Origin of the sequence: Rhodococcus sp. p52, assembly GCF_000763325.2 — a bacterium.
GTDB classification, from domain to species: domain Bacteria; phylum Actinomycetota; class Actinomycetes; order Mycobacteriales; family Mycobacteriaceae; genus Rhodococcus; species Rhodococcus pyridinivorans.
The window spans coordinates 629,805-744,316 of the sequence record NZ_CP016819.1 but is presented as its reverse complement, the minus strand read 5'-3'; the positions used below and the strand labels follow the sequence as shown (position 1 = coordinate 744,316).

The 114,512-nt window shown below is 67.5% G+C and carries 106 protein-coding genes, 1 tRNA gene and 6 pseudogenes (2 of these 113 cut by a window edge); 61 read left to right on the top strand and 52 right to left on the bottom strand.

Going from position 1 to position 114,512, the window contains the following annotated elements; genetic code table 11:
* Positions 1-67, top strand: partial view of a lipopolysaccharide biosynthesis protein gene (locus IM25_RS03235; RefSeq protein ID WP_084294953.1) — the final stretch only. Its footprint begins 1,235 nt before the window's first position; only the last 67 of its 1,302 coding nucleotides appear in the window; the start codon falls outside the window, past its left edge; the stop codon is at positions 65-67.
* A 28-nt stretch (positions 68-95) separates the two neighbouring features.
* Here IM25_RS03235 and IM25_RS03230 read toward each other — a convergent pair whose 3' ends face one another.
* Positions 96-1,331: a DUF3068 domain-containing protein gene (locus IM25_RS03230; protein WP_072740554.1), complete on the bottom strand. Its 1,236-nt coding sequence runs from the start codon at positions 1,329-1,331 to the stop codon at positions 96-98.
* A gap of 246 nt (positions 1,332-1,577) precedes the next feature.
* Here IM25_RS03230 and IM25_RS03225 point away from each other — a divergent pair, with 246 nt between their 5' ends.
* Positions 1,578-2,750 carry an acyltransferase family protein gene (locus tag IM25_RS03225; RefSeq protein WP_033096313.1) on the top strand — a complete coding sequence of 391 codons (1,173 nt, stop codon included), beginning with the start codon at positions 1,578-1,580 and terminating at the stop codon, positions 2,748-2,750.
* Here the strand turns inward: IM25_RS03225 and IM25_RS03220 are convergent.
* The 4 genes from IM25_RS03220 to IM25_RS03210 form a co-directional block, all read right to left on the bottom strand.
* Positions 2,639-6,925, bottom strand: coding sequence for an alpha-(1->3)-arabinofuranosyltransferase (locus IM25_RS03220; protein ID WP_065995741.1), 4,287 nt, complete (start codon positions 6,923-6,925; stop codon positions 2,639-2,641). The genes IM25_RS03225 and IM25_RS03220 overlap by 112 nt on opposite strands.
* Positions 6,906-7,079 (bottom strand): DUF2613 domain-containing protein, encoded by a 174-nt coding sequence (locus tag IM25_RS25245; protein ID WP_006552672.1) that lies wholly within the window; start codon positions 7,077-7,079, stop codon positions 6,906-6,908. The genes IM25_RS03220 and IM25_RS25245 overlap by 20 nt, the downstream gene beginning before the upstream one ends.
* 140 nt (positions 7,080-7,219) lie before the next feature.
* Positions 7,220-8,302, bottom strand: a complete 1,083-nt coding sequence (locus IM25_RS03215; protein ID WP_065995740.1) for an isochorismate synthase — start codon at positions 8,300-8,302, stop codon at positions 7,220-7,222.
* Positions 8,303-8,356: 54 nt separating this feature from the next.
* A complete protein-coding gene (locus tag IM25_RS03210; RefSeq protein WP_019290888.1) occupies positions 8,357-8,824 on the bottom strand; it encodes a universal stress protein in 468 nt (155 codons plus the stop codon).
* Positions 8,825-8,937: 113 nt separating this feature from the next.
* On the opposite strand from IM25_RS03210, the gene IM25_RS03205 reads away from it, so the two are divergent.
* Entirely contained in the window at positions 8,938-10,116 is a 1,179-nt protein-coding gene (locus IM25_RS03205; RefSeq protein WP_033096402.1) for a glycoside hydrolase family 3 N-terminal domain-containing protein, read from the top strand.
* Positions 10,117-10,191: 75 nt separating this feature from the next.
* Complete coding sequence (locus tag IM25_RS03200) at positions 10,192-10,800, top strand: TetR/AcrR family transcriptional regulator (RefSeq protein WP_033096311.1); 609 nt, start codon at positions 10,192-10,194, stop codon at positions 10,798-10,800.
* 114 nt (positions 10,801-10,914) lie between these two features.
* On the opposite strand, the gene IM25_RS03195 is transcribed toward IM25_RS03200, so the two are convergent.
* Both IM25_RS03195 and IM25_RS03190 read right to left on the bottom strand, forming a co-directional pair.
* Positions 10,915-11,772, bottom strand: a complete 858-nt coding sequence (locus tag IM25_RS03195; RefSeq protein WP_033096310.1) for a MaoC/PaaZ C-terminal domain-containing protein — start codon at positions 11,770-11,772, stop codon at positions 10,915-10,917.
* Positions 11,773-13,119 (bottom strand): 3-oxoacyl-ACP reductase, encoded by a 1,347-nt coding sequence (locus IM25_RS03190; protein ID WP_033096401.1) that lies wholly within the window; start codon positions 13,117-13,119, stop codon positions 11,773-11,775. It abuts the gene before it with no gap.
* Positions 13,120-13,243: 124 nt separating this feature from the next.
* On the opposite strand from IM25_RS03190, the gene IM25_RS03185 reads away from it, so the two are divergent.
* Positions 13,244-14,557, top strand: coding sequence for an acetyl-CoA C-acetyltransferase (locus IM25_RS03185; RefSeq protein ID WP_006552665.1), 1,314 nt, complete (start codon positions 13,244-13,246; stop codon positions 14,555-14,557).
* 231 nt (positions 14,558-14,788) lie between these two features.
* Positions 14,789-17,368: a VanW family protein gene (locus IM25_RS03180; RefSeq protein WP_065995739.1), complete on the top strand. Its 2,580-nt coding sequence runs from the start codon at positions 14,789-14,791 to the stop codon at positions 17,366-17,368.
* A gap of 231 nt (positions 17,369-17,599) precedes the next feature.
* On the opposite strand, the gene IM25_RS03175 is transcribed toward IM25_RS03180, so the two are convergent.
* Both IM25_RS03175 and IM25_RS03170 read right to left on the bottom strand, forming a co-directional pair.
* Positions 17,600-19,435, bottom strand: a complete 1,836-nt coding sequence (locus IM25_RS03175; RefSeq protein WP_065995738.1) for an acyl-CoA dehydrogenase — start codon at positions 19,433-19,435, stop codon at positions 17,600-17,602.
* 97 nt (positions 19,436-19,532) lie between these two features.
* Positions 19,533-20,141: a class I SAM-dependent methyltransferase gene (locus IM25_RS03170; protein WP_006552662.1), complete on the bottom strand. Its 609-nt coding sequence runs from the start codon at positions 20,139-20,141 to the stop codon at positions 19,533-19,535.
* Positions 20,142-20,304: 163 nt separating this feature from the next.
* Here IM25_RS03170 and IM25_RS03165 point away from each other — a divergent pair, with 163 nt between their 5' ends.
* Positions 20,305-21,327 (top strand): beta-ketoacyl-ACP synthase III, encoded by a 1,023-nt coding sequence (locus IM25_RS03165; RefSeq protein ID WP_033096309.1) that lies wholly within the window; start codon positions 20,305-20,307, stop codon positions 21,325-21,327.
* 41 nt (positions 21,328-21,368) lie between these two features.
* The gene (locus IM25_RS03160) at positions 21,369-22,076 is read left to right on the top strand and encodes an HNH endonuclease family protein (protein WP_033096308.1); all 708 of its coding nucleotides are present in this window, start codon (positions 21,369-21,371) and stop codon (positions 22,074-22,076) included.
* A gap of 16 nt (positions 22,077-22,092) precedes the next feature.
* Here the strand turns inward: IM25_RS03160 and IM25_RS03155 are convergent, their stop codons facing one another.
* Positions 22,093-24,213, bottom strand: coding sequence for a thiamine pyrophosphate-dependent enzyme (locus IM25_RS03155; RefSeq protein ID WP_157126918.1), 2,121 nt, complete (start codon positions 24,211-24,213; stop codon positions 22,093-22,095).
* A 19-nt stretch (positions 24,214-24,232) separates the two neighbouring features.
* A pseudogene (locus IM25_RS03150) lies at positions 24,233-24,475 on the bottom strand (cytochrome P450); the annotation flags it as partial.
* A gap of 85 nt (positions 24,476-24,560) precedes the next feature.
* Between IM25_RS03150 and IM25_RS03145 the strand changes: the two are divergent.
* Genes IM25_RS03145 through IM25_RS03135 form a run of 3 tightly spaced genes read left to right on the top strand, consistent with a single transcriptional unit; the run spans position 24,561 to position 26,271 of the window.
* A complete protein-coding gene (locus IM25_RS03145; RefSeq protein ID WP_033096305.1) occupies positions 24,561-25,460 on the top strand; it encodes an alpha/beta fold hydrolase in 900 nt (299 codons plus the stop codon).
* Entirely contained in the window at positions 25,445-25,906 is a 462-nt protein-coding gene (locus IM25_RS03140) for a fluoride efflux transporter FluC (RefSeq protein ID WP_033096304.1), read from the top strand. The genes IM25_RS03145 and IM25_RS03140 overlap by 16 nt, the downstream gene beginning before the upstream one ends.
* The gene (locus IM25_RS03135) at positions 25,903-26,271 is read left to right on the top strand and encodes a CrcB family protein (protein WP_065996458.1); all 369 of its coding nucleotides are present in this window, start codon (positions 25,903-25,905) and stop codon (positions 26,269-26,271) included. The genes IM25_RS03140 and IM25_RS03135 overlap by 4 nt, the downstream gene beginning before the upstream one ends.
* On the opposite strand, the gene aroD is transcribed toward IM25_RS03135, so the two are convergent.
* The 3 genes from aroD to IM25_RS03120 all read right to left on the bottom strand — a co-directional run bounded on the left by aroD (position 26,272) and on the right by IM25_RS03120 (position 29,169).
* Positions 26,272-27,042 (bottom strand): type I 3-dehydroquinate dehydratase, encoded by a 771-nt coding sequence (aroD, locus tag IM25_RS03130; protein ID WP_065995737.1) that lies wholly within the window; start codon positions 27,040-27,042, stop codon positions 26,272-26,274.
* A 42-nt stretch (positions 27,043-27,084) separates the two neighbouring features.
* Entirely contained in the window at positions 27,085-28,728 is a 1,644-nt protein-coding gene (locus tag IM25_RS03125; RefSeq protein WP_019290902.1) for an MDR family MFS transporter, read from the bottom strand.
* A gap of 117 nt (positions 28,729-28,845) precedes the next feature.
* On the bottom strand, positions 28,846-29,169 hold the full coding sequence (locus tag IM25_RS03120) for a hypothetical protein (protein WP_024102029.1): 324 nt from the start codon (positions 29,167-29,169) through the stop codon (positions 28,846-28,848).
* A 110-nt stretch (positions 29,170-29,279) separates the two neighbouring features.
* Between IM25_RS03120 and IM25_RS03115 the strand changes: the two genes are divergently transcribed.
* Positions 29,280-30,854 carry a hypothetical protein gene (locus IM25_RS03115; protein WP_033096303.1) on the top strand — a complete coding sequence of 525 codons (1,575 nt, stop codon included), beginning with the start codon at positions 29,280-29,282 and terminating at the stop codon, positions 30,852-30,854.
* 4 nt (positions 30,855-30,858) lie between these two features.
* Here the strand turns inward: IM25_RS03115 and IM25_RS03110 are convergent, their stop codons facing one another.
* The gene (locus IM25_RS03110; RefSeq protein ID WP_016696235.1) at positions 30,859-31,239 is read right to left on the bottom strand and encodes a hypothetical protein; all 381 of its coding nucleotides are present in this window, start codon (positions 31,237-31,239) and stop codon (positions 30,859-30,861) included.
* A 66-nt stretch (positions 31,240-31,305) separates the two neighbouring features.
* Positions 31,306-34,617, bottom strand: coding sequence for a bifunctional proline dehydrogenase/L-glutamate gamma-semialdehyde dehydrogenase (locus IM25_RS03105; RefSeq protein ID WP_065995736.1), 3,312 nt, complete (start codon positions 34,615-34,617; stop codon positions 31,306-31,308).
* 180 nt (positions 34,618-34,797) lie between these two features.
* Between IM25_RS03105 and IM25_RS03100 the strand changes: the two genes are divergently transcribed.
* Positions 34,798-35,583 carry a DUF1206 domain-containing protein gene (locus IM25_RS03100; protein ID WP_006552648.1) on the top strand — a complete coding sequence of 262 codons (786 nt, stop codon included), beginning with the start codon at positions 34,798-34,800 and terminating at the stop codon, positions 35,581-35,583.
* A gap of 3 nt (positions 35,584-35,586) precedes the next feature.
* On the opposite strand, the gene IM25_RS03095 is transcribed toward IM25_RS03100, so the two are convergent.
* On the bottom strand, positions 35,587-36,015 hold the full coding sequence (locus IM25_RS03095; RefSeq protein WP_006552647.1) for a hypothetical protein: 429 nt from the start codon (positions 36,013-36,015) through the stop codon (positions 35,587-35,589).
* A 236-nt stretch (positions 36,016-36,251) separates the two neighbouring features.
* Between IM25_RS03095 and IM25_RS03090 the strand changes: the two genes are divergently transcribed.
* On the top strand, positions 36,252-36,758 hold the full coding sequence (locus IM25_RS03090) for a VOC family protein (protein WP_033096300.1): 507 nt from the start codon (positions 36,252-36,254) through the stop codon (positions 36,756-36,758).
* Between the two features lie 92 nt (positions 36,759-36,850).
* Here the strand turns inward: IM25_RS03090 and IM25_RS03085 are convergent, their stop codons facing one another.
* Positions 36,851-37,273, bottom strand: coding sequence for a hypothetical protein (locus tag IM25_RS03085; protein ID WP_033096299.1), 423 nt, complete (start codon positions 37,271-37,273; stop codon positions 36,851-36,853).
* A 100-nt stretch (positions 37,274-37,373) separates the two neighbouring features.
* Between IM25_RS03085 and IM25_RS25240 the strand changes: the two genes are divergently transcribed.
* On the top strand, positions 37,374-37,616 hold the full coding sequence (locus IM25_RS25240) for a DUF2630 family protein (protein ID WP_006552644.1): 243 nt from the start codon (positions 37,374-37,376) through the stop codon (positions 37,614-37,616).
* A 30-nt stretch (positions 37,617-37,646) separates the two neighbouring features.
* On the opposite strand, the pseudogene IM25_RS27560 reads toward IM25_RS25240, so the two are convergent.
* Positions 37,647-37,808, bottom strand: a pseudogene (locus tag IM25_RS27560) (alpha/beta fold hydrolase); the annotation flags it as partial.
* Between the two features lie 214 nt (positions 37,809-38,022).
* Between IM25_RS27560 and ahpC the strand changes: the two are divergent.
* The 3 genes from ahpC to IM25_RS03065 all read left to right on the top strand — a co-directional run bounded on the left by ahpC (position 38,023) and on the right by IM25_RS03065 (position 41,422).
* Complete coding sequence (gene ahpC, locus IM25_RS03075; protein ID WP_006552642.1) at positions 38,023-38,586, top strand: alkyl hydroperoxide reductase subunit C; 564 nt, start codon at positions 38,023-38,025, stop codon at positions 38,584-38,586.
* Between the two features lie 146 nt (positions 38,587-38,732).
* Positions 38,733-40,328, top strand: a complete 1,596-nt coding sequence (gene ahpF, locus IM25_RS03070) for an alkyl hydroperoxide reductase subunit F (RefSeq protein WP_065995735.1) — start codon at positions 38,733-38,735, stop codon at positions 40,326-40,328.
* A gap of 206 nt (positions 40,329-40,534) precedes the next feature.
* Complete coding sequence (locus IM25_RS03065) at positions 40,535-41,422, top strand: hypothetical protein (protein ID WP_033096296.1); 888 nt, start codon at positions 40,535-40,537, stop codon at positions 41,420-41,422.
* Between the two features lie 161 nt (positions 41,423-41,583).
* On the opposite strand, the gene IM25_RS03060 is transcribed toward IM25_RS03065, so the two are convergent.
* Both IM25_RS03060 and IM25_RS03055 read right to left on the bottom strand, forming a co-directional pair.
* A tRNA-Gly gene (locus IM25_RS03060) sits at positions 41,584-41,654 on the bottom strand.
* Positions 41,645-41,842, bottom strand: a complete 198-nt coding sequence (locus IM25_RS03055; RefSeq protein WP_024102017.1) for a hypothetical protein — start codon at positions 41,840-41,842, stop codon at positions 41,645-41,647. Before IM25_RS03055 ends, IM25_RS03060 begins: the two co-directional genes overlap by 10 nt.
* Positions 41,843-42,065: 223 nt before the next feature.
* On the opposite strand from IM25_RS03055, the gene IM25_RS03050 reads away from it, so the two are divergent.
* The 3 genes from IM25_RS03050 to IM25_RS03040 all read left to right on the top strand — a co-directional run bounded on the left by IM25_RS03050 (position 42,066) and on the right by IM25_RS03040 (position 44,478).
* Positions 42,066-42,701: a TetR/AcrR family transcriptional regulator gene (locus tag IM25_RS03050; RefSeq protein ID WP_033096295.1), complete on the top strand. Its 636-nt coding sequence runs from the start codon at positions 42,066-42,068 to the stop codon at positions 42,699-42,701.
* A 34-nt stretch (positions 42,702-42,735) separates the two neighbouring features.
* Positions 42,736-43,326, top strand: a complete 591-nt coding sequence (gene dcd, locus IM25_RS03045; RefSeq protein WP_006552638.1) for a dCTP deaminase — start codon at positions 42,736-42,738, stop codon at positions 43,324-43,326.
* An 87-nt stretch (positions 43,327-43,413) separates the two neighbouring features.
* Positions 43,414-44,478 carry a mannan endo-1,4-beta-mannosidase gene (locus IM25_RS03040; RefSeq protein WP_006552637.1) on the top strand — a complete coding sequence of 355 codons (1,065 nt, stop codon included), beginning with the start codon at positions 43,414-43,416 and terminating at the stop codon, positions 44,476-44,478.
* Here IM25_RS03040 and IM25_RS03035 read toward each other — a convergent pair.
* From IM25_RS03035 to IM25_RS03020, 4 genes are read right to left on the bottom strand one after another with little or no spacing between them, the layout of a single operon-like run.
* Positions 44,470-46,116: a glycosyltransferase family 39 protein gene (locus IM25_RS03035; RefSeq protein WP_198162533.1), complete on the bottom strand. Its 1,647-nt coding sequence runs from the start codon at positions 46,114-46,116 to the stop codon at positions 44,470-44,472. The two genes, IM25_RS03040 and IM25_RS03035, sit on opposite strands and share 9 nt — an antisense overlap.
* Positions 46,113-47,588: a glycosyltransferase gene (locus tag IM25_RS03030; RefSeq protein ID WP_033096294.1), complete on the bottom strand. Its 1,476-nt coding sequence runs from the start codon at positions 47,586-47,588 to the stop codon at positions 46,113-46,115. The genes IM25_RS03035 and IM25_RS03030 overlap by 4 nt, the downstream gene beginning before the upstream one ends.
* Positions 47,573-49,057: an archaeosortase/exosortase family protein gene (locus tag IM25_RS03025; protein ID WP_232333387.1), complete on the bottom strand. Its 1,485-nt coding sequence runs from the start codon at positions 49,055-49,057 to the stop codon at positions 47,573-47,575. Before IM25_RS03025 ends, IM25_RS03030 begins: the two co-directional genes overlap by 16 nt.
* 5 nt (positions 49,058-49,062) lie before the next feature.
* Positions 49,063-51,054 carry a hypothetical protein gene (locus IM25_RS03020; protein WP_065995733.1) on the bottom strand — a complete coding sequence of 664 codons (1,992 nt, stop codon included), beginning with the start codon at positions 51,052-51,054 and terminating at the stop codon, positions 49,063-49,065.
* A gap of 176 nt (positions 51,055-51,230) precedes the next feature.
* On the opposite strand from IM25_RS03020, the gene IM25_RS03015 reads away from it, so the two are divergent.
* The 9 genes from IM25_RS03015 (at position 51,231) to IM25_RS02985 (ending at position 58,688) form a co-directional block, all read left to right on the top strand.
* Positions 51,231-52,358, top strand: a complete 1,128-nt coding sequence (locus tag IM25_RS03015) for a glycosyltransferase family 4 protein (protein ID WP_033096292.1) — start codon at positions 51,231-51,233, stop codon at positions 52,356-52,358.
* Between the two features lie 83 nt (positions 52,359-52,441).
* Entirely contained in the window at positions 52,442-52,603 is a 162-nt protein-coding gene (locus IM25_RS26360; protein WP_019290926.1) for a hypothetical protein, read from the top strand.
* A gap of 217 nt (positions 52,604-52,820) precedes the next feature.
* A complete protein-coding gene (locus IM25_RS03010; RefSeq protein ID WP_033096291.1) occupies positions 52,821-53,147 on the top strand; it encodes a SelT/SelW/SelH family protein in 327 nt (108 codons plus the stop codon).
* 108 nt (positions 53,148-53,255) lie between these two features.
* Complete coding sequence (locus IM25_RS03005; RefSeq protein ID WP_033096290.1) at positions 53,256-53,912, top strand: hypothetical protein; 657 nt, start codon at positions 53,256-53,258, stop codon at positions 53,910-53,912.
* Between the two features lie 129 nt (positions 53,913-54,041).
* Positions 54,042-54,836, top strand: coding sequence for a hypothetical protein (locus IM25_RS03000; RefSeq protein WP_006552627.1), 795 nt, complete (start codon positions 54,042-54,044; stop codon positions 54,834-54,836).
* A 91-nt stretch (positions 54,837-54,927) separates the two neighbouring features.
* Positions 54,928-56,448, top strand: coding sequence for a hypothetical protein (locus IM25_RS02995; protein WP_052039940.1), 1,521 nt, complete (start codon positions 54,928-54,930; stop codon positions 56,446-56,448).
* Positions 56,449-56,566: 118 nt separating this feature from the next.
* Positions 56,567-56,725 (top strand): hypothetical protein, encoded by a 159-nt coding sequence (locus IM25_RS25945; protein ID WP_153811627.1) that lies wholly within the window; start codon positions 56,567-56,569, stop codon positions 56,723-56,725.
* Positions 56,726-56,798: 73 nt separating this feature from the next.
* Positions 56,799-57,446, top strand: a complete 648-nt coding sequence (locus tag IM25_RS02990; RefSeq protein WP_006552625.1) for a phosphate signaling complex PhoU family protein — start codon at positions 56,799-56,801, stop codon at positions 57,444-57,446.
* A gap of 42 nt (positions 57,447-57,488) precedes the next feature.
* Entirely contained in the window at positions 57,489-58,688 is a 1,200-nt protein-coding gene (locus IM25_RS02985) for a MalY/PatB family protein (protein WP_065995731.1), read from the top strand.
* A gap of 16 nt (positions 58,689-58,704) precedes the next feature.
* On the opposite strand, the gene IM25_RS02980 is transcribed toward IM25_RS02985, so the two are convergent.
* Positions 58,705-59,826 (bottom strand): GH39 family glycosyl hydrolase, encoded by a 1,122-nt coding sequence (locus tag IM25_RS02980; RefSeq protein ID WP_065995730.1) that lies wholly within the window; start codon positions 59,824-59,826, stop codon positions 58,705-58,707.
* A gap of 165 nt (positions 59,827-59,991) precedes the next feature.
* On the opposite strand from IM25_RS02980, the gene IM25_RS02975 reads away from it, so the two are divergent.
* Positions 59,992-61,074 carry a GNAT family N-acetyltransferase gene (locus tag IM25_RS02975; protein WP_033096287.1) on the top strand — a complete coding sequence of 361 codons (1,083 nt, stop codon included), beginning with the start codon at positions 59,992-59,994 and terminating at the stop codon, positions 61,072-61,074.
* Here IM25_RS02975 and IM25_RS02970 read toward each other — a convergent pair whose 3' ends face one another.
* The 5 genes from IM25_RS02970 to IM25_RS02955 form a co-directional block, all read right to left on the bottom strand.
* The gene (locus IM25_RS02970; protein WP_232333386.1) at positions 61,075-62,109 is read right to left on the bottom strand and encodes a GH39 family glycosyl hydrolase; all 1,035 of its coding nucleotides are present in this window, start codon (positions 62,107-62,109) and stop codon (positions 61,075-61,077) included.
* An 82-nt stretch (positions 62,110-62,191) separates the two neighbouring features.
* Positions 62,192-63,739, bottom strand: a complete 1,548-nt coding sequence (locus tag IM25_RS02965) for a flippase (RefSeq protein ID WP_230826372.1) — start codon at positions 63,737-63,739, stop codon at positions 62,192-62,194.
* 12 nt (positions 63,740-63,751) lie between these two features.
* Positions 63,752-64,834 (bottom strand): glycosyltransferase family 4 protein, encoded by a 1,083-nt coding sequence (locus IM25_RS02960; RefSeq protein WP_033096285.1) that lies wholly within the window; start codon positions 64,832-64,834, stop codon positions 63,752-63,754.
* Entirely contained in the window at positions 64,717-66,114 is a 1,398-nt protein-coding gene (locus tag IM25_RS25235; RefSeq protein WP_157126917.1) for an O-antigen ligase family protein, read from the bottom strand. Before IM25_RS25235 ends, IM25_RS02960 begins: the two co-directional genes overlap by 118 nt.
* Positions 66,111-67,892, bottom strand: a complete 1,782-nt coding sequence (locus IM25_RS02955; protein WP_065995729.1) for an alpha/beta fold hydrolase — start codon at positions 67,890-67,892, stop codon at positions 66,111-66,113. The genes IM25_RS25235 and IM25_RS02955 overlap by 4 nt, the downstream gene beginning before the upstream one ends.
* A 177-nt stretch (positions 67,893-68,069) precedes the next feature.
* Between IM25_RS02955 and IM25_RS02950 the strand changes: the two genes are divergently transcribed.
* From IM25_RS02950 to IM25_RS02940, 3 genes are all read left to right on the top strand, one after another.
* Positions 68,070-69,185 carry a glycosyltransferase gene (locus IM25_RS02950; RefSeq protein WP_052039939.1) on the top strand — a complete coding sequence of 372 codons (1,116 nt, stop codon included), beginning with the start codon at positions 68,070-68,072 and terminating at the stop codon, positions 69,183-69,185.
* Between the two features lie 357 nt (positions 69,186-69,542).
* Positions 69,543-71,063, top strand: coding sequence for a sugar transferase (locus IM25_RS02945; protein WP_065995728.1), 1,521 nt, complete (start codon positions 69,543-69,545; stop codon positions 71,061-71,063).
* A gap of 81 nt (positions 71,064-71,144) precedes the next feature.
* On the top strand, positions 71,145-71,603 hold the full coding sequence (locus IM25_RS02940; protein WP_052039938.1) for a DUF6098 family protein: 459 nt from the start codon (positions 71,145-71,147) through the stop codon (positions 71,601-71,603).
* 112 nt (positions 71,604-71,715) lie between these two features.
* On the opposite strand, the gene IM25_RS26645 is transcribed toward IM25_RS02940, so the two are convergent.
* The gene (locus IM25_RS26645; protein WP_232333385.1) at positions 71,716-71,898 is read right to left on the bottom strand and encodes a hypothetical protein; all 183 of its coding nucleotides are present in this window, start codon (positions 71,896-71,898) and stop codon (positions 71,716-71,718) included.
* A 111-nt stretch (positions 71,899-72,009) separates the two neighbouring features.
* On the opposite strand from IM25_RS26645, the pseudogene IM25_RS02935 reads away from it, so the two are divergent.
* A pseudogene (locus IM25_RS02935) lies at positions 72,010-72,300 on the top strand (DUF421 domain-containing protein); the annotation flags it as partial.
* Between the two features lie 41 nt (positions 72,301-72,341).
* On the opposite strand, the gene IM25_RS02930 reads toward IM25_RS02935, so the two are convergent.
* Positions 72,342-72,716 (bottom strand): hemerythrin domain-containing protein, encoded by a 375-nt coding sequence (locus IM25_RS02930; protein WP_232333383.1) that lies wholly within the window; start codon positions 72,714-72,716, stop codon positions 72,342-72,344.
* Between the two features lie 19 nt (positions 72,717-72,735).
* Positions 72,736-72,888 carry a hypothetical protein gene (locus IM25_RS26355; protein WP_019290944.1) on the bottom strand — a complete coding sequence of 51 codons (153 nt, stop codon included), beginning with the start codon at positions 72,886-72,888 and terminating at the stop codon, positions 72,736-72,738.
* Positions 72,889-73,036: 148 nt separating this feature from the next.
* Between IM25_RS26355 and IM25_RS02925 the strand changes: the two genes are divergently transcribed.
* The 7 genes and pseudogenes from IM25_RS02925 (at position 73,037) to IM25_RS02895 (ending at position 80,381) form a co-directional block, all read left to right on the top strand.
* The gene (locus IM25_RS02925) at positions 73,037-73,234 is read left to right on the top strand and encodes a hypothetical protein (protein WP_033096282.1); all 198 of its coding nucleotides are present in this window, start codon (positions 73,037-73,039) and stop codon (positions 73,232-73,234) included.
* Positions 73,235-73,284: 50 nt separating this feature from the next.
* Positions 73,285-73,512 (top strand): hypothetical protein, encoded by a 228-nt coding sequence (locus IM25_RS02920; RefSeq protein WP_019290945.1) that lies wholly within the window; start codon positions 73,285-73,287, stop codon positions 73,510-73,512.
* A gap of 4 nt (positions 73,513-73,516) precedes the next feature.
* Positions 73,517-74,515: a zinc-binding alcohol dehydrogenase family protein gene (locus tag IM25_RS02915; protein ID WP_033096281.1), complete on the top strand. Its 999-nt coding sequence runs from the start codon at positions 73,517-73,519 to the stop codon at positions 74,513-74,515.
* Between the two features lie 172 nt (positions 74,516-74,687).
* Positions 74,688-75,101, top strand: a complete 414-nt coding sequence (locus IM25_RS02910) for an SPW repeat protein (RefSeq protein WP_024101985.1) — start codon at positions 74,688-74,690, stop codon at positions 75,099-75,101.
* 312 nt (positions 75,102-75,413) lie between these two features.
* A pseudogene (locus tag IM25_RS26640) lies at positions 75,414-75,584 on the top strand (ANTAR domain-containing protein); the annotation flags it as partial.
* A 217-nt stretch (positions 75,585-75,801) separates the two neighbouring features.
* Positions 75,802-79,260, top strand: coding sequence for an indolepyruvate ferredoxin oxidoreductase family protein (locus IM25_RS02900; RefSeq protein ID WP_033096393.1), 3,459 nt, complete (start codon positions 75,802-75,804; stop codon positions 79,258-79,260).
* A gap of 35 nt (positions 79,261-79,295) precedes the next feature.
* On the top strand, positions 79,296-80,381 hold the full coding sequence (locus IM25_RS02895; RefSeq protein ID WP_033096279.1) for a Glu/Leu/Phe/Val family dehydrogenase: 1,086 nt from the start codon (positions 79,296-79,298) through the stop codon (positions 80,379-80,381).
* A 90-nt stretch (positions 80,382-80,471) separates the two neighbouring features.
* Here IM25_RS02895 and IM25_RS02890 read toward each other — a convergent pair whose 3' ends face one another.
* Positions 80,472-80,978, bottom strand: a complete 507-nt coding sequence (locus IM25_RS02890) for an Lrp/AsnC family transcriptional regulator (RefSeq protein ID WP_006553105.1) — start codon at positions 80,976-80,978, stop codon at positions 80,472-80,474.
* 219 nt (positions 80,979-81,197) lie between these two features.
* Between IM25_RS02890 and IM25_RS02885 the strand changes: the two genes are divergently transcribed.
* Together IM25_RS02885 and IM25_RS02880 are read left to right on the top strand one after the other, a co-directional pair.
* On the top strand, positions 81,198-82,733 hold the full coding sequence (locus IM25_RS02885; protein WP_006553104.1) for an amino acid permease: 1,536 nt from the start codon (positions 81,198-81,200) through the stop codon (positions 82,731-82,733).
* Positions 82,734-82,837: 104 nt separating this feature from the next.
* Positions 82,838-82,987 carry a hypothetical protein gene (locus IM25_RS02880; RefSeq protein WP_006553103.1) on the top strand — a complete coding sequence of 50 codons (150 nt, stop codon included), beginning with the start codon at positions 82,838-82,840 and terminating at the stop codon, positions 82,985-82,987.
* A 427-nt stretch (positions 82,988-83,414) separates the two neighbouring features.
* On the opposite strand, the gene IM25_RS02875 is transcribed toward IM25_RS02880, so the two are convergent.
* Positions 83,415-83,804, bottom strand: coding sequence for a hypothetical protein (locus IM25_RS02875; RefSeq protein ID WP_033096392.1), 390 nt, complete (start codon positions 83,802-83,804; stop codon positions 83,415-83,417).
* A gap of 223 nt (positions 83,805-84,027) precedes the next feature.
* Positions 84,028-84,702 (bottom strand): PaaI family thioesterase, encoded by a 675-nt coding sequence (locus IM25_RS02870; RefSeq protein WP_019290955.1) that lies wholly within the window; start codon positions 84,700-84,702, stop codon positions 84,028-84,030.
* A 414-nt stretch (positions 84,703-85,116) separates the two neighbouring features.
* Between IM25_RS02870 and IM25_RS02865 the strand changes: the two genes are divergently transcribed.
* The gene (locus IM25_RS02865) at positions 85,117-87,069 is read left to right on the top strand and encodes an APC family permease (protein ID WP_052039937.1); all 1,953 of its coding nucleotides are present in this window, start codon (positions 85,117-85,119) and stop codon (positions 87,067-87,069) included.
* On the opposite strand, the gene IM25_RS02860 is transcribed toward IM25_RS02865, so the two are convergent.
* Complete coding sequence (locus IM25_RS02860) at positions 86,990-87,775, bottom strand: MerR family transcriptional regulator (protein WP_033096390.1); 786 nt, start codon at positions 87,773-87,775, stop codon at positions 86,990-86,992. The two genes, IM25_RS02865 and IM25_RS02860, sit on opposite strands and share 80 nt — an antisense overlap.
* Before the next feature lie 54 nt (positions 87,776-87,829).
* Here IM25_RS02860 and IM25_RS02855 point away from each other — a divergent pair, with 54 nt between their 5' ends.
* Entirely contained in the window at positions 87,830-88,309 is a 480-nt protein-coding gene (locus tag IM25_RS02855; RefSeq protein WP_033096277.1) for a DUF6194 family protein, read from the top strand.
* 22 nt (positions 88,310-88,331) lie between these two features.
* On the opposite strand, the gene IM25_RS02850 is transcribed toward IM25_RS02855, so the two are convergent.
* The 3 genes from IM25_RS02850 to IM25_RS02840 all read right to left on the bottom strand — a co-directional run bounded on the left by IM25_RS02850 (position 88,332) and on the right by IM25_RS02840 (position 90,629).
* A complete protein-coding gene (locus tag IM25_RS02850; protein ID WP_230811339.1) occupies positions 88,332-88,859 on the bottom strand; it encodes a hypothetical protein in 528 nt (175 codons plus the stop codon).
* Between the two features lie 82 nt (positions 88,860-88,941).
* A complete protein-coding gene (locus tag IM25_RS02845) occupies positions 88,942-89,703 on the bottom strand; it encodes a DUF899 family protein (protein ID WP_033096275.1) in 762 nt (253 codons plus the stop codon).
* Positions 89,704-89,756: 53 nt separating this feature from the next.
* Positions 89,757-90,629, bottom strand: a complete 873-nt coding sequence (locus IM25_RS02840) for an alpha/beta fold hydrolase (RefSeq protein WP_033096274.1) — start codon at positions 90,627-90,629, stop codon at positions 89,757-89,759.
* 583 nt (positions 90,630-91,212) lie between these two features.
* On the opposite strand from IM25_RS02840, the pseudogene IM25_RS26350 reads away from it, so the two are divergent.
* Together IM25_RS26350 and IM25_RS02830 are read left to right on the top strand one after the other, a co-directional pair.
* A pseudogene (locus tag IM25_RS26350) lies at positions 91,213-91,374 on the top strand (PaaI family thioesterase); the annotation flags it as partial.
* Between the two features lie 44 nt (positions 91,375-91,418).
* Entirely contained in the window at positions 91,419-91,706 is a 288-nt protein-coding gene (locus IM25_RS02830; RefSeq protein ID WP_033096273.1) for a hypothetical protein, read from the top strand.
* Between the two features lie 249 nt (positions 91,707-91,955).
* Here the strand turns inward: IM25_RS02830 and IM25_RS02825 are convergent, their stop codons facing one another.
* From IM25_RS02825 to IM25_RS02810, 4 genes are read right to left on the bottom strand one after another with little or no spacing between them, the layout of a single operon-like run.
* Positions 91,956-92,753, bottom strand: a complete 798-nt coding sequence (locus tag IM25_RS02825; RefSeq protein ID WP_033096272.1) for an enoyl-CoA hydratase — start codon at positions 92,751-92,753, stop codon at positions 91,956-91,958.
* 41 nt (positions 92,754-92,794) lie between these two features.
* Positions 92,795-94,264: a CotH kinase family protein gene (locus IM25_RS02820; RefSeq protein ID WP_084294951.1), complete on the bottom strand. Its 1,470-nt coding sequence runs from the start codon at positions 94,262-94,264 to the stop codon at positions 92,795-92,797.
* A complete protein-coding gene (locus tag IM25_RS02815; protein ID WP_006553093.1) occupies positions 94,264-94,941 on the bottom strand; it encodes a DUF4956 domain-containing protein in 678 nt (225 codons plus the stop codon). Before IM25_RS02815 ends, IM25_RS02820 begins: the two co-directional genes overlap by 1 nt.
* Positions 94,942-94,969: 28 nt before the next feature.
* Positions 94,970-95,812 carry a polyphosphate polymerase domain-containing protein gene (locus IM25_RS02810; protein ID WP_019290963.1) on the bottom strand — a complete coding sequence of 281 codons (843 nt, stop codon included), beginning with the start codon at positions 95,810-95,812 and terminating at the stop codon, positions 94,970-94,972.
* Between the two features lie 133 nt (positions 95,813-95,945).
* Between IM25_RS02810 and IM25_RS02805 the strand changes: the two genes are divergently transcribed.
* The 4 genes from IM25_RS02805 (at position 95,946) to IM25_RS02790 (ending at position 99,697) form a co-directional block, all read left to right on the top strand.
* The gene (locus IM25_RS02805; protein WP_024101966.1) at positions 95,946-96,653 is read left to right on the top strand and encodes a response regulator transcription factor; all 708 of its coding nucleotides are present in this window, start codon (positions 95,946-95,948) and stop codon (positions 96,651-96,653) included.
* The gene (locus IM25_RS02800; RefSeq protein WP_065995727.1) at positions 96,650-98,056 is read left to right on the top strand and encodes a sensor histidine kinase; all 1,407 of its coding nucleotides are present in this window, start codon (positions 96,650-96,652) and stop codon (positions 98,054-98,056) included. Before IM25_RS02805 ends, IM25_RS02800 begins: the two co-directional genes overlap by 4 nt.
* Positions 98,057-98,232: 176 nt before the next feature.
* On the top strand, positions 98,233-98,502 hold the full coding sequence (locus IM25_RS02795) for a hypothetical protein (protein ID WP_033096270.1): 270 nt from the start codon (positions 98,233-98,235) through the stop codon (positions 98,500-98,502).
* A 58-nt stretch (positions 98,503-98,560) separates the two neighbouring features.
* Entirely contained in the window at positions 98,561-99,697 is a 1,137-nt protein-coding gene (locus tag IM25_RS02790; RefSeq protein ID WP_033096269.1) for a Rieske 2Fe-2S domain-containing protein, read from the top strand.
* Positions 99,698-99,733: 36 nt separating this feature from the next.
* Here the strand turns inward: IM25_RS02790 and IM25_RS02785 are convergent, their stop codons facing one another.
* Positions 99,734-100,321, bottom strand: a complete 588-nt coding sequence (locus tag IM25_RS02785; protein WP_019290968.1) for a TetR/AcrR family transcriptional regulator — start codon at positions 100,319-100,321, stop codon at positions 99,734-99,736.
* 108 nt (positions 100,322-100,429) lie between these two features.
* On the opposite strand from IM25_RS02785, the gene IM25_RS02780 reads away from it, so the two are divergent.
* Positions 100,430-101,218: an SDR family NAD(P)-dependent oxidoreductase gene (locus IM25_RS02780; RefSeq protein ID WP_006553087.1), complete on the top strand. Its 789-nt coding sequence runs from the start codon at positions 100,430-100,432 to the stop codon at positions 101,216-101,218.
* On the opposite strand, the gene IM25_RS02775 is transcribed toward IM25_RS02780, so the two are convergent.
* From IM25_RS02775 to IM25_RS02760, 4 genes are all read right to left on the bottom strand, one after another.
* Entirely contained in the window at positions 101,200-101,982 is a 783-nt protein-coding gene (locus IM25_RS02775) for an IclR family transcriptional regulator (protein WP_033096387.1), read from the bottom strand. The genes IM25_RS02780 and IM25_RS02775 overlap by 19 nt on opposite strands.
* 70 nt (positions 101,983-102,052) lie before the next feature.
* Positions 102,053-102,718: an IclR family transcriptional regulator gene (locus tag IM25_RS02770; RefSeq protein ID WP_033096268.1), complete on the bottom strand. Its 666-nt coding sequence runs from the start codon at positions 102,716-102,718 to the stop codon at positions 102,053-102,055.
* Between the two features lie 159 nt (positions 102,719-102,877).
* Entirely contained in the window at positions 102,878-103,789 is a 912-nt protein-coding gene (gene bphC / locus IM25_RS02765; RefSeq protein WP_033096267.1) for a biphenyl-2,3-diol 1,2-dioxygenase, read from the bottom strand.
* A 27-nt stretch (positions 103,790-103,816) separates the two neighbouring features.
* On the bottom strand, positions 103,817-104,989 hold the full coding sequence (locus IM25_RS02760; protein ID WP_033096266.1) for an acyl-CoA dehydrogenase family protein: 1,173 nt from the start codon (positions 104,987-104,989) through the stop codon (positions 103,817-103,819).
* A 345-nt stretch (positions 104,990-105,334) separates the two neighbouring features.
* On the opposite strand from IM25_RS02760, the gene IM25_RS02755 reads away from it, so the two are divergent.
* From IM25_RS02755 to IM25_RS02735, 6 genes and pseudogenes are all read left to right on the top strand, one after another.
* Positions 105,335-105,865: a nuclear transport factor 2 family protein gene (locus IM25_RS02755; protein WP_033096265.1), complete on the top strand. Its 531-nt coding sequence runs from the start codon at positions 105,335-105,337 to the stop codon at positions 105,863-105,865.
* A gap of 27 nt (positions 105,866-105,892) precedes the next feature.
* Positions 105,893-106,044 (top strand): annotated as a pseudogene (locus tag IM25_RS26635) (hydroxyquinol 1,2-dioxygenase); the annotation flags it as partial.
* A 540-nt stretch (positions 106,045-106,584) separates the two neighbouring features.
* Positions 106,585-108,114: a sugar transferase gene (locus tag IM25_RS02750; RefSeq protein ID WP_065995726.1), complete on the top strand. Its 1,530-nt coding sequence runs from the start codon at positions 106,585-106,587 to the stop codon at positions 108,112-108,114.
* Between the two features lie 123 nt (positions 108,115-108,237).
* On the top strand, positions 108,238-109,209 hold the full coding sequence (bsh, locus tag IM25_RS02745; RefSeq protein ID WP_033096263.1) for a choloylglycine hydrolase: 972 nt from the start codon (positions 108,238-108,240) through the stop codon (positions 109,207-109,209).
* A gap of 169 nt (positions 109,210-109,378) precedes the next feature.
* On the top strand, positions 109,379-110,437 hold the full coding sequence (locus tag IM25_RS02740; RefSeq protein WP_232333382.1) for an MBL fold metallo-hydrolase: 1,059 nt from the start codon (positions 109,379-109,381) through the stop codon (positions 110,435-110,437).
* Between the two features lie 107 nt (positions 110,438-110,544).
* The gene (locus tag IM25_RS02735; protein WP_033096261.1) at positions 110,545-110,982 is read left to right on the top strand and encodes an SRPBCC family protein; all 438 of its coding nucleotides are present in this window, start codon (positions 110,545-110,547) and stop codon (positions 110,980-110,982) included.
* Here IM25_RS02735 and IM25_RS02730 read toward each other — a convergent pair.
* Both IM25_RS02730 and IM25_RS02725 read right to left on the bottom strand, forming a co-directional pair.
* A complete protein-coding gene (locus tag IM25_RS02730; RefSeq protein WP_065995725.1) occupies positions 110,973-112,091 on the bottom strand; it encodes a sensor histidine kinase in 1,119 nt (372 codons plus the stop codon). The genes IM25_RS02735 and IM25_RS02730 overlap by 10 nt on opposite strands.
* Positions 112,088-112,774 (bottom strand): response regulator transcription factor, encoded by a 687-nt coding sequence (locus IM25_RS02725; protein WP_033096259.1) that lies wholly within the window; start codon positions 112,772-112,774, stop codon positions 112,088-112,090. Before IM25_RS02725 ends, IM25_RS02730 begins: the two co-directional genes overlap by 4 nt.
* A gap of 190 nt (positions 112,775-112,964) precedes the next feature.
* Here IM25_RS02725 and IM25_RS02720 point away from each other — a divergent pair, with 190 nt between their 5' ends.
* Complete coding sequence (locus tag IM25_RS02720; protein WP_084295065.1) at positions 112,965-113,612, top strand: DUF305 domain-containing protein; 648 nt, start codon at positions 112,965-112,967, stop codon at positions 113,610-113,612.
* A 48-nt stretch (positions 113,613-113,660) separates the two neighbouring features.
* Positions 113,661-114,512, top strand: the start of a protein-coding gene (locus IM25_RS02715; protein ID WP_052039936.1) for a heavy metal translocating P-type ATPase. 1,215 nt of this gene lie beyond the right edge of the window; the window shows 852 of its 2,067 coding nt (coding positions 1-852); the start codon lies at positions 113,661-113,663; its stop codon lies off the right edge, out of view.

Here is a 114,512-nt window from a genome sequence, read left to right as displayed (position 1 = left end):
CGACGCGGCGACCCCGTCCACCGACGAGTCACCCGCGAACGACACCGCCCCCCACCGGGATCGGTGAGGGGCGGCTCGGTTCGTCTACCGGACGATCACTCCTGCGTCGGAGGCTTCCGCAGATCGGTGCGCGGGATCTCCTGCGTTCGATCCGTCGTCCAATCACGCTGCTGCGCGTTCGGATCGGTCTGGCGCGGGATGACCTCGGTGCGGTCCTCGGTGTGATCGCGCTGCGCCCCGCCCGAATGCGCCGGGCCGACCGTGGTCGTGGCCGGACCTGCCGGGGCGGGACCGCCGGTCGCGGTGGCCGGACGACGGTTGCCGCCACCGCGGATGCCGAGTACGAAGCCGACGATCAGCAGGATGACGCCGAGGATGCCGAGGATGATCGGCAGGGTGCGGCCGAACAGCGAGATGGTGTCCTGGCCGTCCTTGGCCTGGCCGATCTGGTACTCGATCGTCTCCTCGTCGAACGGCAGCGTCACGTTGAGGACCGTCACCTCGGGCTTGTCGGCCTCGCGGGCGTAGTACTGGTCCTGCTGCTCCTGGCCCTTGACGACGACACCGGTGACCGGGTCGACCCACAGGTCGCGGATGTTGTTGTACCAGCGGGTCATCGTGATCGGCTCGTCGCCCTCACCGACACCCCAGGTGGAGGCGGGCAGGCTGAGCTTGTAGGTCGGGACCTCGGGGTCGGCCTTCGAGAGGTCGACCGGCCCGATCTCCTGGCTGAAGTGGTAGACCTTCATGCCGTTGATCTCCTCCTCACCGACGAAGTCGATGGGGAAGTTCTCGCGAGCGTTGATGTCGTAGTACGGGTACGACTCCTGCTGGACGTCGAACGGGAACTTGTACTGCAGTCCGGCGCGGTTGTCGATCTCCACCGGCGGCTTGTCGGCGCTCACCTGGATCGTGCTCACGCGCTCCGGGAACTCCTCCTCCGAGACGGGCATGGAGGTCTTCCGGTCGATCGTGAGACGGTCGACGACGGCCGAGACCAGGCCCGTGTCCCCTTGCATGTCGAGTCGTCGCACGGTCTGGCCTGCCTGCAGCGTCATGACCTCGGCGTTCGAGGGATCCTCGACGGTGACGAAGCGCTGCGCGACGATCGGCACGTCGCGATCGACCTGCGCGTTGCCGGCGAGCAGCTGACGGGAATTGAGGATGTCGCCCGTGCCTTCGGCGACCGTGGTCACCTCGAGATCGAGCGGTGTCGTTCTCAGCTTCCCGAGCGTGTACGTCGGCACGAGAATCGCGATCACCAGGAGGAAGGCCCCCAGGCCCACCAGAATCATTGCCAGTATCCGGCCGGAGCTCGAACGCTCAGCCATGCTTTCTCCTCACTCAACGGTCGTCATCGAGTACCCCCACCGGCAGCAGCAGGGCTGCACGGATCGCCTGGCATCCGGCCCGCGAACACCACGTGAGCTCAGACACTAACAGCCCGGTATGGCAATATGCGCGCCCGCTCGCCGCTGGGATGGATCGGTAGTCGATCTTCGTCGCTGCCGGGATCGTCCCGTTCCGGGTGATCCTGCTCTGTCCACCGCTCCCGCGACACGGCACACTGGTGCCCGATGACCACTACCACCGACCGGAACCGCAGCATGAGCGGATTCCTTCCGGCACTCGAAGGAATGCGCGGTTTCGCCGCAGTGGGCGTGTTGATCACCCACGTCGCGTTCCAGACCGGCGCGGTGCACGACTCGGTGATCGGCCTGGTGTGGGCGCGGTTCGACCTCGCCGTCGCCCTGTTCTTCGCCCTGTCCGGTTTCCTGCTGTGGCGACCGCACGCCGCCGCGGCCCGCGCGCTCGGTCCGTCCCCCTCGACGACCCGCTACTTCCTCTCCCGCGCGACCCGCATCCTCCCCGCCTACTGGACCGTCGTGATCCTGGTGCTGTGGTTGCTGCCCGGCGCGGGCGGCGGCGCGACGGTGTGGTGGTCGAATCTCGCGCTCGTGCAAGTGTTCGTCCCACTGACCCTCACCGAGGGCCTCACCCAGATGTGGAGTCTGTCGGTGGAGGTGGCCTTCTATCTCGTGCTGCCGCTGCTGGCGCTGGCGGTGAGCGGGCTGCGCGGGGACGCCGCCCGCTACCGCGTCCCGCTGCTGCTCGCCGTGAGCGCACTGTCGCTGCTGTGGGCGTGGCTACCGGTCGGCACCCCCGACCACATCAACCACACCAACTGGCTGCCCGGCTACCTGCCCTGGTTCGCGGCGGGAATGATCCTCGCCGAACTCGTCACCGGCCCCGAGACATGGATGCACCGCTTCGCGGCGCGGCGCACGGTGATGGGAGCGATCGCCGTCGCCGCCTTCGCTGCCGCCACCACCCCGCTGGCCGGACCGGAGACGCTCACCGATCTCGCACCCACCGAATATCTCGCCAAGATCGCCCTGGGCGCGATCATGAGCTTCGCCCTGCTCGCCCCGCTGACCCTCGCACCGCGCAGGCAGCACCGCGTCCTGGCGAGCCCGGCCGCACTGGCCGTCGGACGCTGGTCGTACGGCGTGTTCATCTGGCATCTCGCGGTGCTGTCGATCGTCTTCCCCGTCTTCGGGATCCCGGCTTTTGCGGGGCACTTCTGGTTCGTCCTGACGGTGACGGTCGTGCTGAGTCTGGCCGTCGCGTCCGTCAGCTACGCCCTCGTCGAGGAGCCGGCGCGGGCCGCCTTCCACCGCTGGGACAAGGCCCGGCGCGGTACCGCCGCCAGGCCCACCGCGACCACGCCGACGAGCGCCGCGAACTGAATCAGGAACGAGTGCCCGACATATCCGTCGGGTGATCGCCACGGCCCGGTGGACAGCAGCGCCATCGCCAGCATCGTCGCGCCACCCGCGGTGCCTACGAGCACACGCGACGCCAGGACGGGGCCGTGGCGCACCGCGAGCGCACCGATCCCCACCGCGCCGGCGACCGCGACGGCGGCACCGGCCCATCCCGCGAGGAGCGTCGCGGCGACCAGCACACCGGTCAGCGCGAGAACCGACGAACCCCAGGTGCGCGGCATCGGACCCGGATCCTCGACCCGCCGCCGCGGCCACACGGCCGCCGCGAACAACGGGACGAGCAACAGCACCCCGCCGAAGACCCCGAGCCGGTACCAGCGGTCGGTCGCGAACTCGAGTGTCAGCGTCTGCTCCGGCCCGGCCGGCACGATCCAGCCCTGCTGCCAGCCGTCCACGACGACCGGCGTCGCCACGGCACCGTCCGGGGTGCGCGCCACCCAGCCGACGTTGGTGCTCTCGGGCCCCACCACGAGCCGGTCCTCGTCGCCCGCCGGAACCATCACTTCGCGCAGGTTCTCCGTCCAGCGGCCCTTGTCGAGTTCCGTCGGCTCCGCGACGGGCGCGTCGGGACCGGGGACGTCGAGCCGAAGGCCCGAGACGACGAAGGCCGCACCGGGATCGACGTCGATGTCGACCCGGCCCGGGTTCATGCCGACGACGTCGGTGCCGCACAGTGTCGCGGGGACCTCCACGCCCGCCGCGAGATCGGCGACCCGCGCGGTGAGCGACGTGCGGTAGCTGCGTCCGTCGATCTCCACGACGGGTCCGCGCTCGCAGTCGACGGTCACCGTCTCGTCGTAGACGGATCCCTGTGCCCCGATCGGCCCGTCGTCGCCGAGCACCGACACCTCGGCGAGCCCGGGCGGGGTGAGTTTCGAGAAACCCAGCACTGTGCGATCGAGGGTGTCGCGCCAGTGCACCACGGTGAGTTCGATCCGGTCCGTGACGTGCGGGGTCAGATCGACGATCGTGTCGTCACCGTCGAGTTCGCGCACCTGCGGTCCGTTGCCGAGATTCACCGCGACCCGCGACGGCGCGACCGGCAGCGCTCCCAGCGCCGTCCTGATCTCCAATCCCGTGACGCGTTGTTCCTCAGGAAGCTCCAGCGTGAGCGACGGCCGCGGCGCACCCGCTTCGAGCGAGCTCTCCTCCGCGGTCCACGACGTCCGCGGGTCGCCGTCGGTGAGGGCGAACGCGGAGCCATGCAGGTCGACGACGTCGGCGTCACCGCGCGCGACGACCCGATCCGAACGGTCCGCGAGGTCCTCGAGCGCCGGCCCGGGGCGCGCGCGCAGGAGCAGTTCCGGGCGGACCCAGGTCTCCTGCGGCACGTCCAGGGTGCGGGTGAACATGCCGGGTTCCTCGGCGGAGGTGGCGAGTCCCCGCGCGCAACGGACACGGTCGTCGGTGTCGACGCAGCTGCCGCGGCCGGGGAATTCCTGGCCGAGCTGCCATCCGCGTACCGCGGCGTCCTCGACCGGGCCCGGCACCACGATGCGGCGACGGATGTCGATCGGGCGTGGTTCGTTCCGGTCGGTGAAGTCCTCGACGACCACCTCGGTGAGACCGAACTGGTTGCCGACCGTGCCGCGTTCGGTGTGCACGGACGTGATGCGGATCCACGAGGTGGTGCCCAGCGGCAGCGCGACCGTCTGTTCGCGTCCCGGTTCGTCGACGCGCACCGCCGTGCTGCCCCGGTCGGTGGACCCCTCGAGCCACTTGACGGGATCGCCGAGAGCACCGGAGCTGGTCGTCAGGTGCAGCAGACCCGCTTCGATCGGCCGGTCGAGGTCGAGCTGCAGCCACTGGCCGATCGCCGATTCGAGTCCGTTGCTGTGCCAGCCGGTCGTCGGATCGCCGTCGACCACCGCGGCCGGGCTGCTTGCGACCGACGTGCCACCGAGCTGGGTGGCATCCGACGCCGCGCTGGACACGCTGATGCGGGCGCCTTCCCATTCGGCCCGGACGAGTTCGGTGTCGGGCACCGGATAGTCGGGGACGGCGTTGTGGGTGCGACGCGGGTCGTCGGCGGTCCGGATCGTCGACGAATGATGGTCGACCTGCCCGTAGTCCGTCTCGCGGTCCGTCGGGGTGTCGGTGACCGTCACCTCGTCGACGGGCAGACCCGCGCGGGCCGCGTCGGCGGCGAGGAGCGTGGGACCGACGAACTCGGGCTGCGCGGTGTTGCGGCGCAGCAGCGCTTCGGGGCCGCCCTGCACGACCGGCACGTCGGCGATGTCCACGACGTAGGGACCGACGGGTGCCGCGGCGGGTTCGGCGACGCGGTAGATCTCCACGGCCGGATAGGCAGGTCGCAGGTCGGCGTCGGTGACGAAGTCGTCGGGGTTGTCGAAGACGATGTCGTCACCGAACTCGGCGACCCGCTCGATGCCCGGCGAACCGTCGAGCGCGCGATGCACGAGTGCCGGTCGCGCGGCGGGAGAGGTGTCGGGATCGAGGTCGTTGCGCACCACCAGGAAGCCGATGCCCTGACCGCGCAGGGTCGCGGCGAGACCGTCGGACGGGCGGCCGTCGGCGATGTCGCGTTGCACGGCGTCGAGGGCACGGATGGCGCCGGGTGGCACGAGCGGGACGGCGTCGCGCACCGCCCACGGCGTCGATGCGAGTGCCTGCAGCGGTTCGTCGCGGGTGAGCCCCCACATCTGGCTGCCGAACGGCGCGCCGGGAACGATGAGGGCGCGTTCGCCGCGCTCGCTCGTGTTGTCCTCGAGCCAGGCCGCCGTGGCGTGCCAGTGCTCGGGGACCTCGTCGAAAGCGCCGCGCGGAGCGAGCCGCCCGGTCCACGCGAGTGAGGTCGCGAGCGTCATCGCGACGAGGATCAGCGTCGTCACCGCGACCATCGGATTGCGTTCGGGATGCGCGAAGGCGTTCCGGGCACGCGTCCACGGCACCGATCCGGGCAGAGGAACGGCGCGCAGTAGGTGCGCGATCCCGAGCACGATCGGCAGTCGCACGAGCGGCTCGAGCTTGTGGACGTTGCGCAGCGGCGCACCGGCGGTGTCGAGGAACAACCGGACCTGCTCGGCGAACGGCGAGTCGAGCTGGCCGACGTAACCGACGCCCATGCCGACGAGACCCACCACGAGGATCAGGGTGAAACGACCGCGCGCGGGCATCGACCGCATCGCGAGACCGGCGAGACCGGCCGCGGCCAGGGCGCCGGTGACGAGGACCGCGGCCGGTTGCGTGACGAGCACGGCGCCCGCGATGCGTTCGGGGGAGACGAAGGGCGTCCAGCTGCTGGTGCCGCGCAGCACCTCGGCGAGCGACGTCCATTCGGTGGTGACACCGGACGATTCGATGAAGTCGAGGAAGGGCGGACTGACGCGACCGAGCAGCAGCAGCGGCACCATCCACCAGGTCACCGCGACGACGCACAGCGGCAGCCACCACAGGGTGAAGCGCCACCAGCGCCGGTTCGGACGGTGCGCGGCCCACCACAGCGCCGCGACGAGACAGGCTGCGGCGGTCGCGACCGCGTTGATCGCGCCCATGAGCGCCACCGCCACGGCGGACTGCGCGGCGAGCCGGCGGGCCGAGCCCGGATTCTGCGTGTTCAGATACCGCACCAGCGGCAGCAGCACCCACGGCGCCAACATCATCGGATGTGCTTCCGACGAGATGGAACCGAGCGTCGTGAGGACGCGCGGGGACAGCACGAACACCGTCGCCGCGATCAGACGGGAGCTACGGCTCCCGATACCGAGGGCTTCGGCGAGGCGGACGAGACCCCAGAATCCGGCGACGAGCAGCAGCACCCACCACACCCGCTGGGTGATCCACGGGGGGATGTGCAGCAGTTGACCCGCGGCGAAGAACGAGCCGTGCGGGAAGAAGTAGCCGTACGCCTGGTTCTGCACCTGCCCGAGCGGCGCCACACTGCTCCACTGGTGAGCGGCGCGCGTGAGGAATCCGATCGGGTTCTGCGTCAGGTCGTACTTGGTGTCGGCGACGACCAGGCCCGGAACCTGGGCGAAGGACAGGACCACCGCCACCGCGGTGACTGCGTACAGCCACCGGCGGGACAGCGGTTCGGCGGACGGGAGCTCCGTCTCGCCTCGGTACGTGCGTGAACTCGAAGCGTTGCCGGCGCCGTCAGCGGCTGCCGTACTCAACCTGGTTCAGGAGGGACGAATCGGCGTTGCCACTGCGATCGATCTGAGGGCGCGAATTCTCCTGCACAGCGGCCGTTACGCCGAAGACCGCCACGGCGCCGAGTACGGCACCGACGACCACGCTACCCAGGCCCGGTCCCAGGAACTTCCCCATTCCGTCTCCCCATCTCCAGTGACGCAGGCAGTCATCGCCGGCCGCCACGCTGTCTATCGGTCCGCGCCAAACTATCACCCCGGAAGGCGGTGGTGGACGGTGCGAGCCTCCGAGTCGATCTTTACCGTCGCCGCGGTGCGCTAGACGCCCAGTGCGCCGAGCAGTGTGCGCAGTTTCGCGGTGGTCTCGTCGAGTTCGGCGAGGGGGTCGGAGTCGGCCACGATGCCGCCTCCTGCCCAGGCCACGGCGCGTCGGCCGTCGGAACTGAGCTCCGCGCACCGGATGGCGACGAACCAGTCGCCGTCGCCTTGTTCGTCGCACCAGCCCACCGCGCCGCCGTAGAAGCGCCGGTCGCCCTCGACCCGGGAGATGACGTCCAGCGCGGCCTCGGTGGGGGTGCCCGCCACGGCCGGGGTGGGGTGCAGAACGTGGGCGAGGGTGAGCGCGTCGGTGTCGGGGTCGCGGAGGGTGCCGGTGATCGGCGTGGCGAGATGCCAGACATCGGGTGTCGCGGTGAGCTCGGGCTTGTCGGGGATGTCGAGGTCGCTGCACAGCGGGGCCAGTCGCGTGCGGATCCAGTCGACGACGTAACCGTGCTCGGTGAGGTTCTTGTCCGAGGTCAGCAGATCCTCACCGGCGCGGCGGTCCTCGTCCGGATCGGCCCGGCGCGCGGCGGTCCCGGCGAGGGGACGGCACGTGACGGTCTCGCCACGGCGGCTCACGAGCAGTTCGGGCGTCGCCCCGACCAGCGTGTGACCCCAATAGCGTTCGCCCGCCGCGCTCAGATCCAGCGCGTACGTCGCCGCGTCGGGATGGCGTTCGATCATGCGGGCCGCGAGAGCGAGCGGGTCGAGCGGTGCGTCGGCCTCGAGGGCGACCCGCCGGGCGGCGACGACCTTCTCCATCTCCCCGAGGGACATCTGCTCCACGAGCCGGCGCACCCGCTCGACGTGCACGCGGGGCAGTGGCAGTTCGGCGGAGATCCGCACCGGCGGCAGGTCCGACAGGTCGGGCGGGGCCTGCCACGGGCCGTCGAGGATCTCGACGTCGTCGGGCTGCGCGAGGGCCACCGGACGGTGCCGCGAGAACGGCAGTGCACCGACGACGATCGTCGCCTTACCGCTGCGGAGTGCCTGCGTGGCGGAGTGGACGTCGTCGAAGAACCGGCGGGGGCCGGGGGCGTGCACCGAGCGTTCGGTGCGCGAGAGCAGGAATCCGTCCATGGTGGATCGACAATATCCCTGCCCGCACCCGGCGCCGGTGACCCGGTGCGGGCGTCAGCGACCCGGCGGCACGATCAGGACCGGCCGGTGACTGTGCCGGAGCACGTGATCGGCCACCGACGACTGCAACAGGGACCGCAGACCGGTGGTGCCGCGGGTGCCGGTGACGATGATGTCGACGTCCAGCTCGTCGGCGGCCTCGATGATCGCCGACCACACCGCGTTGACGACCTCGACGGTGCGGCCCTCGGCGTGCAGACCCACCGAGCGGGCCATCTCGAGCCCCTCGTCGTTGGTGATGCGCGCGTCGGACAGGGCGACGTCCTCGCTGTCCTCGTCGGGCACCCAGTCGGGTTGCATGACACCGGACAGGCCGGACATGCGGGCGGCCTGCCGGACCATCGGCTCCCAGGCGGTGACGACGACGGCACGGCACGACTCGAGGAAACGACCCGCATACTGCACGGCACGCTTCGAGTTCTCGGAACCGTCGTAGGCGATGAGGATCAGATCTGCGCCCACCGCGTACCCCCTGGGTCGGATTCGGATGCTCGGGTGCACCTTAACCCGCCGGAGCGTCCCCGGGGGAGGTTCGAGCTGTGGATCCGCGAGGTTCGTCCGCTACCGTCGGCACCATGCGGATCCGTCACACTGTCGCCGCCGTGCTCGCGGTCGCCCTCACCACCGCGGGATGCGGTTCGTCCGATTCGGGCGGCGACGACCCGGTCGAGACGACGTCCGACACCGCGCCCGCCTCGTCCACCACAGCGACCGCCACGACCACCGAGGCGACCGCGGCCGCGACGTCGGCGACCTGCGGCGACGATCTGCTCGCCCGGTTGACGCTGCGGCAGAAGCTCGCCCAGTTGCTCAACGTCGGGGTCACCGGAGCCGCCGACGCGCAGGCCGTCGTCGAATCCGAGCAGATCGGTGGCATCTTCATCGGCAGCTGGACCGACGCGTCGATGCTCACCGACCGTCTCGTGCCGCAGGTGGCCGCGCGGAGCGCATTGCCGCTCATGGTCACGATCGACGAGGAGGGCGGCCGCGTGTCGCGCGTGGGCGACCTGTTCGGGCCCGATCCGTCCGCGCGGGTGACGGCGCAGACGATGACGGTCGACGAGACCTACCGAATGGCGTTCGAACGTGGACAGGAACTGAAGTCGCTGGGCATCACGGTCGACTTCGCGCCGGACGTCGACGTGAGCAGCCAGCCCGACGACTCCGTCATCGGCGACCGCTCGTTCTCCGACGATCCCGAGGTCGTCACGCAGTACGCCGGCGCCTATGCGCGGGGACTGATCGACGCGGGCATCATGCCGGTGCTCAAGCACTTCCCGGGACACGGCTCGGCCTCCGGTGATTCGCACACCGGTGCCGTGACCACCCCACCGATCGAGCAACTGCAGCAGAGCGATCTCGTGCCGTACCGCAGCCTGGTCTCGCCCGAGGTGGGCGTCATGCTCGGCCACCTCGACGTGCCGGGTCTGACCGGCGGGCTGCCCGCGAGCATCAGCCCGGCAGCGGTGGACCTGCTCCGCTCGGGTGCCTACGGCGGCCCCGCCTTCGGTGGCGTGATCTTCACCGACGATCTGTCGGGGATGCGCGCGATCACCGACACCTACGGCATCACCGAGGCCGTCGAGGCCGCGATGGTGGCGGGCGTGAACCAGGCACTGTGGCTGACCACCGACGAGGTGCCCGCCGTGCTCGACCATCTCGAGCAGGTCGTCGCGGAGGGCACGCTCTCACCGGAATGGGTCGACGAGTCGGTACGGACCGTGACACGCGCGAAGGGCGTTCTGGACTGCTGAAATGTCGCAGGTTGCTTCGACCACAGGCTTCCTACCGTAGAGTAAGAACTTCATTCGAGGAGTCCGGGAGGAGTCATGGCGGGCGGGACCAAGCGACTGCCGCGTGCGGTCCGCGAGCAACAGATGCTGGACGCCGCCGTCGAAGTGTTCTCCGAGCACGGTTTCCACAACACGTCCATGGACGCCATCGCGGCGCGGGCGTCGATCTCCAAGCCGATGCTCTACCTGTACTACGGGTCGAAGGACGAGTTGTTCGCGGCGTGCATCGCCCGCGAAGGGCAGCGGTTCGTCGAGGCACTCACACCGGCGGGCGACCCCACCCTCGCCCCGCGTGAACAACTGCGGGTCGCGCTCGAGTCGTTCCTCGGCTTCGTCGACGAGCACCGGCCGTCGTGGATGGTCCTCTATCGTCAGGCGCTGTCGCAGCAGGCCTTCGCGCCCCAGGTGCAGGGCAGCCGCGACCGGCTGATCGAACTCACCGCGCACCTGCTCGAATCGAGCACGCGCGATCCGGAACCCGACACGAACTTCACGATCATGGCCGTCGCGCTCGTCGGTGCCGGTGAGGCCGTCGCCGACCGCATCGCCGGCGGTGAGATCGATGTGCAGCAGGCAGCGGATCTGCTCGAGAACCTCGCGTGGCGCGGTCTCGCGGGACGCAAGCGTTCCGACCAGGTGCACTGATCCGTCCCGCCGGGAACACCTCGGCCACAAGGATATTCACCGCACGGGGGTTCGGGCGGGGCGGGACGCCCCCATCGCGTCCCGCCCCGCCCGAAATCTCGGTGATTCCCCGCCCTACCGCAGGGTGGCGGTCAGGTGCGGGTACTGCTTCTTCGGATGCCGCAGTGCCAGATCCCATCCGTCGGCGACGTGCTGCGCGTACAGGCTCAGCGACGACGGCAGCAGGACCGGCTTCCCGAATCGCACCGCGTAGGTCACCTTGCCGGGGATCCGTCCCTCGACGGCCGAGAGGGTGGCCGCCGCGCTCCACATGCCGTGGGCGATGGTCTTCGGGAATCCGAAGGCCTTGGCGCCCAGGGTCGACACGTGGATCGGGTTGCGGTCACCGGAGACCGCCGCATAGCGGTCGATGACCTTCTGGTCGACCCGCAGTGTGGAGGTGGGGACCGGGGGGATCTCCTCCTCCTTCGGCTCCGGCTTGGGCTGACCCGACAGCGACGTGCGCTGCTGGTGCAGGAAGGTCGACGTCTGCCGCCACACCAACTCGCGTCCGACGTTGACCTCGCTGACGAGATCGACGAGCAGGCCCTTACGGTGTTCGCGCATGTTCTCCGCGTGCACCGCGATGTCGAGCGGCTCGGTGACCGAGATCGGCCGGAACTGCTCGATCACGTTCTCGGCGTGCACCGAACCGACGGCGGCGAACGGAAAGCCCTTCGACACCATCAGTTTCATCACGAGCGGGAACGTGAGGATGAACGGATAGGTCAGTGGCAGGCTGTCGCCGAACCGCAACCCGCACACCTTGGTGTACTCGGCGAGATCGTCGGGATCGACCTTCAGCGACCGCAGGACCAGGACGTCGTCGGGCAGGCTGTCGCCCGACGCGCCCACCACGGGCAGCGCCCCGAGTACGGCCCGGCTGTAGATGTCGAAGGTCGACGGCAGCGAGGGCAGTTCGATCCGTGCCATCTAGGCCCCCAGCATGGACTGGCCGCACACGCGCACGACCTGCCCGGTCACGGCGCTCGACGCGGGGTTCGCGAACCACGCGACGGTCTCGGCGACGTCGACGGTCTCACCGCCCTGCTGCAGCGAGCTCATCAGACGACCGGCCTCGCGGGTGGCAACCGGGATCGCGGCCGTCATGGCGGTCTCGATGAAGCCCGGAGCGACGGCGTTGACGGTGATCTTCTTGTCGGCGAGCGCCTCGCTGGTCGCCTGGACGAGGCCGATGACACCGGCCTTCGAGGCGCCGTAGTTGGTCTGGCCGCGGTTACCGGCGATACCGGCGATCGACGACACGTCGATGACCCGGCCACCCTCCTTCAGCGCGCCCTTCTCGACGAGCACGTCGGTGATCTTCCGCGGGGCGATCAGATTCACGCCCATCACGGAATTCCAGCGAGCGGCGTCCATGTTGACGAGCAGCTTGTCGCGGGTGATGCCGGCGTTGTGGACGATGATGTCGGCGCCGCCGTGACGCTCGAGCAGGTGAGCGGCGAGCTTCTCGCCGGCGTCGGGGGCGGTGACGTCGAGCGCGAAGGCGGTGCCGCCGATCTTGTTGGCGGTCTGGGTCAGCGCGTCGCCTGCAGCGGGGACGTCGGCGGCGACGACGGTCGCGCCGTCGCGGGCGAGGACCTCGGCGATCGTCGCGCCGATGCCGCGGGCCGCGCCGGTGACGACCGCGACCTTGCCGGCAAGCGGGCGCTCCCAGGACTCGGGGGCGGTGGCGTCGCCCTCACCGATACGGATCACCTGGGCGTCGACGAAGGCCGACTTCGCCGAGAGCAGGAAGCGCAGCGTCGACTCCACGCCGGACAGGCCGGTCGCGGCCTTCGGGGAGACGTAGACGAGTTGCACGGTGGCACCGCGACGCAGTTCCTTGCCGACGCTGCGCGTGAAGCCCTCGAGGGCGCGCTGGGCGATGCGCTCGTCGACCGACCCGGCCTCCTCGGGCGTGGTGCCGAGGACGACGACGCGGCCGCTCGGGGCGAGATTGCGCAAGGTGGGCTGGAAGAACGTGAAGAGCTGTTCGAGCCCCGCGGGGTCGGTGATGCCGGTAGCGTCGAAGACGAGTGCGCCGAACTTCGTGTCGGACGGCTCGGCGAACGTGTAGTCGCTCAGGAGGTTGCGGATCGGTTCGACCAGGCGGCCGTTGCCGCCGAGCAGGACGGGGCCGGGGAGCGGGGGCTCGCCGGGCTGGTAGCGCCGGAGCTTCTCGGGCTGTGGCAGACCGAACTGCTTGGCGAGGAACGCTCCGGGTGCGGACGAGATGAGCTGGGCGTAGAGCTTGGGTGCGCCCTTGGCTTCGGCCACGATTCCACCTTCTTCGATTCGGTCGTCGTTGCAGTGTTCGACAGCAAGCGTGTTCGACAACAAACTTACCCGTGAGTAAGAATAGTAGCCAGAATTCGAATCCGTCCGAAACCGGGAGACACCAGTGACCACCAAAGCCCGTTCCACGCAGCAGCGCCGTGTCGCCGTTCTCGGAGGCAACCGGATCCCGTTCGCCCGGTCCGACCGCAAGTACGCCCGCGCGTCCAACCAGGACATGTTCACGGCCACCCTCGACGGTCTCGTCGGCCGCTTCAACCTGCAGGGTGAGCGCCTCGGTGCCGTCGTCGGCGGTGCGGTCCTCAAGCACGCCCGCGACTTCAACCTCGTCCGCGAGAGCGTGCTCGGCAGCGCGCTGAGCCCCTACACCCCGGCCTGGGATCTGCAGCAGGCCTGCGGCACCGGCCTGCAGTCGATCATCGCGGTCGGCGACGCCATCGCCGCCGGACGGATCGAGGCGGGGATCGGCGGCGGCGTCGACACCACCTCCGACGCCCCGATCGCCGTGAACAACCAGCTCCGCGAGTTCCTGCTCTCCCTGAACCGGGCCCGCACCACGGCCGACCGGGTCAAGCTGCTCGGCAACGTCCGCCCGTCGATGCTCGGCATCGAGATCCCGCGCAACGGCGAGCCGCGTACCGGCCTGTCGATGGGTGAGCACGCCGCGATCACCGCCAAGGAATTCGGTGTCTCCCGCGAGGCGCAGGACGAACTGGCCGTGGCGAGCCACCGCAACATGGCCGCCGCCTACGACCGGGGCTTCTTCGACGACCTCGTCACCCCGTTCCTCGGGCTGACCCGCGACGACAACCTGCGTCCCGACTCGTCGGTCGAGAAGCTGTCGACGCTGAAGCCGGTCTTCGGCACCAAGCTGGGCGACGCCACCATGACCGCCGGTAACTCGACGCCGCTCACCGACGGCGCGTCGGCCGCGTTGCTGGCGAGCGAGGAGTGGGCCGCCGAGCGCAAGCTCCCCGTGCTTGCCTACCTCGTCGACTCCGAGACCGCCGCGGTCGACTACATCCACGGTGGCGACGGGCTGCTCATGGCACCCACCTACGCCATCCCGCGCCTGCTGCAGCGCAACGGCCTGACCCTGCAGGATTTCGACTTCTACGAGATCCACGAGGCGTTCGCTTCCGTGGTGCTCGCCACCCTCCAGGCGTTCGAATCGGAGGAGTACTGCAAGGGCAAGCTGGGCCTCGACGCCCCGCTCGGCTCGATCGACCGCAGCAAGCTCAACGTCAACGGCTCGTCGCTCGCGGCCGGCCACCCGTTCGCCGCGACCGGCGGCCGGATCGTGGCCTCGCTGGCCAAGATGCTGCACGAGAAGAAGCAGGAGACCGGCAAGCCCGTCCGCGGCCTGATCTCCATCTGCGCCGCAGGTGGACAGGGTGTGACGGCGATTCTCGAGGCCTGATCGATACCCCTCGGAAGTCGTTGAGAGAGGAAAGTTCCGTTCGGTGTGTAACGCTCCGCGACGGACAGCGATAGACCCATCGACCCCGCGCTGCTGCCTGACCCCCGACCTGGTAGCAACGCGGGGTCTTCGCATTCCGGGCGCAGCCGCTCTGAACCGGGGCACTACCCTTGAAAGCAGGTAGTCGGCGCGCGAATTCGAAGGCGTGCCCAGCTTTGCGAAGGGATCTGGGTGAGCGGCAGCAACGGGACCGACGAGTCCCCTCACGAGCACGACGACGCACGGACCGAGAACATCGGTTCGTCGCCGGAATCCGCTCGTGAGGGTGAAGGCGCGTCGGCTCCTACCGAGCGGTTCGAAGCGGTCGATCCTCACCGGGAGGTGGCCGAGTCGCAGGCGAGCAGTGTCACCGAGTCGCAGGCGAGTGATGTGACCGAGTCGCAGGCGAGCAGTGTCACCGAGTCGCAGGCGAGCAGTGTCACCGAGTCGCAGGCGAGTGATGTGACCGAGTCGCAGGCGAGTGATGTGACCGAGCCGCAAACCGAGGCCCCGGCTGCCTCGCAGGCTCCCACAGAGGTCCGAGCCGATGGCACGAACCAGGCGGCTCCCACCGGTGCTGACGAACCCCCGACCCAGAAGGTCCATCCCTCGGAGGAGCCCACCGCGGTCATCCCGGTCGTCGCGCCGGGAAACCGGGCACCGGGTGACGGATCGTCCGCCGCCACCGATCGGCTCCTCCGTTTGCAGGGGGAACAGAACCCGGCACAGCCCGGTCCCGAACAGGCGGAGGCTCCCGTCCCACCCACGTCGACGGCAATGCCCTCGGCCGCCCACCCACCGCAGGGCGACCAGCCGACCCAGCAGATGCAGGCGGGTCCGCCGCCGCAGGGACCGCCTCCTGTCACTCCTCCGCCCACCGGCGGACCGCGAGGTTCCGGCGGAGACGGCGACGAACCGGGCAAGCCTGGATCGAATCTGCCCCGGCGCACGATCGCGCTCGTCGTCGGTGGCGTCGTCGCACTGTTCGCCGTGTTCTACGTGGCCGATCTGGCGTTGTCGTCGGGCAAGGTGCCGCGCGGTGTCACCGTCGCAGGTGTCGAGATCGGCGGCATGTCGCTCGACGCGGCGGAGGCAGAGCTCACCGAACAACTGACGCCGCGGCTCGACATGCCCGTCGACGTCACCGCCGGCGACACTCAGGGGCAGATCGTGCCCTCGGAGGCCGGGATCGGGATCGACTGGCCCGCGACCCTCGACCAGGTGGGTTCGCAGCCGCTCAATCCGTTCACGCGACTCGCGTCGTTCTTCGGGAACGACGAAGTCGGCGTGGTCTCCACACGCGACGAGGTCGCCCTGTCCGCAGCCATCGAAAAGGCCGCCGCTGCCGCCGCGCACGAACCGCGCGAGGGCAACATCGTCTTCGAGGACGGCACACCCGTTCCGGTGACGCCGCAGCCCGGCCAGCAGCTCGACGTCGCAGTCGCGGGCGACGTCTTCGCCGAGCGCTGGCCGTACGGTGATGTCTCGCTGCCCGTCGAGAGCGTCGACGTCACCGTCACCCGCGAGGGCCTCGACCGGGCGCTGGCGGAGGTCGCCGTTCCGGCCGTGGCACAGGATCTGGTCGTCCGGGGACTCGACGGGGCCGTCGGTGTGCTGCCGCGCGATGCGGTGGGCGCTGTCCTGTCGTTCGTGCCGGACGGTTCGGGCGGACTCGAACCGCAGTACGACACCGAGGCCGCGATCGGCATCCTGGCGCCGCAGCTCGCCCCGTCGGAGACCGAACCGAAGGATGCGCGGATCGTCCTCGACGGTGGTCGCCCGACGATCGTGCCCAGCGAGACCGGCGAGATGGTCGACTGGCCCGTCACCCTCGAGAGGTTGCCCGACCTGCTGAAGGAAGCGGGCGACCGCAGCACCGACGCGGTGTACAGGAAGGCCGAACCCGAACTCACCACCGAAGGCGCCGAGAAGCTCGGCATCAGGGAGGTGGTCTCGGAGTTCACCACCAGCGGCTTCGAATACGCTTCCGGCGTCAACATCCGGCTGGCCGCGCAGGAGATCAACGGCGCCATCGTGAAGCCGGGGGAGACCTTCTCCTTCAACGACTACACCGGTCCGCGCGGTGCGGCGCAGGGGTACATCGAGTCGGGCATCATCGAGGCCGGACGTCCCGGTAAGGCCGTGGGCGGTGGCATCAGCCAGCTCGCGACCACCCTCTACAACGCGACCTACTTCGCCGGGATGGAAGACGTCGAGCACACCGAGCACAGTTACTACATCTCCCGGTACCCGGCGGCCCGCGAGGCCACGATCTACGACGGCGCCATCGACCTGAAGTTCCGCAACCCGTTCGACACGGGCGTCCTGATCCAGACGATCGGCACGAGCTCGGACATCACGGTGCGCATCTGGGGCACCAAGACCGTCGACGTCCAGTCGGTCACCGGCAACCGCACGAACTTCACCTCGCCCAACACGATCACGTTGCCCGCCGGTTCGGCCTGCATTCCGTCGAGCGGCGCGCAGGGCTTCACCGTCACCGACACCCGGATCGTCACCGACGCACGGACGGGCGCGCAGATCTCGAGCGCGACCCGCACGGTCCGGTACGACCCGGTCCCGATCGTGAAGTGCATCAGCCCCGAACCGGAACCGAGCGACGAGCCCTCGGGCGGCGGCGACGCGACCTCCGGCGACACCGGATCGGAGGACGCCGAGGCCGAGGACGCACCGGCGCCCGCACCCGAATCGCCTGCGGCCGAAGCGCCGGCAGTCGAGGCACCTGCAGCGGGTGGAACCGAAGAGGAGTAGCGGACGTCCTCGAAACTTCGGGGAGGTTGTGTGCGGTTCCGGTGAAGGAACACGCACACAACCTCCCCTTACTTCGTCACTCCGGAAGCGGCACCACGTCGGGGATCTGGCCGTCGAGGAGGCGGAGCTGCTCCCGAGAAACGACGAGACCGACGTCGTGTGCGAAACCCGTGGGGGAAATCGCGCACAACGTCGGTCTCGTCTATCGCGCTACCGCCGTGAGCGGTTCGATCAGAACGCTGCTTCGTCGAGCTCCATGATGTCGAGGTCGACGTCGGTGATGATCTGACGCGCGACGCTCAGCTCCGGCAGGACGTTCTTGGCGAAGAAGGACGCGGCCGCGACCTTGCCCTCGTAGAACGCCTTGTCCGAGGCATCGACGCCGGCGTCGAGCGCGGAGAGAGCGATCTCGGCGTGCTCGAGCAGCAGCCAGCCGATCATCAGGTCGCCGAACGCCTCGAGGAAACGGACCGAACCGAGGCCGACCTTGTACAGCTCGGTGGGCTGTTCCTGCGCACCCATGAGGTACTGGGTGAGCGTCGCGACCATCGTCTGGGTCTCGCCGAGCGCGGTGGCCAGGAGCGTGCGCTCCTTCTTCAGACGCTGGTCGGCGTCGTCGCGCTCGACGAACTTCTTGATCTCACCGGCGATGTGGGCGAGCGCCACGCCACGGTCGCGGGCGATCTTGCGGAAGAAGAAGTCCTGCGCCTGGATGGCCGTGGTGCCCTCGTACAGCGAGTCGATCTTCGAGTCGCGGATGTACTGCTCGATCGGGTAGTCCTGCAGGAAGCCCGAACCGCCGAGGGTCTGGAGCGAATCCTTCAGGTACTGGTAGGCCCGCTCGGAGCCGCAGCCCTTGACGACCGGCAGCAGCAGGTCGTTGATGCGGTGCGCGAGAGCGGCGTCGGCACCCGAGACCTGCTCGGCGACGACGTCGTCCTGGTGCGCCGCGGTGTACAGGTACACGGCGCGCAGGCCCTCGGAGTAGGCCTTCTGCATCGCCAGCGAACGCCGCACGTCCGGGTGGTGCATGATCGACACGCGCGGGGCGGTCTTGTCGGACATCTGGGTCAGGTCGGCGCCCTGGATGCGCTCCTTGGCGTAGTCGAGGGCATTGAGGTAGCCGGTCGACAGGGTCGCGATGGCCTTCGTGCCGACCATCATGCGGGCGTGCTCGATGACGTCGAACATCTGTGCGATGCCGTTGTGGACCTCGCCGACGAGCCAGCCCTTGGCCGGAACGCCGTGGCCACCGAAGGTGACCTCGCAGGTCGCGGAGGCATTGAGGCCCATCTTGTGTTCGACGTTGGTGACGAACACGCCGTTGCGCTCGCCCAACTCGTCCTTCTCGAAGTCGAAGTGGAACTTCGGGACGAAGAACAGCGACAGGCCCTTGGTGCCGGGGCCGGCACCCTCGGGGCGGGCGAGGACGAGGTGGAAGATGTTCTCGAACAGGTCGTCGGAGTCGGCCGAGGTGATGAACCGCTTGACACCTTCGATGTGCCAGGAGCCGTCGTCCTGCTTGATCGCCTTGGTGCGACCGGCGCCGACGTCGGAACCGGCGTCGGGCTCGGTGAGGACCATGGTGGCGCCCCAGCCGCGCTCGACGCAGGTGGCGGCCCACTTCTTCTGCTCATCGGTGCCGTTGTCGTAGAGCACGCCTGCGAAGGCGGGGCCGGCCGCGTACATGAAGGCCGCGGGCTGGGCGCCGAGCATCATCTCGTTGACGGCCCACAGGAGGCTGCGCGGTGAGTCGGTGCCGCCGAGCTCCTCGGGGATGCCCATGGACCAGTAACCGGCGTCCCACCAGGCGCGGAACGACTTCTTGAACGGCTCGGGAAGCGACACCGAATGGGTCTCGGGGTCGAAGACCGGCGGGGTGCGGTCGGCGTCGGCGAAGCCTTCGGCTGCCGGCCCCTCGGTCAGTGTCTTGACCTCGGCGAGGATGCCGCGCGCGGTGTCCTCGTCCAGGTCGCCGAACTTGCCTGCTTCGAGGACCTTCTGAATCTTCAGGAACTCGAAGAGGTTGAACTCGAGGTCGCGGAGGTTGCTCTTGTAATGGCCCATGTCGTCGGTGTCTCCCAGTGTGGTGCGGTCCAGCTGGCTTCAAGTACCGCCCAAGTTATTACTCGTCGGTAACATCTCCATGTTACTCGTCGGGCAACTAACTGCCAAGAGGTGGTTTGCTCGCCACGACGAGCGCGTCGATCGCGGTTCCCGCATCGGTTTCCCGATATCGCCGTTCGGCAATCCTGATGTCCAATCTGCCGTCGATTTCCTCGACGAGATCGGTTGGTGTGTAGAGGATTTCCTTGTCCTGGGGTCCGCCCACTCCTTCGTCGGGATTTATTGCGTCGTGCCCCAGGAATATGAGGATTCCTTCAGGTTTCAGTGAATTGATCGCGTGGTCGAGAAGCGCCTTCCGCTGTGGCGGAGGAAAATGCAGGAAGACCGAGAGGATCAGGTCATACTCTCCGTCGAACGAGTCGGTCGTCACATCCGCGCGGACGTAGCGGAGCCGGTCTCGTGAGCGGGACGGCGCCTGCGCAGCGACCTGCCGGGCCTTGTCGAGGGCGACCTCGGAGAAGTCGACGCCCACGACTTCCCATCCGCGCGTCGCCAACCACAGGGAGTGACGACCTTCACCGCAGCCGAGATCGAGGGCGCGACCGTGCGGTAGCGACGTCACGTGTTCGACGATCACCGGATTGGGCGGCGCGCCCCAGATCAGTTCCGACGCCGCGTACTTCTCGTTCCAGGCCTGTGCATCCATGACCGCGACGCTAGCCTCGCGTGGCGATTGGGACCCCCGCTTGCGGTGAGGGTTACGGAAGCGCATCGTCGGGGTAGCGCTGTGACGAAATCGTGACCTGCGATATCGTTGACCGGATGCGATGTGCCGACACGCGGTACGTCGAGGAGGAGGAGTTCGTCTGATGGGTGCACAGATCGCTGTCCCTGCCCCGCTGAGGAACAGCGCGCTGCTCGGTCTGGGTGTGCACCGCCCCGAGCGCATCGTCACCAACGACGAGATCTGCCAGCAGATCGACTCGAGCGACGAATGGATCCAGTCGCGCTCCGGCATCAAGGAGCGCCGCTTCGCGAAGCAGCATCCGGAGGAGTCGGTCGTCGACATGGCGACGAGCTCCGCCGAGCAGGCCCTCGTGGCCGCCGGCCTCACGGGTGCGCAGATCGACACCGTGATCGTCGCGACCTCCACCTACCCCTTCCAGACCCCGCAGGCCGCGGCTCTCGTCGCCGACCGCATCGGCACCGGCGGCGCCGCGGCGCTCGACATCCAGGCCGGCTGCGCGGGCTTCTGCTACGCCCTCGGTGTCGCCTCCGATCTCGTGCGCGCCGGAACGGCCGAGCACGTGCTCGTCGTCGGTGTCGAGCGCATGAGCGACACCACCGAGCCCACCGATCGCTCGGTGCGCTTCATCTTCGGCGACGGTGCCGGTGCCGTGGTCGTCGGCCCGTCCGACGAGGTCGGCGTCGGTCCCACCGTCTGGGGCTCCGACGGTTCGCAGGCCAACGCGATCCGTCAGGAACCCGACTGGGTCGATTTCGCCACCAACCCGGACCAGAATCGTCCCTGGATCATCATGGAGGGCACCGCGGTCTTCCGCTGGGCCGCCTTCGAGATGAGCAAGTTCGCCCGGCAGATCGCCGACAAGGCCGGCGTGGCCCTCGCGGACCTCGACGCCTTCGTCCCGCACCAGGCCAACCTGCGCATCAACGACGTCATCGTCAAGCAGCTCGAACTGCCCGAGACCGTCGCGGTCGCCGACGACATCATCGAGACCGGCAACACCTCCGCCGCGTCCATCCCGCTGGCGATGGAGAAGATGCTGCGCACCGGCCAGGTCGGGGTCGGATCCACCGCGCTGCTCCTCGCGTTCGGTGCCGGCCTGTCCTATGCGGGCCAGGTCGTGAAGATGCCCCCGCTCGCGAAGTAGGAAGCAGCGGTAGCAATACGACTTCGTAGCAGTATCGACATATGGCGAGTATTCGCACGTCGTCCGTTCCCCGTTGGGTCTGGGTCCTGTGCTTCGTCGTGGTCTCCGTGGCCGTCGTCCTCCTCGAACCGATGGGGGACGACGAGCCGGGCGGTACCGGCGGGGGCACGGTCGAGAACCCCTCCGAAGCCCTCGAGGCGCTGGAGGCACTGCCCGTCCGGCCCGCCGAATCGCAGAGCGGCTACGACCGCTCACTGTTCGGCTCGGCGTGGACCGACGAAGTGACCGTCGACCTGGGGCGCAACGGCTGCGATACTCGTAACGACATCCTGCAGCGCGATCTCGTCGACGTCTCCTTCGAGCCCGGGAAGAAGCAGTGCACGGTCACTGCCGGCACGCTCGAGGACCCGTACACGGGGAAGACGATTTCCTTCCGTCGCGGGGTCGAGACCTCGTCCGCCGTGCAGATCGACCACGTCGTCGCCCTGTCGGATGCGTGGAAGAAGGGCGCCCGCCATCTCGACGACCAGCAGAAGCGGAATCTTGCGAACGATCCGCGCAACCTGATCGCAGTCGACGGCCCCACCAACCAGGGCAAGGGCGACTCCGACGCGTCGGAGTGGCTGCCGCCGAATACCGCCTTCCATTGCGAGTACGTCGTGCGGCAGATCGAGGTGAAGACGACCTACGAACTGTGGGTCACCCAGGCTGAACACGACGCGATGTCGCGGATCCTCTCCTCCTGCTGATACCGCTTCCTGCTGATCACGCCTCCAGCAGGGCCCGCGCGATGTCGTCCTCCGACAGCAGTACGTGCGCCGCGGCCGGCCCGAGGGGCACGTAGCTGTCGTGGGAGGTGACCCGCGTGATCCGGCCCTGCCACGCATCGTCGACGAGCGTCGCGACGACCGATTCCGCGACACCTCCGCTGCGGCGCGTCTCGTCGACCACCACCACGCGCTCGAAGCGGCGGACGTGTTCGAGCAGCGCGGTCGTCGGCAGCGGCGACAACCACTGCAGGTCGAGGACGGTCGCCGCGACTCCCGCGCGACGGACGGCACGCAGACTCATCGGCACCCCGTTCCCGAAAGTCACCACCAGCACGTCGCGCCCGTCGCCGTAGACGCACACCGATCCCGGTGGAAGCCCGGCGGTGTCGGGGATCTGCTGCCACAGTCCGTCGCCCTCGTCGTAGAGGTCGCGCCGGTGGTACAGCGCGATCGGTTCCAGGTAGACGCACACCCGGCCCTCCTGACGAGCCAGCTCGACGCACGTGCGCAGCAGGGCGCCGGCCGTGGCGGGTGAACTCGGCACGGCCAGCACGAGACCGGGGATGTCGCGCAGCACGGCGACGGAATCGTCGTTGTGGAAGTGCCCGCCGAAGCCGCGCTGGTAGGGCAGGCCAGCGATGCGCACGACCATCGGATTGCGGTACCGCCCGTCGGAGAAGAACGCCAGACTCGCCGCCTCCCCGCGCAACTGGTCCTCGGCGTTGTGCAGGTAAGCCAGGTACTGGATCTCCGGGATCGGCAGCATGCCCGCGACGGCGAAGCCCAGCGCGGTGCCGAGGATCGTCTGCTCGTCGAGCAGGGTGTCGAACACGCGCAGGCGCCCGAAGCGCTCCTGCAGCCCTCGGGTGACGCCGTAGACCCCGCCTTTGAGGCCGACGTCCTCGCCGAACACGCAGGCGTGGGGATCCTCCTCGAGGAGCTGTCCGAGCGTGCGGGTGACGGCCCGGGCGAGCGTGAGCGGTTCACCGGCAGGATGCGGATCGTCGTCGACGAGCACGAGCCCGGATTCGAGCGGGCGCATCACGTCGGCGGCGGTCGCCAGTCGCGGCGGCCGGGTCAGTGAGTCCGCGACGGAGCCGACCTCGACCCGTATCCGCTCGTACCGGTCGAGAACCCCTGCCGCATCGAGCATTCCGCGTGCGACGAGTTCACGGGCCGTCCCCGCCAGTGGGTCCCGCTCGTGGTCCGCGGCAAGATCCGACGGACTGCGGTAGGCCGACTCGACGTCGGAACCGGCATGGCCGAGGAAACGCACTGCCCGCACGTGCAACAGGGCCGGAGCCCGGGTCGTGCGCACCGTCTCCACGGCATCGGTTGCGGCAGCGAGCATCTCCACCGCATCGGCGCCGTCCACCGACCGGTACTCGATCCCCGGATACGACGACAGCGACCGCTCGAGCCAGCCGGGCGGGGTGGGCACACTGATGCCGAGTCCGTTGTCCTCACACACCAGCAGCAACGGCAACGGCAACCCGCGGTGCCGGCAGTAGGCGGCCGCGTTCAGGGCGCCGACGGCCGTCGAATGGTTCGCCGAGGCATCACCGAAACTGCACACCACCACCGAATCCCACGGCCACGCCGCGTCGAGCCCGAGTCGCTGCATCCGCGGTAGCGCGAGGGCGAGACCGACGGCCCGCGGCATGTGCGAGGCGATGGTCGACGTCTGCGGCAGGATGTTCAGGCCGGCGTTGCCGAACCCCTTGTGCCGGCCCGCCGAGATCGGATCGAGCGTGGACGCCGCACATCCGGCGAGCACGTCGCGGATCGGGGTGCTGTCCTCGACGAGCGACGCGCGAGCCGCGTAGAAACCGCCCGAACGGTAGTGCAGCAGAGCGGGATCCGTCACCCGCGTGCACAGGCCCAGCGCGGCGTTCGATTCGTGCCCCGCCGATGCGATGGTGTAGAAGCCTTCGCCGCGTCCCTGCAGGGTGCGGGCCGCGACATCGAGGTGCCGCGACTGCACCTGGGCGTCGAAGTACCGCACCAACCGGTCGTCGTCGACCTGCCGGTCGACCGGACGCGTCGGCGGTGCGTGCCCGGGCAGAGCGCGCACCGCGGTGACGAAACGTTCGTCGAGTTCGTCGGCGGCGGTCACTCCTTCTTTCTACGCCCGATCACCTCGGAAGGAGGTGGATCGGCCCCCCGTCGTTCGGGAACGGCAACGACGTGAAGTTCATCGGCGCGACGTAGTCGGCCGGCACGTGCCAGCGGAAACGCAACAGCAGATGGTGCAGCACCGTCTTGATCTCCGCTCCCGAGAAATGCATGCCCAGGCACCGATGCGCGCCACCGCCGAAGGGCGCCCACGCGTACTTGTGCACCTTGTCCTCGCGGCGCTCCGGCGAGAACCGCTCGGGAAGCGTGCATCACATCTCGGTTGCGTCGATTCGTCCCACGGGACGGTCGCTGGTCGGGCGTGCGGGTGCGTGCCATGCTGGCGCCATGGACGTCGAACGCCCCAAGCTCGAAGGCACCGTCGCGGTCGGGGAGGGCCGCCGGCTCGGGTTCGCCGAGTTCGGGTCGGCCCACGGCCGCACGGTGTTCTGGCTGCACGGCACGCCGGGTGCGCGCCGCCAGGTTCCCATCGAGGCCCGCGCCTTCGCCGAACGGAACCACATCCGCCTCATCGGGATCGACCGCCCGGGGATCGGCTCCTCGACACCGCACATCTACGAGAACGTCCTCGCGTTCAGCGACGACCTGCGCATCGTCGCCGACACCCTCGGGGTCGACCGCATGGCCCTCGTCGGACTGTCCGGCGGCGGCCCCTACACCCTCGCCGCGGCCTATGCACTGCGCGAACGGGTCGTCGCGGCTGCGGTCCTCGGCGGTGTGGCACCGGTCGTCGGTCCCGAGTCGATCGACAGCAACCTGATGAAGCTGGGCGCCTTCGTCGCGCCGGCACTGCAGACCGCGGGCGTCCCCATCGGCGTGGCGATGAGCGCGGCGATCCGCGTGGTGCGCCCGTTCGCGTCGCCGATCATCGACCTGTACGGACGGTTCTCACCCGAGGCCGACCGCCGCCTGCTCGCCCGTCCCGAGTTCAAGACGATGTTCCTCGACGACCTGCTCAACGGCAGCCGACGTCAGATCTCCGCGCCGTTCGCCGACATCGTCGTATTCACCCGCGACTGGGGTTTCCGCGTCTCCGACGTGAAGGTGCCCGTGCGGTGGTGGCACGGCGACACCGACCACATCATCCCGATCGAGCACGGCCTGCACATGGTGGACCTGCTGCCCGACGCCCAGTTCCACCACCTGCCCGGCGAGAGTCATCTCGGGGGTCTCGGTGCGTCGGAGGAGATCCTCACTACGGTTCTGAAGTTGTGGGACCAGGACTGACCGAGGGCGAACGCCAGCTGCCGAGAGCGTTGCACCTGCGACCGTCGGCGCTGGCGGCGGTCGCCGTGGGCGGTCTGCTCGGGACGAGTGCCCGCTACGGCCTCGGCCGGTGGTTCCCCGTCGAGTCCGGGAGCTGGCCGGTCACGACCTTCGCGATCAACGTCCTCGGTGCGCTGCTGCTCGGATTCCTGCTCGAGGCACTGATCCGCATCGGTCCCGACACCTCCTGGCGTCAGGTGGTCCGGCTCGGGGTGGGCACCGGTGCGCTGGGCTCGTTCACCACCTACAGCGCGCTCGCGGTCGACACCGACCTGCTGCTGCGCGACGGTGAACTCGTCGCCGCGGCAACCTATGCGCTCGGCACGGTGCTCGTCGGCCTTCTCGCGACCGGCATCGGTGTCGCGCTGGGCGCGTGGTTCGGCAGTCGCCGAGCGGCACGGCGATGATCGCGGTGTGGGTGGCGTTGGCAGGCAGCGCCGGTGCGGTGACGCGGTTCGTCGTCGACAGTGCTCTGCGTGCCCGCTCCGGATCGTCCCTGCCGTGGCCGACCGTGCTGATCAACGTCATCGGTTCGTTGCTGCTGGGGCTGCTCACCGGTGCGGTGCTGTTCCACGACGCCGCCGCGGAGTTGCTCGCCGTCGTCGGGGTGGGGTTCTGCGGCGGGGTCACCACCTTCAGCACGACCAGCGTCGACTCCGTCCGCCTGATCGTGGCGCGCCGCTACGGTGCCGCCTGCGCGATCGCGCTGGGCACCCTGGCGACCACGCTCATCGCGGCGGCCGCCGGGCTCGCTCTCACCGCCGTGTGGTGATCAGCGAGCGCGGTCGATGAGGCCGAGCACCGAGCGCAGTTCGTCGGCGTCGACCTGCCCGGGTGCCGAGGCGGTGCCGACCATCCCGAACGTCGCCGCCGATCCGAAGACCTGCCCGGCGATCCGCGACACCACGCCGAGGCCGCCCATCGACATGGTGATCAACGGGCGGTCGGCGTGGTCCTCGTGCATGGTGCGGGTCGCGTCGAGCAGGGTGAGCACGTCGGCCGTCGACTGCGGCATGACGGCGATCTTGCAGATGTCGGCGCCGAGTTCCTGCATCTCGCGTAGCCGCGCGACGATCTCGTCCTTCGGCGGAGTGGCGTCGAAGTCGTGGTTCGACGCCACCACCGCAACACCGCAGGCGTGGGCCGCCGCGACGATCCGCTCGACGGCGGCACGGCCGCGGCGGTACTCGACATCCACCAGATCCACCGCGCCGCTCTCGGCGAGCGCGACCGTCAGATCGGCGTACGCCTCGTCGTCGATCGCGATCTCGCCGCCCTCGTCGGCGGTGCGGCAGGGCGCGAGCAGGGGAGGGCCCTGCAACTGCTCGGACAACGAGCCGGCCTGCGCGACCACCGAGGCGACGTCGTCGACTGTGTGGAAGAAGTCCACGCGCCATTCGACGACGTCGGCCCGCTCGGCGACGGCCGCGATCTGTTCGCGCAGCGCCTCGGGGGTGCGGCCGGTGACGGGGACGAGGATGGTGGGTGCGCCTTCACCGATCACCACGTCCTTGACGCGAACCGGTGTGATCGTTCGTCCCACGTGCCGTCTCCGTTCCCTCGTCCGATGATCGGCCCTATTCGATCACGACCGCTTCGAACCGCTGTCCGCAGTGTCCGCACCGGCCTCGGTCCCCTCGACGACCACGACGGCGTCGTCCTTCGCCGCCTTCGACGGGTCGGCGATCGCCTCGCCACGCGCGACCATGAGTGCTTCGTCGGAGAGCGGGATCTCCTTGATGAAGCACGCCAGGACGAATGCGATGAGCAGGAACGGGATGAGGTACCAGAACACCGGCGCCAGCGAGTCGGCGTAGGCGTCGACGATGCCTTCGCGGACGGGATCGGGCAGCAGCTTCATCGCCGCCGGATCGACGGTCGCGGTGGCCTGGCCGGCCTGCTCCGGTGTCGCACCGGCCGCGGTGAAGACCTCGACGAGCTTCTCCGCCAGGCGGTTGGTGAAGATGGTGCCGAAGATCGCGACACCGAGCGCCGCACCGACCTCACGGAAGTAGTTGTTCGAGCTCGTCGCGGTGCCGATCTCGTCGGCGGGCACCGCGTTCTGCACGATCAGGATGACGACCTGCATGATCAGGCCGAGACCCAGACCGAAGACGAACAGCATCGAGCAGATCACCCACAGCGGGGTGTCGCCCTCGAGGGTGGTCAGCCACAGCATGCCCGCCGCGGTGATGAGCGAACCGACGATCGGATAGATCTTGTAGCGCTGGGTCTTGGTGATGGCCAGCCCCGAGCCGATCGAGGTGATCATCAGACCGGCCATCATCGGCAGCAGCAACAGACCCGAGACCGCGGCCGAGGTGCCCGACGACATCTGCAGGAAGGTCGGCATGAACGCGATCGCCGAGAACATGCCGAGGCCGAGGACGAAACCGATGGCCGTGGCGTTGACGAAGATCGAGTTGCGGAACAGCGACAGCGGGATGATCGGATCCTGCGCCCGCGACTCGACGAGCACGAACAGGCACACGAACACCACGAGTCCGGCGCCGAACATCCACGTGAGCGGAGCGGTCCAGCCGCGATCGGCGTCGCCACCGAAATCCGTGAAGAAGATCAGGCAGGTCGTGGCGAGGGAGAGCGTGAGCACGCCGAGGATGTCGATCCGCTTCGTCGGCTTCTTCACCGGCAGGCGCAGCGCGAACCAGGTGATGACGAACGCGATGATGCCGACCGGCACGTTGATGTAGAAGCACCACTCCCACGTCAAGTGGTCGACGAAGAAGCCGCCGATCAGCGGGCCACCGACGGCCGACAGACCGAAGATCGCGCCGAGCGGGCCCATGTACTTACCGCGTTCGCTCGCGGGCACGATGTCGGCGATGATCGCCTGCGACAGGATCATCAGACCGCCACCGCCGAAGCCCTGGATCGCGCGGAAGACCACGAAGGTCCAGAAGTCGTCGGTCATCGAGCACGCCGCGGAGGCGAGGGTGAACACGCCGATCGCGATGAGGAACAGGTACCGGCGCCCGAAGACGTCGCCGAACTTGCCGTAGATCGGCATCACGATGGTCACCGCGAGCAGGTAGGCGGTGGTGATCCACGCCTGGTGTTCGACGCCGCCGAGTTGCCCGACGATCGTGGGCATGGCAGTGGAGACGATCGTCTGGTCCAGGCTGGCGAGCATCATGCCCGCGATGAGCGCGGAGAAGATGATCCAGATCCGTCGCTGGGTGAGAACCAGAGGTTCCGAAGTGGTGGTCACGGTGTTCCTGTCGGAATAGGAATATCGAGCTGTCAGGCGAAGGTGGCCTGCACAGAGGTGAGGCGATCGGAAATTGTTGCACTCGGTAACTTCTGCTGCAAGGCAATTTCCTCCGGGTCACTCGAACCAGGACCGCACGGGCGGTTTGACCCACATGATCTTCTCGTCCTCGTCGGTGCGGACCGCTGCCGGATGATCCGGGTGCTTCTGCGCCCACGCCGTCTTCTCGTCCATCAATCTCGCGGCGAGTTCCCAGGTCTCCATCGTGCGCGGCGGATGCGCATCCGCGGCCCGCGCCAGCTTGCGTCGCGTCTCGTCGGTCATGGCGAGCAGTTCGGCTCCCGAGATGCCGCGGTTCCATGCATACCGGGCCAGGGTCACGGCCTTGTCCCGCCGGTTCTTCTCGGCGCGATCGGTGTGGGCGAAGTCGGCGTCGCTCATGCTCCGAAGGTACGCGCCGGCCCGGATCGGGTTCACCGTCGACGATCCCGGATCCGGCCACGACGGTGCTGCCGTCTGTCTACCCTCGATGAGGGGGCCGAGGAGGCGTGATGACGGCCGACGAGATCCCGGAGGGCACACCCGACACGGTCGTGGCCCGTGCCGCCCGGCCGCCGCGGGTGCCGGTGTTCGACCCGACCCTCGGCATCGACGTTCCCCGGTCCTTCCGCGGCACACCGCCACACCGATTGGTGGCGCTCGGCGACTCCCTGCTGCAGGGCTTCCAGAGCGGCGCGATCTACAACACCGACGTCTCCGTCCCGGCGATCGTCGCCCACGAGCTCGGCGCCGATCTCCGATACCCGCGCTTCGGTGGACCGGGCGGACTGCCGCTGAACGTCGAAGTGCTGTTGCGCCGGATCGAGGAGCGGCACGGATCGACGCTGCAACCGTGGGAGCTGCCGACGGCGCTGTTCACGGCGCGCGGCTTCATGGACGAGGTCGAGGACTACTGGGAACGCGGACCCGGCGCGACACCACCGCTCGTCGGATATCTCCACAACCTGTCGTGTTTCGGCTGGGATCTGCGCGACGCGCTGCAGAAGACCGCCCGCGTCTGCGCCGAACGCATCGCAACACCCCGCGACGATCTCGTGCGGCAACTCGTCGAGAACAACGGGGAGCGGGCGGCGCTGTACGTCTATCCGAACACCGACGACCGGCGCCGCGAGATGACACTGTTCGACGTCGCGGCCGAACTCGGTGCCGAGCACGACGGCGACACCGAGGCGGGCATCGAGACACTCGTCGTCTTCCTCGGTTCGAACAACGCGCTGCAGACCGTCACCGAATTGCAGGTCGTGTGGAGCGGCGACGACTTCCGCGACCTCGACGGGAAACAGGCCTACACGATCTGGCGGCCCGAACATTTCGACAGCGAGTTCGCGGCGGTCGTCGCGAAGCTCCGCGACATCGACGCGCGGCACGTGGTGCTGTGCACCGTCCCGCACGTCACCATCGCCCCGATCGCCCGGGGGATCGGGACGAAGAACGGCTCGCCGTACTTCCCCTACTACACCCGGCCGTGGGTGGACGCGCGCCGCTTCGATGCGAGCCGCGACGAACACATCACCGGTGCGCAGGCCCGCATGGTCGACGCCGCGATCGACCTGTTCGACGAGACGATCACCGAAGCGGTCGCCGACGCGCGACGTGCCGGACTGGACTGGTATCTGCTCGACACCGCGGGCATCCTCGACCGCCTGGCCGCGCGCCGCTACGTCGACGACCTCGATGCGCGACCCGCGTGGTGGCAGCCGTACCCGCTACCGCCGACGCTCGCCGCGCTCGACCCGGTACCGGACACGCGTTTCCTGTCGGCCGACGGTCACGGCGGTCGCGACAGCGGGGGATTGTTCTCCCTCGACGGTGTGCACCCGACGACGGTCGCCTACGGGATCCTCGCCCAGGAGATCATCGACGTGATGGTGCGTGCCGGCGTCGAATTCCGGTCGCCGAACGGAACGGTGCGAAACGGTCCTGTCGCCGTGGATTTCGAGCGTCTGCTCCGGCACGACACCCTTGTGCGTACTCCACCGCAGAACATCGATTCGACGCTGTCGATCCTGGGGTGGGTCGACGAGGTGCTCGACGTGTTCCGGGTGCAGTTGCGTTTCGGTCTGTGAGGGATCAGGTCAGGTTGATGACGTGAGCGTGTGTCGCCACGGCGTCCTGCATCTTCTTCCGCGACAGCGAGCGCGGACCGCACGCGCATCCTGACGGAATGGCGTCGTCCTCGAACTGCGTCACCTCCAGGGTGTCCACATACTCCGAATTGAGTGATGTGCCGTTGTGCGGTGTCGCTTCGCGGTCGCGGTTGCCGCGGCCGCCGGGACCGCTGCGGGAGACCACGACCTGACCCTCGGTGGTGTTGTACACCGCCGCTACGGTGTGGCCCTTGGGACAACGAACCTTGAGGACGGCCTTCTCGGTGCGCTGGGGTCCGAGTTCCTTCACTGCGGCGAGTGCGAGCTTGCGACGTTCGGTAGGGGGTGTCGTGGCGATATCCATTTTCCTATTCCACCTCACAGTGTCGGGGTTCACAGGGCTTCGGCAGAACCGCTTCGGGGTTTGTTTTCAGATGATCTCGTCGGTGAGCCGGTGCGGTGTGCCGAATCGATGAGCGGTGATCGTGACGGACTGTTCGGCCAGGAACGGCAGCATCTCGATTCGTCCGGATCCGGTCACCGGATGGTCGAACACCGCGATGTCGCATCGGGTGTTCCATTCGGCGGGCGGCGCTGCGCCGATCAGGCGGACACGCGCCGGGATCGTGTCGACGATCCGTTCCTCCCATTCCACATCACTCTCCACGCGCACGCGACCGCCGAAACGTGCTGTATTCGAGCATCTTACGAGATCGACGGCGAAAGCCGAAGAGATTTCCACCGGCGCGCCCGCCCGGGCCGCGGCACCGAGCACGCGCACGAGTTCGTCGGGCCGCCCGGCCTCACCGAGGCGTACGTGTGTGCGAACGGGCCGGTACCGGAACAGGTTCCGCTCTGCCGAGAGTCCCGTGATATCTTGTACCACAGCGAATTCCGACGTCCATGCTCGCTCGTCGTCCTCGAACGCCCGGCGCAGCATGTCCTCGTCCCAGGCGCACGGTTCCCAGGAACCGAAGCCGAAGAGATAGTTCGGCCCGCCCGCCTTGAAGCCCGCTCCCACCGACGACTTCTTCCAACCCCCGAAGGGTTGCCGTCGCACGATGGCACCGGTGATACCGCGATTGACGTACACATTCCCGGCCTGCACCCGATCGAGCCAGCGGGCGATCTCGTCCGAATCCAGCGAATGCAGCCCCGCCGTGAGCCCGTAGTCCACCTCGTTCTGGATCGCGATCGCCTCGTCCAGATCGGCCGCGGTCATCACCCCCAGCACCGGACCGAAGAACTCGACGAGATGCGTGCGCGACCCGCCTCGCACCCCGGTGCGCACACCGGGCGTCCACAGCCGGCCCTCCTCGTCGAGCCGGCGCGGTTCGACGAGCCACGACTCGCCGTCGTCGAGTTCGGTGAGCGCGGTGAGCAGTTTGCCCTGCGCCGGTCCGATCAACGGCCCCATACGTGTTCGCGGATCGTGCGCAGGCCCGACCGGCAGTGACCGCACCGCGTCGACGAGCTGGTCGCGGAACCGGCGGGAGGTCGCCACGGAGCCGACGAGGATCACGAGCGACGACGCCGAGCACTTCTGCCCGGCATGCCCGAACGCCGACTGCGCGACGTCGCGCACCGCCAGATCCGGATCGGCGCTCGGCGTCACGACGATCGCGTTCTTGCCGCTCGTCTCGGCGAGCAGTCGCATCCCCGGACGCAGCGAACGGAAGAGTTCGGCGGTCTCGTAGGCACCGGTGAGCACCACCCGGTCGACGCGCGGGTCGGAGACGAGCTTCGTGCCCAGCGACCGTTCGTCGGCGTGGACGAGGTGCAGGACGTCGCGGGGCACGCCGGCATCCCACATCGCCTCGGCGAGCACCGCCCCGCACCGAGCCGTGAGCGTCGCGGGCTTGAGGACCACCGCCGAACCGGACGCCAACGCCCCGAGCGTCGACCCCGCCGGGATCGCGACCGGGAAGTTCCACGGCGGCGTCACGACGGTGAGGGTCGACGGCACGAACCGCGCACCGTCGATCTCGTCGAGCGCGCGGGCCCGCTCGGCGTAGTACCGCGCGAAGTCGATCGCTTCCGAGACCTCCGGATCGGACTGGTCGAGCGTCTTACCGCCCTCGGCCGCCATCACCTCGAGCAGATCGGCGCGCCGCGCCTCGAGCACATCGGCCACCTGTTCGAGGATCCGTGCGCGTTCGGCACCGCTGCGGGCACCCCAGACACGACCGGCCGCGTTCGCGTCGACCAGCACGCGCTCGAGGTCGTCCTCGGAGGAGAGGGTGTGGGCGCGCACGGTGTCGATACCGAGTTTCGACGACGGCACCCGCTCGAGGATGCGGCGCCCCCACTCCCGGTTCTGCGGCAGGGACGGATCGGTGTCCTGCGTGTTCGTGAACACCGGCGGCGCAGGGGTGGGAGGACCCTGCCGGTTCTGCGTGCGGTTGGGGGAGGGGACGCTGTCGTCGAGCGCCGCCACCGACGCACGGAACCGCTGCTCCTCGCGTCCGAACAGGGCGGGATCGTCGGCCAGATCGAACACCGCCGACATGAAATTCTCCTGCCCCGACCCCTCGTCGAGCCGACGCACCAGATACGAGATCGCGACGTCGAACTCGTCGGGGCGGACGACGGGTGTGTAGAGCAACAGGCTGCCGACGTGTCGACGGATCACCTCGGCCTGGCTCTGCGCCATGCCGAGGAGCATCTCGAAGTCGATCCCGTTGCGCACCTGCCGGCGACCGGCGAGCTCCCACGCGTAGGCGATGTCGAAGAGATTGTGCCCGGCCACCCCGATCCGCACGTTCTCGATCCGCTCGGGCGTGAACGCGTAGTGCAGCAGCCGCTTGTAGTTCGTATCGGTCTCCTGCTTGGTGCTCCACGTCGCGAGCGGCCATCCGTGCAGCGACGCGTCGACCCGTTCCATCGGCAGGTTGGCGCCCTTGACCACCCGGATCTTGATCGCGGCGCCGCCGCCTGCGCGTCGCGCCGCCGCCCACCGCTGCAGTTCGATCATGGCGGTCAGGGCGTCGGGCAGATACGCCTGCAGCACGATTCCGGCCTCGAGATGGAGGAACTCGGGACGGTCGAGCAGCGTCGTGAACGCCGCGACCGTCACGTCCAGGTCGTGGTACTCCTCCATGTCGAGATTGACGAACTTCGGCGTCGGCGAGGTCGCGGCGAGACGGTACAGCGGGGTGAGCCGCTCGACGATGTCCGCAACGGTCTCGTCGAACGCCCATGGCGAGTGCGGCGCGACGGCCGCCGAGACCTTGAGCGAGACGTAGTCGACGTCGTCACGTGCCAGCAACGCATGGGTGCCCTCGAAACGGCGACGCGCCTCGGCCTCGCCGAGGACGGCTTCGCCCAGCAGGTTGAGGTTGAGCCGGATGCCGGGGCGTTGCAGTCGTGCGATGGCCCGGCCCAGCGCGGCATCGTCGGTGTCGACGACGAGGTGCCCGACCATCGTCCGGAGCGCGCGACGCGCGGCGGGGACGACGAGGTGCGGGAAGCGGGGACCGATCGCACCGCCCGCCCGCACGGCCGCGCGGAGGTGGACGGGAAGGAAATCCGGTATGTTCCGCGACAATTCGGCAAGGGCATGCGCTGCGGTCGTCGGATCCTCGGGGCGGATGACCTCGTCGACGAAGCGCACGGTGAACTCGAGTCCGTGGGGATCCTTCAGAACGTCGGCGAGGTGGCGGGCCGCACGGTCGGGTGCGACCTTCGACGATTCCTCCACCCACCGGCGGGCCAGGGCGACAGCATCCTCGACGATCCGCACGATGCGCCTCCGATCGACGGCGTTTCGAACCTGACGCCAATCTACCCACCGGAGCCGGTTCGCGTTTGCGGTCCGCGGTGCCGGGAATACAGCGCGAAGGGGACAGTCCCGACCGATGAGGAGACGAGAGTGAACCGTCAGGCTCCCGCGTCACGTGGCGCGGCGTCATCCGCCGAGCGCATGGCGCAGAACGGTGTATTCGAGAAGTTCGCACGTGCCGGCTACGTCGGCAGTGGCATCGTGCACCTGCTCATCGGCTACCTCGCGATCAGGGTCGCGTTCGGTCGCGGCGAGCAGGAGGCGTCGCAGTCCGGTGCGATGGCGGAACTGGGCGAGCAGCCCGGCGGGAAGATCGCGTTGTGGATCGCCGTCGTCGTCTTCGTGATGATGGGCCTGTGGCGGTTCGCCGAGGCCACCTTCGGCAAGGCGTCCGAACCGGAACAACCCGACGCCGACATGAAGGACAAAGCGTTCGACCGGTTCAAGGCCGCCTGCGTCGGTGTCGTCTATCTCGCCTTCGCGTACACCGCGTTCGGGTTCGCCCGCGGCAGCGGCAAGTCCAGCGGTGAACAGAACGCGGGTCTGACGGCGAAGCTGCTGCAGTCCGGTGCCGGCAAGTTCGTCCTCGTCGTCGCGGGACTCGTCATCCTCGGTGTGGGCGCCTACCACGTCTACAAGGGCGCGTCGAAGAACTTCGTCGACGATCTGAAGAGCCACCCGAGCACGTTCGTGAAACGTCTCGGGCTTGTCGGTTACGTCGCGAAGGGTCTCGCGCTCGGTCTCGTCGGTGTTCTGGTGATCGTCGCGGTCTTCCAGGCCGACCCGCAGAAGGCAGCGGGCCTCGACGGTGCTCTGAAGACGTTGGGCTCGCAGCCTTTCGGTACGGTGCTGCTCGTTCTCATGGGCCTCGGCATCGCGGTCTACGGCCTCTACAGCTTCGTCATGGCCCGCGACGCGAAGATGTGACGCTCAGTCGTCTGCGTCGTCGAACCAGAACGACTCGGTCGCGACGTAGTGGAGGGTCGGTGGGCCGGGCAACTCGAACTCGATCGCGCCCACCGGCCGCAGCTCCCCGTCGTTGTCTTCGCAACTGGCGGTCGCGATGTTGAGTCCTGCGGCGATCCCGGTGAACTCGAGGGTCTGGTAGTTCGCTCCGAAGATCTCCGCGATTCCGGACTCGCCGGTTCCGAGCGCCGCGACGCAGATGAAGGGGTGGTCCTCGTCCGGTGGGGACGTGTACATCAGCTTCACCAGCACGGTGTCTCCGCGGGTGCTGACCGTCCACAATCCTCGGGTGTCCGTATCCGCCGCTGCGCTCGCGGCGGGTGCGAAACCGGCGAGCAGTGCGAGCGGTGCGAGCAACGAGACCGTCGCACGCAGGGTCCTACGATGGTTCATGGGATCTCCTCGGAACCGCGGTGAGTCCCCGACATATTCATCGTCCGCACTCGATATCCGGGGAACGGGCGAATCGGATGTTCGTGAAGAAGACGTGACGGCGACGAGATCGTCGTACCCGGTCCGTGACTCCCCGGGTCACGAAGAGCTACCGCCTCGACCCAACTAGTGGACAACGCAACTAGTTGGGATCATCCTGGTTGAGAAAGCAACCACATCGGAAAGAAGGTGGATCGATGATCGCCGACGAGCAGCAGCGCTACGAAGAATTCGAGCGTCGGCGTGCACTCATCCGCGACGCACACCTGAAGCCTGCCGACGCGCGCCCGCAGTCGTCGGCGCGGGGGCTGCACCACACTGCGCTGATCAGCAGCGACGTCGAACGGACCGTGCGCTTCTACCAGGATCTCCTCGAGTTCCCGCTGACGGAGCTGATCGAGAACCGCGACTATCCCGGCTCCTCGCACTTCTTCTTCGACATCGGCAACGGCAATCTGCTGGCTTTCTTCGACTTCCCCGGTCTCGACGTCGGCCCCTATCAGGAGGTCTTCGGCGGTCTGCACCACATCGCGATCAGCGTCGCCCTTCCCGCCTGGGAGCGCTTGCGCGACAAGCTGATCGACGCAGGTGTCGAGTTCGTCGAACACAGCGACGTCTCGTTGTACTTCCGCGACCCAGACGGAGCCCGCCTCGAACTCATCGCCGACCCGCTCGGCGAGATGTACGGCTCGAAGGTGCTCTAGCGCGAAGCTCTAGCACGGGGTAAGGGGAGGTTGTGTGCGCGTCCGTCTACCGGACGCGCACACAACCTCCCCTTCGTCTGTTCGCCGAACTCCTACTCGACGATCGGGAAGATCGACTCCCCGTCCTCGGGGGCGCCGCTGATCTGACCGCGGTCGACACGCGAATCCTGCACGATCACCCCGTCGACCTCGTCGGCGAGTTTCGAGTCCTCGGGGGCGCCGGTGGTGGCGTCGTCGATCACCTCGTCGACGTCCTCGGTGAGCTCGTCCGCCGGTGTCGCCGCGACAGGCTTGTCCAGCGGCTCGGCGGGTTCGACGTCGGGTTCCTCCTCGGCGAGGCGCTGGTCCAGCGACTCGCCTTCTTGCTCTTCACGCTGGGTCGTTCCGAACTTGTCGGCGCCGCTCCAGTCCTCGGGCGGGTCGACGACCTCGTCGCCGTCGTCGTTCCGCACTTCGTCGGCGTCGAGGCCTTCGCTGGGGCTGAGGGTGTCGCCGGGACCGTCTTCGATGCTCATGTCGAGGAGATACCCGGCCGGCCCGGTGCGAAACCGGCGGCGGTTTCACTCCTGCCGGATGAGGCTATGCCGACGGAACACCACATCGAGGGAGTTTCCCATGGACGAGAACGAACTCTTCCAGCACATCGAGAAGCTGGTGGACGAAGAGAAGACACTGCGCTCACGAACCGGCGCGGACGGTCCGAGCGACGAGGACCTGCAGCGGCTGGCCGCTGTCGAGAAGAGGCTCGACCAGTGCTGGGACCTGCTGCGGCAGCGTCGCGCGAAGGCCGAGTTCGGCGACGACCCGGACGACGCCCAGGCGCGGCCGGTCGACGAGGTCGAGTCCTACCGACAGTAGGGCGCCGACGGTGGGTCGACCGTTCTGCTTCGGCGACGAACCGTAGCCGGGTAGTTCGGCGTTCAGCACGTCGAAGTGCTCGGCGAGGTGCGGGACGAGGGTGGAGAAGTCGTCCATCGTGGCGCCGATCCCGTGCAGGAGGGGTAGGGGTTCACCGGATCCGGTGCGGCGGTAGCTCGGTCGTGAGTGCATCGGTTCCATCTTTCCCTTCCGGACGGGCCGGAGTGCTCTGTCGCAAAGGCTGTGTGTTCTGTCACATTCGTGAGGAAGGAAAAGCAACGACCTGGCCGAATGCCGTGTTATAGCCCTTGCTTATCGAGTTTCTAGAAACTATCGATTGGCACAATTAATAGTTCGCGGATAACGTCGAAGCCGTCAACCCCATCGAGACGAGTGAGGTTTCTACATGTCGCTGATCAACAAGAAGATCAAGCCCTTCAAGGCCGAGGCTTTCAAGGACGGCGCCTTCGTGACCGTGTCCGACGAGGACATCAAGGGCAAGTGGGCGATCTTCTTCTTCTACCCCGCAGACTTCACGTTCGTCTGCCCGACGGAGCTCGGCGACCTCGCGGACCACTACGAGGAGCTGCAGAAGCTCGGCGTCGAGGTCTTCTCCGTCTCGACCGACACGCACTTCACGCACAAGGCATGGCACGGCTCGTCCGAGACCATCGGCAAGATCAAGTACGCCATGATCGGTGACCCGACCCTGCAGATCAGCACCGACTTCGAGGTCCTCCGTGAGGACCAGGGCCTCGCCGATCGCGGCACCTTCCTGGTCGACCCGGACGGCGTCGTCCAGTTCACCGAGGTCACCGCTGAAGGCATCGGCCGCAACGCCGCCGAGCTCGTTCGCAAGGTCAAGGCTGCTCAGTACGTCCGCAGCCATCCGGGCGAGGTCTGCCCGGCCAAGTGGGAAGAGGGCGACGACACCCTCGCTCCGTCGCTGGAGCTCGTCGGCAAGATCTGATTCGTCGACGGAAATTCGTTCCGGTGGCACGGGATCGAACGTCCCGTGCCACCGGGCACCGTCCGGGTCCGCTCGGCTCGAGCTGAGAAGTTCGCCGACTCCCATCTCTTCCGGTCACAGTTCTTCCACCTCTGGAGTGAATCCTCATGCTCGACGCCTCCCTCGCCGCCCAGTTGAAGTCCCTTCTCGAAAAGGTCCCCCAGCCGATCGAGCTCGTGTCGTCCCTCGACGACCGGCCGAAGTCGAAGGAACTCGCCGATCTCCTCGATCAGATCGCCGGCATGTCCGATCTGGTCACCCATGTGCGCGACGGTGAAGCCACCCGTCTCCCCTCCTTCCTGATCCGCCGGGTCGGCACCGACATCGCGGTCGAGTTCGCGGGCATCCCGCTCGGCCACGAGTTCACCTCCCTCGTGCTCGCCCTGCTGCAGGTCGGCGGCCACCCCTCGAAGGAGGCCGTGGAGCTGCTCGAGCAGGTGCGCGACCTCGAGGGCGACTTCCACTTCGAGACCTACTTCTCACTGTCGTGCCAGAACTGCCCCGACGTGGTGCAGGCCCTGAACGTGATGTGTGTGACCAACTCGCGCATCAAGCACACCGCGATCGAAGGCTCGCTCTTCCAGGACGAAGTCGACGCACGCCAGGTGATGGCAGTGCCGACCGTCTTCCTCAACGGTGAGCTGTTCGGCTCCGGACGCATGAACCTCGAGCAGATCGTCGGCAAGCTCGACAGCGGTTCCGCCGAGCGCACCGCCGCCGCGATCAGCGAGAAGGATCCCTTCGACGTCCTCGTCGTCGGTGGCGGCCCCGCCGGCGCGACTGCCGCGATCTACGCCTCCCGCAAGGGAATCCGCACCGGCGTTCTCGCCGAGCGCTTCGGTGGCCAGGTGCTCGACACCATGGCCATCGAGAACTTCTCCTCCGTCCCCTACACGGAGGGCCCGAAGTTCGCTGCCGAGCTCGAGAACCACGTCCGCCAGTACGACGTCGACATCATGAACGTCCAGAAGGCCTCGAAGCTCACCCCGGCCCCCACCGAGGGCGGCCTCGTCGAGGTCGAGCTCGAGAGCGGCGCCCGGTTGCTTTCGCGCAGCGTCGTTCTCGCGACCGGTGCCCGCTGGCGCGCGATGAACGTGCCGGGCGAGCAGGAGTACCGCAACAAGGGCGTCACCTACTGCCCGCACTGCGACGGCCCGCTGTTCAAGGGCAAGCGCGTCGCGGTCATCGGTGGCGGTAACTCCGGTGTGGAGGCCGCGATCGACCTCGCCGGCGTCGTCGCCCACGTGACCCTCATCGAGTTCGACTCGGTCCTGCGCGCCGACGAGGTGCTGCAGCGCAAGCTCCGCAGCCTGCCCAACGTCGACATCATCGTCAGCGCCCTCACCACCGAGGTCCTCGGCGACGGTTCGAAGGTCACCGGCCTGACCTACACCGACCGCACCACCGACGAGTCGCGCACCCTCGAGCTCGACGGCGTGTTCGTCCAGATCGGTCTGCTACCGAACACCGAATGGCTCACCGGCACGGTCGAACTCAGCCCGCGCGGCGAGATCGTCGTCGACGACCACGGCCGCACCTCGGTGCCCGGCGTGTTCGCCGCCGGCGACTGCACGACCGTCCCGTACAAGCAGATCATCGTCTCCGCAGGTGCGGGTGCGACGGCCGCGCTCGGCGCGTTCGACCACCTCATCCGCACGAGCGCCCCGGCCCAGGCCGAGGAAGCGGTCGCCGCGACCGTCTAAGCGTCACTGCAGCCCTGTGGCCGTCACCCCTTCCGGGTGGCGGCCACGTTGCTTCCTCGGGGAGGTTGTTGTCGAAGATTCTGCGGAAATCGCCCATATCCTCCCCCAATTCACCCAGCACAGGCATTGACGCGCTCTTTACCCCGGCGCTTCACTGAAATGCGTACGTGTGTCCCCATCGCGACGGTGTCCCAGGAGGTCGACCTATGCGCAGCACACGGAAGTCCGAATGGCGGCGCAGACGCGAAGGACGCCTGTATCGCAGAGCCGCCACGGCGGTGGCGCTCATGGGACTGGTCGCCCTGTGGGTGAATCCCGCGGCGTCGGCGGACGAGTCCACGGGATTCTCGCTTCCCTTCTCCGGAGCACCGGCCTACGAGCATCTGGCGCCGACGCAGGTCACCGACCCGTCCCGGTTGCACGCTCCGCTCGGTCGGGAATGGGCCGAGGACATCGCCCGGCAGATCGGGCTGAAGCCGGAAGATGCGTTGTCCGAGCAGCAGGCCCGTGATTTCACCACCGGCGGGGGAGTGGGCGGCAGCAAGGAGGCCGCCGAGATCATCCAGGATTCCATCGACATCCTCATCAATACGACCGGCCACCCCCTGTACTCCGACGTGAACGGTGTCTCCACCCCGACGGTGCTGGGCAGTTACGGCCTCTACGTGACGCCCGACGGGATGCTGCAGAGCCCGGCCAACGCGTCGGCGCCGACGAGGCAGGTGAACACGCTCATCGCGCCCGGCGGGTACGTCGACACCTGGCTGCGGAACAACGACGCGACGGACACGCTGGTGGCGCTGTACCGGTCGGCGTACCCGATCGAAGCGACCTTCGGTTTCGCGGCGCAACAGATATCCGGCGCCGCACAGCTGGTCACCAATACGAAGGGCGACGTCGTCTCGACCGTCGGCATGTCGATGGCGCCACCGCTGTGGATCGTGAACTTCGCTCTCATCTACGCCGTGAGCCCTTCCCTCGCGGCCGCGATGCCGGCCTACTGGGCTCCCATCCCGCCCGAGGTTGCCGAGGCCATCGAGGCGAGCCCCACGGGTCAGGTGCCCTACGCCGATTACGCGTCGTACCTCCAGTGAACTTCGGGGAGCCGCGCGTACCTCGAAGGCTGCCGGTAGGGCTGTCGAGGTAGGTGTTGTTGTCGAAGAACGCGGGAAAATCGACAACAACGTCGGCCCCGATACGACGAACGCCCCGCATACGACGAAGCCCCGACCGTGTGGTCGGGGCTTCGTGTGAGAGCCGATGACGGGAATCGAACCCGCGTATTCAGCTTGGGAAGCTGATGTTCTACCATTGAACTACATCGGCACGCTGGGCTTTTGCCGATTCTCGTCGACTCCGGCCCGAGCTTTCGGAGCAAACTGTAGCAGACTCTCCGGGTCGATCGCGGGACCCCTGGACCACACCGAGAGCCCGCAGACGCGGTCGAAGCGACGCTGGTCGCGCGGCGTCCACGGCAGCAGCATCTGCTCGAAAATCGTGTCGTCGATCTTCATCTTGTGGAGGTTGTCCTCCCAGTACTGCTTTCCGGGTCCATCGCGTTGTATTCGACCGGGCTCGACTCGGTGGAGCGCACCTGCGCGTGTGCCTTGTCGACGGGCGTCGTCATCGAATGTCCCTCCATCGTCAGAAGTGACCACGACTGTCACCCAGATGCGCGCCGACGGTAAAGACCGGAGGTTGCGCGGCACGGGAAGCGGACGCTGCGAAGATAGAGGCATGGCAACTGGACGGCTCTACGGTGGACGCGCAGGTGAGGAACGGCAGGCCGATCGACGAGCCCAGCTCGTCGAGGCCGGCCTCGACCTCCTCGGCGCCGCCGAGGGCGAGCCCACGTTGTCCGTCCGCGGCGTCTGCAAGCGCGCCGGCCTGGCGTCGCGTTACTTCTACGAGAGCTTCACCGACCGCGACGAGCTGACCGAAGCCGTCTACGACCACGTGGTCCAGCGCATCGCCGAGAGCACGATGGCCGCGGTGACGGCCGCACCGACCGGCGACGACCGCGTCATCGTCCGCGCAGGTGTCGAGAACATCGTCCACGAGATCGAGGAGGACCCCCGGCTCGGCCGCATCATGTTCTCCGTCAGCCAGGCCAATCCGCAGCTGTCCAGGCGGCGCCTGGATTCGACCCGGATGTTCGCCGGGCTGGTCACCGCCCAGGCCGAGAACATCTACGCCATCACCCCGAGCCCCCGGCTCGACCTGGCGGCGCACTACGTCGTCGGCGGACTCGCCCAGGCGCTGACGGCCTGGCTCGACGGCACCGTGCCGCTGAGCCACGACGACGTCGTCGAGGAGTGCACCGAACTGCTGATCACGATGTCGGCCCAATTGCGACGCGACTCGGCCACGTAGAACCCCGCGGCCGCGCGATTGTTAACCTCTACGCGTGCTGCTCTCCGATCGCGACATCCGCGCCCAGATCGCCTCCGGGCATCTGGGCATCGACCCGTTCGATCCGGAGCTGGTGCAGCCCTCGAGTGTCGACGTCAGACTCGACAGCCTGTTCCGCGTCTTCAACAACACGCGTTACACGCACATCGACCCGGCGAAGCAGCAGGACGAACTGACGTCGCTGGTGCAGGTTCCCGAGGGTGAGCCGTTCGTGCTGCACCCCGGCGAGTTCGTGCTCGGGTCGACGATGGAGCGGTGCACCCTGCCGGCCGACCTCGCCGGTCGCCTCGAAGGCAAGTCGTCGCTGGGCCGGCTCGGTCTGCTCACGCACTCGACGGCCGGGTTCATCGACCCGGGTTTCGACGGGCACATCACCCTCGAGCTGTCCAATGTCGCTAACCTGCCGATCACGCTGTGGCCGGGCATGAAGATCGGTCAGCTGTGCCTGTTCCGGCTGACGAGCCCCGCCGAGCACCCGTACGGCAGCGCGAAGGTCGGGTCCAAGTACCAGGGCCAGCGCGGGCCTACGCCGTCGAAGGCGTACCTGAACTTCGTGCACAAGCATCCCGACGCGCGTCCCAGCTAGTTCGTCCTGCGCACGTCGCAGACGAACCCCGGGGTGAATCTCGTCCGTGCGGGTCGGGCACCCTCTCGCCCGAGTTAATCTCTGCATGTGCGCGTCGCTGCGGTCGCCACCACACTGCTGCTCCTGCTCGCGGCCTGCGCGCAGGACACCTCGTCGCGCCCCTCGCCTCCCGAGGATCTCCCGGTAGTGCGTGCCGACGGTGACCGGCTCGTCCTCGACGGCCGGACGTGGTGGCCCGCCGGACTCAACGCATACCAGCTCGGTACCCGCTGGGAGGTCAACCACGGATGCGGTGCCGAGGTGGACCTCGACGACTTCTTCGGCACGCTGGCGCCGCGTTCGATCGTGCGTTTCGACGCCTTCCAGTCCCACGCTGTCCACCGGATCGGCGGCACGCTCGACTTCACGGCGCTCGATGCCGTCTTCGACGCCGCCGAGCGGCACAGGGTGTACCTGATCCCGGTGCTCGCCCCGCAGGACAGTGATTGCGACGCGGGTGGATACAAGCAGGCGGACTGGTACGACGCCGCTTGGCACGACCCGCTGCCGGGTCATGTGCTCGCCTACGACGACTGGGTCGCGACCGCCGTCGAACGGTGGGGTTCGTCACCGGCGGTCGCGATGTGGGAGCTGATCGGCGAACCCGAGACCGCGACCTGCACCGACGACGAGTGCGCCCTCGAACGACGCGAGTGCTTGCCCGGCGGTGCTCGGCTGCTCCGCAACTGGATCGACGAAGCAGCCGGCATAGTCCGCGAGCACGACCCGGACCGGCTCGTCACCGTCGGCACCATCGGAGGCGACCAGTGCGGTTCCGCCGGCGACGATTTCGCGACCGTCACCGACGCCGAGCAGCTCGACGTGGTGCAGTACCACGACTACGACGACGCACAGTTCCTCGAACGGCGGCTCGACGGATTGTCGAAGCCGATGCTCGTCGCCGAACTCGGTGTCCGGGCCGGTTCGTGCCGCGCGGTGAGCGAACGTGCCGATATCGTCGACCGCACGCTCACGCGGTACCGCGATCTCGGGGCCGATGGCGCACTGATGTGGTCGTTCGTCCCCGACCCGCGACCGGACGAGTGCACCTACGACATCGGCCCGGACGACCCGGTCCACTACGTCCTACGACGTCACCACGGCTCAGGGTGACGTCCGGTCGAGTACCCGGAAGAGTCGCCAATCTGGTTGGTCGGCACCGTCGTTGGGGATTTCGAGTTCGAGTACCGCGATGTCGCTGCCGGTCTCGTAGATGGTGGGGTAGCGGCGGTTGACGGCGTCCGATGTTCCGCGGCCCTCGTTGGGGACGGTCAGGATGTACTCGACCCCGGAGGCGGAAGGGCGGTTGAGCACGGCCGTGAAGTCGGAGTCCGAAGGGATGACGAACGTCTCGGGGCGTTCGGTGGCCGAGAAGATCGCGAACCCGTAGACCGTGTCCATCAGCACCGAGCCCGGCGGTAGGTCCATCGCGTCGAGGTATTCGGCGATGCGCCGTTCTGTGGAGAATGCCGCGATCACCTGTCGCTGCTTCTCACGCACCTCGGACGGATCGTTGTCGTCCGGGAACAGGGCCGTGCGCAGCGCGTGCTGTTCCTGCGACAGGGTGGGCGAGCCCATCGCGACGAACGTGACGGGCAGGCTGCACACCAGGAGCACCGCACCCAAGGGTGCTGCGCCGCTGGGGTCCTCCGTCCTCGGAACGGCATGCGGCCCGGGGCGTCGTGCCGTGAGCAGTCCACGTCGCGGAGCCAGTTGTACGACCCACACCGCGAGCAGCGGGATCGCGCAGATGTAGAAGCGCAGGAACGGGAAGGTCATTCCGCGTGCATAGGACAGGGCCGCGAAGCCCAGGACCGCGCCGAAGACGACGAACGGCACGAGCGGTTCGAGATCGCGTCGTCGCCATGCGAGCACCGCCACGACCGGGATCAGCAGCGGAAGCGCCGGCCCGAGCACGACGGTCTCGGCGAGCGAGAAGGCGATCGCACCGAGCCCGCCCGACGACCCGCCACCGCTCTGCTCGAGGATGGCGGCGTTGCCGTAGGCCGAGGTGAACTGCGCGAGCCATTCACCGGTGACGAGCCAGCTCGTCACGACGAACGCGACGAAGGCCAGAGCGAGGGGAGCGGCGACGAGGATCGCGTCCATGATCGCCGGCTGCCATCCCGAGCCGGGAGCGTACCGTCGCGATCGGTACCGGACGAGCAGTGCGACGAAGACCGTCACCGCCCCACCGACGGCCAGCGCGTCGTACCGCGCGAGATACGCCAGTGCCAGGGCGATTCCGGCCAGCGCCAGGTCGTGGATGTCGTCGGTGCTGCACCAGCGGATCAGACGACGCGCGGCCCAGCACAAGGCGAACAGGAACGGCGCCTCGCTCATCCCGTTCGCGCCGTAGTAGACGATCATCGGGTTCAGGGCGAACACCGCCGTCACCGTCCACACGAACCACGGCGTGCAGCCGCGATCGCACGCGATGCGGTGGATCTGCACCGCCGCGCCGGCCATGAACGGCGCCGACATGAGCACGGCCGTCACCGCATAGGCCGACAGTCCCGGGAACCACGCCGACAGTCCTGTGAGGGGCACCTGGACGAGCGCGGTGAGGGGTGTGAACACGAAACCGATGGCAGCGAGGTGCGGGTCGCGGCTGAGCAGCACCGACCGCGCAGCGCTGACACGGCTGAGCGAATCCCCCTGGTAGTACTGCACGTCCAGCGCGAGCCACAGTCCTACCACCAGATAGATCAGGCAGGCGGTCCAGAACACCCACGTGCTGCGGGTCCTCACGACGACAACCCGTGGAAGGTCTTCTCCCAGTAGGAAGGATTACGGATGAGCTGATAGGTGCCTTTGATCGCCGCGATCGACATGAGGACCCAGTAGAACGGCACGGTCAGGCACGGCCACCACAGGTTCGAGTGGCCCGTCTCGCGGCACGCCACGAAGTTCATGTACATCACGGCGACGTTGCCGAACACGAGCGAGATCAGCGCGGGGAAGTAGGCGTACCAGGGGAAGATCTCCTCGATCAGTTCCGCCTGGCCGAGCAGCCACGCGAGCGTTGTCATCCAGAACACCATGTTCAGGCACGCGATGATCGGCGTGCCCGCGAGCAGGGTCGTGAAACGCAGCATCCCCGCGGTGCCGATCACCCGCCACAACCGGACGGGCCGGCGCATGTGGACCAGCCAGGTCTGCAGATAGCCCTTGTACCACCGGGATCGCTGCCGCACCCAGTTGATCGGATCGCTGTTCGCCTCCTCCAGCGTGGTCGAGTCGAGAACCGCAGTGGAGTAGCCGGATTCGGCGATCCGGACGCCGAGGTCGGCGTCCTCGGTGACGTTGTACGGATCCCACGCACCGATCTCGTCGAACACCGATCGGCGGATATGGTTCGACGTCCCGCCGAGCGGGATCGGCGAGTGCGACTTCATCAGTCCGGGCAGGATGAAGTTGAACCACAGCGCGTAGTCGGCGGTGAACCAGCCGGTCAGCAGATTCTGGGTTCCGTTGTGGAAAGCCAGCTTCGCCTGCACACATGCCACGTCGTCGCCGAGACGGTCGAAGACGACGACCACCCGGCGCAACTGCAAGGGCTCGGGGAGGTCCTCGGCGTCGAAGATCGTCACGATCTCGCCCGTCGTGAAGTGCAGTCCGTAATTGCACGCCTTCGGTTTCGTCCGTGGGTCGGCGGCCGGGACGAGCAGGATCTCGACGCTCTCGCCGAGCCCGGCCTTCTCCGCGGCCTCGATCGTGACGGTGTCGTCCTCCTCGAGCAGCAACAACACCTGGAGCTTGTCGGCCGGATAATCGAGCGCGGCCATCGCGGCGAGCAGATCGCCCACCACCTCGGGTTCGTTGTAAGCGGGGACGAGCACCGTGTACGGCGGCAACTGGTCGTCGGTGAGGGCGAGAGCTTCCTCGTCGTCGACGATGAACTGCGCGTCGCGTGCCATGCCGCGGGTGAACAGCAGCAGCCGGTCGGCGAGGGTCGCGATGTACCCGAAGGTGCACAGCACGGTGAAGACGATCAGGGTCGGTTTCGTCGCCACGACGAGCGCGAGCACGAAGGCCCCCGCGAGTGCGAATCCGAGGTATTTCTGCCACGGCACGAACGCGACCGACGCCGACGAGACGGGGCTGCGTTCGCGCAGTCCGTGCACCGCTTCGTGCAGGGCCGCGGTCCGGTAGGCGTCGAACTCGACGGTGTCTTCGGGCGGAACATCGTGTCCCGAGCCGACGTTCACTCGCCCTGCCATTGCGCCTCCACGAGTTCGCGACCCACCTCGATGAGCATGGAACGGTCCTTGTACTCGGGATCGGTGTCCTCGACGGTGCCGTTGCCGCGCAGCAACACTCGCATCAGAGTGCGTGCGTTGGCGACAGTGTTCGGCTCGGGCTGCGGGAACGGCGCATCGAGTTCGTGGTTGTCCACCGTCAGCAGGCTCACCCGCTGGGCGACGGTGTCGCTGCGGGTCCACACGAAGCTGAGCAGGCTCCACGTCAGGAGCAGGTTGTCGTCGACGACGGTGAAGTACTCGGCGGTGACGCCGCGACCCAGATCGACATATTCCTTCGGGCTCACCCGTGATTTGCCCAGTGCGTACATCGATTCGGTGGGGTACACCGCGAACGAACCGACACGACGCACCTGCAGTGTCTGCACGGCGACGGTGCGGGGACGCAGCAGCCGATCCCACTCCGGGTTCGGTTCCTCCGCCCGGAGCATCTGCCGGCGCAGCACCGATCCCTGACGGAAGTATGCGCGGGGCCAGTCGTAGTCGACGGACGACAACTGCACCCATCCGGATGGGACGATCTGGGTGGCGGTGCCCGAGTAAGGGGGCCCGACCGAGACCGGCGTCAGGCGCTGGTCGGGAAGCGGCAGGAGTGCGGCGAGCAAGGTGGCCACCGCGACGCACATCGCTCCGCGCACGGCCTGGGGAACCGACACCGGATTCGGTGGCAGCGTGCGTGGCGCGAGCCCGCGGTAGGTCCACAGATAGGCACCGGCCCCGACGACCACCGTCGCGACCACCGCCGGCACGTACTGCGACACGGCGATGGGTGCGTCCGGCCACCGCTGATCGACCAGGACGAGCACCACCAGACCGGTCACGAATGTTGCGGAGCCGTAGAAGAATCCGCGGGCCCGGGTGCGCCGCGTCGCGAGTCCGACAGCCGTGGCGGCGAGCACGAGCGTGCCCTGTCCCGCCGCGAGCTTCGTGCCCCCGGCCTCGACGAGCACGATCCGGTAGAGCACGGGCGAGCTCAGGAAGAGCATCGCCCACGCCTGCCAGTACGCCGCGGTCACGCGCAGGCCGAACATCGCGACGCACGCCCCGCACACGAACACCCACGCGGCGAGCACGTCGAGATGCATCACCTGATAGTTCGTCGCGTAGCGCGGCATCAGCAGCCCCTTGATCGCGAGCGCGATCAGCAGCAGGAGCACCGACGTGATGATGTCGGTCTGCCGGTCGTGGATCGGCAGTTCGTTCTTCCGCTGCCGCGTGATGCCGATCGCAACGATCGCGACGAGAGGCGGCACGATGAGGACGTAACCACCCGTGGTGCCGGTGCGGATCTCGTCGAGCAGCTGCAGCCAGGTGGAGTGGAAGCCGATCAGGGTTGCGGCGACTATCGCGATCCACCGATTGGTGGTGTGCAGCATCGCGTTCGTGAAGAACCGCTCGATGAACGACGGATGCTCGGTTGTCGTGGTCATCGTGTTCACCGCGACTGCGGACGGCGCCGACGGGGGAGCGACCACACCGCGGCGCCCGCCGCACCGACGACGAGCAGGACGACCCCCGCGACGACCACTGCGGTCACCGTGCTGTCCGATTCCGACGACGCCGCGTCGACGTCGTCGTCCCGGGTGTGGGGATCGATGAGGGTGATCGGTTCGCGGTCGGGCGCGGTGAACAGCACGCTGCCCTCGAGTTCGAACCAGCGACCGGGCTCGGCGGAGAGCCAGTCGAGCGTCCGATCGAGTTCCTCGGGAGCACCGGTCGACGTGGCGACCAGCACGGTGCGTCCGTCGTCCCGCACGACCTGCAACGAGGCGAAGTCCACCTCGGTGCCGAAAGTGAGGCTGGTGCTCTCGCCGTCGGCGTTGCGGACCTCGAACCGGCGGTCCTCGGTGCGGACGAGCGGCAGCTGCGACTGCAGATCTTCGGGCAGGAGACCGTTCGCGGCTACGATCACTGCCGGTCCCGACGAGGCGAGCGCTTCGTCGATCGTCACCCATTCGGGGTCGAGCGGACGGCTGGTGAGCGACTGGAGCCCGGCGACGAGCTCGACGGCACGGGCGACGTCGACGAGGCTGCGATCGGAGGTGGCGACGTCGACCTTCGGCATCAGCGTCTGGGGCAGCGACGGGAAGCCGACGGGCAGCGGCGGATCCGCGAGGGTGCTGAAGACACGACTGCCGCCGTCGATGCGCAGGGTGACGGGTTGCTGCAGACCGCACTGCTGCTGCGCGCCGGTGGTGCGGAGTTCGACACTGATGTCGGTGAGCCGCCCGAGGGCCGAGTTCGGAACCGTGACGACACGGTCGATGACGCCGCTCGCGTCGGCGGCCCACGAATCGAGCATGATGTCGCCGACGGAGACGGTGATCGACCCGCCCTGGGTGGCGGGGAGCGGGGTGTAGGTGCCCTGCAGGTCGATGCGCACATCGCGCACCGGCCGCCCGAATTCGGTCTGGTCGAGGAAGAGGTGTACGTCGGCGAGGCCGAGACCGCTCGTCTCGAGGTCGGACACTCGTAGGTCGTACAGGGTGGTCGAGTCCGGAGCGAGGATGGGCGAGACGTCGAAGGTGCCGACGGCGACGTCGGAACCGACGGCAAGACCGGACAGGATGCTGTTCACCAGGCCTACCTGGTCGAGGAGGGTCTGGGCGTCGCCTCGGACGTACAGGGCGGGCGGCCCGTCGGGCACCGGCACGACCTCCGCACCCGTCTGGTCGCCCTCGCTGACGACGATCTGCCGGACGAGCGGGGTGTCGGCTGCGGGGGGGAGGCCGTTCGCCGGGAGTTCACGTACGTCCACGGGCACCTGCCGCCCGGGATACCGGGCGCTCACGGTCGCTGCGAGGTCGAGGGCGACGCCCGCTTCGGCGTCCGTGGGGTCCTCGGCCAGATACAACTCGAGGCGATCGAGGACCGGCGGGAGGTAGTCGGCGACCGCTTGCGGCGCCGCGGGTGTGCCCGCGTACCGGACCAGACCGTCGCGCAGACGTACCGAACCCAGCGTCCAGTCGTCGGGGCAGATGTTGTCGACGGCGACCAGGTGCAGATCGAGCGAGACCACCGCGGCACCGTTCTCCACCTTCGCCCCGGCGAGCGGAATCGTCAGGGGCACGATGGCGCCACCGGGCGGCAGTTCCACGCGGGTGAGCAGGCGCCCGTCCGAGACGACGTCGATCCATCCGCGCGCGACATTCGTGGGCAGTTCGGCGGTGGTGTCCAGGAAGGCGGGAGTATTTCCGGCCGGGACAGGAAATGCGAGTGTGACGACATCGGAATTGCCACGGAATTCGATGTTCGGCCCGAGCCCGAGCTTGCGGGTCGGGAATGCGACCTCGCCCGGAGGAGTCGGTTCCGTCGGTTCGAGATCCTGCGCTGCAGCGGTAAGCGGGTTCGCGCACAACGTCATCGAGGCGGCAAGAGCCAGCACGAGGGTGCGACGGGAACGGCGACCGGTTCTGGGCGATGTCACTCGAGCAGCGTATTGCGTCCGATCACGAGAATATTGCAGACGCGGCGACAATTCGGTGTGACGTTGCGCTGTTGTAACGGAACGACGGCCGGCCTCGATTTCAGCCGACGACTCGAATCGGACGAATCAGGAGGCCCCGTGGCGGAAGCAGCGAGGTATCGGACGGTTGCGGCGCCGTGAGCGATCCGCTGTTGTTCGTCGCGCACACCGGTGAGCGGTCGGGTGCCGAGAAGGTCATGCTGATGCTCGTCGACGTCGCTCTCGCGCAGGGGCGTCGGGTCGTGGTGGCGTGCCCTGACGGGCCGCTCGCCGACGCCCTCCCGGCCGGATGCGTCCGTGTCCGGTTGCCCCGGCTGGGCATGTGGGGTCAGAGGGGAGTCGGGCGGATCGCGGGCCTGGCGGGTCTTCCGCTGCGGTGGCTGGTGGGAGCGCGCAGGCTCCGTCGCGTGCTCTCCGCGGAGCGGCCGCGGGTCGTGTGCAACTCGTTGTTCGCATTGCCGTCCCTGCGGCTCGCCGTGCTCGGCACGTCCCACTGTGAACGTGCCGGGTGGCTGGTGCACGACACTCTGTCCTCCCGTAAGCAGCGCATCGTCGCCCGGATGGGCAGGGGTGCCGTGGGTGGAGCGGTCGCCGTCTCGCGGGCCTCGGCCGTGCCGGTCCGTGAATGCGGATATCCGGTGGTCGTCGCACCGCACGGCGTCCCGATTCCGCCTGTTCCGTCCCGGTCGACATCTCCCGAGGACTCGACTCCCGATGCCTCGACCGTGCGGGTGGGCATCCTCGCGTCGGTGACGGAATGGAAGGGACACCGCGTCCTTCTCGAGGCGGTGGCCGAGGTGCCCGGGATCCGTCTCGATGTGGCGGGGGAACCGTTCCCCGGCGACGAAGCCTTCCTCGACGAACTGCGGCGTCGCGCACACGCCCCCGACCTGCGCGGACGAGTGTCGTTCCTGGGTCGGGTCGATCCCGCCGAGGTCTTCGCGGTGTGGGACGTGATGGTCTCCGCGAGCACCTCGCCGGAGGCGGGGCCGCTGGTCGCACTGGAGGCGATGGCGCACGGTGTGCCCGTCGTCGGCACCGATCACGGAGGGACCGCCGAGCATCTGGCCGACGGCGCGGGACTGCTCGTTCCGCCCGGCGATGCGAAGGCTCTGGCAGAGGCGTTGCGGCGACTGATGTCCGATCCCGACCTGCGGAACGACATTGCCGTCACCGCGCGTCGCCGGGTGGAGGAGCGCCACGACATCGAAGTCACGTTGCCGGCCATGGTGAACGCCTTGTGGGCGACGGGCGTCACATCGTGAGGCGGCCTCGAGTATTGCTTTTGCAACCATGTTGTGATCGCCGATGTTTGGTGTTCCCGGCGGATTCGCGCACACTGTGAGCCATGTGGGTGTGGATCGCATCGGCGCTGGCGGCGTGGCTGGGCCTCTCGGCTCTCGGCGCGCTCGCGGTCGGTCGGTTCCTGTTCGTCTCCGAGAGGGAGGAACAGCTCGTCGAGATGCAGCGGGAGCAGCGCGATCCTGCGAATCCTCCCGTCGCTTCCTGACACGCCGGACGTCCGCCTGCGCGATACTCGCGAGTAACAATTTCTCGTGTCTAGACTCGGTTCCGCGTCGTCCTCCTGTCCCCCATGTGAGGACGGCCGCACGGGTCGGTTACCCCCCATCACCGGTCCGTGCAGAAGCCCCGGCCGATCCACCACCACGATTGCCGGGGCTTCACCTATTCCCGGGCCTGTTTCCGGCGGAGATATCCTGTCGCTCATGACCGAGCAGGCTCCCTGCGTCGCAATCACCTTTTGCACGCAGTGCAAGTGGCTGCTGCGCGCCGGATGGATGGCGCAGGAAATGCTGAATACCTTCGGTACCGCTCTCGGCGAGGTCGCGCTCGTTCCTGAGACGGGGGGAGTGTTCCGCATCGTTGTCGACGACACGGTCGTGTGGGACCGCAAGGAGGACAAGGGTTTTCCCGAGATCGTCGTGCTCGAGCAGCGAGTGCGTGATCTCGTGGAGCCGGATCGTGATCTCGGGCATGTGGATCGGGCCGCCCGGGCCGATGCCCCACCTCGTCGCGACAGCAACGACATCTAGCGGTAACGTTCTCGTATATGTGCCCGCGTTCTACGCGCGTCGGGCACGGTCGACGGCGTGCCGCTCACGAAAGTGGTCGCCGACATCGAAACACGGGGAGGAAAATCGATGAATTCTGTTGCGAAGAAGGCTGCAGTCGCGGCCTCCGGTGCCGCACTGCTGGCACTGGTCGTTCCGGGCGTCTCGTCCGCTGCGGGTCCGAGCGTCTCGGCGAAGGCGGAGAACGGCGCCATCGTCGTCGACTTCGATCTGACGCGCGCCGACGTCGACCGCGGCGTCACCTGCGTCACCTACGTCCTGAAGCCGGGCACCGTCGACACGGCCGATCCGTCGGGTCGCATCGACGCGCAGCCCGCCGGCACGAGCTTCTCGGTGACCAACACGAGCACCTCGAGCGCGCTGTACATCAAGGACGGCGCATCCTCGCAGGCCGGCCCGGAGTCGATCACCGACGGCACCTACAACGTCTTCTGGGGCTGCCAGGACGCCTCGGGTGCGCAGTACGAGAACATCTTCGACGCGTCCGGTCGCCCCTTCACCGGTGGCATCTCCGTGACGGTCGGCGGCGGCGGGTCCGCACCGCAGGGCGAGTCGGCTCCGCAGGCACAGTCCGCGCCGCAGGCCGAGTCCGCGCCCGCACCGCAGGGCGAGGCCGCGCCCCAGGCCGACAATGTTCCGCCGGCCCCCCAGTCGCAGCCGGAGCCGGTCGACCCGCTCCAGTTCGCGATCAAGTTCCTGCGCGACTTGATCGGCGCCTACCTCTGATCGGAGTCCACACTCCGATCCGCACGTGACGGCATCGGCGGCACCCATCGGGTGCCGCCGATGCCGTTTTCGTGCCGACCCTGTAGATGTGGTCCGGGGTCGATTTCTGTGGCAGTGGAAGGAGAAGGGGTGGACGCCGCCTCGATCGCGACGGTTCTCGCATCGTCGCTGCAACTGCGACGTGCGTACGGCGCGAGCATGCGGCCGCTGACGTCCGGGGGCCACTGGTCCGAGGGTGACGGCTGGTGGATCGGCATCACCGCAGCCCCCGACCCCGACTACAACCTCGCGCTCGTCCACGGCGGCGACGTGACCGCTCACGCCCAGCATGTCTACGAGACGCTGACGGAGGCCGGTCACCCGTCGATCGTCCTGCTCGCCGGGGACGGCCTCGGCGCCGCCCAGGTTCTCGCCGACCACGGCTGGGTGTGTGCAGGTTCGCTGGACCTGACCTACCTCGTCGCCCACGACGCTCCGATCGATCCGGGCCTCCGGGTTCTCGGCGAGGACGACATGGTGCATGCCCGCGAACTCGCCGCCGCGACCTTCGGGATCGCCCCGGGGACCGCCGCGGTCGCCTACGCCGACGTCGTCGCCCGCACCACCGGCGTCGAGGTGATCGGGATCTTCGACGACGCGGATGCGGACGACGGGGCTGCAGCTCTGCAGTCGTGCACCCTGCTCGTCGACAGCGGACCGATCCGGACGGTGTGGTCGCTCGGCACCCGCACCGGCCGGCAACGTCGCGGATACGCGAACCGGCTGATTCGGGCCGGCGCCGCCCACACCCACACGCAGCGCGGCCCGGTCGCGATGTGCGGACTCACCAGGCCGCGTGTCACCCCGCTCTATCTCGCGGCCGGAGCGCGCGTCGCCGAGACCTGGCAGATGTGGTCCCGTCCGCGCTGGCTGCTCGGCAGCTGACGGACGTTCGGGTCGGTAACATTTGCCCGATTCGTCGCGACACACTGGCGACGTGCCCACTCCCGGGGCGACAGCGAAAGGCCTGTGCATCGTGTCCGAACGAAGCATCCGCGACGCCGAACTGCGTCGTGAGCTCGGTGTTCCTCCCACCGTCGATCTTGTGGGGCATGCCCGCGATCTCGCTCGCGTGGCCGTGCCCGCCGCACTCGTCGCCGCGCTCGCCGCGGTCGCGGTCTTCTTCGTCCGTGACAGCGGCCCCGGGGTGTACGAGTCGTCGCTCGTCGCGGAGATCCGCTCGTCGGCATCCGTGTCCGGCAACGACGCGACCCTCGGGCAGCTCATCGCTCCCTATGTCGCGCTGTCGCAGGACTCGGCGGTCGTGGCCGCGATCGCATCCGAGACGAACGAGGACCCCGCGAAGCTGCCGTCGAGGATCGACGTCGGCTACGGCTCGTCGCCCACCCTGCTCACCGTGACCGCCCGCGACGACTCGCAGGCCGACGCCGACCGGCTCGCGCAGACGGTCGTCACGCAGCTCGACCGCGCGCAGACCGAACGCAATCGCGTCGCCCTCGACGCGCGCATCGCCGAGCTGGACGCGGTCGTCGCCGGTCTGCGTGCCGACCTCGCCGCGAGTATCGCCACCGACGAGGAGGGCGTAGCCGATCCGGTGGTGCAGGCCGAACTCGATGCGCGGCTCGAGCAGCTCCGGCAGGCACGCTCGGGCGCGAGCCTCGAATACCTCCAGGTGCTGTCGATGCCCGCCGGTACAGGGACGAAGGTGTCCCCGATGCCGCGCGCCGAGGCCGCGGTCGCCTTTCTCGCCGTGTTCGTCCTCGTCGCCGAGTTGCTGGTCGCGCTGAACGGACGCTTCGGAGCGTCGAACAGCCCGGCCTGGGCCCGGCGGGTCGCGCGTCGCCACCGGGCAGCTGTGCAGATCGAGCGCGACGATCGGGAGACGCTTCCTCTCGACACGATCGTCATGCTCGGACAGCGCGCCTCGCTCGGCGACCACATCCTCCTCCTCACCGGCGAGGGCGTGACCGTCGAGACCGACGCCTTCGGCGATGCCCGCGACCGGATCGTGTGCTGCGGAGTCGGGGAACAGTGGTGGACCCGCGCGAAGACCGAGGGGCTCGCGCTCGCCGTGATCGTGCTGCAGGCCGGGGCCGAGGAGCGAGCGCAGGCGGAGGACACACTGCGTGCCCTGGCCGAGATCGAGGTGCCCACGCGTCTCGTCCTGCTCGGTGCAGGACGCGAGTTGGTGCCCGTGCTTCCGGCCCGGCGCCGCGAAACGGCCGTGGAGGCGGCTGCCGAGCCCCCGGCTCCCGTCCCGGCCGCCGCACCTCAGCCCGCACCCGCACCTGCACCTGCACCTGCACCTGCGGCGCCTGCACCGCGACCAGTGCCCGACGACCGTCACCGGGCTCCGCAGCCGGTGCCGTCGCAACCCGAGTCGCTGTTCGTCCCGCCCCAGGATTCGGCCTACCGGCAGTACCGCTACGACGAAGGGCACGACTACGGATACGCCGACCAACAGAGCTACCGGGACGGGCACGCTCATCCCGAGCAGAACGGTTACGGCGAATCTCGGGAGACGTCGCGCTACTGACCGTGTTCCCGCCCGAGTTGAAGCTTCGCGCCGACAGGCTATAGTGATGGCGGTCACTCCAGGGGATGGGTTTGGCCTGCGCAGCCGAGCACATCGGCGTCACGACGAGGAAAGTGATTTGTCTATCTGCATTGCCGGCACACCGCAGCACAGCACCGCGACGCCGGGAAGCACCGAATGGATCAAGGCTCATCTCGCCCGCATGGACGACGGTGCGGGCTCCGCCTCGCCCTCCGAGGACGTCGCCACCGAGAGTGTCGTCGACGCGCGCCGTTAGGCTCATCTCCAGGACTGCACAGAGGACCAGCCGGGTACACGTGCCGTGAACCGGGCGACGGAGGGAGCGAGACATGAGGGAGTTGTTCCGAGGACAGCTCGACGACCTGGTCGAACGTCTCGGTGAGCTCGCCGCGGTCGCAGCCGAAGGGCTCGACCTGGCCACTCGCGCCCTGTTCGACACCGATCTCGACGCAGCCCAGGCCGCCCTCGATCTCGATGCACGGATCGCCGAACTCGACACCGACTGTGCCGAGCGAGCGGTGCGGATCCTCGCCCTGCAGGGTCCCGTGGCCGCCGACCTGCGGTTGGTCTTCTCCGCGGTTCGTATCACGGGCGATCTCACCAGGATGGGCGAACTGAGCCTGCACATCGCGCGGGTCGTACGGCGTCGCCATCCCGAGTCGCTGGTGTACGACCTCCTGCGCGACGATCTTCGCCGGATGGCCGAACTCGCCGCGCAGATCGTCGCGATCCTGCGCGACGCGTTCACCGACTTCGACCTCGAGACGATCAAGGGCACACACGCCATCGAGACCGAACTCGATGCGGTGCACTCGCGACTGCTCGCCCTGCTCGAGAGCCCCGAATGGGACGGCGACATCCGGACCGCGGTCGACACCGCACTCCTCGCGCGTTTCTACGGGCGGTTCGGCGACCAGGCCGTCGACGTCGCCGATCGGTTGATCTTCTTCGTCACGGGCCAACGACCAGCTGCCTGACTTCGCCGCGCGCACAGCCGCGAACCGTGCGATTCTCTCACCATGACCCGCGACGAGCGCCTCTCGGTCGGCGGTCCTGGGGTGCCCGGGTTCGACGACCTCGACTTCGATGCTCTGTCGGTGCGGTCCGGTGCCAAGTGGGCACGGGCGGCCGCCGACGGACTGGCCCCCGCCTGGGTCGCCGACATGGATTTCCCGGTCGCACCGCCGATCGCGCGTGCGCTGCACGATCTGGTCGACCGTAGCGATCTCGGCTATCCCGACTGGTCCCACGGGACGCCGCTGCGCGAGGAGTTCGCACAGCGCATGCGAACGCGCTACGGATGGGAACCCGGTCCCGGAGCCGTGCGCGAGCAGACGGATCTCATCCAGGCGTTGCAGCTCGTGTTGCACCTGAGCACCACGCGCGGCGATGCGGTGGCGATCCAGACACCGAACTCCCCGCCGTTCCTCGCGTCAGTGCGACGGATGGGTCTGCAGCAGATCGACTTTCCGTTCGTCGACCGGGGCGACGGGTGGGTGCTCGACTTCGATGCGTTCGAGCCGTTGGCGGCGCGTCGTCGTCCGCGGGTGCTGGTGCTCGTCAACCCGCACAACCCCACCGGACGGGTGCTCACGCGTGAGGAACTCGAGCGGATCGCCGATCTCGCCGAACGGTTCGACATGCTCGTCGTCAGCGACGAGATCCATGCCGAACTGATCTACGAACAGCACCGGCATATCCCGTTCGCCTCGCTCGGGCCGGAGACCGCTGCCCGCACGGTGACTCTCACCTCCGCCAGCAAGGCGTTCAATCTCGCGGGGATGCGGTGCGCGGTGGTGCACTACGGCTCCGAGGCCCTGTTGAAGCGCCGGGACGCGGAGCCGTTCGACCTGTACGGGACGGTCTCGGTGCCGGGCGTGGTCGCGACGCTCGCCGCGTGGCGCGAGGGCGGTGCATGGCAGCGCGACCTGCTGCAGGTCCTCGACCGGAACCGTCGACGGGTGGACGAGGTTCTGCGCGAACGGATTCCGGATCTGCGGCACCACCTGCCGCAGGGTACCTACCTGACGTGGTTGAACACCGGGCCGCTCGGCATCGACGATCCGGTGTCGACCGTCCGCGATCGGGGACGTGTCCTCGCCGACGGTGGGGTGCGGTTCGGGTCGGGCGCACGCAACTTCCTGCGCATCAACTTCGCGACGTCGGGGCCGATCCTCGATCGCATCCTCGACGGGATCACCGACGCGCTCGGTGCCTGATCGTCAGCACACCCCGTCACCACACCGCGTCGGCCGGGGTGTTCGTGGACTCGAGTGTGTCGTTCGCGGCCGCGCATCCGGAGGTCGCCGAAGCGACCACGGCGCGTGAGGGTTTGGCCGAGAAGTTCTGGTAGAGCAGCCCGAAGTTCTGCTCGACGTCGGCCTGGTTCGTCCCGCGGTCGCGCATCGAGTAGACGAAACCCTTCTGTCCCCAGCCGAGCCGGCGGGCCTCTGCGATACCGTCGGCGATGATGTCGGCCTGCCGTTGCGTGCTCACCGCGTTCGAGGCGGTGCCGGTCGGGGCGCCGAACTCGGTGGCCCACACCGGTGTCGCGGCGTCGCCGTACTGCACCATGGTGTCGCGCATCAGACGCATGCGGTAGAAGGTGTTCCAGCTCTGCGTGCTCACATCGGACGGCAGTGCCGGATAACTGTAGGGGTGGACGGAGAGGATGTCGAAGTACTGGTGCGCCCCGCGCGCGTAGAGCTGCTGCACGTAGGTGACGGGGGAGATGTCGGAACCGTTGTCCACCGCCGGTGCGAGTCCGCCGTTGAGGATCCGGGCATTCGGTTGCACGGACTTGACGGCCGGAGCGGCCGCGGCGAGCAACTCGACGTACTTGCCGACGTCGGGACGGGGACGGAAGAAGTTCGTCAGGTTCGGTTCGTTCCAGATCTCCCAGTGCGTCACGCGGGTCGAATAGCGCTGTGCCGCCTGCCGGGCGAAACCGGCGAAGGCTGCCGGGTCGGCGGGGGATCCGTGAGTGTCACCGCCGCCCGCGACGCGCGCCCAGGCCGGGGTGTACGCGACGATGCCGACCACCTCGAGTCCGCGGGCCCGAGCACGATCCACCACACGGTCGGGCACCGACCAGTTCTGTTGTCCGCGGTTCGGTTCGATCACCGACCAGTCGATGTCCACGCGCAGCCACCGGGCGCCGACCGCCCGGATCGTGTCGAGTTCGCGGTCGAGTTCGGAGTCCGGCAGATACATCAGCGGTGCGCCGGCGGCGATGCCGATGTCGTCGGTCGCGCAGGTGGTCGGCGGAGGGGGTTGGGGCGGTGGAGCGCACGCTGCGAGTGCGGCGAGGGTGCACGAGAGGGCTGTGGCCAGTGCAACGTGTGCGAGACGACCCATCGACTCTCCTGATGTATCATTCGGACAATTCAGGCATCGGTCGTAACGTCGCGCCGCCGACCTGCGATTCTTGCGGTGGAGCGAGCGGCAGACCGACGCCGCGAATTCACTGTAACGAGCAGGAGGCCGGAAGATGCGGGATTCGTGGACCGAAGGTTCCGGTGCATGCGCACCGTGAATTTCGAGATCCACGACGAATCATCCGCAGTCCGGCTCTCCGCGGAATGGGACGATCTCGCCCAGGAGGTGGGTCGGCGCGTCGCGACCCGCCCCTCCTACGTACTGGCCTGGAATCGGATGGGGCGCGGCCGATCGGCCGTGTGCACCGTTCGGCGCGACGGGCGCCTCGTCGGACTCGCGCCCCTGCACGCCCGCACCCGTCTCGGGGTCACCGCTCTACGACTCCCGGCTCACGGCCTCGCCACGATAGGAACCTTCCTCGCGACCGACGAGGCCGCGCTCGCCGACCTGCTCGACGGCATCGCCGATCGGAACATGGCACTGCAACTCGACCACGTCGATCTCACCGACCCTCTCGTCGAGATGCTGCATGCCTCGCCTCGCTGGAGCATCGACATCGCCGGAACCGAGCGGTGCCTGACCGTCGATGTCGCCACCGGTGCCGGCGCCGAATCGCTGCGTGGTCGGCGCACACTGAGAACACTGTCTCGGCTCGAACGCTCGCTGGAACGAGAAGGCACCCCGGTCTCCGTCGAAGTGGTGCGCGATCCGGACCATCTCGCGCAGAGGTGGCGCGATATCACCGCGGTCGCCGCGGCCGCCGACGCACACAGCGGACGCGACAACTTCTGTGCGCCGCCGTTCACCGCGTTCACCCGGCCGCTGCTCGACGCCGAGGCCCGCGCCGGCCGGCTGCTCATCGTGGGCCTGCTCGTCGGCGACCGATGGACGGCACACGAGATCATGTTCCGCACCGGGACCACGGCCGAGATGTGGTTGAGCCGCTTCCATCCCGAGGCACGCCGCTACCAGCCCGGCCAGTTGCTGCAGCGCCACCTCGCCGACCGCCACGACGAGCTGGGCATCGACCGCTTCGACTATCTGCTCGGCACATCGGAATTCAAGGAGCAGTGGTCGAACGGTGACTACCGGGTGGGGCGGACCGTCGCCGTCCCCACCTCGCGACCGCACCACCGATGGACCCTCCGCGCCGCGGATCTCGGAGCCGACCTCGTCCGTCCCCTGCGCCTGGCGGCGCGCGATGCTCTCACGTCGAACCGCTGCTGATCAGAGGCAACCGGGAATGACCGCGGCCGTGCGCAGCACGTCCCAGGCCGGCTTGGGCGACCCGTCGTGTGTGAGGACCCCGAAGTTCTGTTCGCGATCGGCCACCTCGGTGCCCCGGTCGAGGAGGCTGTAGACGAACAGCTTGTCGACGAAGCCCAACGCGCGTTGCTCGGTGATCCCGTCGCGCAGGATGTCGGCCTGCTCCGTGGGCCCGACCGCGTCGGTGTCCGTGCCCGTCGGTGCCCCGAACTCCGTTGCCCAGATGGGCTTGTCGGAATCCCCGTGCTCGACCATGACGGTGCGCATCTCGCGCATCCGGTAGAAGGAGTTCCAGTCGGAGGTCGAGGCGTCGGACGGGAGAGCGGGATAGCTGTAGGGATGCATGCCCACCACGTCGAAGGCCGGCGACACGCCCTGGTCGTACAACTCGGTGAGGAAGGTCGTCGGGGCGATGTCGGAGCCGTTGTCGGTGCCGGGGGACAGGCCGCCGGTGATCACCACCGCCCCGGGGTCGACGTTGCGGATCGCCTCCGACGCCGCCACGAGCAGGTCGGCGTACGCGCCGACGTCGGGTTGCGGGGTGAAGAAGGCCGTCAGGTTCGGCTCGTTCCAGATCTCCCAGTGCGTGACTCTGTCCGAGTAGCGATCGGCGACGTCGCCTGCGAAGCGCCCGAATTCGCCGGGGTCGGCAGGCATCCCGTGCGGATCGCCGGGGTCCGCCTCCGACGTCCGCGCCCAGTGCGGAGTGTGGGTGAGCAGGCCCAGCACCTGCAGGTCGTGCGCGTCGGCCGCGGCGACGACCCGGTCGGTGCCCCTCCAGTCGAAGCGTCCGCGCGCGGGTTCGATGATCGACCAGTCCATGTCGAACCGGATCCAGCCGGCGCCGCTGTCGGCGACCTTCGACATGTACGCGTCGAGGTCGTCGGCATCGAGGGAGTCGAGACCGGCTCCCGTCGCGACCCCGAGACTGTCGGCGGTCAGATCTGTTCGGCAGTCGCGTGCCTCGGTGCTCTGGGTACACGACAGAGCGAACACACCGACAAGGGTGAGAACGGCGCGGAGCGGCATGGACCGCGACACGCGACGCGGCATCGACCGCGAAAGGGACACTGCAACCTCAACGGGACTTGACGAGACCGGCGAGGCCGAGCCCGCCGGTGATGGGAAGGACATGGGTTCCGGCCAGAACACAGACAGCCGAGAGGACAGCGGTGACGGGCCAGGGAAGATCGTAGCGTTCCGCGAAGAGCGACATCCACACGGCCACCGAAACACCCAGCATCGCGATCGCCATGGTCTGGGTGAAGGGGAACAGACCCCTGATCCGGACGCTCCGGACCACCACGATCCAGATCGCGACGAGCATCGCAGCCTCGGTGAGCACCGTCGCCAGCGCCGCCCCGTCGAACGACATGCGGGGGATGAGGACGAGGTTCGCACCGATGTTCCCGGCGAGCGCGGCCAGTGCCACCCACGGGTAGACGCGGTGGCGTCCGGTCGCGATGAGCACCATGAGACCGAGTTCGGTGAGCATCGACAGAGCGCTGCCGAGCACCAGCATGCGCGAGGCGCCGGCCGCCTCGGCGAACCGCTCGCCGTAGAGGAGGGACAGCACGCCGTCCGCCGACGACCAGAAGGCCGCGGTAGCGGTCGCGCCCAGCACCGCGAGGAGCATCGCCGCTTCCCGCGTGCGCTGCCGGAACATCTCGCTCTGCGCCGGCCAGGTGGCGACCAGCAGCGTGGTCACCGGACCCACGACGGTCGACGACACCATCGACAGGAGGTCGGCGAACTTGTATCCGACGGTGTAGAGACCTACCGAGTCGAAAGTGTCCATCCGCCCGAGCATCAGCACGTCGATCTTCGACAGCAGGGTGAGCAGAGCGAAACCGATGCTGAGGGGGATGGCCTCGACGAGCATCTCGCGCCACCGCCACAACTGGGCACGTGCGGCGGGCAGGGGACCGGCCTTGCCCGCTCGCACGCCGCGCACGAGGATGCCTGCGCCGACGACCTCGTTGATCACGGCCGGCACGACGAGCACGAGCAGCACCGGATTCCACAGCACCGCGGCGATGGTGGCGATCAGCTGCGCGAGCTGGCCGAAGGTCTCGGCGACCGCGACCGATGCCATGCGTAGTCGACTCTGGTACATCACCGACAGGGCGTTGTTGGGCGTCGCGATCACCACGACGAGACCGGCGATCACCGTCGCCCAGACGACATCGGACGAGTATCCGAGCAGCAGCACGTACCCGATGGCCAGCGCGTACCCGAGCAGACCGAGCACACCGCGCAACGCGATGAACGCGGTGGTGACGTAGGAGACCTCCCACGGATTGCACTCGACGAGCTTGGCGAGCACCACTCGGCCCACGCCGAGATCGGTGACGACGGACAGCAACCCGAGCAGGCCGAAGACGAAGGAGAACTTGCCGAAGTCGTCCGGCGCCAACGCGCGGGCGACGATCATCGAACCGGCCCAGCCCATCGAGGCGACGGCCAACCGGCTGCCGAGCATCACGACGGTGTTGCGTCGCGCGGCCCGCCCGTCGAGCTCCGGGGTTTGCGGTTCGTGGAGAGTACCGCCGGGGTCGTGCGCCGCGACGATCCGCTCCATCACGACGGTTTCGGCCATCCGGTCGGCCAGCGAATGTCTACCCACGCGACGGCCTCGTCAGATTCTCAGGCCCGCGGAGCGGTAGGCATCGCGCGTGAGCTCGGCGGTGCGCGTCCATGTCGAGGTCGCGGCGACCTCGCGTCCACGGGTACGCAGCGTATCCGCGGTATCACGGTCGTGGACGACGACGCGCAGGGCCGCGGTCCACGAGGTCACGGTGTGTTCGGTGACGAGCAGCGCTCCGTCGTCGACGACGTCGGGCAGTGCACCGACAGCGCTCGTCACCACCGCCCCACCACACGCCATCGCCTCGAGCGGCGGTAACCCGAAACCCTCGTAGCGTGAGGCGTATGCGACGGCGGTCGCTGCGGCGTACAGCGCGGGAAGGTGTGCGGTGGGAACGTAACCGAGACCGATCGAACCGGCCGGTGCGTGGGGTCCGGTGGATCCGGCTCCGGCGAGCACCAGCGGAACGTCGAGGATACGGCACGCGTCGGCGACGAGCGCGACGTCCTTGCGGGGTTCGACGGTGCCGACCTGCAGGACGAACCGTTCGGGCAGCCGGTAGACCCGGTGGATGTCCCGCATCTCCTCGGGAGTGGGAGGTTTCGCCCACGCCGCGGGGGCGAGCGGGGTGACCGCCGCGTCGCGGCCGCACAGCGCGTGGAGACGTTCGGCGGTGAAGTTCGAGACCGCGACGAGCACGTCGGCCCGTCGCATGGCATCGCGCAGCAGTGCGCGCTCACCGGCGGCGCGGTACTTGCTGAACGCCCACGGGGTGTCGAAGACGGCGAGATCGTGGAACGTCGAGACGGTGACACCGGAACACAGGACGGGCAGGTCGACGTCGAGGCTGTGGAACAGGTCGACCCCGCGGACGGGCATCTTGGCGTACAGCATCCGCCGCACCCCGGCGGCGACCGGTCGTACCGACGGGGTCACGCGAGGGGGCAGTTCACCCACGGCATCGCACTGCACCGTCGCGCGCAGCGCAGCCGAGGGGAACAACGGGTCGAGCGCGGTCAGCAGCTCGCGGACGTAGGTCTGGACTCCACTGCCGGACGGACGGAGTGCGAGGGCGCCGAATCCGATGCGGTGAGCGAGCTTCGGTGAGGTGACCAGTGTTGCGTCAGTGCGCATCCGACAGTTCCTAACAGTAGCCAGAAATAGACGTCGAGAGGGAAGATCTCGAGATAGGTCGCCACGGTGGAGGCGACCGCCGCCGCGACGATCGTGCCGCTCACCCCGAGTGCGAGTGCGGCGTCCTGCCCGCTCAGCACCCGGGATGCACGCAGCGTCGAGACCGCGGCGCACACGAGTACGAGGACGAACAGCCACACGCCGATCGGGCCGAGTTCCACGGCGAGCTTCATGTAGTAGTTGTCGGGCTGATAGGGCATGAACCCGAACTGCACGGCCGCCGTGTACGACAGTTCCGACAGCATCGGGTTGCTCTGGGCCACCGTGTCGGCGGCAGCCGAGCCGGTCGCGCCGAGACCCTGACCGAAGGGGTGCACCCACAGCGACGACAGGGTCTGCGACCAGCCGTCCCCGCGCTCACCGAGGCTCGACGAGGAGAACAGTGGAGCGAGAATCGAACTCGGCACGGCGAAGAGGACGAGCGGTGCGAGCGCCGCGGTGGCGCCGAAACCGAGGAGCAGGGTGCGGTAGCGGTGGCCCGCCAGCCACAACAATGCGACGGCGAGACCGATGTAGCTGGCGCGCACGATCGTCACACCCATGCCCAGCACCATGATCGGTGTCGCGCACAGGAACAGTCTGTTGCGGAGCCGGTGCGGATCGGCGAAGGAGACCGAGCACCCCACGATCAGTCCGATCATCACGAACAGGCCGAAGGCGAAGGGTGTCGTGAACGTGCTGAAACTGCGCAGGATTCCGCCGCTGATGCGCAGATGCTCGTCCCAGCGGTAGCCGAGTTCGGCGAGTCGCTCACCGCCGATCACCTGTTGCGCGAGTCCGATGACGGCGGTGACGGCCGTCGTGCCCATGAGGATCGTCACCAGGTGGTCGCGGTCGCGGGCGTCGAACGGTGCACACCACAGGATCACCGGGATGACGAGGTAGAAGTAGGTAATCTTGATGGCGATGATGCCGGCGAGCCCCGAGACGAGCAACGCCGACAGGACTCCGATTGCCACCCATGCGACCACGGCCGGCCACCACGGATAGGACGGTGCCGGCAGCCGCCGTCGGTAGGGGCTGACGAAGGTCGCGGCGAGGGTGAGGAGCAGCAGCCCCTCCTTCCACGGCGACAGTGATTCACCGCCGGGGACGATCGCGAGCAGGCCGTGGAACGGCGTGAGCGCGGCGATCGCCAGCAACCCGCGTTGGGGTCGCCGCCAGAGCAACACACCCAGCACGAGCACGACCGGAACGGCGAGTATCAGCACAGGAGTCATGAGACGTACTCGTCTGCAGCGGGATCCGCGGTGCGGGACCCGAAACGGGAGAGCACGGTCGAGGTGACCGCCGTGCGGAGGAACTCGCGCCCGTCCCGCTGCCGACCGCTGTGCTCACCGACCTCGCTGGTGAGGATGTCCCCGGTGAAGCCCCGTCGGCGCAGGCGGCGAAGTCCTTCTTCTCCGCGCTGGGTCAGGAACCACCGGTGGTCTTCGGCGGACAGCACGACCGTGGTCGACACACCCGCGCGACGCAGTGCCTCCAACCCGACCTCGGGAACCTGGGTCACGCCGATTCGGCCCAGCAGCAGCCACAATGGATAGGGCAGGTACTTCTGCGCCCACGGTTTGATGCGGGCTCGCAGGGAGATCGTCTGCGGTTCCGCCGGGGCTGCGATCGCCGGAACATCGGGTGCGTTCGGACCGAGATCTGCGCGCAACGACTTCCGGCGGTGGGTGCACCACAGGATCACGTTCACGAGCACGGCGGAGTGTGCTGCACCCCGGAGGGCGACCCACGACGAGTACCACGCACCCGAACACAGGCCGATCACCACGAGGTCCTGCGGATCGATGCCGAGGGCGGCGACAGCATCGAGGGCGTCGCGGTCGGAGTCGTCGGAGTACAGCGGCGTGGGCGTCGCCCCGTGTGCCGTGCCGGTATCGCCGACCCCGGTCCGGTCGAACCGGATAGCGGAGATGCCGTGCGCGGCGAACTCGCGTGCGAGCTCGACCCAGAGACGACTCGGGCCGAGTCGGTGCTCGTAGGCGGTGCCGAAGAACAACACCGTCGGGGTGGACCGGCGCGGGGCGCCGAACCTGTCGGTGCCGAACCCCTCGGTGCCGAACCATTCGGTGTCGAACCATTGGGGGGCGACCCCGTGCGTGCGCAGCGCGAACATCTCGTTCGGGCCGAGATATTCGACGCTCTCGTGGATCGGGAGCCCGGAGTCGGTGGTCGCGACGACCGCGCGGCCGCACTCGGGGAAGTGGACCTCGCGGGTGGCGGCCGGCGCGCCCGCAACTACCCAATCGGCGATCCGGGTGAGCTGCTCGGTCGGGATCGCGGAGTGGAGTGTGCTGGGGGTGACGAAGGATTCGTGGGCGTCGAGGGAGAGCTCGTCACCGCCGAGTGCGGTGGCGAGCGCCGACACCGCGGCGGTCTCGCGGGCTGTGGGTCGGGTCGCGAGCAGGGTTCGTGTGCCGTTCAGCGACCTCGGATCGATCTTCAGGGCGCCGAGCGCGTCGGCAGCTTCGGGGGCGAGACCCCCGCCGACGATCGAAACCCGGGGGTCTTCGGGATCGTCGGCGCCGAGGGCGAGACGGTAGAGGGCGCGTTGTTCGCGCAACATCGCTCGGCCCGAGACGATCGGATCCCACAGCACGACGGCGTCGGCCGGTCCGCACTCGGGCAGTGCCGTCGCCGCGATCAGTGCGCCGGTGCGCAGTCCGACGACGGTGATGTGCTCGGCGCCGCTCGCGCGGGCCGTCTCCACTGCGGTGACGACGCTGCGCTGCCATGCCGCGACCGCGTCGGGCGAATCCTGATCGCCGGCCGAGTCTCCGGTGCCCGTGTAGTCGAAGCGCACTGCCGCCAGTCCCCGCTCGGCGAGTTGCTCGGCGAGAGCCTTGACGCCTCGATAGGTGTCGAGGTGTTCTTTCCCGAGGGGTGGGCACAGCACCACCGCGCCGCGCGCGCGGCGGTCGGCGGGAAGGTGGACGTGCCCGAGGATCGGGGACGCAGGGTCGCCGAACCACGACGCGTGTCGCACATCCACTCCGTGACCTCCACTGTCGAGGGGGTGAAAGAGGGGGTGATTTCCCGCCCCGTCTCGGACCCTGAATCTTCTTGCCGTTCGGACGCATTCGTATCGAGGGATTGTGCCGACCCGTTACCTCTCGGCGTCGGCAGGGTCATAAAGTACCCTCCCGATCGGCTCGGGGGCTTCGGAGGGATGGCTGTGCCTGGAATCTTGGTGCACGAATGGATCGCACGCGACGGAGGTTCGGAGAAGGTTCTCGACGAGTTCGTCCGCACCTTTCCCGACGCCGACGTCCTGTGCCTGTGGGACGACGCCGACCGGTATCCGGGGCGGACGGTGCACGAGAGCGGTCTGGCACGCACACCTCTGCGTAGGAGCAAGGCGCTGGCGTTGTCGGCCATGCCGTACGTCTGGCGTCGCCGACCCGGTTCGTACGACTTCGCCCTGGTCAGCTCGCATTGTTTCGCCCACCACGTGACCTTCCGGGGCGCACCGAGCGGGTTCGAGAAGTTCGTCTACGTACACACTCCGGCGCGCTACCTGTGGAATCCGGAACTCGACGATCGGGGTGCCTCGGCCGCGGTGCGGTGCGCGGCACCTCCGTTGCGTGCCCTCGATCGGCGTCGCGCGCGGGAGGGTGCACACTTCGCCGCGAACAGCGATTTCGTGCGTCGCCGCATCGAGCGGGCCTGGGGTGTCGAGGCGCGTGTGATCTTCCCTCCCGTCGAGACGGCCCGCATCTCGTCGGTGCCCGACTGGCGTGACGAACTGTCCGCCGCCGAATCCGCCCTGCTGGAGGGGCTTCCGGAGACCTTCGTGCTGGGGGCGTCGAGGTTCGTGCCGTACAAGCGACTGGATTGGGTGATCCGGGCAGCCGACCTCGCCGGGGTGCCGGCGGTGATCGCGGGATCGGGGCCGGAGGAGGGCCGGCTGCGGCAGCTCGCCGACGAGGCGACGGTGCCGGTCCACGTGCTCGCTCGACCGTCGGACGCCCTGCTCTACGCGCTCTACCAGCAGGCCCACGTCTACGTCTTTCCTGCGGTGGAGGACTTCGGGATCATGCCCGTCGAGGCACGTGCGGCAGGGGCGCGTGTGGTCGTCAACGCGCTCGGAGGTGCTGGTGAGACGGTTGCCGAGGGGGTCGACGGGTTGTGTTTCCGCGAGGACAGGGTGGAGGCGGTCGCCGAGTGCATCGCCGCGATCGACGGTGTGCCGAAGGGCCGTAACGAGGCCGTCGCCGCGCTGTCCTCGGAGAACTTCCAGCAGCACATCCGCGACTGGGTCGGGGAGGGGATCGGAACGGCGTGACTCACATCATACTACCGACGAGTAGACGAACTCTTGTCGCCGGTTCGTCTCTGTTGTACCTTTCTCCCGGGTCGGGGGCCTGCTGATGGGGTTCGATGGGGGATCGTCATGGCTCACTGCCGCCGGCCGAGCTGCGTTCGTCGCCGCTTCATGAATGTGTTCTTTGCTGAAGTAACTACGCGCACAAGCAATTCGAGTTACGCGTAGCTTCTTCGCTTCAGGGTGGAATCACCCGCGTCACTGTGATCCGTTGCACTGAAACAGGATTCGCGTTCCTTCGAGAAAACGGACATAATCACCGAATCGTTCATCTGGCTGTCGGGGCCACTTCGCGTGGAGTAGGCAAGCAGGAGAAGTATGGGGATCGGACCCGAGTTGGCGCGCCGCAACGCGCCGACCCACGACACGAGCGACGGTCACGGAAGTGTCCCGCGCAGACAATGGCAGCGCACCTATCTCCGGTCGCTGGCGATCACCGACACGACGATCGTCGTCACGACCGTCGTCCTGGCGCAGGGGGCCGGGACGATGATCGGTGGACCGGTCGACCCGGGGTCCTCGGTGACCCGAGGACTCGCCTCGGCGATCGTGGTGGCCGGCCTGTGGCTTGCGATTCTGGCACTCAACGGAACTCGCAAGAAGCCGATCGTGGGCAGCGGCGAGGAGGAGTACCGGCTCGTCACGAGGGGGACCCTGCAGACCTTCGGTCTGCTCGCGATCGCCTCGTTCCTCGTCGACTCGTTCGCCACCGACCTCGACACGATCCGGGTCTACGTGTTGCTGGCCATGCCGGTCGGCCTGGTCGTTCTGCCGCTCGGACGTCGATGGTGCCGTCGTTCGATCGAACGCCGGCGTGTGCGGGGCGAGTTCCGGACCTCGGTGCTCGTCGTCGGCTCCGAACGCGCGGTGGATGCGATGGTCGGATCGTTCGTCCGCGACACCTCGGCCGGATACCGCGTCGTCGGTGTGTGCACCACCGGGTACACGGGGGAGAGCGGGCGCACCATCACCGTCGCCGGACAGGAGATCCCGGTACTCGGTGCGGAAACCGACGTGATCAACGCCGTCAAGCTCTCCGGCGCCGACACCGTCGCGATCGCTGCCGGAACGCACTGGGGGAAAGGTGATATCGGCGAGCTTGCATGGGAACTCGAGCCGTATCGCGTCGATCTCGTGGTGGCTCCCGGCGTCACCGACATCGCCCTGCCGCGACTGTCGATGCATCCCGTGGGTGGGTTGCCGTTCGTGCACGTCGAGGAGCCGCAGTACCGCGGGTCGCATCGGATCGCCAAGACGACCTTCGACCTCGTGTGCGCGGTCCTCGCCCTCACGATCGCGGCGCCGGTCATGCTTGTGGTCGCCGCGCTGATCAAACTCCAGGACGGCGGTCCGGTCTTCTATCGGCAGGAACGCGTCGGCCTGGGCGGCACCGTCTTCCGGATGTGGAAGTTCCGATCGATGGTCGTCGATGCCGACCGGATGGTCGATACGGTCCGCGCGCAGACCGGTCAGGAGGACGCGACCTTCTACAAGTCGGCCCGCGACCCGCGGATCACGCCGGTGGGACGGTTCATCCGCCGCACCAGCATCGACGAACTGCCACAGCTGTTCAACGTCCTCGCCCGCGACATGAGTCTCGTGGGGCCGCGTCCCCTCGCGGTGGGTGAGGGTGAGAAGATCCCGGGCTTCGTTCCGCGCCGCATCCTGGTGCGACCCGGCATGACGGGATTGTGGCAGGTCTCCGGGCGATCCGACCTGTCCGAAGCCGACCGCATCCGCCTCGATCTGTTCTATGTGGCGAACTGGTCGATGGTGCAGGATCTGCTCATCGTCGTGAAGACGGTGCGCGCGGTGCTCGCGAGCGACGGCGCCTACTGACCCCACCGCAGTGCGGGGTTTCGTAGCCGGTGGGCAGGGAACCCTTCGACTTCGCCCTGGGATCTGCAGGAGGAGTCGAAGGTGAACACGTCCGTGCGGGGTTTCCAACCCGATCCCGACGACATCCCGCTGATCACCTCGCTCGACCAGCTCGCCGACCTCGCGACGGATCCGCTGCTCTACCTGCGGTATTCGAAGGGTCCGGCGGCGGATGCCGAGGACGGGCCGAGCCGCGATCGCGAGGCGAACGTGACCCTGCCCGGGCTCGTCGCCACCACCCTCGCTCCGGAGCCGTGGTGGCGCCGGCCCGTCAAGGACTGGGTCGCCCGCCGTGTCTGCACGTGCACCGGGTTCGGCGACGAGGACGGTCGGTTCGTCTGGATCCTCACGGGCAGGATGGTCGGGCGCGGTCCCGGCCACGAACCGTTGCTCGTCGACGTCCGGCCCCATGCCCGGCTCGGCAGGAATGTGCTCGACGAGGCGAAGAGGTGGTACGAGGAGCACTTCGACGTCGACGGTGATTCGCACAGGAGCGACTGAAAACCGTTCGCGCAGAACGCAGGAAGCCCACCCCGGCATATCGCGGGGTGGGCTTCCGTGTGCGTGTCACACCGGATCTCGCGTGTGCGTCACACCGGATCTCGCGTGTGCGTCACACCAGATCTCGCGGCGTCCGGCGCTGCCAGCTCTGTGAGTGGACTCGACGATCGCCGTGATCGTCGTCGAGTTCGAAGGCGTCGAGCTCCGCGTTGATCACGAACTCCTCCGGAGTGGACGTGAGGATCGTGCGGGTACGGACCTCGGTGCGCCAGTCGTCCCGCTCGTAGCGCCGCACGGTCTGCGTCTCGCCGCGGACGGAGTTGGGATCGTTACCCCCGAAACTGAACCACTCCTGGGTGCGACGCCGGATGACCGTACCGGTCTCGTCGATCCGGAACGACCCCTGGTCGTCGAGGTGCTGACCCTGGCCCTGTCGATGATCAACGCCCGATTTCCGCGGATGCGCGGCATCACGCACGGGGTCCCCGTGGTGATCGTCCAGGACGGTGAACCCGACCTGCAGAACCTGAAACGGGAACGTCTGTCCCTCGACGACCTCATGGCCGCCGCGCGTCAACAGGGCATCCGGCGGTTCGCCGACATCGACCTCGCGGTGCTCGAGACGAACGGGAGGATCTCCTTCTTCTCCCGGACGAGCGCTCAGGACGGCGCGCCGGAGGAACCCGACCCGGCGTGACGGGGTGCCGCGCCGTCCTGACGCTCAGTTATTGCGTCCGGTCAGTGCGTCGCGCAGTCGGTCCACCATGCCGACCCCGGTCCGACGGTCTTGTGGAACAGTTCGGAATGCGGCGCGGACGAATGCGGCCGGGTCGGGGCCAGCTTCTTGGCGGCCTGTACCTTGGTGCCGACCTCCACGAGGGTGTCCTGCCCGAGATGCGTCCTCAACGCCGGGAACTGGTCGGATTCTTCGTCGTTCGCGTGGTGGCGCAGAAGATCCTGCAACTTCTTCACCAACGTCGTGAACTCCGCACTCGATGCTTCCGCGCCCTCGAGTTGCTTCATCACCTGCACGATCTCGTCGTGCTCCTCCTTGTCGTGTTCGACGGCTTCCGTGCCGCCGGAATTCGGTCCCTCGTGGGCGGTTTCGGTCATCGATGTCTTCTTCGAACGGTCAGGATCGTCCGGTGTCGCCGGTCTCGTCCGGTTCGTCCTCGCCCTCCGCCTGGTCGGGCTGCTGCGGAGCCTTGGAGAGGAGGTTGTCGGGATCGGCGTCGGGATCTTCGGCTGCGTCGTACGGATCGGCAGAACCGTCTGTGCTGCTCATGTACCACGGGGTTCACCACTACCGGCGAGGGCAAACACTCCGGCGACCGACGGGGATTCGCATCCTGCCGGGGTAGGTGGTTCGGGGAGCCGGACGGGGGTAGTCCTAGGGAGACCGCCTTTCACCGAGAAATGTTCGGAGGAAGATCATGACCGGACCGCACGACACTCCCGATCTCGACGACGTGATCGACCCGACCGAGCCCGCGCCCAAGGATCGGCGCGAGCACGGCAAGTCGCCGGACCGCGTCGACGACGACTATCTCGAGTACCGCACGGAGCAGGAACGCATTGCCGCCGGCGTCGAGGACTACGACCCCGACCACGTCCCACCCGCAACCGAGTAGCCGCTGCGTTACAGACGGATTCTCGGCGAACCATCGGAAGGAGCAGAGAGATGGAACGAGGGAGCGACAAGCACGGTCCGAAGAAGGACGACGCGCTCGCAGAGGAAACCGAAGGAATGATCCGCGCCAACCGTCCGACCCGCGCCGACGAGGCACGCGATCCGGAGCCGCCGGCCGACGACGATCCGGATGTGCGGCCCTGGCACACCGAAGGTCCGGGCGGCGGAGCTTCGGAGGGCGGGGGTCCGGAGGGCGGGGGTCCGGCGGGCTCTGCCTGAGTCGATGCGAGCGTGGCGCGTGGTGGAGCCCGGCCCCGTCGCCGGTCACCCTTTGCGGTTCGAATCCGTCCCGCTTCCCGAGACCGGACCGAACGATCTTCTGGTGCGCGTGCTGGCGTGCGGTGTGTGCCGCACCGACCTGCACGTCGCCGAGGGCGATCTCCCCGTCCACCGGGCGGGTGTCGTCCCGGGGCACGAGGTGGTCGGGGTGGTCCATCGAGTGGGGGAGGCGGTCGAAGGGTTCGCCGACGGCGACCGCGTCGGCGTGGCCTGGCTGCGTTCGACCTGTGGGCAGTGCCGCTACTGTCGTCGTGGCGACGAGAACCTGTGTCCGGATTCGAGATACACCGGTTGGGACGAGGACGGCGGGTACGCCGAGTTCGTCGCCGTACCGGCGGCGTACGCCCTCCCGCTGCCCGACGGATACGAGGACGTCGAACTCGCTCCGCTCCTCTGTGCCGGCATCATCGGCTACCGCGCGCTGAAGCGCGCCTCGGTTCCCGACGGCGGGAGGCTCGGCATCTACGGCTTCGGCGGCAGCGCCCACATCGCGGCGCAGGTCGCCCTGGCGCGAGGTGCCGAGGTGCACGTCATGACGAGGAGCGAGGATGCGCGGAATCTGGCCCGCGAACTCGGGGCCGCGTCGGTGCAGGGCGCCGCGGACGCGCCACCGGTGCCCCTCGATGCCGCCATCCTCTTCGCACCCGTCGGCGACCTCGTGCCGCCCGCACTCGAAGCACTCGACCGCGGCGGCATCCTGTCGATCGCCGGCATCCATCTGACGGACGTCCCGCAACTGAACTACCAGCGGCATCTGTTCCACGAGCGCGAGATTCGGTCGGTGACCGCCAATACCCGTAAGGATTCCCGGGAGTTCCTCGCGTTCGCCGGGCAGCACCGCATCAGGGTCGCGACGATGCGATACGGGCTGGACGACGCCGATCGCGCGCTGGCGGATCTCGCCGGCGACCGCGTGCGCGGCGCTGCCGTCCTCGTCCCCTGATGGTCCGGATCGATACGGTGCGCTCCGCCCGAGATCACCAAGTCGGGACTTTCTACCCTACGGGAACATCCCGCCCGGGACGACGATAATAGTGTCGGACCCAGGAGGGCCCCTCGGACTTCTCACCCACGAGGAGATGAGGACAATGTCGACATCATCGGCTCATTCTGCAATGCACACCCATCCCGACATCGTCGAGATGCGCGAACGCTACGACCGGATGGGCGAACAGCCCACAGTCCAGGTCACCGACGGATTGATGATGGTTGCCGGTCTGTACGCGGCGGCATCCGCCTGGATCATCGGCTTCGCCGATCAGACGGCACTCGCCACCACCAATCTGATCTGCGGCCTCGCGGTCGCACTGCTCGCCATGGCGCTCGGTTCGGCCTACGGCCGCACCCACGGTCTGGCGTTCGTCGCGCCGCTGCTCGGTCTGTGGTTGTTCGTCTCGCCGTGGCTGGTCAGCGGAGTAGATACCAGTACGTCCATGATCTGGTCCCACGTCATCGTGGGTGCGATCGTGTTCGTCCTGGGCGTGGCCGCGGCTGCGATGGGCACCGGCCTGATGGACCGTTCGCGTTGACGGTGCAGTAACCCGGGTATACGGGACCCGGACGGTGCTGCCGGCTGCATGTCTGAACCGGCAGCACCTCACCGGGTGCGGCGTCCGGACACCGATTCCGGCTACCGAGGGCAATACCCCTCGGTCGAACGCTGCAACCCCGTTGCCGTTTCGCTGCCACGATGCAGTATGCACACCGGTGAAGGCCGCGGCGCTCGTAGTGCGAACTCGGTGAGGTTCGAACGACAATTGCGAGAATCCATCGAGGAACTCGCTCGTGAGATGCACGACGACCGATGGCCCGCGTTCGCTTCCCGAGCGGCCCGTCTGGGTGCTTCGAGGGATGTCATCGGGCAGGCGAAGGGCGTTCTCATGGAACGCTTCGGCCTCGACGCGGAGAGCGCATTCGAAATGCTGCGCAGGTTGTCCCAGGAGCGCAACCAACTCGTGCGCGACCTTGCCGTCGAGGTGGTCGAGACCGCCCGACCTCCGCGTGAACGGTAGAGCGAATCCTCCCCAGGCGGATGCGCCGGATCGCCCGGAACTGAGCACCGTGCGCATCCATTCAGTGTGTCGTGCATCACATCTGATCAGAATGATGCGCTGGAAAATCTTATGTTGACGAGTTCGCCTAGCTCAATCAACTATTGCTGTACCAAATGACGCGATCGAAGTGGCGCAGACACAATCGGACGCCGCGACGAAGGACGGGTGGTACGCAATGACCGAGACCGCAATCCGGGAGAGCGAACGACTTCCCTACGACCTCGACGACCGATATCGCTCGGGCTCCGGCACCGTGCTGCTCACCGGCGTGCAGGCCATCGCCCGGCTGTTCGTCGAACAGCAGGTACGGGCCATGCGGGACGGTCGCCGGGTGGCGACCTTCGTCTCCGGATATCAGGGCAGCCCCCTCGGTGGTCTCGACAAGATGCTCCACGGCATGCCGAAGGTCCTCGCCGAGCACGACATCACCTTCGTGCCCGGATTCAACGAGGAACTCGCCGCCACCGCGGTGTGGGGCAGCCAGGGACAGCTCGGCGCCGGCACACCGACTCACGACGGCGTCGTCGGCGTCTGGTACGGCAAGGGCCCCGGCCTCGACCGCGCCACCGACGCGCTGCGTCACGCCAACATGTACGGCGTGAACCCGAACGGCGGCGTGCTGCTCATGGTGGGTGACGACCCCGCGTCGAAGTCGTCGACCGTGCCCGCCGTCAGCGAGCGATCCCTCGCCGCCCTCGGCATCCCGGTCCTGTTCCCGCGCAACGCCGCCGAGATCGTCACCCTGGGCCTGCACGGCGTCGCGCTGTCGCGTGCCTCGGGCTGCCTCGTCGCCCTCAAGATCGTCGCGGACGTCGCCGACGGCGCCTGGTCCGTCGACGGCTCCATCTCCGACCTGCCCATCGCGGTCCCCGAGATCGAATGGGAAGGACGGCCGTTCGTCTACAAGCAGCGCCCCATGGCCGCGCCCGGCGACAGCGTCATCGCCGAGGCCGACCTCTACGGCCCGCGCTGGAAGATCGTCCAGGAATACGGCCGCCTCAACGGCCTCGACGTGATCGAGGTCGACCCGCCGCAGGCCCGCGTCGGCCTCGCCGCCACCGGCACCACCTTCGACGCCCTGCGCCAGACCCTGCTCGACCTCGGTGTCCACGACGCCGCGCTGCACCGCGCCGGCATCCGACTGCTGCGCATCGGCATGCCGTACCCCATCGGTCCCGAGATCGTCCGCGAATTCGCCCGCGGCCTCGACGAACTGATCGTGGTCGAGGACAAGACCGCCTTCGTCGAGACCCAGATCCGCGAGATCCTCTACGGCACCGCGAACGCCCCGCAGATCGTCGGCAAGAAGGACGCCGACGGCCGCCCGCTCGTGCCCGTCGACGGTGAGCTCACCGCAGGTCGCCTGCGCGGCCCGCTGCGTCGCGTGTTGCGCGGCCACGTCGAACTCGGTCCCGCACCCCTGCCGCAGTTGTCGCTCGAGGTGCTGTCGACCCAGCGCACCCCCTACTTCTGCAGCGGCTGCCCGCACAACCGATCCACCGCACTGCCGGAAGGTTCGATCGGCGGCGGCGGCATCGGCTGTCACACCCTCGTCACCCTGTCCGGCCGCAAGGACAGCGCCGTCACCGGCCTGACCCAGATGGGTGGCGAAGGTGCGCAGTGGATCGGCCAGGCGCCGTTCACCGACATCGGCCACATGTTCCAGAACCTCGGCGACGGAACCTATTTCCACTCCGGTCAGCTCGCCGTCCAGGCGTGCGTCGCCGCCGGCGTGAACATCACCTTCAAGCTGCTCTACAACGACGTCGTGGCGATGACCGGCGCGCAGGACGCCGAAGGCGCACTGAAGATCCCGGCGCTGACCCACAAGCTCACCACCGAGGGTGTCCGCAAGATCATCATCTGCTCCGACGAACCGAAGCGCCTCCGCAAGCGCACCCTTGCCCGCGGCACCGAGGTCTGGCACCGTGACCGGCTCGACGAGGCGCAGAAGCTGCTGCGCGAGATCGAGGGCGTCACCGTGCTCATCTACGACCAGCACTGCGCCGCCGACGCGCGCCGTCAGCGCAAGCGTGGCACCCTGCCCGCCCGCACGACCCGCGTCGTCATCAACGAAGCGGTGTGCGAGGGCTGCGGCGACTGCGGCGTCAAGAGCAACTGCCTGTCGGTGCAGCCGGTCGACACCGAATTCGGTTCGAAGACCCGCATCGATCAGACCTCCTGCAACACCGACTACTCGTGCCTCGACGGCGACTGCCCGTCCTTCGTGACCGTCGAGACGTCGCCGGAGAAGCCGAAGCGTCGCAAGGCTCCGACCCCGCCGCGCATCCCGGACGCCGCCATCGACACCCCGAAGGGCACCCGCAACGTCTTCCTCGCGGGCATCGGCGGCACCGGCATCGTCACCGTCAACCAGGTGCTCGCCACGGCCGCACTGCGCGCCGGATTCGAGGTCGAGTCGCTCGACCAGATCGGCATGAGCCAGAAAGCCGGCCCGGTGGTCTCCCACCTGCGCTTCGCCGCCGACGGACTCGAGCCCGGCAACCGCGTCGGCCCGGGCGGTGCCACCGCTCTGCTCGCGCTCGACCTGCTCACCGCGACCGAGCCGAAGAACCTCGCCTACGCGAACCGTGAGGAGACCGTGGCAGTCGCGTCGACGAGCCGCGTCCCCACCGGCGACATGGTCTACGACCGCTCTGTCCGGCACCCCGACGAGCAGGACCTGCTCGCCCGCCTCGACACCGCGACCCGCACAACCGTCTCCTTCGACGCCCTCGCCGCAGCCCAGGCGCTGTTCGGTGGGACCTCGGCCGCGAACTTCCTCGTCGTGGGGGCCGCCCACCAGCTCGGCGGACTCGAGATCCCCGCCGACGCAATCGAGGAGGCCATCGAGATCAACGGTGTGGCCGTCGCGACCAACATCGCCGCCTTCCGCTGGGGCCGGGTTGCCGTCGCGGATCCCGCGGCCTTCGCCGCCGCGACCGAACCGGCCCGCACGGAGCGCGCCGCCACCGTCGCACCGGAGCGTCTGTTCGCCGGCACCACCTTCACGGGTGAGGTCGAGCGGCTCGTGCGGATCCGCGCCGCGTCGCTGATCGACTTCCAGAGCGAAGCCCTCGCCGCCCGCTACATCGCGCAGGTGCAGGCAGCCTGGGAGGCCGAGCGCCGCGTCACGAACCGCACGGACTTCAGCGAGGCCGTCGCCCGCGGACTGTTCAAGTTCACCGCCTACAAGGACGAGTACGAGGTCGCCCGCATGCTCGTCGACCCGGCCTTCCTCGACGAGGTGCAGGGCCAGGTCCCCGGTGGGCGCAAGCTCACCTACCGCCTGCACCCGCCGGCGCTGCGCGCACTCGGCCGTGAGAAGAAGGTCGGCTTCGGACCGAAATCGCATGTCGCGCTGAAGGCTCTGGCCAAGGCGAAGCGTCTGCGCGGCACGAAGCTCGATCCCTTCGGCTACGCCCACGTCCGCCGCGTCGAGCGTGCCCTGCTCGCCCACTACACCGCCACGATCCAGCGGCTCGCCGCCGGCCTGGACGTCGACTCCTACGACCGCGCCGCCGAGATCGCGGCCCTGCCCGACATGGTGCGCGGCTACGAGGACGTCAAGCTCCGCTCCGTCGAGCAGTACCGGGCCCGCCTCGCCGAGCTCGGCATCGACACCGACTTCTGAAGCACGAACACCCTCTGCTGCAAAGGAACCCACCGATGACCACCTCTGCCCTCGACCTCCCCGAGTTCACCACGTCCGACGGCGTGTTCGGCCGCTCGGCCCGCCTGACCGACCGTCCGCACGAGCAGGTCGTCTTCCATCACGACGCGGCCACCGGCTTGTGCGCCATCGTCGCGATCCACTCCACCGCACTCGGACCCGCCCTCGGCGGCACCCGCTTCTACCCCTACGCGGACGAGATGTCGGCACTCGAGGACGTGCTGCGACTGTCGTGGGGCATGACCTACAAGGCCGCGGTGTCCGGTGTGAACCTCGGTGGCGGCAAGGCCGTCATCATCGGTGATCCGAAGATGGACAAGAACGACGAACTGCTCGCCGCCTACGGACGATTCGTCGAGTCACTCGGTGGTCGCTACATCACCGCCGCCGACGTGGGAACCCGCGCGGAGGACCTCGACGTGGTGGGCCGGCACACCGCCCACGCCGTGGGGCGCACCGTCGCCGCCGGCGGATCCGGCGACAGCTCGCCGCTGACCGCGCTCGGTGTCTTCCAGGCCATGCGTGCCGGCGCTCGGACGGTCTGGGGCGAAACGACTCTCGCGGGTCGCACGGTCGGTGTCGAGGGTCTCGGCAAGGTCGGCTACGAACTCGTGAAGCTGCTCGTCGCCGACGGTGCCGAGGTGATCGTCGCCGACGTGAACCCCGCCGCGGTCGCCCGCGTGGTCGACGAGTTCCCGGCGCAGGTCACCGACAACGTCGTCGCCTCGTCCGCCGACGTCTACGCCCCGTGCGCTCTCGGCGGCACGCTGACCTCGACCACCGCTGCCCACCTCGACGCACGTCTCGTGTGCGGTGCGGCCAACAACCAGCTCGCGCAGCCCGAGGTGGAGGGCCTGCTGGGCAAGCGCGGAATCGTCTGGGTACCCGACTATGTCGCGAACGCGGGCGGACTGATCCAGGTCGCCGGCGAGGTCGACGGATCCGCCGCCGACGTCGTCCGCACACGAGTGGAGTCGATCTTCGAGCGCACCGCCGAGATCTTCGACGTCTCCAGCACTCTCGGCGTCACGCCGGGCGCAGCGGCCAACCGGATCGCCGAGCGCCGCATCGATACTGCCTGATCCGCACAGGGGAACTGATCCGCACAAGGGAACTGATCCGCACAGGGGAACAAGGGGAGGCGCCGCGAGGTGCCTCCCCTTCTCGTGTCTTCAGGAGTTTCCGGCCGACGAGGAACGCCCGTGCCCCGCATTGCGGGTGATGTGCTCGACGAGTGGCTGCGTCCGGTACTCGATCGGTGTGGTGAGCGCGAGCGTCGTGGTGGTGTGCGCGACGCCCTCGATGGCGTGGAGCCGTTCGAGGACCAACAGGAGGTCCTCCTGGGACTGCGCCGCCATCCGGATCAGGAGATCCTCCCGGCCCGTTGTCGCGTGGACTTCCAATACCTCTGGGAATCGGCCTAATTGGGCGATCACATGCCCCATCTGTGCCTGGACGAGCTCGGCGCCGATGAACGCCTGCAGCGGCACACCCAGCTTCGGCAGGTCGACGACCGGTCGGTATCCGGTGACGGCACCGGACTCCTCGAGTTTTCTGATGCGCGACTGCACGGTGTTGCGGGCGATGCCGAGCTTCGCCGACAGGTCGACGATTCCTGCTCGGGGGTTGTGCGTGAGCTCTCCGAGGAGAGCTGCGTCGAGCCGGTCGAGACTGAACACGATGACACCCTTTCCGTTGTGATGCGCGTCACCACTCGAGCATAATGCTCAGCCGAACAGAAAGATATTGACACTTCACGAGCCAGTGCCATGATTGCTACATCAAATGCTCACGCAAACACTGCTTGCTGCAACGTAATGCGCGCGAAGTGAGCGACATGCCTACCCCTCGCCCGGACCGGGCGTGGCGGGCGCCGCAATCACCCCCAGGAGCACACAATGCCCGGAGTCGGCATCTGGCGGACCAAATCCGTCGAACAGTCGATCGCGGATACCGATGAACCCGGTTCGCGGCTACGACGAGAACTGACCGCCAAGGATCTGACCGTGTTCGGCGTCGCCGTCGTGGTCGGAGCCGGAATCTTCACCCTCACCGCCCGCACCGCCGGCAATCTCGCCGGACCGTCCATCTCGCTGGCGTTCGTCCTCGCCGCGATCGCGTGCGGTCTCGCCGCACTGTGTTACGCGGAGTTCGCCTCTGCGGTACCGGTCGCCGGCAGCGCCTACACCTTCTCCTACGCCACCTTCGGTGAGTTCGTCGCCTGGATCATCGGATGGGACCTGATTCTCGAGTTCGCCCTCGCCTCCGCGGTCGTCGCCAAGGGATGGTCGATGTATCTCGGGGGCATGTTCGGCGGGGACGCGTCGATCGACCTCGGACCGATCACGGTCGACTGGGGGTCGCTGCTCATCGTCGGCGCCATCACGATCATCCTCGCGATCGGCACCAAGGTCTCGTCGCGGGTCTCCGCCGTCGTCACCGCCATCAAGGTCGCGGTGGTCCTGCTCGTCATCGTCGTCGGCATCTTCTACATCGACAAGTCCAACTACTCGCCGTACGTCCCGCAGGCCGAAGAGGCGGAGAGCGCCGCATCCGGTCTGCATCAGTCGCTGTTCTCGGCGCTCACCGGCGCGGGCGGCAGCACCTACGGCTGGTACGGCCTCCTCGCCGCAGCGAGCCTGGTCTTCTTCGCCTTCATCGGCTTCGACGTCGTCGCCACCACCGCCGAGGAGACCAAGAACCCCCAGAAGGCCCTGCCCCGCGGCATCTTCGGTTCGCTGGCGATCGTCACCGTCCTCTACGTCGGCGTCACGCTCGTGCTCACCGGCATGGTGAAGTACACCGACCTGCGCACCGGCAGCGAGCTGGTCGGTGACGGCAGTGCCACGCTGGCCACGGCCTTCGAGGCACACGGCATCACCTGGGCGCAGATGGCCATCAACATCGGTGGCCTCGCCGGCCTCACCACCGTCGTGATGGTGATGATGCTCGGCCAGACCCGCGTGCTGTTCGCGATGTCCCGCGACGGACTCGTCACCCGCAAGCTCGCCGTCACGAACCACAAGGGTGTGCCCGTGCGCATCACCCTGATGGTCGGTGGTGTCGTGGCCGTCCTCGCCGCGGTGTTCCCGATGGGTGTGCTCGAGGAGATGGTCAACATCGGCACGCTGTTCGCCTTCGTCCTGGTCTGCGTCGGCGTGATGGTGCTCCGCCGTACCCGCCCCGACCTGCCCCGCGGATTCCGGGTGCCGCTCGTGCCGCTGGTCCCGATCCTCGCGGTCCTCGCCTGCGGCTGGCTCATGCTCAACCTCTCGGTCGAGACGTGGATCCGCTTCACCGTCTGGATGGTCCTGGGAGTGGCGATCTACTTCGTCTACGGTCGCCGCAAGTCGGTGCTCGGACAACGCCTGAAGCTCGAGGCCGCGCAGCAGGAAGCCGCGAAGCACGAAGCGAGGGAACCTGAACCGGTATAGATCCGTCGTCCACGAGCCCGCCCGCACCGAATCGGTGTGGGCGAGCTCGTGTGTTCCGGCGGTTCCGGGTACCCGACCGGAAGGAAAGCAGACACCGTCCGATCGTGACGCCGGAAGAGGAGGAGATGGCGCCGCAGTGCGCCCACTGTCACTGCCGCATCCTCGGGCACGGCGTGGAGTCGGCGGATGCCGTCTTCTGCTGCGCGCATTGTGCTCGTCAGGCCGGGCACGCCGAGCTGGCGGATCGTGCCTGACGGAAGAGTGCGAAGCGCGCGAAAGCGGCAGAACGGACTCTGCGAGTTGATCTTTCGGTGAACTCGAGAAAGACCTATGCACGCGAGTGAGCAGATTGCTCTATGCTGTGAACAGCGCCGCAGAGACGAAGGTCACAAGGGTTACCCGGCGTTTCGTCCGAACGCAGGACGAATCGGACATCGGGACCTGATTACCATCGATCTGCCCCTGTCGTCGGGGAGGCCGACAGGGAAGGGCCCCCGCCAGCGATTCGAGGGGAGGAGCCGGCGGGGGCCTCGCGCTGTATCTCCTGTGTCGGGGAGGACTCTAGGGAGACACGGCCACCTACGCCGTGGCCGCTTTGGAGCTTAGGTGACAGCTGGGCACTCGTCCAGAGTCGATACTGAAACGAGACCTGAGAATCTTCTCGGGGTCTAACCGAGACGTTCATCCTGCTTTGCGGCGGATGGGGCCCGTTTCGACGTCGCTTTCCGCCGGAAAGACGGGGGTCGGCATGGCTCTGGACCGGTCGGGATGCCTGCGGTACGACGCCGGTCGCTGCGAACGCCGCCGGCGCCGACGGTTCCGCGTCGTCCAGAAACCCCAGGCTGCGATGCACACGCCCACTCCCGAGAGCAGGTCGGCCTCGGTCAGTCCGTGATTCGGTGTCACCGAGTACAGCACACGACCCTCGAGAGGTCCGTTCATCAGCACCCAGAGCCCGGAGGCCACGAACGCGGCCGAGCTCGACAGCAGGTGGGGGCGCGAGAGGCACCACGTCGACGCGGCGAACAACGAACACATCGCGACGAGCGAGTAGAACACGGCGTTCTGCACGGTCGACTCCTCTCGCTCCTGCCGGATATCGATCAACTGTACTGGCGGAGGAGCCGGACCTACCGAGTCGCAAGTCGTGACCCTCGCAACAGGAGCATCAGCTCAGGCGTTGCAGGGTGTCGGTCGTCAGAGCAAGCACCTGATCGTCGGCTCCGGCGTCCGGAGGTTCACAACGCACAGGTGAGGCTCACAACCCTGATGGTCGACCATGGGCGTTGTGAGCCTATTCGGGTCTCGGTATCTCCGCGAACGAGTCACGCTGCTGAACCATCCACACCGGAGCGATGAAGATGCCTTCCGCTTCCACGCAGACCCCCTCCGAGTCGGCGATGTGCCCGACGACGAACGCCTTGCGCCCTTCGACACGGTCGAGTTTCGCCTCCACGCGCAGAGCGCCGAGAGGGGTGCGCTTGCGATAGCGGATGGTGAGCGTGCCCGTCATCCCCGGATATCCCGAGATGCGCGCGGCGTCGCCGAGGATCTGGTCGAGCAGCAGCGCGGAGACCCCGCCGTGCACGTGCCCGGCCGGCCCCTCGTAGACGGGACCGAGGTGGATCTCCGTCCACACGCGTCCGTCGTCGTCCTCGTGGATGTCGCCGATCGGGGCGATGGCGTTGCGCAGGCCTATTGCGGCGTTTCCCCAGTTACGGAATCGGCCCGAATCGTTGAACCGGGTGCCGTACGGGCCGTCCTCCCGGTCGCGTTCGAGGATCTCGCGCGCGGCCGCGAGATGTTCCCGGGCCCGCTCGACGTCGTCGGCATCCACACGGGTCTGCAGTGCGAGCTGGATCAGCTCGCGCACGTCCTCGGTGAGCGGACCGTAGGTGGCCCTCTGCTGATCGATTTCCTCGTCGGACAGTCCGTCGTCGACGTAGAGCTCGAGGATGGAATCGGTCATCGGGGTTCTCCGGATCGTGAGCGTGGTGAAGGACAGCAGTCGACCGCGCGCACGGTGAAGGAGTCAAGTTCTGCTGCCGCTGCACGGGATCACCGCAAAATCCGTAAAACGGACCGTTCTGTACGAAAACGTGTGAACCGCCATACGGGCGGGAATCAATGAGAGAACCCCGTCGGCTCAACGAGGGGAGGGGCCGACGGGGTCCGTCCGTGCCGTGTCAAAGGGGAGGAGACGCGGCACGCTTTGTTGCGAGGAGCAACAACGACTCCACGCTACCCACGATTCTTTCATCTGCCAACGTTGCCGACGGGTGATCGACGGGGTGAATTCGCCCTGTCTGCACCCGTGGCGAGCGTGGTAATACAAGCGTACCGTTCGCTTCTGCGTGCGCGGGTATGCGCCGGACAGGAGTCGATGGTCGTGGCCGTAACCATCCACAAGGGCCGTGACAGCATCACCAAACGGATGTTGCTGGGAAGGCCGCTGCGCAGCGACACCCTCGGCCACACGCTGTTGCCGAAACGGATAGCCCTGCCGGTCTTCGCGTCCGACGCTCTGTCGTCCGTCGCCTATGCGCCGGAGGAGATCTTCCTCGTGTTGTCGGTGGCGGGCCTGTCCGCCTACGCATTCTCCGGGTGGATCGGTCTCGCGGTCGCCGTCGTCCTCGTCGTAGTGGTCGCGAGCTACCGGCAGAACGTGCATGCCTATCCGTCGGGGGGCGGCGACTACGAGGTGGCGACGAAGAACCTCGGTGCGATCGCCGGCCTGACGGTGGGCAGCGCGCTGATCGTCGACTACGTGCTGACGGTCGCCGTGTCGATCTCGTCGGCCGCCCAGAACATCGGGTCGGCCGTCCCCTTCGTCGAACACCACAAAGTGCTGTTCGCCATCACCGCGATCACACTCCTCACCGCGGTCAATCTGCGCGGACTCCGCGAAGCCGGAACAGCTTTCGCCGTGCCCACCTACGCCTTCATGTTCTGTGTCGGGGTGATGCTCGTCTGGGGCTTCGTGCGTCTCGTCGTGTCCGACGTCCCTCTGCGCGCCGAGTCGTCGCACTACGAACTCGCCGCCGAACAATCCCACCTGGCCGGGCTGGCCTTCGCCTTCCTCCTCGCCCGCGCGTTCTCGTCGGGATGTGCGGCCCTGACGGGAGTGGAGGCCATCAGCAACGGGGTGCCGGCCTTCCGGAAACCGAAATCGCACAACGCTGCCACCACCCTGCTCCTGCTGGGCGCCATCGCGATCACGCTGCTGATGGGCATCATCGTCCTCGCCGAGCGACTGGGGGTCGTCGTCGCCGCAGATCCCGCGACACAATTGAGCGGGGCACCGGCCGACTATCACCAGAAGACACTGATCGCGCAGGTCGCCGAGACGGTCTTCACCGGTTTCCCGCTCGGTTTCTACCTCGTCACCGCCGTGACCGCGTTGATCCTCGTCCTCGCCGCGAATACGGCATTCAACGGGTTCCCGGTTCTCGCGTCGGTACTCGCGCAGGACAAACACCTGCCGACCCAGCTGCGCACCCGGGGCGATCGGCTCGCGTTCAGCAACGGCATCGTCTTCCTGGCTCTCGGAGCGATCGTGCTGGTATGGGTGTTCGACGCCGAGGTCACCCATCTCATCCAGCTCTACATCGTCGGAGTGTTCGTCTCCTTCACGTTGAGCCAGACCGGAATGGTTCGTCACTGGACGCGGCTGTTGGCCACCGAAACCGACTCGCGTCACCGCCGGAGAATGCAGCGTTCGCGCGTCGTCAACGGTGTGGGTCTGGCGATGACGGGCACCGTCCTGATCATCGTGCTCATCACGAAATTCCTCGCCGGCGCGTGGATCGCGATCCTCGCCATGGTGATCGTCTTCGTGACGATGCGGGCCGTCAACCACCACTACCGACGCGTGGCGGCCGAACTCGACGCCGGCAAATGGGACGGTCTGCTGCCCAGCCGCACGTATTCGATCGTGCTCGTGGCCAAGCTGCACCACCCGACACGTCGCGCGCTCGCGTACGCCTCGGCCACCCACCCCGACACCCTCGAAGCGATCACCGTCGACGTCGACGAGGAGGACACCCGCGCTCTCGTGCGCGAATGGGAAGCCAGCGACATCACGATTCCGTTGAAGGTGCTGGAGTCGCCGTACCGGGAGATCACGCGACCGGTACTCGACTACGTCAGGCGGGTGCGCGGCAACTCGCCGCGCGACGTGGTCACCGTCTTCATCCCCGAATACGTCGTGGGGCACTGGTGGGAGAATCTGCTCCACAATCAGAGCGCGCTGCGACTCAAGAGTCGTCTGCTGTTCCAGCCCGGGGTGATGGTGACGAGTGTGCCGTGGCGGTTGCACTCTTCGGATTCGAGTTAGACGAGCGCGGAGTCCGGTTCTCGATCAGGTTCGCGATGTCTGCACCGGCTCGCAGCAACGTTTCGGACTGCACTGCGATGGTGTGCAGGCGCTCGTGGAGTGCGTCCCTAGCAGTATCGGTGTCATTGTCGGTTCCGATCGCTGCCATCACCGCCCGGACCGCCGGGATGCGGTAGCCACCCGCGCGTAGTGCGGCAACGATCCGCGCATCCCGCGCCGCGGCGGGGGAGTAGCTCCGCGCAGCGTTACGGTCGATCCGTTCGGGCGCGACCAATCCCTCCTTCTCCCAGAACCTCAGGGTGGACGATCGCACTCCGATTGCGTTCGCCAGCTCGGTGATGCTCATGGCGTCGCCGGGTAGTGGAGGCGCGTCGCGGGTGGCCTCGTCGACGATGGTGTCGAGTGCGCGGAGCGCGGTGAGACTCTCGGCGCGTGCCCGCGCGAGCCCACTGTGGAGTTCGACGACACGGGCGAGTGCCTCGTCGTAGGGGAGGACCTGCACATCGTGCATGACCCTGCGCGCCTCGACGGGACCCACCGCGACAGCCAGTGCGCGGTACGCGCGCAGGGCCGTGACGTGTTCGGGACCGAATCTGCGATAGCTGTTGGGCATTAGTACGGCGGAAGGAATCACTCCGAGGCGTTCGAGATCGCGCACCTGCTGCACGGAGTATCCGGTGGCTGCGGCCAGGCGCCCCGTCGTCATCGTGTGCTCCACTGCTCGAACCCTCCATAAGCACTTCAAGGTGACACTCGAAGTATGACCATGGAACAGATCCTCGCGCAGATCAGAAGCTTCAGCGGTGTCCTCGAGCTCGCACCACAGGATGGGAGTGGGCTCCCCGAGATTTCGTGGGGCGACCATTTCTTCTACTACGCCCCGGACGGCGAGATCCCGCACAATCGGCAGCCCTACGCGACAATCGTGACGAAGAACTATCCGAACGATGGGGATTCACGCCTCGACGAGCCGGGCCGATGGCGCATGAACGTGCATGCGGGGACGCAGCTGTTCACCGAGTTGCTCGGCTACCCACCCCGGTCCGTCGACCCCTCGACGATCGACTTCGCCGAGGCCGACGTCTTCATCCCTCATCCGCTCTACGGCTCACTGGGATGGGTCGCGGTCGTCGAACCCGGCGAGCGGACCACGCCGCGTCTGCTCGAAGTGCTGCGCGACGCCCACCTGGCCGATCGGCGCCGGGTCGAACGCAGGAGCGCATTGCGCGACACGGAGTGATCGTGCGAAAAAGCTTCTGCTGTCACCCATCCCGATCCGGATTGCTCTCGAAGAACGACGTCACGGTGTCGACGGTGAAGCGGTGACGCAGGCGGCATGCCGAGTTCTGGTTCGCGAACAGGCCCGGGATGCGGAAGGCATCCTCGCGCGCGACGGTGTGCGTCCACTGCACCGGCACGATCCACTCGCGGTGGTCCTCGTGCGGGTCCGTGCTCTCGCTCTCGTGGATGTACGGCGCCTTCAGGTCGAGGCTGCGGAACGGCACCGCGCGACCGTCGACGACGAGCGTCGCCTCGTCGGCCGGAACCACCGCGCCGGTCACGACGCCGATGCCGACGTATCCGCTCTTCGGGATGTAAACGAAGACGCGGCCACCGACGGGCAACTCCTGCAAGGAATCCGAATACCAGCGGCCACCGCCGGCGGCGACGAAGCCGTAACGGCGGCCGTCGTCCCAATTCCGTGACGGGCTGCGCTCACCGAAGTTCACGTACCAATCCCGGCCGTTCCATTCGGACTCGGGACGATTCGACCCGGACGATTCCGCCACGCACACTCCTTCGTCGGGAACACCTCGTTCCACGGTAGGCGCGAGCGGAACCGCCGGTGTGATCAGTGCCGGTCGCAGATGATCAGTGCCAGCTGCCCTGCCTGTCGAGGGTTTCGACGGGAGTCGCGCCGGGCCGGGTCCACTGCGGCACCGGCCGGCTCGTCTCATCCCATGTCGCATTGCCGTCGGCGTCGGTGCGCCAGAACCAGCACGGATCGTCGCCCTCCGGCCAGCCCTCGGGTTTGTCCTCCCACCTCTCGCCGCGTCCGTACGGGGTGATGTCGAGCAGGCCGGCGGAGCTGTTGGCCCGTTCGGTGCCGCGACCCGTCGTGGAGTAGGTGAGGAAGGTCCGGTCTCCGTCGCGGAGGTAGGAGGTGAGATAACCCATCGCTCCGCCCACGGGTTCGTCGAGGTCGCGCACCGAATACCAGGGCTGGGTGTAGCCCATGAACTCGACGAACGCTGCCACCTCCTCCCACGGGCCGGTGGTGACGAATGCGAGCGACACCCCGCGAGCATTGAGGTAGACGGCGTCGCGGACGTGCCAGGCCGTGGTCGTGCATCCCTCGCACTGCCCTTGCGGAGGTGCACCGTCGTACCACATGTGCTTGTAGACGACGAGTTCGTTGCGACCCTGGAAGAGGTCGAGGAAGGGGACCGGGCCGTCGGGCCCGACCACCTCGACCGTTCCGTCGAACTCCACCATCGGGAGTCGTCGGCGAGCCGCGGCGATGGCGTCGCCTTCCTTGGTGTGGGCTTTCTCGCGAACGAGGAGTTCGTCGCGCGCGGCCTGCCAGGTCGCGAGGTCGACCACGGGTGGACGGCCGGAATGCGGTTCGGTCATGGTGACCTCCGGAAAGCGGGAACCGCGACGCGCGCGGGAGCGGATCGGACGGATTACACGCGGCTCGGTTGGAGCACGTCGCGGAGCACGGCGGCGAAAGCTCCAGGATCGCCGGGCATACCCTCTGAGGCACCCATGAAGCCACCGTGATCGCCGGGGAACAGCGTCGGAGTTGTGCCGAGCCGGTCGGCGAGCGCTGCCGAGGCGCGGCCGCACAGCTGGCGTACCGACTCGCGACCACCTGCGACGACGATGCGCGTGGACGCGTTCGCGAGAGCGTCGAGATCGGGGTGGTAGCCCGTGCACGACATCCAGTTCTGACCCAGCAGCACGTCGTCGCGGGTCCCGTCGTCCTCGCTGGGCAGTCCGAAGTCGGACGGGCTCGGAGCGGGCCGGTCGAGATAGTCGGAGGTCAGTTCACCTCCGTAGCCGACCAGGGCGATGAACTTCGCCATGGCCGGTCCGAGGCCGCTGCGCTGATAGGTGTCGCGGATGTCGTCGCGCACCGCTTCGGCCCCGATGCGATCGGGCAACAGTTCCATGATCGGCGGTTCGTGCGCGACCAGCGTGCGCACCTGCTCGGGGTGGCGCGAGACGAGTTCGAGGGCGTTGACTGCGCCGCCGCTGCTGGCGAAGACGTCGACGGGACCGAGATCGAGTTCGACGAGGATCCGGTGCAGGTCGTCGGCGTGCAGAGCGGGAGTGGACTGCATCGACGTGTCGGTGCGCGTACCGCGGCCCGTGCCGCGCGGGTCGTAGGTGATCACCGTCCGGTCGTCGAAGAAGGAGGCGAGGCTCGTGAAGCCGCTCGCGTCCATCGGGGATCCGGCGAGCAGCAGCGGGGTGGCGTCGCCGGGGACGGTGCGGACGTCGTAGACGAGAGTCGCGCCAGGGACGTCGATCGAGTGGGTGACGAATTCGGGCATGTCGGCTCCTTCTGGGGTCGGTGACCATACCGACCCGCGCCGCCCGAGAAATTCATCGCACATACGACCGCGTCCGCACCCATGACGGATGCGGACGCGGTGTGCGCTGGCTCAGTGGGCGATGCCCGGTTTCGCAGGCAGTCCGCCGAGGAGCGCAAGAGATCCGAAGTGCATATGTGTTCCTCCTGTCGTTCGGTTATCCGGACTGCGTCCGCACCGGGACGCTGACCGAGGAGTACCCGCCGCCTCGGTGCGAAACACTGCCGCGGACCGAAAATTCACTTCGTTATGTTTTCGTGCCCTCGGGGAGTTTTCGCGCGGTCGGACCCGGCCGGGTCTGCGACTCGCTCGGCCGCAGCGGACCGTGGCCGTGGGCGCATTGCACGACCGCTTCGACCGAAGCGCCACAGTCGCGGTGTTCGATGAGCAGTGACGGGCCGTCGGGATCTGCACAGTATTTGTCCCCCCACTGGAGCAGGGCGATGACCGGAACTACCGAGGCTCGTCCGACGATCGAGGACTACGGGCAGAAGCCGCCGAGCCGATTCGTCGAGGCGAGCGGCTTCGTCGTCGAGGAAGCCACTTCCTGCGTTCGACGACGGGATGCCGCGCGTCGGTCACGGCAGAACCGTTGCAGCAGGGGAGGACTCAGCAACTGTGGCTGGTGCTCATCACCGACACCACGACCGGCAAGGTCCTCGCTCGCGGTCAGCTGCGACTGCAGAACGTTCCGTTGCCGGAGTAGTTGTTTGCGCGCATCGGTGTCGGGAATCCGTATTCATGGCAAGCATGGAACCGTTTCTCCCGATCAAGCACACCGGCTCCAACGAGATCGACGCGGCCGATCCCGGTCAGGGCGCGCCGGCTACAGATCCCGGACCCGTCCCGGGTGAGGACGTCGACCCCGAGATGGCGCAGCGCGAGAATGACGAACTCGAGAAGAAGATGTCCGAAAAGTGTGACGAGGAAACAGTTTTCCGGACTCCGGAAGTGGATCCGTCCGAATGGACCGAACCGCGCCCGCACGCAGGGGGTGGTGCGGGCGCGGAGTCGATCGGTCCGGCTGTCAGAGAATGATGCCGAGGGCGGCGAGGAGTCCACCGAGGGTCAGTGCGAGAGATCCGAGCAGCATAGGAATACCTCCATGTTGTTGTGGATGGGCACACCCGCGAACGGGCGCGGGAAGTGAATGGATCCGCAAGATCGATTCACTTCCGTCCCATACTTCGCGAAGGCCTCAAAGCCTGTTACCTGCCGTCACTAGTTGTTATATTTCTGTGATAAAAGTGTCCGATTAGACCGAAATGCCCTTTGGTCATGGGCGTTTCAGGACTTGGGATTCACGGCGTTCTGGGACTTTCCGCGTTCGATCACCGCAGCCCGTCGCTCGGCGACCCGCGACGGCGAGAACTCCCGCATCCACTCTTCCGAGGTCTGCTGCTCCACCCGTAGGGCCGGTTCGACGACATGCTCCTCGGCCCGGCGGTACGACGCGAGCAACGCCCGCATACCGGATTGGTCGTTGCCGGCGATCGTCCGCGCGACCTCCACGGCCGTGCCGAGCAGTTCGTCATGCGCGACGACCTGCGTCACCAGACCCGCACGCAGCGCCTCCTCGGCACCCACGAAGTTGCCGGACAGGCTCATGCGACGCGCGAAGCCCGGACCCACCGCCGCGGGCAGGCGCTGGGTGAGTCCCCAACCCGGCAGGACGCCGACTCGCGCGTGGGTGTCGGCGAAGCGGGCGCGCTCGGACGCGATGAGGAAGTCGCACGCGAGTGCCATTTCGAGACCACCGGTGATGGCGGCGCCGTTCACCGCGCCGATGATCGGCTTGGAGATGGGCTTCCACGGATGACCGACGGGGAGGTCGGCGCCGGACACCAGCGACAGGTTGCCTCCACCTTCCCCGAGTTCCTGCAGGTCGAGTCCGGCGCAGAAGGCCGGGTCGGTGCCGGTAAGGACCACGACGTTCGTCTCGTCGTCCGCCTCCGCTGCAGCGATCTCGGTGCGCAGGGCATCGATGAGCGCCGAGCTCAGCGCATTCCGCGCCTCCGGGCGGTTGAAGGTGAGAATGCGGACGGAATCGCGCTGCTCGACGAGCAGGATTTCTTCGGAAGTCATGGGCCCGACAGTATCCGTAACTTCGGTGGATCCGACCTCGCTCAGCGGGGCTGAATCCACTGAACTTGTGCCTGCGTACGTTCCCCGATCCAGGAGCGCATCGAGTCGACGCTCTCCTGCAGCGCCTCGGCAGTGAGGCCGTCGGAGGTCGGCACCGACGCCGCCACCGCGTCGAGCACCTCGAGTGCCAGACCGTTGCCGTAGATCTGTTCGGACAGCTCCTGATACACCCGGTGGTAGATCTCCGTGAAGGCGTCGGAGTCGAGGAAACGGGTCTTCAAGGTATTGCCGCCGCCTGGTCCGCGACTCTCACCTCCAGGCATTCCAGGTGGCATGGCCTGAGGCATCCCCTCCGGTGGCGCGGCGCCCGCCATGCCCTGCGGGCGACCGCCCGGTCCCATGCCGCCCATCATGGAGATGGAGTCGTCCGGGCCTGCGGAAGTATCACCCTGCATGGCCATGTTCAGATCCCACGAGACCACCGAGAGCTTCTTCGTGTCGAGGTCGTACCAGAGGTAGTAGTTCTGACCGGGTCCGGCCATGTCGTCGAAGTTGACGAGCAGGTTCTGTGTGGCGACGTACCGAGCGAAGGACTCGACGTCGACCCAGTCGGCGAGGTGCGCGTCGAACTCTGCGTCGTCGGCCGAGTCCATCCACTTCAGGAAGCTGATGATGGGTTGCAGCGTCCCGGAGTCGGCGGCATTGATCTCCTCGAACTGGTCGGCGTAGTCCGACTGGTCGTCGCCGACGTACTCGAACCGCGACGACGCATCGGCCTTGTAGAGATAGCCGGGGGAGTCGAACAGCGAGTTGGCGTACTGCTCATCGGGATGCTCGAGCACCAGTCGCGTCGCGGTGGCGCTGTCGTTGACCGAGTACATCGTGTACGCGTACCGCTGGGTCGGTTGATCGGTCTCGGCGGTGAGCGACAACGCCATCGCCTCGTTGATCACCGGCGAGCCGGGCCGCACCGACAGTTCTGTCATGCCCTGATACGCGCGACCGTCGACGTACTCGTCGAAACGGATCAGCAAGGGCAACGAGGTCGGATCCTCCGGATCCACCTGAACCGTGCCCTCCATCCCGGGCGGGCCTTGCGCCTGATCGAAACCCTCGCCCTGCAGGCCGCGCAGCGTCGAGTTGCCCTTCAGGCGCACACCCACGTCGTCGATGCGGGTGCCGTCGATGACCACATCGGCGACCACCCACTCCTTGTCGCCGTCCTTCTCGTATGCGGAGATCATGTCGTCGTACTCGGCGTCGCCGATCTCGAGCGACAACTCGTGTGTGGCGGAGGTGTCGAACAGATCGACTGTGCCGGAGACGTTCTCGGTGATCTCCGAGGAGATGATCGTCGGGTCGCCTGTGATGTAGGGCCGCACGCGTGTCGCTCCGAAGGCCGTGGCCACGATCGCGACGAACGCGATGAACGCCACCGGCAGTTTCCAGTGCCGCCGCAGCGAGGTCGGTATCCGGTGCCGCAGACGGCGCCGCGGGGTGGGTGCAGTCATCACAGGTCGGTCTGGTCGTATCCGGTCAGGACGCTCACCCGCTGGCCGGCATTGACGGCGCTCAGTGCCGCGATCAGGTCGTTCGAGCTCGTGCCCTTCTTCAGCTGCGCCGTGTAGTACAGCTCCACCAGAGCGCCGGCGCGGACGGATTCGGTGGACACCAACTCGTATTCACTGCAGTGCTTGATGAGAATGTCCTCGACGGTGCTGGTGTAGGCCGGCTCCGGCGGCACCTGCACCTTGACCACCTGACGCTGCACATCGAGCGTGAACCAGTTGAACTTGTTCATGATCAGCAGTACGAGGCAGATCGCGACGGTCGCCGCGATGGCGAGCACGTAGAAGCGGGTACCGGTGGTCATGCCGATGGCCATCACCAGGAAGATGAACCCGACATCGCGAGTTTCTTTGATGGCGTTGCGGAATCGCACCACCGAGAGCGCGCCGACGAGAGCGAACGCCCGGGCGATGTTCGATCCGACCACCAGCATGATGAGCGCGATGACCATGCCGACCAGCACCAGCGTCTGTACGTAGGACTGGCTGTAGGAGACGTTCTTGTGCGTGTAGCGGTAGACCCACGCAATGACGCTCGACAGCACGAACGACAACGCCAGCGACACCACGATGTCGAAGGTCGTGAACGTGCCACTGAGATCTTGGAAATCGAAGTTCATATCCGTCCTTGTTTCGGAGAAGGGAAGGTCAGCGAGCCGGAATCGGTTCGGTGGACAGAAGATCGGTGGGTACCCGCGCGTCGGAGCCGTCCGGCGACACCAGTTCCGGTGCACCGAAACGGGACCGGGGTGCGAGCCCGAACGCCTCGACCGACTGGCAGTACTTCGACACCCGGATCACCGACATGTCCAGCCGGGCCGTCAAATCGGTCGCCCAGTAGGGCACCCGCTCGTTGGCCTTGAGCTCTACGACGGCCAGCTTCGGCGGGATGATGAAGCGGTTCTCTGCGCCGGACGCGAAGTGGAAGTCGCGGTCGCGGCCGTGCACCTTGTGGTCGATCGTCACGCGCAGGCCGAGGTCGGCGTCGCGTCCGACGAACGCCTCGCGCAGATAGCCGGTGGTCACGATCGGTCGCAGATCCAGATTCCCCACGAGACCGGAGACCTCGTCGACGAACGGCCGCTGCGAGTCGTCGCACTCGATGTCCTCGCGTCCGTTCAGCCATCGCAGGGCGACGCCGTACGGGAGGGCAGTGCGACGCTTCTGCGTCACCCGGTTGACGCGCTGCTTGATCTCGACCTGCACGGGAGAGTCGTCGGTGCATGCGGCCGGGTCGCCGTACAGCCGCATGCGTACCTTGCGGCGGAACTTCAAGCCTTCGATCTTCTCCCAGTAGAACCGCAGATCCGGGGTGTCGTAGTACAGCGACGTCACCGGATAGCCCCCGTGTGGGGAGTACGGATCGGTGTCCATCCGGGCGGCGAGCTCGCGCCGTAGTTCGGGCACCTTCATCTCGTCGACGAAATACTTGATCTCGTACCGGTTGAACGCGTGCAGTCTGCTCGCGGTCTGTTGATAGCCGTTGTTCACCCCCACAGCACACACTCGTGATCTCGAGGTTCCGTGGAGTTCTCCTGGCAACTTCCTGACAATCGGAAAGCTCACAGGAACCCGCCAGGAAATCTCGAGCGCGGTGCCAGCCCTACCCGCGACAATCGAAGTCGTGACCGACCGGATTCCCGAAGCGCGCGTGCTCGTCGTCGACGACGAGCCGAGCATCGTCGAACTGCTGTCCGTGAGCCTGAAGTTCCAGGGCTTCGAGGTGGAGACCGCGAGCAACGGCGCCGAAGGACTGGACAAGGCGCGACGCTTCCGGCCCGACGCAGTGATCCTCGACGTGATGATGCCCGGGATGGACGGCATGGGCCTGCTGCGCCGCCTGCGCGCCGACGGCATCGACGCGCCCGTGCTGTTCCTGACCGCGAAAGACGCGGTGGAGGACAAGGTCGCGGGCCTGACGCTCGGCGCCGACGACTACGTCACCAAACCGTTCAGCCTCGAAGAGGTCATCGCCCGGCTGCGCACGATCCTGCGCCGCGCCGGCAAGGTGTCCGAGACCGAACGCAGCTCCCGCATCACCTTCGCCGACCTCGAACTCGACGAAGACACCCACGAGGTGTTCAAGGCCGGCAAGCCCGTGTCGCTGTCGCCGACCGAGTTCACGCTGCTGCGGTACTTCATGCTCAACGCCGGGACGGTGCTGAGCAAACCCCGCATCCTCGAGCACGTGTGGAACTACGACTTCGGCGGTGAAGTCGGGGTTGTCGAGTCGTACGTGTCGTATCTGCGACGCAAGGTGGACATCGGCGACGTCCCCCTCATCCACACCGTTCGCGGGGTGGGCTACGTGATGCGGGAACCCCGCACATGAACCGGCTGCGGGCGCTGCCACTCCGTTGGACGCTGGTGGCCGCCCTGGTGCTCCTGGCCGGCATCGGTCTGCTCGCGTCGGGTGTTGCCGTCACCTCGGCTCTGCAGAACTCTCTGCTGTCGCGCGTCGACCGGGACCTCGAGGAGGCCGCACGGACCTGGGCGCGACCCGACAAGCCGCCACCGACGCCACCGCTGGACGCCCCCCCCTCCCGGCGACCACCGAGCCCCTTCTACGTGCAGGTCGTCGACGCCGACGGACAAGTGCTGCTCGTCGTCAACGACGAGTCGACCGCACCGGATGTGCCTGAGGATCCGACCGGTAGGCCCGTCACCGTCGGATCCGTGGGCGACGACGGTCCGCACTGGCGGGGGATGAGCACCGAGAACACGTCGGGGGTCGTGACCACCGTCGGGATGAGCCTGGCCGAGGCCGACGAGACGGTGGACAGCCTCGTCCTGCTGCAGACGGTGATCGGTGCGGTCGTGCTGGTCGCACTGGCGGTGGGCGGCGGTGTCGTCGTGCGGATGAGCCTGCGTCCCCTCGACGAGGTCGAGCGCACCGCCGCCGCGATCGCTGAAGGCGACCTCAGCGAGCGGGTGCCCGAGGGCGATCCCCGAACCGAGATCGGGCGGTTGTCGGTGACCTTCAACGCCATGCTCGGCAGGATCGAATCAGCCTTCGCAGCAACCGCAGCATCCGAGGAGTCGGCGCGACGCTCGGAGGAGAAGATGCGTCGCTTCGTCGCCGATGCCAGCCACGAACTCCGAACTCCGCTCACCACCATCCGCGGTTTCGCCGAGTTGTACCGGCAGGGCGCGAGTACCGACGCCGTCATGCTCATGGACCGCATCGAACGCGAGGCCCGCCGCATGGGCCTGCTCGTCGAAGACCTGCTGATGCTTGCGCGACTCGACGAACAACGTCCGCTCGACCGTTCCCCGGTGGATCTGCTCGCGGTCGCCGCCGACGCGGTGCACAACGCGCGCGCCGTCGCACCCGAACGGACCATTACCCTCGACATCATCGACGGCCCAGGCACTCCCGAGGTTCTCGGCGACGACGCCCGTCTGCGTCAGGTGTTGAGCAATCTCGTCACAAACGCCCTGACTCACACCCCACCAGACGCCGATGTCACAGTGCGGGTGGGTACCTCGGACTCCGATGCGATCTTGGAAGTCGCCGACACCGGCCCCGGTCTCGATCCCGACGACCGCGAGCGCGTCTTCGAACGCTTCTACCGCGCCGACGCCTCCCGCACCCGCGCGTCGGGTGGGAGCGGTCTGGGTCTGTCCATCGTCGCCGCGCTGGTCGCGGCGCACGGCGGGAAAGTGGAGGTGGAGTCGGAACAGGGAGTCGGCTCGACCTTCCGTGTCCGCATCCCACGGCTACTCCCCGGCTGACGCGCTGAAACGGGGTTCGCCCCTGCAACACGCCGCGTGAACCTCGTTTCACCGCGTGACGAGAAGTCGCCGGGCGTTCGATAGAACTCCGTTTGTCCCGCTGGGCTGAAAAGCTGTGTCGCCGCACACATCGCGGTTCCTAGTCTCGGCTCATCCGAGGAAGGGAACCGGCAACAATGCAGTCGCTCGCCTGTCACACCTGCGGCGCTCGTGTGCTCGTCGCGAAGTACAGCCCAGCTCATACCAGCATTCAATGGTCCGACGAGGCCCGGCAGTCGTGCCGAGAGATCGCCACCGCTGGTCCGGGTGCCTATGTGATGCGCTGCGAGGCACTCGACCGCACGGTGGACGAGGCGGTGGCCGACGGCGTGATCCGGACCGGGAACCGGACCGATCCTGCGATCGCTCCTCTCGCTTCCACGGAGACGGTCGCCCCAGCCCGGTGACCGTCGTTCGCCTCGACCCTCGTCAGCCCCATCAGCTCTCGTCAGCGCAGGAGAAACCATGACCGACTCCCAGGAGCGGATCGAGATCCGCAACATCGATCCAGGTACCAACCCCACCCGCTTCGCGCGCGGATGGCACTGTATCGGCCTCGCCAAGGATTTCCGTGACGGAAAGCCGCACCAGGTCAAGGTGTTCGGCACCGATCTGGTGGTCTTCGCCGACACGGCAGGAAAGCTGCACGTGCTCGACGCCTTCTGCCGGCACATGGGTGGGAACCTCGCGCGCGGTGAGATCAAGGGCGACACCATCGCGTGCCCGTTCCACGACTGGCGCTGGAACGGACAGGGCCGTTGTGAGGCCGTACCGTACGCGCGTCGCACGCCGAAGCTCGGTCGCACCAAGGCGTGGACGACGATGGAACGCAACGGCGTTCTGTTCGTCTGGCACTGCCCGCAGGGTAGTGAGCCCACTCCCGAACTCGCGATCCCCGAGATCGAGGGTTACGAGGACGGGCAGTGGAGCGACTGGACGTGGACGACCATCCACGTCGAGGGTTCGCACTGCCGCGAGATCGTCGACAACGTCGTCGACATGGCGCACTTCTTCTACGTGCACTTCCAGATGCCCGAGTACTTCAAGAACGTCTTCGACGGGCACATCGCCGGCCAGCACATGCGCTCGTACGGTCGCGACGACATCAAGACCGGTGTGCAGATGGATCTGCCGGAGGCGCAGACCATCTCGGATGCCTTCTACTACGGTCCGTCCTTCATGCTGGACACGATCTACACGGTCTCCGAGGGCACGACCATCGAGTCGAAGCTGATCAACTGCCACTACCCGGTCACGAACAACTCGTTCGTGCTGCAGTTCGGCACGATCGTCAAGAAGATCGAGGGTATGTCCGAGGAGCAGGCCGCCGAGATGGCGAAGATGTTCACCGACGGTCTCGAGGAGCAGTTCGCCCAGGACATCGAGATCTGGAAGCACAAGTCCCGCATCGAGAATCCGCTCCTCACCGAGGGGGACGGCCCGGTCTACCAGCTGCGTCGCTGGTACAACCAGTTCTACGTCGACCTCGAGGACGTCACGCCCGAGATGACGCAGCGCTTCGAGTTCGAGGTGGACACCTCGCGTGCGCTCGAGTCGTGGCACAAGGAGGTCGAGGAGAACCTCGCCGGTTCGGCGGAGTGATCCGATGATCCGTCCCGCTGCGTGCGGCGGGACGGATCACGCTTCGCGGCGACGGAAACCGTCGACGAACACCGACACGATGGTGCGCGCGAGGGCGGCGAGAGTACGGTCCGGACCGGGCCGGTACCAGCGGGAGGCGTGCCAGACCGCGTCGTAGATCAGTTCCCGGAACGTCTCGGGATCGATGTCGGTACGGAAGACGCCTTCGGCGATGCCGTCGCGGATGGCTTCCCGCCACGCGACCTGCATGGCGTCGGCCGAGGAGACCATGTCGGCCTCGACGACGCGCTCACGCATGTACTCGCCTTCGCGTCGCCAGATGGAGGTTGCTCCGTGGTAGTCCTCGGAGGTCTCCAGTGCGATCTGTGTGAATGCCACGAGTCGCTCGACGGGCGGTAGCGACCGCGCCAGCACCTCGCGGCATCGTTCGTTGAGGTCGGTGATGTACTCGCGGATGAGCTCGGTGACGATCGCTTCCTTCGACGGGAAGTAGTGGTAGAGCGCTCCGGAATAGACACCGACCGCGTCCGCGATCTCGCGGATGGTGGTGGCGGTGACCCCCTTGCGGGCGAAGATCTCCGCCGACCGGTCGAGTATCTGCCGCTTTCGCTCCTGCGGGTCCACCGTCGTCCTCTCGTAAGGCCCGTACAGGCCTGCTTCGGACCGTATTCTGCCACACCCATTGATCAAACGATCAATGGGTTCATGTTCTTCACGTCTTCAGGAGTATGCATGGCCGTGTCCCGGATGGACCCGATCGTTCCCGCTACGCCGCTGGCAGGCGCCACAGCTCTCGTGACCGGCGCAGGTCAGGGTATCGGGAGGGGGATTGCGCTCGCGCTCGCCGCCGCCGGCGCCGCTGTTGCTGTCGTGGGTCGCACCGCGGAGACGATCGGTGCGACTGCCGTGGAGATCACCGACCGTGGTGGTCGCGCGGTGCCGTATGTGTGCGACGTGACCGATGGTGCGGCGGTCGAGGAGACGGTCGCCGCCGTGGTGCAGGAGTTCGGCGGACTGTCCATCCTGGTGAACAACGCGCAGTCGCCGGCGCCGGGAACGCTCCTCGAACTCGACGAGGACGTGTACCGCGGAGGTATGGAATCCGGGCCCACCGCGACCTGGCGGATGATGCGGGCCTGCCATCCGTACCTGCGTGGCGGTGGTTCGATCGTCAATCTCGGATCGGCGGCCGGGATCCGGTGGAACCCCTCGGGGACGGGCGGATACGCCGCTGCGAAGGAAGCGATCCGGGTTCTCACCCGCACCGCCGCCTGTGAGTGGGCGGCGGACGGGATCCGTGTCAATTCGATTCTGCCGCTCGCCGATTCGGTGGCCATGCAGGAGTGGGCGGAACGCGAACCGGACGAAGCGGCCGCGTACGCGAGTTCGATCCCGCTCGGCCGGCTCGGCGATCCCGAAACCGATATCGGGCCCGCTGTCGTCTTCCTGTGCAGCGAGGCCGCCCGCTACATCACGGGCCACTCGCTTCCGGTGGACGGAGGTCAGGCGCTGGTGCGCTGACCCACCGATCGGGTGAGGTGTGGCCGAGATTCGCTCGGGGACAGGGCACGCCACACCGCCCGCGCCGCGAGCCGGACCGGGGTGGCCAGGCCGACGGTGTCGACGATGTCGACGGGTCCTGTCACGGACAGTGCGCCCACGCACGTCTGCCCGTTTCCGATGGGCGCCGCCACGCACGCGACACCCGGCACCGATTCCTCACGCTCGTGCGCGACACGTCGCTCGCGGATACGTGCGATCTCGTTGCGGGAGAGCAAATTCTCAGCCCTCGGAGCAGTGGCGTACGTGCACCCGGTCGCAGGGTGGGCGGCGTGCAGCCGGGTGTGGGCCAGAAGGGCCTTTCCGAGTGCGGTGCGATGCGCCGGTTGCCGTCCGCCGATGCGCGAGGGGAGTGCGACCGGTCCGCGGCCGACCTTGTCGACGTAGCGCACATCGCCACCTTCGAGAACCGCCAGGTGTACGACGAGACCCGTCGCCGAGTGCAGGTCGTGCAGGACGGGATGGGCTGCTCGGTGCAGACGGTCGCGGTTCCGCGCCAACGCGCCCCATTCGAGGGGGGTGCGTCCGAGGGCGTAGGTCTTGCCGCGCTTGCTCACCCAGCCGTGCTCGACGAGCTGGGTGAGCAAGCGGTGAGTGGACGAGCGGGGCAGACCCGTGCGAGTCGAGAGCTCGGAGAGGGTGAGCCGATCGCCGGTGTGGAACTCGTCCAGCAGTCCGGCCACGCGGGCGATGAAGGCGTTGGAGAACTCGTCGTCGAGTGCCATGGGATCCTCGCAATGCATCGAGATCATCGACTGATCGATTGATCAGCGGATCGGTTGACAGGGTGTGATGTCACGCGGTCAAGGTCGTCTCCAGGTGGTCGGCGGCTCGACGCAACCGTCGGACCGCGTCCTCGCTGATCGCCTCCACCGGGCCGGCCAGCGACAGTGCGGCGATCTCGCCGTCGCCCGCGGCGAAGGCGGCGACGGCGTGCCGGAAGCACTCGCCTCCGTGTACGACACCGTCGACGAGTGAGTGCCCGTTGCTGCCCGTCAGGGCGGGGTGGGTTCCGTCGCGTCGCGCCAGCAGCGCCAGGCCGGCGACGGTGTCCTCGGCAAGGTGCCGCTGGCCCGCCCACGTGCTGTCGGTGGACTGCGCGCCGCTCACCTTCTCCAGGTAGACGACCTGGTCGTCGTCGAGAACGGTCAGGTGGACGACGAGGCCGGTCTCTCGGTGCAGGTCGTACATCGAGCGGAGGGCGGCGCTGTGGATCCGGTCGTGTGCCTGCGCGAGGGCGCCGAGCTCGACGATCTTCGGGCCGAGGTGATAGGTGGTGCCGCTGCGACGCATCCACCCGACCCGCACGAGTTGGAGAAGCATCCGATGAGCGGACGAACGGGGGAAGCCTGTCCGTCGGCACAGCTCGGTGAGGGTGAGGCCGTCCGTGTCGCGGAACGGTTCGAGCAGCAGGCCGAGGCGATCCATGACGGACGAGGGGGTGGGGAGGACTTCGGGCATGGTCTTCTCCGTGGCATGTTCGTTGATTGATCGACCGATCAATGAGTATCTACGACTGTAGCGCCACTCGGAGCTCCGCGGAAGAACGAATTTCAGGAACAACGAAAATGCACCGCGACCGGAAGTCGCGGTGCATTTCGTCGGACGGACCGTGGGGTGTCAGGCAGTGGGTGGCAGGAACGCCTTCAACGGCTCGGATCCCGACTGGTCGTGGCCCCAGTAGGCATCTGCCGTGATCTCCTCGGACGTGTAGTGACGCTCGTCGACGAGCATGCCCTCGGTGCCGAACTCGAGGTCCCAGCCTCCGGGTGCACGAACGTAGAACGAGATCATCTTGTCGTTGGTGTGCCGGCCGAGTGTCGACGAGATCGAGAAGTCGAGCTTGTTCACCCGATCGAGGGCCTGACCGACCGCGTCGAGGGTGTCGACCTCGGTCATCAAGTGCACCAGGCCGGGTTCCTCGTTCGGCGGAGCCGGGCACAGCGCGAGGCTGTGGTGCCGCTCGTTGATGCCGAGGAAGCGGACGCGCACGAGACCGTCCTCGTCGAGGCGGATCGAGCCGCGCGGCAGGAAACCGAGCACCTGCGTGTAGAACTCGTACGTCTCGGCGAAGTTCGCCGTCGGCAGCACGACGTGGCCCAGGCCGAGGCCGCCGGTCACCCAGTGTCCACCGAACCGCGTCACGACCGGGCTGTGGTCGAGCACCGGCCCGAAGAACACCTCGAGGCGGGTTCCGGCCGGATCTTCGAACGCGATGGCACCCTCGGCGTCGATGTAGGTCGCTTCCTTGTGCGAGAGCACCTCGACGGTGCGTCCCGACTTCTCTACGGCCTCACACACGCGCTGGAGCGCGAACTCGTCACGCACCTCCCAGCCCACGGCCAGTGCCTTGTCGGACTCGCCAGGCAGCACCTGGATGCGCGAGCGACGCTCGTCGATGCGGGCGTAGAAGCCGTCGGCCTCGGGCCCGGTTCCCTCGGCCATGCCGAGCCCGTCGAGCAGCAGGGCGCGCCAGCGCGGCACATCCTGCGTCTGGATTCGGAGGTAGCCGAGACCTCTCAGTTCAGTCATGTCGTCGTCCTCGAAAGTGGAAGGGAATCAGATCATTGCGCGGTAGGGGCCCTGCGGGTCGCCACCGAGCTGAGTGAGAGCTGCGGAGTGGTAGATCAGGCCGGGCACGTGGATGGCGTGCGTCAGGCCGACGTGTGCGTCGCGCCAGAAACGCTGCATCGGCGTCTTCAGGTGCACCGCGGCACCGCCGGCACGCGCGAAGATCTCGTCCATCGCCCGCACGGCCCGCCACGCGGCCGAGATCTGGGTGCGACGTCCGATGGCGCGCTCCTCGAAGCTGATCTCCTCACCGCGGTCCGTCTTGTCCCAGAAGCGGTCGACGGTCTCGAGCAGCGCGAGCCGCGACGCGGAGATCTCGGCGGCCGCCTCGCTGATCGCGAACAGGACGTACGGGTCCTCCTTGATCGGAATGCCCGAAACCTGGACGCGCTCCTTCTGCGCTGCGACGTAGCAGGCCAGTGCGCCCTCGGTCATGCCGATCAGCGACGCGGTGATGCCCAGCGGGAAGATGTACGAGAAGGGGAACTTGTACAGCGTCTCGTCGCGACCCGCGTGGCGCCAGCCATTGCCGCTGAGCACGATGTCGGCGTCGAGCGTGCGGTGCTCGGGGATGAAGGCGTCCTTGATGATCAGGTCCTTCGAACCCGTGCCGCGCAGGCCGATGACGTTCCAGCTGTCCTGGTCGATCTCGTAATCGGAGCGGGGGAGCACGACGTGCAGCACCTTGCCGGTACGGTTGCCGTCCTTGTCGCCGACGGCAGCACCGATCATGATCCAGCCGCAGTGGTCGGTGCCGGACGAGAACGACCAGCGGCCGTTGAGGATGTATCCGCCGTCGACGGGCACCGCGACACCCATCGGTGCGTACGGCGACGCCATCCACATGTCGTTGTCGTCGCCCCAGATCTCCTCCTGGGCCTTCGTGTCGAAGAAGGTGAGCTCCCACGGGTGCACGCCGACGATGCCGGCCACCCAGCCGGTCGCACCGTCGAGAGCACCGATGGACATGACGGTCTCGGCGAACTCGCGGGGGTGGGCTTCCGCGCCGCCGAACTCCTTCGGCTGCAACATGCGGATGATGCCGGAGTCGCGCAGGTGCTTCGCCGAGATGTCCGACAGTCGCATCTGCTCGTCGCCGACGATGCCTTCACTGCGGATCTCGTCCGCGTGCTGCATGATCCTGTCCAATACTTGGCCCATGACGGTGACTCTTCCTGGGAATCGGCTGCTGACGAGCCGGGACTACGTGGAGGGGTGCTCCGCGGTACGGAGCGACTTGCGCTGTGCAGGTGTGGCGTGTCGAACAGTCCCAGCTGTGATGTGAGCGCGCACCGGTGTTTCCGTTGAACGGAACATCCTGGGCAACTCGGAGGGGGCCCGCGCTCATGTTGACGCCATGAAACGAGGCGCGCCCCTGCAACACGCCGCGCCGGACCCGTTTCACCGCGCGAGGATGCCGGTTGTTCCGATCAACGGGATGTCGCAGGAGATTCCGTCCGGCGATCGGTAGACAAGCAGCTGACCGCCCGCTCCGGAAGGATCGCCATGACCGAGACCACGGACCGCCCGACCAGCGACCTGTCTGCGGCCGAACAGCTTCTCGCCATCCACGAGATCGAGCAGGTCTTCTCGGCCCGGCTGCGGGTGATGGACACCAAGCAGTGGGAGCTGTACCCCACCTTGCACACCGAGGACGTCGTGAGCGAGACGTGGGGCGGACTCCCCAGCGACAAACAACCCCGCACCGGCGAACAGCCCGGCCGTGTCGTCGGACGCGAGGCACTCACCCGCGCCATCAGCAACTTCCTCGACGGACCGGTGTCGATCACCTCGGCGCACCACGGCCACTGCCCCGAGATCGTCCTCGAATCCACCACCACCGCGCGAGGCATCTGGGCGATGGAGGACGAGCTGTGGTGGGACAACGACGGCGTCGAGGAGTCGCTGCACGGGTGGGGGCATTATCACGAGGAGTACCGCAAGGTCGACGGTGTCTGGTTGATCTCCTACCGCAAGCTCACCCGCCTGCGCGAGGTGCACACGCCGGGCTTCTTCAGTTTCCTGAAGGGCCTCTGAACGACGCCCGTCAGGGATGGATTCTTCGGCGACAGCGTTTTCGGCGTGAAGGACTCGCTCGTCAAGGAGTTCGCGCAGCAGGCGCCGGGTACGCCGACGCCGGACGGACGCGATCTGGGGGACCGCACTCCTGGGCGAAGGCCCGGTTCGACATCGTGCTCGCGCCCGAGGGCGTCTGACCCCCACAGGTTGACGCGGTGAAACGAGGTTCGCCCCTGCAACAGGCCGGGCGAACCCCGTTTCACCGCGTCAAGATGCGGTGTCTTCGGTTGGTGAGCCCACCTCCCGTACGAGTCGCATCATTTCTCCGCCAACTACGTGCGGACTCTTGATGTTTCGTGAACTCGCAGTAACAGTATTCGCTGCTGCGGCTCTGGCGGCCGGGTTCGTCGGCCTCTGAACCCTGGACGAGAGCGTTACGTAAAAGTGATTGTCGTCACTTTCGGTTTTTCGGGCGTGCGGGGCTACATGCAGGTAGACGCACTCGAAGCCCAAGAGGTTCAACCGAACACAGGACACAACCCCACGACCGTCTCGGACGATGGGTCTGGATTTCCCGGCTGATCTGCGACAAGACTTCAGTTCACACGTAACGCTCAGCTATTTCTTAGGGATAGTTCGGGTAACGCTCGCTCGAGTCCGGTTCCACCGCCGGGGCTGGACTCGTCGGGAAAGTTTTGTCTCGGGGAGGAGACACCACTTATGGGGAGGACTGCGGGATGACGACGGTCGATGATCGAGGGCTCGACCCGTCCGACGCTCCGCGGGGTGCACCGAAACGTGTCCCCGCGGACGCGTTGCCCGGCACCGGCGTCAATCGATGGAAGTGGCAGAACGCCTACGTCAAGCGGCTCTACGTCACGGACGCGCTCGTCGTGGTGCTGTCCGTGCTGTTGGCGCAGTGGGTGCGGTTCGGATCCGAGGAACTCTTGCTCGCCGGGGAGGGCGCAGAACTCGAGTACTCGTTGACCTCCGCGACCATCATCGTTGCGTGGTTGGGCGCACTGAGCCTCTTCCGCACGCGGTCGCGTCGAGTGATCGGCGCCGGCTACGACGAGTATCAGCGAGTCATTTCGGCGACGCTCGCCATGTTCGGCACCATCGCCATCATCGCGCTCATCACCAACGAGCAGATCGCGCGCGGCTTTCTTGCCATCGCTCTGCCGGTGGGCCTTGCCGGTTTGCTGTTGTCGCGCTGGGTGTGGCGGAAGGTGATCGCGCGCAAGCGTGCTCGGGGCGACTTCCAGACGTCGGTACTCGTTGTGGGCGGCGCGCGGGCGGTGCGGCATATGGCCCGCACCTTCTCCCGCAAGGACGGGGAGGGCTATCGCGTTGTCGGTGTCTGTGTGCCCCGTTATTCGGGTGCCGCCGGGGATGTGATCGAGGTCGACGGCCGGGAGATCACCATCTACGGTGACGAGCACTCGGTGGTCGAGGCGTTGAAGCTGTCGGGGGCGGACACGGTGGTGGTCACCGCCACCGAAACCCTGGGCAGCGACGGGTTGCACGATCTGGTCTGGCAGCTCGAGCCGCTCGACACCGACCTGGTCGTCGCCACCGGTGTGGTCGATGTGGCCGGTCCGCGGATCGAGATGCGCCCGGTCGCTGGTCTGCCGCTCATCCACGTCGAAAAGCCCAGCTATCACGGGGCCAAGCGCTCGGGGAAGCGGATCTTCGACCTGGCGTTCGCAAGCCTGGCATTGCTGGCGTTGGCTCCGGTGTTCGCGGTCGTCGCCCTGCTCATCAAGCTCGAGGATCGGGGTCCGATCTTCTACAAGGCCGAGCGCATCGGCATCGACGGCACGCCGTTCGGGATGATCAAGTTCCGGTCGATGGTCACCAACGCCGACACGATGGTCGACACCCTGTTGGCGCAGAACGAGGGTGCCGGTCCGCTGTTCAAGATGAAGGACGACCCCCCCGTCACTCGTATCGGCAAGATCATGCGCCGGTTCAGCATCGACGAACTCCCTCAGTTCCTCAACGTCATTCGCGGGGAGATGAGCGTAGTGGGTCCGCGTCCGCCGTTGCGGCGTGAGGTGGAGGCCTACGACGGTCGGGTCAAGCGCCGGTTGTTGGTGCGCCCAGGGGTGACCGGGCTGTGGCAGGTGTCGGGTCGGTCGGATCTGTCGTGGGATGAGTCGGTGCGACTGGATCTGTCGTATGTGGAGAATTGGTCGATGGTCTCCGATGTGCTGATCATCGGTAAGACCGTCAAGGCAGTGCTCGCCAGCGACGGCGCCTACTGAGCAAGCGCGAAGAGAATGGCCTCGGAGTTCGACTCCGGGGCCGTTCTCGTATGGGACTAGCCGAACCGCCATGAGTCCACGAATATGCCGATACCGTGGGCAAAACAGATCGGAGGTAGCCGCATGTGCACAGCCGCCAACTACACCGCCAAGGACCACTATTTCGGCCGGAATCTCGACCTCGAATACTCCTACCGGGAAGCGGTGACGGTCACGCCGCGGAACTTCCCGTTCGAGTTCCGTAAGGTGCCGCCACTGAAGACGCATCACGCCATGATCGGCATGGCGACGGTAGCCGATGGTTATCCGCTCTACTACGACGCGACCAGCGAGAAGGGCTTGAGCATGGCGGGGCTGAACTTCCCCGACAATGCCGACTACAAGCCCGTTTCGGAGGACGGGACGAATGTCGCGTCGTTCGAGTTCATTCCCTGGGTGCTCGGGCAGTTCGAGACCGTCGCGCAGGTGCGGGACGCGCTTGCGGACGTGCGCATCGTCGACATTGCGTTCAGTGAGGAGTTCCCGCCGTCCCCGCTGCACTGGATCATTTCCGACCGGGACGAGTCCATTACTGTCGAATCCGTCGCCGAGGGCTTGAAGGTCCACGACAACCCGATCCAGGTCCTCACGAACAATCCGACCTTCGACATCCAGTTGTTCAACATCAACAACTACATGAGTCTGTCGGTCGATCCACCCGAGCCGCGCTTCTCGAAGGAGATCCCCTTCGATACCTACAGTCGCGGCCTCGGTGCTGTGGGGTTGCCGGGAGACCTGTCGTCGATGTCGCGCTTCGTCAAGGCCGCCTTCACCAAGGTGAATTCGGTGTCGGGCGACTCGGAGTCCGAGGCGATCAGCCAGTTCTTCCACATCCTCGGTTCTGTGGAACAGCAGCGGGGATGTGTTCGGCTCGACGACAAGTACGAGATCACCATCTACTCGTCGTGCTGTAACACCCACAGGGGCATCTACTACTACCGCACCTACGAGAACAGTCAGATCACCGGTGTGGACATGCACAAAGAGGATCTCGACGGGAGCGAACTGGCGTCGTATCCGCTGGTGAAGAGCCAGCAGGTCCTCATGCAGAACTGACCGCAGCTCGATCGGAACGGCCTCGGGGTTTCGACTCCGGGGCCGTTCTCGATCTCCGACACCCAACCGTGATTTGACTTTCCGCTGTGATGACCCGCACAGTATGTACGCACAGCGTTCGTGATGTACGCAGTGCGTACAGTTCTGATTCCCTCGGAAGGAACCTCCGGTGTCACGACGCTCATTCGAATTCGGCCGACTCCGCACTGCGGCAGTAGTGGGGTCGGGTGTGCTTGCGCTCGTCCTCGCAGGCTGCAGCACCGGAGAATCCGCTGCTCAGGAGACTGTGCAGGAAACGGCGGAGTCGGACGGCTCTGCCTCGGACTCCGCCCACCCTGCGGCCGACGCCCCTGCCGAGGGCGAAATGCGCGTGACGCTGCTCGGCACGGGCAGCCCGGTGCCGAGCACCGAGCGTTACGGCATGTCCACGCTGGTCCAGGCCAACGGCCTGAACCTCGTCTTCGATGCGGGACGCGGAGCCACAGTCCGCCTGACGCAGGCCGGCGTTCCGGTCGGTCAGGTCGACGCCGTCTTCCTCACCCACTTCCATTCCGACCACATCAACGGTCTGTCCGACCTCTGGATGAGTAGCTACGTCCCGGCACTCGGTGGGCGCGAGGGCGCCTTCCAGCTCTACGGACCCGTCGGCGTCCGGAACATCGGCGACGGAATGCAGAGCACCTACCGCAACGACATCGACGCGCGCGTCGCGGACAAGGAAGTCGATCCCGCGACCACGCCGATCGAATCGCACGAGTTCGCAGAAGACGGCGTCGTCTTCGACCAGGACGGCGTCACCGTCACGATGTTCACCGTGGAGCACGATCCGGTCGGTGCGATCCAGCCGGCGGTCGGCTATCGCGTCGACTATGCGGGCAAGTCGGTGCTCATCAGCGGCGACACCGTTCCCACCGAGAACGTCCTGAAGTTCGGTGAAGGCGTCGACGTGCTGGTGCACGAGGTCGCCGACTTCGAGGATCCGTCGGCGCTCCCCAGCGTGTACGCGCATCACACGAACCCGCAGCAGGCAGGCGACATCTTCGAGCAGACCCAGCCGAAGATGGCGGTCTACAGCCACATCGTCAACGGCATCCCCGGCCGCGTCCCCGGCATCTCGGATGAGATGCTCGTCGAACGCACCCGCGAGAACTACGACGGCCCGCTGACCGTCGGCACCGACCTGATGACCTTCCTCATCACCGGCGACGAGGTGCAGGTCGACAGCTGATCGACAGCACGGACCGAACCCCGCCGGCGCCATCGGCGGGGGTTCGCCGTGCGGTATCCGGGGGCATCTGGTCCCTGTACCGCGTTTCCCGACGAGGAGGACCCGACATGGCGGCCAGCGTCTCCGACCGTTTCGATATCGACGCCACACCCGAGCAGGTGATGCGCGCCCTCGAGGATGTCGAGCGCATCCCCGAGTGGTCGTCGGCCCACAAGAGCGTCGAGGTGCTCACCCGGGACGACGACGGCCGGCCGCTCCGGATCCGCATGACCCTGTCGCTGCTCGGCTTCTCCGACACCCAGACCATCGAGCATTCGTGGACGGAGAGTTCGACGTCGTGGACGCTCGTCGAGAGTGGGATGCAGCGCAGCCAGGACGGGGAGTACGCCCTCGAACAGATTGCGCGCGGCACCCGGGTGCACGTCACCATGTCGCTCGAACCGAAGGTTCCGGTTCCCGGCTTCGTGCTGAAGCGCGGGCAGAAGCATGCGGTCGAAGCGGTCCGGAAGGGGCTGACCGAGTTCGTCCTGTCCAATTACGCCTGACTCGCCGTCGGCAGTTCCAGAGTGAACCGGGCTCCGCAGCCCGGTCCCTCACTGTGCGCGTGGATGCGACCATCGTGGGCTTCGACGAGTGCCCGCGCGATCGTCAGGCCGATGCCGCTGCCGCCGTGATTCCGGTCGCGGGCGGTGTCCGCGCGGTAGAACCGGTCGAAGAGGTGGTCGAGGTGATCGGGCGCGATGCCGGCGCCCGTGTCGGTCACGGTGATCTCCGTTCGGCCGCGGCCCAGGATGCGAGTGGCGACGGTGACGTTTCCTCCTGCCGGTGTGTGCCGTAGGGCGTTGTCCAGCAGGTTCGCCAGCCCCTGTCCGAGCCGGTCGGGATCGACCGTCACCGGCGCAGATTCGACGACCTCGGCCTGCAACGTCACGCCTTTGCCGTCGTACTGCTCGCGCACCGCGTCGACCGCCGTGGCGACGAGGGTGCTGGTGGTAGTGGGCACCCGATGGATGCGGGTGAGGTGCTCTTCCGCCCGGGAGACCGCGGTGATGTCCTGTGCCAGGCGGTTCAGCCGGTGGGTGGCGGCTCGCAGAATCTGCCGGGTGTCGTCGTCGAGAGTGCGGACGCCGTCCTCGAGTGCTTCCAGATAGGAATCGAGTGTGGCGATGGGTGTGCGCATTTCGTGCCCGAGGTCGGCGAGCATTCTGCGCCTTGCGATTTCGGTGGCTTCGAGGCGTCGTGCCAGCTCGTTGAAACTGGTTGCCAGTTCGTCGAATTCGTGGCCGAGGTCGGGGCTGGGGACGCGGGTGTCGTAGCGACCTCCGGCGATCTGTGCGGTGGAGGTGGTCACCGTGTCGAGCGAACGCTGGATCCGTCGCGCGATGTACCAACTGACCGCCGAGGCCAACAGCACTGCGATCGCGACCGCCAGACCCCACGCGAGGACGATGGCCCAGGTGAAGGCTTCTTCGACGTGGGCGGCCTGGCTCGAATCGTGATCGATCCCCGCTTGTCCGAGATGGTCGTGGAAGATCCCGGGAGCGAGAGCGGACGCGACGAGCCATGCGCTGACGGCACATCCGACGACGACGGCGACGAGCGCGAGGAACAGGCGGGTGCCGAAACTCGTCGTGCTGGGGGAGTGGGACGTCATCGTCCTGTTCCCATCCGGTAGCCGACGCCCCGCACGGTGCGCACGAAACGTCCCTGGTTCGCGTCGTCGCCGAGTTTGCGACGCAGATGCCCGATGTGCACATCCACGAGGTGGTCGTCACCGACCCAATTCTGCCCCCAGACGGCCGCGATGAGCTGAGCACGGGTGAACACGACTCCCGGGTCCTGCGCCAGGGCAGCGAGGACGTCGAACTCGGTGCGGGTGAGTGCGACCGGCGTGCCGCGCACGGCGACCTCCCGTCCGTCGACGTCGAGGGACAGCCCCCCGAACGTCCGGGTCTGCCGACTCGCGGACGCTACGACCCGCGCGGTGGTCCGGGGACGACGCAGCATCGCTTGGATGCGGGCCATGAGTTCGCGCGGGCTGAACGGCTTCGTCAGGTAGTCGTCTGCCCCGACGGACAGGCCGATCAGGGTGTCGACTTCCTCGGTGCGCGCGGTGAGCATCACGATGTACGCGTCGGAGAAGGTTCGCAGCTGCCGGCACACCTCGACACCGTCGAGTCCGGGTAGGCCGAGGTCGAGCACCAGGATGTCGGGGTCGACCTGCCGCGCGAGGGTCACGGCCTCGGATCCGTCGCCGGTGATCGTCACGTCGAAGCCGTCGCGTTCGAGATACGAACCCACGAGCTTCGCCAACGACCCCTCGTCCTCGACGACCATGGCTCGCATCCGGGCGGTCGAGCTCGGGACGGGTGCGGATCCGCCGGAAGGTCCCGTCACACGGGCAGAAGAAGGCATGGGACCCATCATCGTCACCCGCAGAGGTGCTGACGATGCGCCCACAGATCTTGAGCAAATCTTCATGCGATCTCCATCGGATCCCGGGAGCACACCCGCGAGGGTGGACATCATGAACAAGAAGACTCTGGCTGCCGGTGCGATCGCGCTGGCGGTGACGTTCGCAGCGTCGGCGTGCAGTGATTCCGGTGGCGACGAAGCAACCACGGCGACCGCCACTTCGGCCCCGACATCCGCCGAGGCGAACTCCGCGCGGTTCGACCAGGACGATGTGATGTTCTCGCGCATGATGATCCCGCACCATGCGCAGGCCGTCGAGATGAGCGACATGCTGCTGGCAAAGGACGGCATCCCGGAGCCGGTGAGGGCGCTGGCCGACCAGATCAAGGCAGAGCAACAACCCGAGATCGAGCAGTTCGAGGCATGGCTCGACGAGTGGGGCATGCCGCCCATGCACAGGGAGGACACTCCCCGGATGGACAGACTCGACATGCCCGGCATGCCGCACATGGACGACATGCCGCACATGGACGGGATGATGAGCGAACAGGACATGCAGGCACTGTCCGACGCGCAGGGCGTCGACGCGGCCCGCCTGTATCTGGAGCAGATGATCGTCCACCATGAGGGAGCGATCGAGATGGCGCAGGACGAGATCGAGGACGGGCAGTATCCCGAGACCGTCGAGCTGGCCCGCACCATCGCCGACACGCAGCAGAAGGAAATCGACACGATGCGTCAGTTGTTGACCACTCTGTAGCCGATCCGCGTCGTAGGTTCGTCCCGTCGGCCGAGTCAGGAGCTGTCGATGTCCCAGCAGGTGCACGAACACACGCACGAGCACGAGCACGCCGGTCACGATCGTCACGCGGGACACGGCGCCCACGGCGAGATGTTCCGGCGACGGTTCTGGGTCAGTCTGATCCTGTCGGTGCCGGTCGTGGTCTTCAGCCACATGGTCGCCGAGCTCTTCGGCTACCACCTCCCGGATGTTCCGGGTACCGAGTGGATCCCACCGGTGCTGGGCACCGTCATCTTCTTCTATGGCGGCGTGCCGTTCCTGACCGGAGGCTGGGCCGAACTGCGTTCCCGCCAACCGGGGATGATGCTGCTGATCGCGATGGCCATCACGGTGGCCTTCGTCGCGTCGTGGGCCACGACTCTCGAGGTCGGCGGTTTCGACCTGGACTTCTGGTGGGAATTGGCGCTGCTGATCGTCATCATGCTGCTCGGTCACTGGCTCGAGATGCGGGCGCTGGGTTCGGCGTCCGGTGCACTCGAAGCACTGGCCGCGATGTTGCCGGACACCGCAGAGAAGGTCACCGACGATGGTGTCGTCGAGGTGCCGTTGCACGAAGTGTCCCTCGACGATGTGGTGCTCGTGCGTGCCGGAGCGCGCGTGCCCGCCGACGGCACCGTCATCGACGGGACCGCCGAGGTCGACGAGTCGATGGTCACCGGTGAATCCAAGACCGTCACCCGCGACGTCGGCGACACGGTGGTCGCGGGCACCGTCGCCACCGACAGCGCGCTCCGGGTGCGGATCACGGCGGTGGGAGAGGACACCGCGTTGGCCGGCATCCAGCGCATGGTCGCCGATGCCCAGGCGTCCTCGTCCCGCGCGCAAGCGCTGGCGGATCGCGCCGCGGCCTTCCTCTTC

Excerpts from the sequence above, each read along its gene's own strand:
- IM25_RS02945 (WP_065995728.1), top strand. The coding sequence starts at position 69,543 with ATGGGGATCGGACCCGAGTTGGCGCGCCGCAACGCGCCGACCCACGAC.
- IM25_RS02900 (WP_033096393.1), top strand. The coding sequence starts at position 75,802 with ATGACCGAGACCGCAATCCGGGAGAGCGAACGACTTCCCTACGACCTC.
- IM25_RS03025 (WP_232333387.1), bottom strand. The coding sequence starts at position 49,057 with ATGACCACGACAACCGAGCATCCGTCGTTCATCGAGCGGTTCTTCACG.
- IM25_RS03115 (WP_033096303.1), top strand. The coding sequence starts at position 29,280 with ATGACGGCCGACGAGATCCCGGAGGGCACACCCGACACGGTCGTGGCC.
- IM25_RS03110 (WP_016696235.1), bottom strand. The coding sequence starts at position 31,239 with ATGGATATCGCCACGACACCCCCTACCGAACGTCGCAAGCTCGCACTC.
- IM25_RS02885 (WP_006553104.1), top strand. The coding sequence starts at position 81,198 with ATGCCCGGAGTCGGCATCTGGCGGACCAAATCCGTCGAACAGTCGATC.
- IM25_RS02985 (WP_065995731.1), top strand. The coding sequence starts at position 57,489 with ATGACCCGCGACGAGCGCCTCTCGGTCGGCGGTCCTGGGGTGCCCGGG.
- ahpC (WP_006552642.1), top strand. The coding sequence starts at position 38,023 with ATGTCGCTGATCAACAAGAAGATCAAGCCCTTCAAGGCCGAGGCTTTC.
- IM25_RS02815 (WP_006553093.1), bottom strand. The coding sequence starts at position 94,941 with ATGAACTTCGATTTCCAAGATCTCAGTGGCACGTTCACGACCTTCGAC.
- IM25_RS03085 (WP_033096299.1), bottom strand. The coding sequence starts at position 37,273 with ATGAGCATCGAAGACGGTCCCGGCGACACCCTCAGCCCCAGCGAAGGC.
- IM25_RS03200 (WP_033096311.1), top strand. The coding sequence starts at position 10,192 with ATGGCGGGCGGGACCAAGCGACTGCCGCGTGCGGTCCGCGAGCAACAG.
- IM25_RS03095 (WP_006552647.1), bottom strand. The coding sequence starts at position 36,015 with ATGAACCATCGTAGGACCCTGCGTGCGACGGTCTCGTTGCTCGCACCG.
- IM25_RS25235 (WP_157126917.1), bottom strand. The coding sequence starts at position 66,114 with ATGACTCCTGTGCTGATACTCGCCGTTCCGGTCGTGCTCGTGCTGGGT.
- IM25_RS03090 (WP_033096300.1), top strand. The coding sequence starts at position 36,252 with ATGATCGCCGACGAGCAGCAGCGCTACGAAGAATTCGAGCGTCGGCGT.
- IM25_RS02830 (WP_033096273.1), top strand. The coding sequence starts at position 91,419 with ATGGAACCGTTTCTCCCGATCAAGCACACCGGCTCCAACGAGATCGAC.
- IM25_RS02855 (WP_033096277.1), top strand. The coding sequence starts at position 87,830 with ATGACCATGGAACAGATCCTCGCGCAGATCAGAAGCTTCAGCGGTGTC.
- IM25_RS03175 (WP_065995738.1), bottom strand. The coding sequence starts at position 19,435 with ATGGGCCATTACAAGAGCAACCTCCGCGACCTCGAGTTCAACCTCTTC.
- IM25_RS03215 (WP_065995740.1), bottom strand. The coding sequence starts at position 8,302 with ATGGACGGATTCCTGCTCTCGCGCACCGAACGCTCGGTGCACGCCCCC.
- IM25_RS03120 (WP_024102029.1), bottom strand. The coding sequence starts at position 29,169 with ATGAGCGACGCCGACTTCGCCCACACCGATCGCGCCGAGAAGAACCGG.
- IM25_RS02930 (WP_232333383.1), bottom strand. The coding sequence starts at position 72,716 with ATGACCGAAACCGCCCACGAGGGACCGAATTCCGGCGGCACGGAAGCC.
- IM25_RS25240 (WP_006552644.1), top strand. The coding sequence starts at position 37,374 with ATGGACGAGAACGAACTCTTCCAGCACATCGAGAAGCTGGTGGACGAA.
- IM25_RS02980 (WP_065995730.1), bottom strand. The coding sequence starts at position 59,826 with ATGGGTCGTCTCGCACACGTTGCACTGGCCACAGCCCTCTCGTGCACC.
- IM25_RS02925 (WP_033096282.1), top strand. The coding sequence starts at position 73,037 with ATGACCGGACCGCACGACACTCCCGATCTCGACGACGTGATCGACCCG.
- IM25_RS02825 (WP_033096272.1), bottom strand. The coding sequence starts at position 92,753 with ATGACTTCCGAAGAAATCCTGCTCGTCGAGCAGCGCGATTCCGTCCGC.
- IM25_RS26360 (WP_019290926.1), top strand. The coding sequence starts at position 52,442 with ATGTGGGTGTGGATCGCATCGGCGCTGGCGGCGTGGCTGGGCCTCTCG.
- IM25_RS02820 (WP_084294951.1), bottom strand. The coding sequence starts at position 94,264 with ATGACTGCACCCACCCCGCGGCGCCGTCTGCGGCACCGGATACCGACC.
- IM25_RS02870 (WP_019290955.1), bottom strand. The coding sequence starts at position 84,702 with ATGACCGATTCCATCCTCGAGCTCTACGTCGACGACGGACTGTCCGAC.
- IM25_RS02915 (WP_033096281.1), top strand. The coding sequence starts at position 73,517 with ATGCGAGCGTGGCGCGTGGTGGAGCCCGGCCCCGTCGCCGGTCACCCT.
- IM25_RS03050 (WP_033096295.1), top strand. The coding sequence starts at position 42,066 with ATGGCAACTGGACGGCTCTACGGTGGACGCGCAGGTGAGGAACGGCAG.
- IM25_RS02800 (WP_065995727.1), top strand. The coding sequence starts at position 96,650 with ATGAACCGGCTGCGGGCGCTGCCACTCCGTTGGACGCTGGTGGCCGCC.
- IM25_RS02720 (WP_084295065.1), top strand. The coding sequence starts at position 112,965 with ATGAACAAGAAGACTCTGGCTGCCGGTGCGATCGCGCTGGCGGTGACG.
- IM25_RS03135 (WP_065996458.1), top strand. The coding sequence starts at position 25,903 with ATGATCGCGGTGTGGGTGGCGTTGGCAGGCAGCGCCGGTGCGGTGACG.
- IM25_RS02730 (WP_065995725.1), bottom strand. The coding sequence starts at position 112,091 with ATGACGTCCCACTCCCCCAGCACGACGAGTTTCGGCACCCGCCTGTTC.
- IM25_RS26355 (WP_019290944.1), bottom strand. The coding sequence starts at position 72,888 with ATGAGCAGCACAGACGGTTCTGCCGATCCGTACGACGCAGCCGAAGAT.
- IM25_RS03145 (WP_033096305.1), top strand. The coding sequence starts at position 24,561 with ATGGACGTCGAACGCCCCAAGCTCGAAGGCACCGTCGCGGTCGGGGAG.
- ahpF (WP_065995735.1), top strand. The coding sequence starts at position 38,733 with ATGCTCGACGCCTCCCTCGCCGCCCAGTTGAAGTCCCTTCTCGAAAAG.
- IM25_RS02780 (WP_006553087.1), top strand. The coding sequence starts at position 100,430 with ATGGCCGTGTCCCGGATGGACCCGATCGTTCCCGCTACGCCGCTGGCA.
- IM25_RS02845 (WP_033096275.1), bottom strand. The coding sequence starts at position 89,703 with ATGACCGAACCGCATTCCGGCCGTCCACCCGTGGTCGACCTCGCGACC.
- IM25_RS03055 (WP_024102017.1), bottom strand. The coding sequence starts at position 41,842 with ATGAAGATCGACGACACGATTTTCGAGCAGATGCTGCTGCCGTGGACG.
- IM25_RS02895 (WP_033096279.1), top strand. The coding sequence starts at position 79,296 with ATGACCACCTCTGCCCTCGACCTCCCCGAGTTCACCACGTCCGACGGC.
- IM25_RS02960 (WP_033096285.1), bottom strand. The coding sequence starts at position 64,834 with ATGCGCACTGACGCAACACTGGTCACCTCACCGAAGCTCGCTCACCGC.
- IM25_RS02760 (WP_033096266.1), bottom strand. The coding sequence starts at position 104,989 with ATGGGCCAAGTATTGGACAGGATCATGCAGCACGCGGACGAGATCCGC.
- IM25_RS02865 (WP_052039937.1), top strand. The coding sequence starts at position 85,117 with ATGGTCGTGGCCGTAACCATCCACAAGGGCCGTGACAGCATCACCAAA.
- IM25_RS03010 (WP_033096291.1), top strand. The coding sequence starts at position 52,821 with ATGACCGAGCAGGCTCCCTGCGTCGCAATCACCTTTTGCACGCAGTGC.
- IM25_RS03165 (WP_033096309.1), top strand. The coding sequence starts at position 20,305 with ATGGGTGCACAGATCGCTGTCCCTGCCCCGCTGAGGAACAGCGCGCTG.
- IM25_RS03225 (WP_033096313.1), top strand. The coding sequence starts at position 1,578 with ATGACCACTACCACCGACCGGAACCGCAGCATGAGCGGATTCCTTCCG.
- IM25_RS02990 (WP_006552625.1), top strand. The coding sequence starts at position 56,799 with ATGAGGGAGTTGTTCCGAGGACAGCTCGACGACCTGGTCGAACGTCTC.
- IM25_RS03065 (WP_033096296.1), top strand. The coding sequence starts at position 40,535 with ATGCGCAGCACACGGAAGTCCGAATGGCGGCGCAGACGCGAAGGACGC.
- IM25_RS02860 (WP_033096390.1), bottom strand. The coding sequence starts at position 87,775 with ATGACGACGGGGCGCCTGGCCGCAGCCACCGGATACTCCGTGCAGCAG.
- IM25_RS03205 (WP_033096402.1), top strand. The coding sequence starts at position 8,938 with ATGCGGATCCGTCACACTGTCGCCGCCGTGCTCGCGGTCGCCCTCACC.
- IM25_RS02755 (WP_033096265.1), top strand. The coding sequence starts at position 105,335 with ATGACCGAGACCACGGACCGCCCGACCAGCGACCTGTCTGCGGCCGAA.
- IM25_RS02735 (WP_033096261.1), top strand. The coding sequence starts at position 110,545 with ATGGCGGCCAGCGTCTCCGACCGTTTCGATATCGACGCCACACCCGAG.
- IM25_RS03195 (WP_033096310.1), bottom strand. The coding sequence starts at position 11,772 with ATGGCACGGATCGAACTGCCCTCGCTGCCGTCGACCTTCGACATCTAC.
- IM25_RS02950 (WP_052039939.1), top strand. The coding sequence starts at position 68,070 with ATGGCTGTGCCTGGAATCTTGGTGCACGAATGGATCGCACGCGACGGA.
- IM25_RS25245 (WP_006552672.1), bottom strand. The coding sequence starts at position 7,079 with ATGGGGAAGTTCCTGGGACCGGGCCTGGGTAGCGTGGTCGTCGGTGCC.
- IM25_RS03160 (WP_033096308.1), top strand. The coding sequence starts at position 21,369 with ATGGCGAGTATTCGCACGTCGTCCGTTCCCCGTTGGGTCTGGGTCCTG.
- IM25_RS03230 (WP_072740554.1), bottom strand. The coding sequence starts at position 1,331 with ATGGCTGAGCGTTCGAGCTCCGGCCGGATACTGGCAATGATTCTGGTG.
- bphC (WP_033096267.1), bottom strand. The coding sequence starts at position 103,789 with ATGACTGAACTGAGAGGTCTCGGCTACCTCCGAATCCAGACGCAGGAT.
- bsh (WP_033096263.1), top strand. The coding sequence starts at position 108,238 with ATGTGCACAGCCGCCAACTACACCGCCAAGGACCACTATTTCGGCCGG.
- IM25_RS02750 (WP_065995726.1), top strand. The coding sequence starts at position 106,585 with ATGACGACGGTCGATGATCGAGGGCTCGACCCGTCCGACGCTCCGCGG.
- IM25_RS03100 (WP_006552648.1), top strand. The coding sequence starts at position 34,798 with ATGGCGCAGAACGGTGTATTCGAGAAGTTCGCACGTGCCGGCTACGTC.
- IM25_RS02725 (WP_033096259.1), bottom strand. The coding sequence starts at position 112,774 with ATGGTCGTCGAGGACGAGGGGTCGTTGGCGAAGCTCGTGGGTTCGTAT.
- IM25_RS03170 (WP_006552662.1), bottom strand. The coding sequence starts at position 20,141 with ATGGATGCACAGGCCTGGAACGAGAAGTACGCGGCGTCGGAACTGATC.
- IM25_RS02920 (WP_019290945.1), top strand. The coding sequence starts at position 73,285 with ATGGAACGAGGGAGCGACAAGCACGGTCCGAAGAAGGACGACGCGCTC.
- IM25_RS02975 (WP_033096287.1), top strand. The coding sequence starts at position 59,992 with ATGCGCACCGTGAATTTCGAGATCCACGACGAATCATCCGCAGTCCGG.
- IM25_RS03005 (WP_033096290.1), top strand. The coding sequence starts at position 53,256 with ATGAATTCTGTTGCGAAGAAGGCTGCAGTCGCGGCCTCCGGTGCCGCA.
- IM25_RS02795 (WP_033096270.1), top strand. The coding sequence starts at position 98,233 with ATGCAGTCGCTCGCCTGTCACACCTGCGGCGCTCGTGTGCTCGTCGCG.
- IM25_RS03030 (WP_033096294.1), bottom strand. The coding sequence starts at position 47,588 with ATGGCAGGGCGAGTGAACGTCGGCTCGGGACACGATGTTCCGCCCGAA.
- IM25_RS02910 (WP_024101985.1), top strand. The coding sequence starts at position 74,688 with ATGCACACCCATCCCGACATCGTCGAGATGCGCGAACGCTACGACCGG.
- IM25_RS02775 (WP_033096387.1), bottom strand. The coding sequence starts at position 101,982 with ATGGCACTCGACGACGAGTTCTCCAACGCCTTCATCGCCCGCGTGGCC.
- IM25_RS02770 (WP_033096268.1), bottom strand. The coding sequence starts at position 102,718 with ATGCCCGAAGTCCTCCCCACCCCCTCGTCCGTCATGGATCGCCTCGGC.
- IM25_RS02840 (WP_033096274.1), bottom strand. The coding sequence starts at position 90,629 with ATGCCCGAATTCGTCACCCACTCGATCGACGTCCCTGGCGCGACTCTC.
- IM25_RS02790 (WP_033096269.1), top strand. The coding sequence starts at position 98,561 with ATGACCGACTCCCAGGAGCGGATCGAGATCCGCAACATCGATCCAGGT.